The following is a 115,343-nucleotide window of genomic DNA, read 5'->3' as shown; positions in this document are numbered from 1 at the left end:
CCGCTGAAGACCCCGGGGTGCTCGGGAGAGCCGGGGGAGAGGGCGACGAGCACGGCCCCGGTCGGACCGGGCACGGGTTCGTCGGAGGCGAGGGCTTCGCCCGGGGTCTCCAGGCCGAAGCCCTCCCGGGACGCACTCCCCTCCACGACCACCTCGACCCGCACCACCCCCTCATGCCGGTACACCACCCGCCATCCGCCCTCCGCGTCCCCCTCGACGCGCCCCCGCCCGTGCACCCGCGCGGCCAGGTCCGGGCGGTCCGCCAGGACGGCCGTGCGCAGGCAGCGGGCGAAGTCCGCCCGGGACCAGGCCGCCGCGAAGAGTCGCTCGCAGGAGCCGGGGTCCATCGGGCCGCCCGCGCGCTCCCACGCGTCGGCGTCTCCGTGGGCGAGCGCGGATTCCCGTAGCGCATCGGCGTGTTCGGTCCGCGCGGTCTCCGGCAGGTCGTCGAACCAGCCGTACGCGATCGCCGCCGATGCGGGGAACGGCCGGGGACGCCCCCGCACCACGTCCTCGAAGGCGTCGAGGCGCGTGCGCGCGGCCCGTTCCCAGGTGAACTCGCGTGCCAGAGAACGGGAGTTGGCCGACAGCCGGGCGTACGTCTCGGGTCGTGTGCGGTGGACGGTGGCCGCTTCCCGGATGCGGGCGGCGAGTTCCGTGGCCAGTGCGGGGTCGTCGTCCCGGAACGAGCCGCGCACCGCGAACCCGGTGGCCGACGGGTCGGTGAGGGGCCGCACACCGTGCCGGAAGTGCCGGGTCACCTGCTGGTCGGTCGCGATCGGCACGGCCCCGCACGCCATCGCCTCGGCCTGCGCGATGAGGAAGCCGTCCAGCTCGAACTTCGACGGGAACACACAGAACTGCGCGCACGCCGCCTCCTCGAACAGGGTGTCCTCTTCGGCGAGGTCCCAGGTCAGCCGGACCCGGCCGGGGAAGCGGTCGGCCACGGAGAGGAAGTACGCGTTCGCCGCCTCGCCGTCCCCCGTGGCGCACCGGATGAGGAAGCTCGCCTCGAGACCGCCGTCGAGGACCTCCTCCACGGCCCGCATCAGCTCCAACTGCCCTTTGTGGTGCACCGCGTAGCGCGCCGAGTGGAGGAAGACCGGCGCCGCCGGGTCGAGGCCGAGACGGCGCAGCACCCGCTCCCGGTCCACCGACGCCGGGTCCCGGGCGAGCCAGCTGTCCGTGACGCCGCAGCCGCCGGTCAGCAGCCGGTCCGCGCGCCGCCGCAGCACCCGCGACACCGGCAGCGTCTCGAACAGCGCCTCGACCGGTGCGTCACGGAAGGTGCTGTAGTAGGCCTGCTGCCCCGGTGACACGAAGTCGACGAGATCGGCGTGCGCCGCGATCAGCGGGAACAGGCCGACGTGGTCGGGCCCGTACTCGGCGTGCATCCGCGTCCCGGCGAGCGCCCGCCCCATCACCGCACGCGCCGAGTCCTCGGCCGGCAGCGGACCGTCCAGGACGTCCAGGTCCGTGCCGTGGACCCCGAACAGGGCCAACAGCCGCTCCACCTGCGGTCGGTACACCTTCTGCCCGACCGGTGCGTTCGCGGCGACCGTGCTCACCGTGCGCAGCAGCGGATCCCGCGCGAGGACCGGCGGCAACAGATAGTGGTAGGCGGGCTCGAAGGCGTGCACCACGGCCGGCTCGGCGCGCGCGTCCCGCGGCCGCAGCACCTCCTGCACGAACCTCAGCCCGGCGACCTGGAACACCAGCGGCTTGAAGTGGGCCAGGTCGCGGCCCTCCGCGCCCGGCGGCGGATACAGCCGGTCGGGCAGCAGGTCGAGCCAGTCGTCCGACAGGAAGTACACGTCCACGCCGTCGAGCCGCATCCGGTGCGCGGTCGTCGTCAACTCCAGTGACATCTCGGCGGGTTGACCGGCCCACACCTTCGGGTCGAGGACCAGGGGGACGGTGTGCGGCGCGCCGGTCCCGGGCAGCTCCTCGATCGCGTACGACGCCCGCAGCCGCTCCAGATGGCCGTGCGCGGGCGTCACCAGGGACACCCGGTGGCCCTGTGCGGCGTACTGGCGCGACAGCTGCCACACCAGCGGCGACAGGCCGCCGCGCATCAGCGGCCGGTCGAAGCCGCCGCACTCGAAGGAGAACGTGATGATGTGCACGTCGCTGGTCCCCGCCCTCAGCCGGCCGTCGCGGCGGCGCGGGCGCACCCGGCCCGCAGCCCGGCCGCGTCGATGAACTCGGTGTGCGTGCCCTCGCTGGTGCACGCGAACGCGCCCGACACCGACCCGGCGCGCACGCACTCGTCCACCGGCCGCTTCTGCCCGAGCGCGTACAGGAAGGCGCTCACGAACGCGTCCCCGGCGCCGTTGCTGTCGACGACGGGCCGCTCGGGCGCCACGGCCGGGTAGTGGCGCGGCTTGTCCTCGCCGCGCTCCAGGACGTGACAGCCCGCGGCACCGTCCGTCGCCACGACCAGGCGCGCCCGGCCCTGCGCCAGAATCGACCGCAGCACGTCGTCGAGCCGGTCGTGGATCGAGGCCGCGCTCAGGAAGACGTAGTCGGAGGCGAGCGCGTACGCGCGGTGGTGCGGGTTCTCCCCGTCCCAGTCGTGCAGGTCCGTGGAGCTCGGCACACCGAGGCGGTGGACGTCGGCGTACATGTCCTTCGTGACGCCCGTGATGGACAGGTGGACGTGGCGCGCCCGGCGCAGGAACGGCAGGTAGAAGTCGCGCGGCAGCCGCAGGTCCGCCGGGTGGCGGCCGTCGTAGAAGGAGAAGCGGCGGCCCTGCGCGTCGACGAGGTTGATGCCGCGCGGCGTGCCGTGCGGCGAGACGACGTGGCTGAAGTCGAGGACGCCGCCGGCGTACGCGGACAGGATCTCCCGGCCCTGGACGTCGTCGCCGAGGAAGTCGATGAACTTGGTGGCGAGGCCGAGGGCGTGCGCGCCGCGCGCCACGCCGTTGCCGGTGTGGGCGACGTAGTCGCGCACCGGGGGCACGAACAGCGAGTCGCCGGGCGGCACGAGGAGCTCGGGCACGCGGACGATGGTGTCCACGCCCGCGCCGCCGGCCACGAGGATGTCGTAGGTCTGGGGGTCCGTCGTCATGCGAGTACTCCTTCGGTGTGCGGTACGTCCTGGACGGTCCCGTCCTCCAGGACCACCGCCGAGTCGATGTCGGCGCCCGCGGGAACGACGGCGCCGGGCAGCACGACGCTGCGGCGCACCCGGGCGCCCGCGCCGATCCGGACGCCGGGGAAGAGCACGCTGGACTCCACGTGCCCGTCGTTGACGAGGTCCCGCGGCACCCAGGACGAGCGGACGCCGGGCGCCTCGCCGACCCAGGCGCGGCGCACCTGGGGCCGCACGGTCCACGGCATCCGGTCCACCGAAAGCCCGGCGCGCGGGTCCTCGGCCAGGGCCAGATGGGCGCGGTGGTAGCGCTCCACCGTGCCGATGTCGGCCCAGTGGTCGCGGACCTCGTAGCCGCGGACGTCCTCGCCCGCGGCGAGCATGGCGGGGATGACGTCGCGGCTGATGTCGTGCTGCCAGTCCGTGCCGTCGAGCAGCTCCAGATACCGGTGCAGGGCGGCCGCGTCGAAGACGCAGAACGCCGCGAACACCAGGTCGGAGGTGGGCAGTTCGGGCTTCTCCACGAACTGCGTCAGACGGCCGTGCGCGTCGAACTCCACCATGCCGAACAGGTGCACCCAGCGCCGCTCGATGCGCTGGTACGCGACCGTGAGCGCGGCGCCCGACGCCCGGTGCGCGGCGATCAGCGGCCCGTAGTCGAAGCGGTAGACGTGGTCGGCGTGCAGGACGAGGACGTGCTCCGCCCGCTCGGCGCCGCCGCCGAAGACGTACGGGGCCTTGCGGATCAGCGCGTCGGCCGTGCCGCGCTCCAACGCCCAGGTGCGGGCGGGGAGTTCGCCCGGCAGGCGGCCCGCAGGCGCCGTCCGGTACGCGGCGTCGTACGGCCCGAAGTGCACCCGCAGCCCGGGCCGGGCGTGCCACACGCGATGCAGGTCGTCCATCAGCTGCCGCTCCTCGAACTGGGAGAGCAGCAGCACCTCGCCGAGCCCCGAGGCGTGCGCGTTGGCGAGGCTGAAGTCGATGAGGCGGCAGGCGCCGCCGTACGGGACCAGGGGTTTGAGGCGGCCCGTGCCGAGCGGGCCCATGCGTCGGCCCTCGCCGCCGGCCAGCAGGACCGCGCGGACGCCGGTGTGCTCAGCCATGCCGCACCTCGTCCCAGGTCAGCCGCCCCGAGTCGAGGGTGAGGAGCAGCAGTCCCGCATCGGTCCGGCCGGTGAACTCGCCGGGCGCGGACCGCTCCAGTGCCCGTACGTGGGGCAGCGCCCGGCCGTTCGCCCCGGCACCCGGGGTCACGGCCTCGACGCGGGCCGCGTGCGGCAGCCGGTAGCTGAGGGTGCCGTCCGGGGCGACACGGGCCCGTCCGCGCAGCCGTGCCAGAGCGGCCTCGTCGATCGCGCCCGGCCTGCGCGCGGCGACCCGTTCGCACGTGGTGAAGTCGGCGCGCTCCCAGGCGGCGGCGAAGACGCGGCGGGCCGCGTCGTCGTCGAGCGGCGCGCACCGCTCGTACGCGTCGAGGTCGCCGTGCGCCACGGCCGCGTCCACGGTGAGGTCCTCGTCGTCCAGCAGGTCGAACCAGCCGTGCCGCAGCGCCAGTTGAGGGTCGAGGCGGGCGGGCTCGCCCGACCAGAGCCGGGTGAACGCCGCCAGGTGCAGATCCGCGCAGTGCCCCCACGTGAAGACCCGGGCGACGGCGGACGCCCGCCGGGACAGCTCCGCGTACCGCGCGGGCTCCTCGCGCCACAGGGCCGCCGCCTCGTGGATCCGGGCGGCGAGCGCGTGGACGAGCAGGTCGTCGTCCTCGGCGAACGAGCGGTTCACGGCGTACCCGGTGGTCGTCCCGGGGCCGTCCGCGTGCCGGAAGTGCTCCATGCCGCGCTGGTCGGTGGCGATGGGCACGGAGCCGACGGCCATCGCCTCGCCCTGCGCGATGAGGAACGTGTCCATCTCGAACTTCGAGGGGAACAGGCAGAAGTCGGACGCGGCCGCGTACCCGAACACCTGCCGCTCCGGCACCCGCTCCCACTCGAGGTGCAGCCGGCCCTTGTGGCGTGCGGCGACCTCGTGGAAGAGCGGGTCGTCGATGCCGCTGCCGGAGATGCAGCGCACGACGAAGTTGGCCGCGAGCCCGTCGCCGAGGACCCGGTCGACGGCGCGGACGAGCTCCAGCTGCCCCTTGTGGTGCACGGCGTAGCGGGCGTTGTGGAAGAAGGTCGGCAGGTCCGGGTCGAGGCCGAGCGCGCCGAGCACCGCCGTGCGGTCCACGTCGGCCGGGTCCCAGGCGAGCCACTGGTCCGAGATGGCGCAGCCGCCGACGAACATCTTGTGCGCGTTGCGGCGCACGACATCGGCGATCGGCAGCCGGGCGAAGAGTTCCTCGAACGGGGTGTCGCGGAAGGACGCGTAGAAGTCGAGCTGGCCCGGGGAGAGGAAGTCGATCAAATCGGCGTGTTCGGCGGTCAGTTGATAGATCGGGACGTGGTCGGGGCCGTAGGTGTAGTGGAGGTGGGTGCGCTGCTGGTACTGGACCATGGCGGCGGGGGCGTCGACGTCCGACGGCTCCTCGGGCGGCAACTCGACGTCCGCGCCGAGCAGTTCGAGCATCCGGCGCACCTCGGGCGCGTACACCTTCTTGGTGATCGGCATGTTGCTCTGCACGTTGCTGACGACGAGCTTCGACGGGTCGTCGCGCAGGGCCGCAGGGAGGAGGTGGTGGTAGTACGGCTCGTGCGCGTGCACCAGGGCCTTCTCGTCGGCGAACCAGGACCGCAGGAACCGCACCGCGTCGACCTGGAACACGAGCGGCTTGAAGAAGACCAGGTCGCGGCCCTTGCTGTCGTACGGCGGATAGAAGGTGTCGGGCAGCTTGTCCAGCCACTCGTTGGCCAGGAAGTACAGATCGACGCCGTCGAGACGGATGCGGTGCGCCGTGGTGCGCAGCGCCAGCTCGGCCTCGGCGGGGAAGCCGCGCCACACCTCGGGGTCGAGCGGCACCGGCAGCGTGTACGCGTCCTCGTACGGCAGGTCCTCCACGTCGTACCGCTCGCGCAGGTCGTCGAGGCGGCCGTGGGCCGGGGTCACGATGGACACGCGGTGGCCGCGCGCGGCGATCGTCTTCGACAGGTTCCACAGATAGACGGAGGTGCCGCCCTGGATGAAGGTGTGGTCGAAGCCGCAGCATTCGAAGTACGTCTCGATGATGTGCATACGCGGGTCCAAGGCTCGGTCACTTCCTCGCGAGGCGGGCGGTCGGCTGAAGGGCGCGGGCGTGACGCAGGTCGATCGCCGCGTGGTAGGGGCGGGCATGGGCCTGGTTGTAGGCCAGTTCGTGCAGCAGGCGGCGCACGTAGAGCAGGCGGCGCAGCGGGTCGTCGGGCGTGGCCCGCTCGCCGAGCAGCAGATGCAGGACGCGCTCGCGCCAGGCATCTGCGGCGGCGAACACCCCTGTGTGCACGTCTCGTTGGGCCTCCGGCAGGCGGAGCGCGCTGTCCAGCGTGCCGAGCATGGTCTCCAGCGAGTCGACCCCGAGTCGCCGTGCGCTCTCGAACGCCGCCTCGTCGGCCGCGAAGTACTCCAGCGCCCGTTCGATCGCGACCACGTCCTGGAGGGGCGACTGCTCGGCCCAGCGGGGGTCGGCGGGGGAGAGGGCGGGGGTGGACAGGTCGATGACGGTCATCCGCCAGGGGGTGCCGCTGTCGCGCTCGCACAGGAGGTGGGACAGGTGCAGGTCGCCGTGGCAGGGGCCTGCGGCGGGGGCAGCACCGTCGAAGTCCCCTGCCAGGGAACGGAGTTCGGTGCGCAGTGCCGTGAACGCCGTGGACCGCGCCGCGGCGGGCAACGGCAGACCGGCGGCGCGGTCGAGGTCGGCGACGCGCCGCGTGGCATCCGCGAGCGCGGAGCGAACCGGGTACGTGGTCCCGCTCCCCAGCCGCTCGCCCAGGTCGTGGTGGAGGCCGCGCAGAAAGTGCCCGGCCGCTGTCAACATCCCCTCAAGGGGGCGCAGATGGGACACGGCGACAGCGTCAGGGGACGCCTCCCCGATGCGGGGCCACATCGAGCGCAGGTTCTCGCGCAGCGGTACGTCGATGCCGTCGCCCCGGGCGTACCGGTAGAGGACGCCCAGCGGGTGACGGGCGCCGCTGACCGGGTCGAGGTACGCGTAGTCGCCCCACCACGACGGGGTGCGGCCCGTGTCGGTCAGGCGCCGCAGCAGCTCCGGTTCGTGGACGGGCTCGTCGAGCCGGCGGTACGTCTTGTGGATGCAAGGGGTGCCCGCGACGTCCACCAGGGACAGGGCGTTGGAGGACCAGCCCTGGTCGAAGGGGAGTTGTCGCACCGCGCCGGGCGTGCCACCCGGTCCCCGGAACTCGACGACACCGCCGCGTGCCGTGTGCAGGCGCCCGCCGGCCAGTGCCCTGGTCACCGCGGCGACGTCGAACTCCTCGTGGCCGTGGGCCTCTTCGAGGCCGCCTCCGCTCCCGGCGCGCACCGGCACGAAGAACCGTCGGCCCGCGGCGGGGCCGCCGACCGCCGCCACGATCAGGAGCAGTGCCGCCGAACCGAGCACGGCGTGGTCGACCCGTTCGAACCGCTCGGCCGCGCGTCCGTCCTGCGGCATCCACGGCGCGGTGCGCACCAGCGAGTCCAACTCTTCGTCACGGATCAAGCGGCTCATGCGACTCATGTGGCACTCAACTCCCGGTCATCTCATAGGTGGTGATGCCGCGCCGCCACACCGCGAGCGCCAGGGCCAGCGCCCCGGCCGTCACCAGCGGCAGCCACACCACGAGGCCCGTCGCGCCGGTCAGCAGATAGCCGCACGGCACGTACGAGGTGAAGGCGAACGGCAGCACCCACGTCAGCAGGGCGCGCAGCGTCGGGTGGTAGATGTCGAGGGGGTAGGCGGCGAACTCGGACACCTGGTTCGCCGCGTACATCGCGGGCAGGCTCGTCACCGTCCAGAACGACAGTGACGCGAACAGCAGCTTCACCGCCGTGTGGATCAGCGCCCCGCACAGCACGAGCAGCGGTGCAAGGGCCCACTGGGTGGCGGTCAGGTCGAGCCCCAGGGACGAACCCGACCAGGTCACGAGCACGGCACCGACGGCCAGTTCGCCCAAGCCGTCCGGGTGGAAGAACCGCTCCGAAAGGAGCGAGAACAGCGGGCTGACCGGCCGCACGAGATGCCGGTAGAACTCGCCGCGCTGCACCAACTTCCTTCCGAGCTCCCAGAGTTGGTCGGTGAAGAGGTGGTCGAGGCCGCGCGGCAGCAGCGAGAAGCCGAGCAGGAACACCACCTCGTGGTACGACCAGCCGCCCACCACGGGCACCTGCCGGAACACCAGGCCGACCACCGCCGTCTGCACCCCGACCCGGACCAGGAACGCCCCGGCGCCGAGCACGAAGTCGAGCCGGTACGCGGTGAGCCGGTGCAGGCCCACCCCGCCCAGGAACCAGGAGAGCCGCGCGTAGCGGGCGGCTGTTCGCAGTGCGCTCATCCGCCGAGCACCTCGAGCCGGCCGAGCGCCGCCCGCCACAGCAGCGCGCACAGCACACCGAGCCCGGTGACCCAGCCCACCTGCTGCGCAAGCACCTCCACGGCGCCCGCCGCACCGTCGTACCGGCCGAGCAGCAGCGTCAGCGGACCGTCGACCATGCCCCGGAACGGCAGCGCGTACGCGAGCGCCGCCAGCGGCCCCGGCATCAGCGCGATCGGCACCAACTGCCCGGCGAAGAAGGCGACCACGCTCTGCTTGACCATGCGCACGCCCCACGTGTTGGTGGTGACGAACCCGGTCATGCCGGTGAGGAGATTGACGCAGAACGCGATCAGGACGGACAGCACGGCGGACAGGGCGAACAGTGCCACGTCGCCGGGGCGCGGCACGGTCAGCGGCACCAGGAGCGCGAACAGCACGAGGACCGGCACGGCGACCAGGACCGCGTTGGCCGCGACCACCGGCAGACAGGCGAAGAACCGGACCAGCGGATAGCTGACGGGACGCACCAGCATCACCGCGACGTCCCCGCGGTACACCTCGGCGGCGACCTCGTCGTCGACCCGGTTCGTGTGCAGGACCTGCAGCACCTGCGCGACCAGCAGATACGTCGTGATGCCGGCGAGGGTGAACCCGCCAGGCCCGCCGTCCGCCGGGGCGTCGCCGTACACGGCCCGCCACAGGAAGACCGTGACGGCCGCGCCCGCCGCCGCGGTCACCCCGGTGATCACGAACATCGACCGGTACTGGAGCAGTGACTGCAGTCCGCCGGTCGCGAACGGCACGTATGCCCTCAGGGTGCGCGGCCTCATGCGCCGCCCACCTCGGCCGGCACCGCGGACGGCCCGCGGCCGTAGATCTGCCGCAGCACGTCCTCCAGGTCCGGCTCGGGCGCGAAGCAGTCCACCAGGTCGAACCGGTCGAGCAGGAACGCGAGCACCTGCCGCGACGTGAACTCTCCTGCCGGGTACGTCACTTGGATGCGGCCCCCGTCGGCAGGCGCGGCCTGCACCCCGGGCAGCCCCTGCTCCACCAGCGCGCAGACGGCGTCCGCCGCGAGCGGCTCACGGTGGTCGAAGACGACGGAGCGCCGGTCGGCCGTGCGCAACAGGTCCTGGATGGTGCCCTGGTGGACGACGCGGCCGCGGTCCACGACCAGCGCGCTGTCGCAGATCGCGGCGATGTCGGCGATGTCGTGGCTGGTGAGCACGACGGTCGTGCCCAGCTCCCGGTGCGCGCGGACCACGAGCTCGCGCACCGCCTCCTTGAGCACCAGGTCGAGGCCGATGGTCGGCTCGTCCCAGAACACGACGGCCGGGTCGTGCAGCAGGCTCGCCGCGATCTCCGCACGCATTCGCTGGCCAAGACTCAACTGGCGTACGGGAGTTGTCCCGAGCGCGTCGATGTCGAGCAGCTCGCGGTACAGACCGAGATTGCGCCGGTACACCGGCGCGGGGATGTCGTAGACGCGGCGCAGGATCCGGAAGGAGTCCGGCACCGACAGGTCCCACCACAGCTGGCTGCGCTGGCCGAAGACGACACCGATCGAGCGGGCGTTGCGCTGCCGGTGCCGGTACGGCTCGATGCCGCGGACCCGGCAGTACCCGGAGGTCGGCGTCATGATCCCGGTGAGCATCTTGATGGTCGTGGACTTGCCCGCGCCGTTGGCCCCGATGTACGCGGTGCGCGAGCCCGCCGGGATCTCGAACGACACGCCGTCCACGGCCCGGACGACCCGGTGCCTGCGCGTGAAGAGGGTGGACAGGCTGCCGGCCAGGCCCGGCCGACGCTCCGGGATCCTGAACTCCTTGACCAGCTCGTGCGCGACGATCACGCGGCCACCGCCTGCTCGATCGCCTTCGCCAACAGGCCGACACCCTCGTCGAGCAGTGCCTCGTCGATCGTGAACGGCGGTGCCAGGCGCAGTACATGACCGCCGAGCGCGACCCGCAGACCCAGATCGAGCGCGGCCGCGTACACGGCGCGGGCGAGCGCGGGGGAGGGGGTGCGGCTGGCCCGGTCGGTCACGAACTCCAGGCCCCACAACAGCCCGAGGCCGCGGACCTCGCCCAGGTTCTCGAACCGTTCGTGGAGTGCGCCGAGACGGTCGCCGAGCAACTCCCCGAGTCGCGCCACCTGTTCGAGCAGCCGGTCGCGCTCGATGACCTCCAGCGTGGCGCGCGCCGCAGCGATCCCGAGGGGGTTGCTCGCGTACGTGGAGGCGTACGCGCCCGGTGTCGCCGCCGCCGGATCGTGCAGCAGGTCGTGGCGGCCCGCGAGCACGGCGAACGGGAAGCCGTTCGCGAGGCCCTTGGACATCGCCACCAAGTCCGGCTCCACGCCGATGAGTTCACTGGCCAGGAACGTTCCGGTGCGGCCGCCGCCGGTGAGCACCTCGTCGGCGACGAGCAGCACCCCGTTCTCCCGGGCGGCTTCGGAGATCTGCTCCCAGTAGCCGGGCGGCGGCACGATCACCCCGGCCGCGCCGAGCACCGGCTCGAAGACGAGCGCCGAGGTGTTCGGCTTCTCGGCGATGTGCCGCCGCACGAGCGACGCGCACCGCACCCCGCACGTCGGCCGCTCCAGGCCCAGCGGGCAGCGATAGCAGTAAGGCGCGTACCCGAGCACGGAGTTGCCCGCGAAAGCCTGGTGGCCGATGTCCCAGTGCACCAGCATCCGGGCGCCCATCGTCTTGCCGTGGAAGCCGTGCCGCAGCGCGCCGATCCGGTTGCGTCCCGGCGGCGCCGTCGCCTGCACCACGCGCAGCGCGGCCTCGACGACCTCGGCGCCGGTGGAGAAGAGGGCGTACGTGTCGAGGTGCTCGGGCAGCAACCGGGCGAGCGTGTCGAGGAGTTGGGCCCGGTTCGGGGTCGCCGCGTCGTGCACGTTCCACAGCCGCCCGGCCTGCGCGGTGAGCGCCTCGACGACCTCGGGGTGCGTGTGCCCCAGGGACTGGGTGAGGGTGCCGGCGGCGAAGTCGAGGTACTGGTTGCCGTCGAGGTCGGTCAGCACGGGGCCGCGCCCCTCGGCGAAGACCCGCCGCCCCACGGCCGCCTCCTCGGAGGCCCCCGGTGCCAGATGCGGATCCTCCCGCCGCAACTGGGCGCGCTGGCGGTCCTGTTGCCTCAACTGGAGCTCCCTTTGGTGCGAACTGAGCTGCCGGGCAAGCCCGTTGGCCCCTGCGGCCGACTCGTGCGGCCACCGAGTGAAACACCGCGACAACACCTCTAGCAAGTACTTGCAGAAAATTTCAGAGCGGTCTTGCGGATGCCTCGGCACCTCTGCTTGAGTCATGGCGCCGACGGGCTCGTGGGCCCGTCGCGGTCGCCGAGGAGGAATCCGTGAGACCACGCAGACGACGCAGACCACACGGTCCGCACCGCCCGCCCCGCCGGAGGCCCCTGTGAAGGCCCTGCTCCTCGCGGGCGGCACCGGAAGCAGGCTGCGTCCCTTCACGCACACCGGCGCCAAACAGCTCCTGCCGATCGCCAACAGGCCCGTGCTCTTCTACGCGTTGGAGTCCCTGGCCGCGGCCGGGATCACCGAGGCGGGCGTCGTCGTCGGCACGCACGGACCGCAGATCCGCCGGGCCGCGGGCGACGGCTCGGCGTTCGGGCTGCGCCTGACCTACCTCGAGCAGGAGCGCCCGCTGGGTCTCGCCCACGCGGTGCGCGTCGCCCGTGACTTCCTCGGCGACGACGACTTCCTCCTCTACCTCGGCGACACCTACCTCCCCGAGGGCGTCGGCGGATTCCTGGCCCGCGCCAGGGCCGAACCGGCCGCGGCGCGGCTGCTGTTGACCCGCGTCGCCGACCCCACCGCCTTCGGAGTGGCGGAGGTCGACGGCGGCGGCAGGGTGCTCGCCCTGGAGGAGAAACCGGACCGCCCGCGCAGCGACCTCGCCCTCGTCGGCGTCTACGCGTTCACGCCCGCCGTCCACGAAGCCGTGCGTGCCATCACGCCGTCGGCCCGCGGCGAGCTCGAGATCACGCACGCCGTCCAGTGGATGATCGACCGCGGACTGCCCGTACGCGCCCAGACCACGGCCGCGACCTGGCGGGACACCGGCAGCGTCGACGACATGCTGGAGGCGAACCGGCACGTCCTCGACTCCCTGGTCGGCGCCATCGACGGCAAGGTCGACGCGTGCAGCACCGTCCGCGGCCGGGTTCTGGTCGCCGAGGGAGCGGTCGTCCGGGGCTCACGCGTCACGGGCCCCGCGATCATCGGTCCCGGCAGCGTCGTCACGGACTCCGACATCGGCCCGTACACGGCCGTCGGCGCGGACTGCCGCATCGAGGACAGCACGATCGCCCACTCGGTCCTGCTCCCCGGTGCCCGGGTGGCAGGCGCCCCGCGCATCGAGGACTCCCTCATCGGCCGCGGCGCCGTCGTCGCGGCGGCGCCCCGCCCGACCCGGGCGCACCGCCTGGTCATCGGCGACCACAGCAAGGTGCACCTGATCCCGTGAGAACCCGTCTCGCAGACCCCGTCCACATTGAGGTGCAGCCCTCCCCATGACCCGAACGACCCGACGCCTCCTCGTCACCGGCGGAGCCGGCTTCATCGGGTCCGCCTATGTGCGGGCCCTGCTCGGACCGGCAGGACCCCGCGGGGTGTCCGTGACCGTGCTCGACGCCCTCACCTACGCGGGCAGCCTGACGCGCCTCGACGCCGTCCACGGCGATCCCCGGCTCACCTTCGTCCACGGCGACGTGTGCGATGCCCGACTGGTGGACCGGCTCGCCGGACAGCACGACGAGCTCGTGCACTTCGCCGCCGAGTCGCACGTGGACCGCTCGATCGTGTCCGGCGCGGCCTTCACCACCACGAACGTCCTCGGCACGCAGACCCTCCTGGACGCCGCGCTCCGCCACGGCCTGCACACCTTCGTCCAGGTCTCCACGGACGAGGTGTACGGCGACCTGCCGAGCGGAGCCGCCACCGAGGACTCCCCGCTGAACCCCAACTCGCCCTACGCGGCGTCGAAAGCGGCCGCCGACCACCTCGCGCTCGCCCACCACCGCACGCACGGCCTCGACGTCCGCGTCACCCGCTGCTCCAACAACTTCGGCCCGTACCAGCACCCGGAGAAGCTCATCCCGCGGTTCCTGGCCGCGCTGCTCAGCGGCGGCACCGTCCCCGTCTACGGCGACGGCCTGCAGATCCGGGACTGGCTGCACGTCGACGACCACGTGCGCGGCATCGAGCTGGTCCGTACGGCGGGGCGCGCGGGACGTACGTACAACATCGGAGGCGGCACCTCGCTCACGAACCTCGACCTGACGCACCGGCTGCTCGCCCTGTGCGGGGCGGGACCCGACCGCGTCCGGCACGTGACGGACCGCAAGGGGCACGACCGGCGCTACGCCGTGGACCACACCCGGATCACCGAGGAGCTCGGCTACCGCCCGCGCGGCGACTTCGAGCAGGCACTGGCCCAGACCGTGCACTGGTACCGGGAACAGGCCCACTGGTGGGAGCCGCTGTACGCGGCGGCCTGACGGGCTTCAGGCTCTCAGGCCCCGTGCGGCGCCGCGGCCGTCGAGCCGCGCACCACCAGCTCCGGCATGAACACGAACTCCGTGTGCGGCGCGGGCGTCCCGCCGATCTCCTCCAGGACCGCACGGACCGCCGCCTGCCCCATGGCCTGCACCGGCTGGCGGATGGTGGTGAGCGGCGGGTCGGTGAACGCGATGAGCGGGGAGTCGTCGAAGCCGACCACCGACACGTCCTGCGGGACGCGGTGGCCCGCCTGCCGGGCGGCGCGGATGGCGCCGAGCGCCATCATGTCGCTGGCGCAGACGATCGCCGTGCAACCTTGCGCAAGAAGCGCCGTCGCCGCGGCCTGGCCGCCCTCCATCGTGTAGAGCGAGTGCTGGACCAGCGCCTCGCTCTGCTCGGCGGTGAGCCCGAGGCGCTCGGCCATCCCCGACTGGAACCCCTCGATCTTGCGCTGCACCGGCACGAAGCGCCGCGGTCCGACCGCGAGCCCGATCCGCGTGTGCCCCAGCGAGGCGAGGTGCGCCACGGCGAGCCGGGTGGCGGCCCGGTCGTCGGTGGACACGAACGGCGCCTTGATCTGCGCCGAGAACCCGTTGACGAGGACGAACGGGATGCCCTGGCCGCGCAGTTGGTCGTAGCGCTGGGTGTCGGCGGTGGTGTCCGCGTGCAGCCCGGAGACGTAGATGATGCCGGCGACGCTGCGCTCCACCAGCATCTCGGTGAGCTCGTCCTCGGTGGAGCCGCCCGGCGTCTGCGTGGCGAGCACCGGCGTGTAGCCCTGGCGCGTCAGCGCCTGGCCGATGACCTGCGCGAGCGCCGGGAAGATGGGGTTGTCGAGCTCCGGGGTGATCAGTCCGACCAGGCCCGCGCTGCGCGTACGCAGCCGCGGCGGGCGCTCATAGCCGAGCACGTCGAGTGCGGCCATGACGGATTCGCGGGTGCCGGAGGCCACACCGGGCTTGCCGTTGAGCACGCGGCTGACTGTGGCTTCACTGACCCCCGCCTGGGCTGCGATGTCGGCGAGCCGCGCGGTCATGGGATGGGACTGTACCGGTTACCTGCGTCCATGCCCACCGACGAGGGGAATCGCCCCGGGCCCGCCCTCCGCAACGCCTTTGGAAGGTGTTGCAGTCCTCGCCGCAGCGGCTCTCACGGCCCAACTCAGCGGCTTGCAGCGGGAATTGCAGGACATTCAGTCGTCTTTGCCCCTGTATGGGTCTGCTTGTCACCCGCCTTTCCGGCAACCTCCAGGACACGGGGATGTAACGATGGCCGGTCCTTGCAGAAATTTCGCGCAAGGTCTTTCGCCGAACTTTCCACGCTGTTACGTTCACGTCGCCCGGCGGCCGCAGCGGTGCAGCCGGCAAGTCGGCCAGGGAAGCGGACGGGACCGCTTCCTGCCCACTCACGGGCTTTCACCCTCTAGGAGAGATCATGCGGCGTGGCATAGCGGCCACCGCGGTGGTGGCGTCCCTCGCACTCGCGGCGACGGCCTGCGGCGGTAGCGACGACGACGGCGGCAAGGCGTCGGGCCCGGTCACCATCACGTGGTGGGACACGTCGAACGCCACGAACGAGGCGCCCACCTACAAGGCGCTGATCAAGGAGTTCGAGGCGGCCAACAAGGACGTCAAGGTCAAGTACGTCAACGTGCCCTTCGACCAGGCGCAGAACAAGTTCGACACGGCGGCCGGTGCCAGCGGCGCCCCCGACGTGCTGCGCGCCGAGGTCGGCTGGACCCCCGCCTTCGCCAAGAAGAGCTACCTGCTGCCCCTCGACGGCACCGAGGCCCTCGCCGAGAAGGACAAGTTCCAGCCCAACCTGATCAAGCAGGCCCAGTACGAGGGCAAGACGTACGGCGTCCCGCTGGTCACCGACACGCTCGCCCTCGTCTACAACAAGGCCCTCTTCAAGAAGGCCGGCATCACCGAAGCGCCCACCACCTGGGACCAGTTGAAGAAGGACGCCGCCACCGTCAAGGCGAAGACGGGCGTCGACGGCTACTGGGGCTCCGAGAAGGGCTACTACCTCGAGCCGTTCCTGATGGGCGAGGGCACCGACACCGTCGACGCCGCGGCCAAGAAGATCACGCTGAACTCGGCCGAGGGCCAGAAGGCCACCAAGACCTGGCTGACCACCTTCGACGGCAAGGGCCTGCACAAGGCGGACGTCACCGCCGACTCCTACGCCCACCGCCAGGACGCCTTCGTCAACGGCAAGGTCGCCATGACGGTCGAGGGCCCGTGGGAGGTCACGAACTTCTACAAGGGCTCGGCGTTCAAGGACAAGGCGAACCTCGGCGTCGCCACCGTCCCGGCCGGCTCGACGGGCAAGGCGGCCGCCCCGACCGGCGGCCACAACCTCTCCGTGTACGCGGGCTCCGACAAGGCGCACCAGACCGCGTCCCTGAAGTTCGTGAAGTGGATGACGTCGGCCGCGACCCAGTCGAAGATCGCCCTGAAGAACGCGACGCTGCCCACGCGCGACGACGCGTACACCGCCGAGGTCACCGCAGACCCGGGCCTGGCCGGCTTCCAGAAGGTGCTGCCCGCCGCCCAGCCGCGGCCCGAACTGCCGGAGTACGGCTCGCTGTGGGGCCCGCTCGACACCGAGCTGCCCAAGGCCGCCAGCGGCAAGGAGGGCCTCGACAAGGCGATCGACGCCGTCGTGACCCAGTACGCGAAGCTCCTGCCCGAAGGCTTCACCAAGTAGCACCCCCGATCAGGTGCCGCGGTCTCGCCGACTCAGCCCGCCCCGCGCGAGACCGCGGCACCCGCTGTCCCGCACCACTCGAAGCCGCAGACCAGAAGGTGTACTCCCATGACTGTCGCCGTCGAGCGCCCGGCCGCCCCCAGCGGGGGTGACCGAGGCCGGCGCCCGGGCCTGACGGCCCGTCTCAAGAACGGTTACCAGAAGCACTGGTACGCGTACGCGATGATCGCCCCGGTGGTCGTCGTGCTCGCGGTGATCGTGCTGTACCCGCTGGTCCGCGGCTTCTACCTGACGCTCACCGACGCCAACAGCCTCAACTCGGCCCGCACCATCGGCGTCAACCACATCGACGCCACCTACAAGTTCATCGGCCTCGACAACTACGCCGACATCCTGTGGGGCCCGACCTCGTACGACCGCTTCTGGTCGCACTTCATCTGGACCATCGTGTGGACGGCGGCCTGTGTCGCCCTGCACTACGGCATCGGGCTCGGCCTCGCGCTGCTGCTCAACCAGAAGGGGCTGCGCGGCCGCACCGCCTACCGGATGATGCTGATCCTGCCGTGGGCCGTGCCCACGTTCGTGACGGTCTTCGCCTGGCGGTTCATGCTCGCCGACTCCGGCGTCATCAACACCACGCTCGACGCGCTCGGCATGCCCACACCCGCCTGGCTGGAGGACCCCCTCTTCCAGCAGCTCGCCGCGATCCTCGTGAACACGTGGTGCGGCGTGCCGTTCATGATGGTCTCGCTCCTCGGCGGTCTGCAGTCCATCGACGCGACGCTGTACGAGGCCTCGGAGATGGACGGCGCGAACGCCTGGCAGCGCTTCCGCCACGTCACCCTGCCCGGACTGCGCTCGGTCAGCTCGACGGTCGTCCTGCTCGGCATCATCTGGACGTTCAACCAGTTCGCGATCATCTTCCTGCTGTTCGGCAACACGGCCCCCGACGCCCAGATCCTCGTGACTTGGGCCTACTACCTCGGCTTCGGTCAACAGCCGCGCGACTACGCCCAGTCCGCCGCCTACGGCGTACTGCTCCTGTCCATCCTCATCGTCTTCACCTCCGTCTATCGCCGCTGGCTGAACCGCAATGACGCCCAAGCCGCCATCTGACGCCGCAGGAGCAGCCCCCGCCATGAGCACCCAGACCCTCACCCAGACCCCCGTCGCGGAGCCGGCCGTGACCGCCCCGCGGACGAACGTGCCCCTGCGCGGCCGACGCAGCCGCAAGGCGTCGATCCTCACCCACGCCGTCCTGATCGTGTCGAGCTTCGCCGCGCTCTTCCCGATCGGCTGGCTGGTCTTCCTGTCGCTCGGCCCCGACAAGGACGACTACCTCCACCCGTCGCGGATCCTCGACACGTGGACGTTCGGCAACTACTCGTTCGTCCTCGAGCAGACCAACTTCCTCAAGTGGCTGGGCAATACGCTCATCGTGTCCCTCGGCACCACCGTCATCGGCGTGCTCGTCGCCGCGACCAGCGGCTACGCGGTCTCGCGGATGCGCTTTCCCGGCTACAAGAAGTTCATGTGGATCCTGCTGTGCACGCAGATGTTCCCCGTCGCGGTCCTCATGGTGCCGATGTACGTGATCCTCTCGGACCTGCAGCTCATCGACACGTACGCCGGTCTCATCGTCGTCTACCTGACGACCGCCGTGCCGTACTGCGCCTGGCTGATGAAGGGCTACTTCGACACGATCCCGATGGAGATCGACGAAGCGGGCCGCGTCGACGGACTGTCGCCGTTCGGCACCTTCTTCCGGCTGATCCTGCCGCTGGCCCGACCGGGTCTGGCCGTCGCCGCGTTCTACACGATGATCACCGCGTGGAGCGAGGTCGCCTTCGCCAACACGTTCATGCTCGACGACCAGAAGTACACCCTCGCCGTCGGCCTGCAGAGCTTCGTCAGCGAGCACGACGCGCAGCGCCAGTACATGGCGGCGACGGCCGTGCTGATCGCCGTCCCGATCTCCGCCGTGTTCTATCTCGTCCAGAAGAACCTGGTGACCGGCCTGACCGCCGGCGGCACCAAGGGCTGAACCGCCCCTCACCACCGACCAGTTGTCCAGCCCCTCACGTCTCAAGGACATCATGAGCCAGTACTCCACGGGCGTCTCCGTGACGCCTGCCCCGACGACCCGCGAGGCCTCCGACTGGTGGCGGGACGCGGTCATCTATCAGGTCTATCCGCGGAGTTTCGCCGACAGTGACGGGGACGGGACGGGTGATCTGGAGGGGATCCGTCGTCGTCTGCCGTATCTGCGTGAGCTGGGGGTGGATGCGGTGTGGTTGTCGCCGTTCTATGCCTCGCCGCAGGCGGACGGTGGTTATGACGTGGCTGATTATCGGGCGGTGGACCCGATGTACGGCACGCTGTTGGACGCGGACGCGGTGATCCGTGACGCGCACGAGCTGGGTCTGCGGATCATCGTGGATCTGGTGCCGAATCATTCTTCGGACCAGCATGAGTGGTTCAGGCGGGCGGTGGCCGAGGGTCCCGACTCGCCGTTGCGGGAGCGGTATCACTTCCGTGCGGGGAAGGGTGAGAACGGTGAACTGCCGCCGAACGACTGGGAGTCGATCTTCGGTGGTCCGGCGTGGACGCGGCTTGCGGACGGGCAGTGGTACTTGCACCTGTTCGCCCCTGAGCAGCCCGACTTCAACTGGGAGCACCCGGCCGTCGCGGACGAGTTCCGTTCGATCCTGAGGTTCTGGCTGGACATGGGGGTGGACGGGTTCCGCATCGACGTCGCCCATGGGCTGGTCAAGGCCGAGGGCCTGCCGGACATCGGCGGTGGCGATCAGCTCAAGTTGCTGGGCAACGATGTCATGCCGTTCTTCGATCAGGACGGGGTGCACGACATCTACCGGTCCTGGCGCACGATCCTCGACGAGTACGACGGCGAGCGCATCTTCGTCGCGGAGGCCTGGACGCCGACGGTCGAGCGGACCGCGAACTACGTCCGCCCCGACGAACTGCACCAGGCCTTCAACTTCCAGTACCTGGGAGCCCCTTGGGAGGCGTCCGAGCTCCGGAAGATCATCGACACGTCGCTGGACGCGATGCGTCCCGTGCACGCGCCGGCCACCTGGGTGCTCTCGAACCACGACGTGACCCGGCATGCCACGCGGTACGCGAACCCGCCAGGCCTGGGCACGCAGATCCGCACGCCGGGCGACCGGGAACTGGGCCTGCGGCGCGCCCGGGCGGCCACTTTGCTCATGCTGGCGCTGCCCGGATCGGCGTACGTCTATCAGGGCGAGGAGCTCGGCCTGCCGGATGTGACGGATCTGCCGGACGAGGTGCGGCAGGACCCCTCCTTCTTCCGTGCGCAGGGTCAGGACGGGTTCCGTGACGGGTGCCGGGTGCCGATTCCGTGGACCCGGTCCGGAACCTCGTACGGCTTCGGGGACGGCGGCAGTTGGCTTCCCCAGCCCGACAGTTGGGGCGAGCTGAGCGTCGAGGCGCAGACCGGTGTCGAGGGCTCCACGCTCGAGATGTACCGTTCCGCGCTGGCCGTGCGGCGCGCACAGGGCGGCCTCGGCGCGGGGGACAGCATCACCTGGCGCGAGAACCTCCCCGAGGGCGTGCTCTGCTTCGAGCGGCCCGGATTCCTCTGCACCGTCAACACCACCGGCGCCCCGGTTCGCATCCCGGTCCCCGGCACCGTGCTCCTGTCCAGCAGTCCGGTCGCGGCCGAGGACGGCGAGGGCCGTGAGGGCCGCGAAGTCTCCGTGCCCGCCGACTGCACCATCTGGTGGGCCGTGTGACGATCCCCGTGCCGCGGGGTGCCGACAACGGCACCCCGCGGCTCCACGACATCGCGGCGCAGGCCGACGTCAGCGAGGCCACCGTCAGCCGTGTCCTCAACGGCAAACCCGGCGTCGCGGCCGCCACCCGGCAGAAGGTCCTCGCCGCACTGGACGTCCTCGGCTACGAGCGTCCCGTGCGCCTGCGCAGGCGCAGCGCCGGGCTCATCGGACTCGTCATCCCCGAGCTGACCAACCCGATCTTCCCGGCGTTCGCCCAGGTCATCGAGCAGGTGCTGGCCGGCTACGGCTACACGCCCGTGCTCTGTACGCAGATGCCGGGCGGCTCCACCGAGGACGAGCTGGTCGAGCAGCTGGAGGAGCGCGGCGTCAACGGCATCGTGTTCCTGTCCGGGCTGCACGCCGACACCACCGCCGACGCGACGCGCTACGCCAGGCTCGCCGAACGCAAGGTGCCGTTCGTCCTCATCAACGGCTTCAACGAGCACGTCAACGCGCCGTTCGTCTCGCCCGACGACCGCTCCGCGGCCCTCATGGCCGTGCGTCACCTCGTCGACCTGGGGCACGAGCGCATCGGACTGGCCATCGGGCCGACCCGGTTCGTGCCCTCGCGGCGCAAGGCGGAGGGCTTCGTGGCCGCACTGCACACCCTGCTGGGCCTGCCGCGCGACGCGGCGGAGAAGCTGATCCAGCGCACGCTCTTCACCGTCGAGGGCGGGCACGCCGCGGGCGGGGCGCTCCTCGACCAGGGGTGCACCGGCATCGTCTGTGGCAGTGACCCCATGGCCCTCGGCGTCATCAGGGCGGTGCGCGAACGCGGCCTCGACGTGCCGCGGGACGTCTCGGTGACCGGCTTCGACGACTCGCCGCTGATCCCGTTCACCGACCCGCCGCTGACCACCGTGCGCCAGCCCGTGCAGGCGATGGCGACGGCCGCGGTGGGAGCGCTCCTCGAGGAGATCGGCGGAACTCCCGTGCAGCGCACGGAATTCGTGTTCCAGCCGGAACTCGTCGTCCGGGGCTCCACCGCCCAGGTCGCACGCCGGCGCGTCGACAAGGCGTCCCAACACGGCAGTTGACGGTAGGGGGGGCAGAGGCAGTCGGCGCTCCGGTCCGGACGCCGGGCGCGTGGGACCCGATGTCGCGGGGCCCTCGGCGCCGGACCGGAAGCGTGGTTGAACGTAACACTGCTGGAACTCTTGCGTAAGTCCTTGCAGTCAGAATCCCCGCTTTCCCCGCGCGGGTTGAGAAGGGTGCGCCCAAAGGGTTGACCGTGCAGTCGGTGCCTCGTACGGTCAGCCCGCAATTGCTTGCAGCAAGATTCATCCCCCCAACAGCCTTACGGGCATGGCGCGTTGCCCTTCGAATCAGGAGGAACCATGGCCAGAAAGTCCGTGGCTGCCGCACTCGCCGTCCTGGCGGGAGCCGCTGCAGCCGTCACGGTCCCGGCCCCCGCGCAGGCGTCCCCGCCCGGCGTGAAGGACGTCACCGCCGTGATGTTCGAGTGGAACTTCGCCTCGGTCGCCAAGGAGTGCACCAGCACCCTCGGCCCGGCCGGCTACGGCTACGTGCAGGTCTCGCCGCCCAACGAGCGGGTCCAGGGCAGCCAGTGGTGGACCGCGTACCAGCCCGTCAGCTACAAGATCGCCACCCGGCTCGGCGACCGCACCGCCTTCAAGAACATGGTGGACACCTGCCACGCGGCCGGGGTGAAGGTCGTCGCCGACACCGTCATCAACCACATGGCGAACTCGTCCGGCACGGGCACCGGCGGCTCCACGTACAGCAAGTACGACTACCCGGGCACCTACTCCGCCGCGGACATGGACGACTGCACGACCGACATCACCAACTACGCGGACCGCTGGAACGTGCAGCACTGCGAGATGGGCGGCCTGCCCGACCTCGACACCGGCGAGGAGTACGTCCGCAAGACCATCGCCGGGTACCTGAACGACCTGCTCTCCCTGGGTGTCGACGGTTTCCGCGTGGACGCCGCCAAGCACATCGCCGTCGAGGACCTGGCGAACATCAAGTCCCGGCTGAGCAACCCGAACGCGTACATGAAACTGGAGACGATCGGCGCCTCCGGCGAGGCCGTGCAGCCGAGTGAGTACACGGGCGTCGGCGACCCGCAGGAGTTCAAGTACGCCTACGACCTCAAGCGGATCTTCGGCGGCGAGAAGCTCTCCTCCCTGAAGACGTTCGGCGAGTCGTGGGGCTATCTGCCCAGCGACAAGGCCGCCGTCTTCGTCACCAACCACGACACCGAGCGCAACGGCGCCACGCTGACCTACAAGGACGGCGCCACCTACACGCTCGCGCAGGTCTTCTCGCTGGCCTGGCCCTACGGCGCACCCGACGTCCACTCCGGCTACGCGTTCACGGACACCGCGGCGGGCGGGCCCAACGGCGGCCAGGTGAACGCCTGTTACACCGACGGCTGGAAGTGCCAGCACGCCTGGCGCGAGGTCGCGAGCATGGTCGCCTGGCGCAACACCGCCCGCGGCGAGGCCGTCACCGACTGGTGGGACAACGGCGGCAACCAGATCGCGTTCGGCCGCGGCGCCAAGGCGTACGTCGCCCTCAACCACGAGGGCACGGCGCTCACCCGCACCTTCCAGACGTCGCTGCCCGCGGGCGACTACTGCGACGTACAGAGCGGCAAGGGCGTCACGGTGAACGCCTCAGGACAGTTCACCGCCACCCTCGGCGCCAACACCGCGCTCGCGCTGCAGGTCGGCGCGAAGACCTGTGGCGGCAGCTCGTCGGACTCCGGCGGCGGGGCCACGGCCACCGGTGCCTCCTTCCACGTCAACGCCACCACGGTCGTGGGCCAGAACATCTACGTCACCGGCGACCGGTCCGCCCTCGGCAACTGGAACACCGACAGCGCCCTGAAGCTCGACCCGGCCGCCTACCCGGTGTGGAAGCTCGACGTCGCCCTGCCCGCCGGCACCACCTTCGCGTACAAGTACGTCCGCAAGGACGCGAGCGGCAACGTCACCTGGGAGAGCGGCGCCAACCGCACCGCCACCGTCGCCTCCTCCGGCCTCGTCGCCCTGAACGACACCTGGCGCGACTGACCGTCCCTTCCTCGACCGCCCGGTGCCCCCCGCCTCCCCGCGCAGGCACCGGGCGGCCACAGCCTGACCACTGATGAGGAGCACGCGCGCGTGACCGGCTCACCCCGAAGAACCGTCACCACCCTGGCCTTCGCCGCCCTCCTGGCGACGGCCCTGCCCACGACGACCGGACACGCGGCGGCGACGCCGCCGACAGCCCCCTCGGACGCACGGCTCGCCGCACAGCCGACCCGGCCGGCCGTCAGCCGCGAGCAGTTCTACCTGCTGCTCCCCGACCGGTTCGCGAACGGCGACCCGTCCAACGACACCGGCGGACTGACCGGCGACCGCTCCACCACGGGCTTCGACCCGACCGACAAGAACTTCTACCAGGGCGGCGACCTCAAGGGCCTCACGCGCAAGCTCGACTACATCAAGGGCCTCGGCACCACGGCCATTTGGCTCGCGCCCGTCTTCAAGAACAAGACGGTCCAGGCGCGCGACGGCAAGGAGACCGCCTCGTACCACGGTTACGCCGTCACCGACTTCACCCGCGTCGACCCGCACTTCGGCACCGACGCGGACCTGACGCGGCTGATCGACCAGGCCCACAAGAAGGGCATGAAGGTCTTCTTCGACGTCATCACGAACCACACCGCCGACACCGTCGACTACGCGGAGAAGACGTACGGGTACCGCAGCAAGGGCGCCTACCCGTACCTGGACAGCGACGGGCGCCCCTTCGACGACAGCGCGGGCATGGCGGCGCACGTCGACGCGGACTCCCTGCCGTACACGCCGCACAACACCGGCGAGATGGTCCCGGACTGGCTCAACGACCCGACCATGTACCACAACAGGGGTGACTCCACCTTCGCGGGGGAGAGCGCCCTGTACGGCGACTTCTACGGCCTGGACGACCTGTGGACCGAACGTCCCGAAGTCGTGCGGGGCATGGAGGAGATCTACGAGAAGTGGGTCGAGGACTTCGACGTCGACGGCTTCCGCGTGGACACCGCGAAGAACGTGAACATGGAGTTCTGGACGCAGTGGGCCACCGCCCTCGACGCGTACGCCGCCCGGCACGGCCGCGACGACTTCTTCCTCTTCGCCGAGGCGTTCTCCGCGGACCCCGCCATCACGGCGCCCTACCTCACCGAGGGCCGCCTCGACTCGACGCTCGACTTCCCCTTCCAGTCGGCGGCCCGCAACTACGCCTCGCGCGGCGCCCCCGCGAGCGACCTGGCGACCGTGTTCGGCCAGGACTACCGCTACACCACCGACAAGACGAACGCGTACAGCCAGGTCACCTTCCTCGGCAGCCACGACATGGGCCGCATCGGATACGCCCTGGAGTCCGACAACCCGGCGGCGAGCGACGCGGAGCTCCTCCAACGGGACAGGCTGGCCCACGAGTTGATGTTCCTGTCCCGCGGCAACCCGGTGATCTACTCGGGCGACGAGCAGGGCTTCACGGGCTCCGGCGACGACGTCGACAGCCGTCAGACGATGTTCGCGTCGAAGGTCGCCGACTATCTCGACGACGATCAGATCGGGACCGCGCGGACGCACGCGAGTGACGCGTACGACCCTTCGCATCCGCTGTATCGGACGATTGCCGCGCTGTCGAAGCTGCGCAAGGACAACCCGGCGCTGGCGGACGGGGTGCAGAAGGAGCTGTACGCGAAGGACTCCGTGTACGCCTTCTCGCGTACGGGGGACGAGCGGGAGTACGTCGTCGCGGTGAACAACGCGACGCAGGCGAAGACGGTCGAGTTGGGCGTGGAGTCGGCCAAGTTCCGTGCGCTGTACGGGGGTTCGGGCATCATTGGCTCCAGGAGTGGCAAGGTGACTGTCACCGTTCCCGCCCTGTCGTCCCTCGTTCTGCGCGCCGACAGCAAGCTTCCCGCCGCCACGACCAAGCCGTCGCTGTCCCTTACGGCACCCGCCTCCGGTGCCACCGGGACCGTCACGCTCTCGGCCGACCCGGGGCAGACCGCCTCCGCCCGCGTCGTCTTCGCCGCCCAGGTCGGCAACGGCCCGTGGCGCACCCTCGGCACCGCCGACCACGCCCCGTACCAGATCACCCAGTACCTTCCGAAGACGGTTCCTGTCGGAACGGCCCTGCGCTACAAGGCAGTTGTGGTCGACCGGGCCGGACGCACCGCGAGCGCCCTCGCCTCCACCACCGCCGGCGCGAGCCCCGTCCCCGACAAGCCCAGGGCCGAGCGGCACCGGGCCGTCATCCATTACCGGCGTGCCGACGGCGACTACACCGGGCTGACCCTGCGCACCTCGGACGGGAACACCGCCGAGTTCTCGGGGCGCGACGCCTACGGGGCCTTCGCCTGGCTGACCCCGGCCGAGGGCGCGGGGGACATCCGGTTCACCGTCGAACGCGACGGCGTGCCCGAAGGCCCCGAACGCGTCATGAACTTCGCGGCGGCCGGCGAAGTGTGGACGAAGGAGGGCACGGACACGGTGGAGGCCGCCAGGCCCGCCGACGGATATCCGCCGCAGGACGCGACGAAGGCCGTCATCCACTACCACCGCGCCGACGGCGACTACGACGGCTGGGGCCTGCACACCTGGACCGGCTCCGCGCACCCGCCCGAGTGGAACGACCCGATCCAGCCGGTACGCCGCGACACCTACGGCCTCGTCTTTGAAGTACCGCTCAAGTCCGGTGCGGGCTCCCTGAGTTACCTCATCCACAAGAAGGAGGAGAAGGACGTCCCGGCCGACGAGGCCCTCGACTTCTCCCTGTACGGCCACGAGGTCTGGCGCGTGGCCGGTGACCCGGCGTACCTCACGCCGTCGCTCGGCGGCGCCTTCCCCCTGGACCTCGACCCCGCGGCGTCGGCCGCCACCTGGCTCGACGACACCACCGTCGTCTGGCACGGCACCGGCGCGGGCGTGGCCAGTCAGCAGCTCGTGTACGCGGCCGACGGAGGGCTCACGCTCCAGCACGGCGCCCTGTCCGACGAGGGCCAGTGGCTGCGCCTGATCCCCGTCCGACTGACCGAGGCGCAGCGGGCGGCACACCCCGAACTCGCCGACGCCACCGCGTTCACGATCGACCCGCGCGACCGCGACCGCATCCCGCAGGCCCGCCGGGCCAAGCAGCTCCTGGCCACCCAACGGGCCGACAGCGGAGCCCTGTTGGGCGCCACAGCAGTGAAGACCCCACAGCAGTGAAGACCCCACGGCAGTGAACATGGCACAGCTCCAGAAAGGCCCGACAAGGTGAACCGAAGAAGCGGCGCGCTCGGCGCGTCACGCAGGAGGACGGCGGCCGCCGCGGCCGTCGCCGCACTCCTCGCCACCACGCTGCACACCGCGACGTCGGCCTCGGCCGCACCGGCCCCGCCGAAGCCCCCGTCCGACGCGAAACTGGCCGCGCAGCCCGCGCGCGACGACGCGACCCGGGAGCAGTTCTACTTCGTGCTCCCCGACCGGTTCGCCAACGGCGACCCGTCCAACGACCGGGGCGGCCTGACCGGCAGCCGCACCGCGACCGGCTTCGACCCGACCGACAAGGGCTTCTACCAGGGCGGCGACCTCAAGGGACTCACGCAGAAGCTCGACTACATCAAGGGCCTCGGCACCACCGCGATATGGATGGCGCCGATCTTCAAGAACAAGCCGGTCCAGGGCAACGGCGAGAGCGCCGGATACCACGGCTACTGGATCACCGACTTCACCCGGGTCGACCCGCACTTCGGCACCAACGAGGACCTCGAGACCCTCATCGACAAGGCCCACGCCAAGGGCATGAAGGTCTTCTTCGACGTCATCACGAACCACACCGCCGACGTCGTCACCAACACCGAGAAGACCTACGGCTACCGCTCCAAGGGCGCCTACCCGTACCTGGACACCGACGGCCGCCCCTTCGACGACACGACGGAACCCGGACGCAAGGTCGATGCGGACTCCTTCCCGTACACGCCCGCGGTCACGGCGTCCGAGAAGAACGCCAAGGTGCCGTCCTGGCTCAACGACCCGACCATGTACCACAACCGCGGCGACTCGACCTTCGTCGGCGAGAGCGGTCTGTACGGGGACCACACCGGCCTGGACGACCTGTGGACCGAGCGGCCCGAGGTCGTGCGGGGCATGGAGGAGATCTACGAGAAGTGGGTCAAGGACTTCCGGATCGACGGCTTCCGGGTCGACACCGTCCGCAACGTCGACATGGCGTTCTGGACGCAGTGGGCCACCGCCCTCGACGCATACGCGGCCAAGAAGGGCCGCGACCACTTCTTCATCTTCGGTGAGACCCTCTCCGCCGACCCGGCCGTCACCGCCCCGTACGTGACCGAGGGCCGCCTCGACGCCACCCTCGACTTCCCCCTCCAGGACGCCGTACGCGGCTACGCCTCCCAGGGGAAGCCGGCCACCGGGCTCAGCGACGTCCTGGCGCAGGACTACCGGTACACGACCGACAGGGCGAACGCGTACAACGAGGTCACCTTCCTCGGCAACCACGACATGGGCCGCATCGGCTCGTTCCTGAAGACCGACAACCCCAGGGCGGGCGACGCCGAACTGCTCCAACGGGACAGGCTCGCCCACGAGTTGGTGTTCCTGAACCGCGGCAACCCCGTGATCTACTCCGGCGACGAGCAGGGCTTCACCGGCGCGGGCGGCGACAAGGACGCACGCCAGACGATGTTCGCGTCGAAGGTCGCCGACTATCTCGACGACGATCAGATCGGGACCGCGCGGACGCACGCGAGTGACGCGTACGACCCCTCACACCCGCTCTACAAGACGATTGCCGCGCTGTCGAAGCTGCGCAAGGACAACCCGGCGCTGGCGGACGGGGTGCAGAAGGAGCTGTACGCGAAGGACTCCGTGTACGCCTTCTCGCGTACGGGGGACGAGCGGGAGTACGTCGTCGCGGTGAACAACGCGACGCAGGCGAAGACGGTCGAGTTGGACGTGGAGTCGGCCAAGTTCCGTGCGCTGTACGGGGGTTCGGGCACCATTGGCTCCAGGAGTGGCAAGGTGACTGTCACCGTTCCCGCCCTGTCGTCCCTCGTTCTGCGCGCCGGCAGCAAGCTTCCCGCCGCCACGACCAAGCCGTCGCTGTCCCTCACGGCACCCGCCCCCGGTGCCACCGGGACCGTCACGCTTTCGGCCGATCCGAGGCAGACCGCCTCCGCCCGCGTCGTCTTCGCCGCCCAGGTCGGCAACGGCCCGTGGCGCACCCTCGGCACCGCCGACCACGCCCCGTACCAGATCACCCAGAAGGTCGCCGACACGGTGGCCGCCGGAACCGCCCTGCGGTACAAGGCAGTTGTGGTCGACCGGGCCGGACGCACCGCGAGCGCCCTCGCCGTGTCGACGGCGGGGCAGGCCCCCGCGGCCGAGAGGCCGAGCGCCGTGGAACGCGACTACGCGGTCGTCCACTACAAGCGGGCCGACGGCGACTACGACGGAGCCGTCCTCAAGTCAGGGGAGAACACGGCAGAGTTCACCGGCCGTGACGCCTACGGCGCCTTCGCCTGGGTGAAGGTTCCCGACGGCGCGAGCTCGGTCACGTACACCATCGAGAAGAGCGGCTCCGCCGACGGCGACGCCCGCACCGTCGACCTCGCGCAGACCGGTGAGGTCTGGGTCGAGCAGGGCAAGGACGGACAGCGGACCGCCCGGCCCGACGGGGTGTACCCCGCCCCCGACAAGAGCAAGGCGACCATCCACGTCCACCGCGCCGACGGCGACTACGACGGCTGGGGCCTGCACACCTGGACCGGCGCCGCGCAGGGGACCGACTGGACGAAGCCGCTGCAGCCCACCGGCAAGGACGCGTACGGCGTCACCTTCGAGGTGCCGCTCGCGGCCGGTGCGACGTCGCTGAGCTACATCCTGCACAAGGGCGACGAGAAGGACATCGCGAGCGACCGCTCCCTTGACCTGGCCACGTACGGCAACGAGGTGTGGCTGAACTCCGGCGACACCAACTACCTTCTGCCGTCGGTGGGTTCGGCGCCCGACCTCGACCTCACCAAGGCGCAGGCGCAGTGGATCGACGCCGACACCGTGGTCCTGCCCCGTTCCGTCGACGCCAAGGCCGCCCGCTCCACCCAGCTCGTCTACGACCGAAGGGGCGGCATCGCCGTCAAGGACGGGGCCCTCAGCAGCGAGGGCCGCTGGCTGCGGCTGCTGCCCGGGCAGCTCACGGACGCGCAGCAGGCCACGTACCCGCAGCTGAAGGCGTATGCCGCGTACACCGTCGACCCGCGCGACCGCGACCGGGTGCGCGAGGCACTGCGCGGCCAGGTCGTCGCCACCCAGCGCGCGGCGAACGGCGCGCTGCTCGCCGCCACCGGCGTCCAACTGGCCGGTGTGCTCGACGACACGTACGGCTCGGCCGGCGCGAAGGCGGCGCTCGGGCCCGTGTTCAAGGACGGCAAGGTCACGCTGTCCGTGTGGGCGCCGACCGCACAGGACGTCCGCCTCGACCTCGACGGCAAGAAGATCGCGATGCGCCGCGACGACACCAGCGGCGTCTGGTCCGTGACCGGGCCCGCGAAGTCCTGGCGCGGCAAGGAGTACCGGTACGCGGTGAAGGTCTGGGCGCCCAGCGTCCAGAAGGTCGTCACGAACGCCGTCACCGACCCGTACTCCGTGGCCCTCACCGCGAACTCCCGGCGCAGCCTGGTGGTGGACCTGCACGACAAGTCCCTCGCGCCGAAGGGCTGGTCGACCCTGGCCAAGCCCAAGGCCGTCGCGATGAAGGACGCCCAGATCCAGGAGCTGCACATCCGTGACTTCTCCGTGGAGGACCCGACGACCCCGAAGAAGGACCGCGGGACGTACCTCGCCTTCACCGACAAGAACAGCGACGGCTCCAAGCACCTGCGCGAACTCGCGAAGTCCGGCACGTCGTACGTGCACCTGCTGCCCGCCTTCGACATCGCCACCGTCCCCGAGAAGAAGTCCGAACAGGCCACGCCCGACTGCGACTTGACGTCGTACGCGGCCGACAGCGACCGGCAGCAGGCGTGCGTGGCGAAGAGCGCCGCCAAGGACGCGTACAACTGGGGCTACGACCCGTACCACTACACCGTGCCCGAGGGCTCGTACGCCTCGGACCCGGACGGCACGCGGCGCACCGTCGAGTTCCGGCAGATGGTCAAGTCCCTCAACGACGACGGACTGCGCGTCGTCATGGACGTCGTCTACAACCACACCGCGGCGAGCGGGCAGGCCGACACCTCGGTCCTCGACAAGATCGTGCCCGGCTACTACCAGCGGCTCATGCCCGACGGCACCGTCGCGAACTCGACGTGCTGCTCCAACACCGCGCCCGAGAACACCATGATGGGCAAGCTCGTCGTCGACTCGATCGTCACCTGGGCCAAGGAGTACAAGGTCGACGGCTTCCGCTTCGACCTGATGGGCCACCACCCCAAGGCGAACATCCTCGCCGTCAGGAAGGCCCTCGACGCCCTCACCCTCGACAAGGACGGCGTCGACGGAAGGAAGATCATCCTGTACGGCGAGGGCTGGAACTTCGGCGAGGTCGCCGACGACGCCCGCTTCGTGCAGGCCACGCAGAAGAACATGGCGGGCACCGGCATCGCCACCTTCTCCGACCGCTCCCGCGACGCCGTGCGCGGCGGCAGCCCCTTCGACGAGGACCCGGGCGTCCAGGGCTTCGCCTCCGGCCTCTACACCGACCCCAACTCCTCCAAGGCGAACGGCACGTCGGCCGAACAGAAGGCCCGCCTGCTGCACTACCAGGACCTCATCAAGGTGGGTCTGTCCGGCAGCCTCGCCGACTACGAGTTCACCGGCACCGACGGCAAGAAGGTGAAGGGCTCCGGAGTCGACTACAACGGCGCACCCGCCGGATACGCCGCAGCCCCCGGCGACGCCCTCGCCTACGCCGACGCGCACGACAACGAGTCCCTGTACGACGCGCTCACCTACAAGCTGCCCGCGTCGACCTCCACCGCCGACCGCGCGCGCATGCAGGTGCTCGCCATGGCCACGGCCGCGCTCTCGCAGGGCCCGGCGCTCTCCCAGGCCGGCACCGACCTGCTGCGCTCCAAGTCCCTCGACCGCAACTCGTTCGACAGCGGCGACTGGTTCAACGCCGTCCACTGGGACTGCCGCGCGGGCAACGGCTTCGCCCGCGGTCTGCCCCCGGCCGCCGACAACCAGGCCAAATGGCCTTACGCCAAGCCGCTGTTGACGTCGGTCCAGGTGCCGGGCTGCGACACGATCCGGGGCACGTCGGCCGCGTACCAGGACCTGCTGCGCATCCGCACGGCCGAGTCCGCCTTCCACCTGTCCACGGCCGGGCAGGTCCAGCAGGCTCTCTCCTTCCCGCTCTCCGGGAAGGACGAGACACCCGGCGTGATCACCATGCGCCTCGGTGACCTCGTGGTCGTCTTCAACGCCACGCCCCAGACGCAGCGGCAGACCGTGCAGGACCTCGCCGGGACGGGCTACCGCCTGCACCCGACGCAGGCCACCGGCTCCGACGCGGTCGTCAAGTCGTCCTCGTACGAGGCGGGTTCGGGCACCTTCACCGTGCCCGGCCGCACGGTCGCGGTCTTCACCCGCTGAACCGCACTCTCCGTCGGTGGTCCCCCTCGAGGCGCGCGAGGGGGACCACCACCACCCGGCCGCACCGTCGCGGCCCCGACCGAGGAGTCCTCGTGAACCTCACCGCACGACCGATCGCGCGCCACAGACAGCGCCGCGGCCCGGCGGGCCTCGTGCTCGCCCTGATCGCGGCCCTCCTGGTGACCCTGCTGCCCGGACTGCCGCTCACCACCGGCACCGCCCGCGCCGCCGGCACCAACACCGCCACCGTCTACTACTCCACCGCCAGCACCAACTGGTCGACGTACAAGCTGCATTGGGCGCCGACCGGAGGAACCTGGACGACCGTGCCCGGCGTCGACATGGAAGCGGCGTGCACGGGCTGGGTGAAGAAGACCGTCGACCTGGGCACGGCCACCACCTGGCAGGCCACCTTCACCAACGGCAGCGGCACCTGGGACAACAACGGCGGCAAGAACTACCAGTTGGGCACCGGCCTGATCACCGTCAAGGGCGGCGCCGTCGCGCACAGCGACCCGTGCGCGGACACCGACCCCCCGGGCGGCACCGAGGGCACCTCCGCCACCGTCTACTACCACACGACGACCACCAACTGGTCCGCGTACAACCTGCATTGGGCCGCCACCGGCGGCACCTGGACGACCGTGCCCGGCATCGGCATGGAAGCGGCGTGCACGGGCTGGGTGAAGAAGACCGTCGACCTGGGCACGGCCACCACCTGGCAGGCCACCTTCAACAACGGCAACGGCACGTGGGACAACAACAACGGCGCCAACTACCAGCTGGGCGCGGGCATCAACACCGTCGACGCGGGCACGGCCACCAAGAGCGCCAAGGACCCGTGCGCCGCCGTCGAACCCGACACCACGGCGCCCACCGCACCCGGCAACGTCAAGGCGACCGCCACCGGCACCTCTATCGTCCTCACCTGGGACGCGGCGACCGACGGCACGGGCGTGACCGGCTACCAGATCACCCGCACCGGAGGAACGAAGGGCATCTCCGTCATCTCCTCCACCTCAACCGTGTACTCCGACACGGGACTTGAGGAGAAGACCGCGTACACGTACACGGTGAAGGCCCTGGACGCCGCCGCGAACGTGTCGGCCGCGAGCGCCGCGGCGAGCGCCACCACCGGCGAGAAGGCCGCACAGACCACCGGCACCCCGCTCGGCGGCGACCCCCGCAAGGACCCCGTCTACTTCGTGCTCACCGCCCGCTTCTACGACGGCGACAGCACGAACAACCGCGGCGGCAGCCAGGACGTGAAGACCGGCAACAAGGCCAACAACGACCCCATGTTCCGCGGGGACTTCAAGGGCCTCGTCCAGAAGCTCGACTACATCAAGGGCCTCGGGATGTCCGCGATCTGGATCACCCCGGTCGTCCTCAACCGCTCCGACTACGACTACCACGGCTATCACGGCTACGACTTCTACAAGGTCGACCCGCGCCTCGAATCGGCCGGGGCCTCCTACCAGGACCTGATCGACGCCGCCCACGCCAAGGGCATGAAGATCTACCAGGACGTCGTCTACAACCACTCGTCGCGCTGGGGCGCCAAGGGCCTGTTCACCCCGACCGTGTACGGCGTGCGCGACGCGCAGTGGAGCTGGTACTACGACGAGAAGCAGGAGGGCTTCGCGTACGACGGCCTGACCGTGGAGCCCGTCTCCGGCAAGTCCTACTACAACGGCGACCTGTGGTCGACCGCCGAACCCTCCGGCAACACCTGCCTCAACTGGGGCAGGCCCACCGGCGCCAAGAGCCCCGAGGGCTACACGATCTACAACTGCCAGTGGCCGAGCCCCACTTCGGGCATGTTCCCCAAGGCGCTCTACCACAACTGCTGGCTCGGCAACTGGGAGGGCGAGGACTCCCGCTCCTGCTGGCTGCACGAGGACCTCGCCGACTTCAACACCGAGAACACCCAGGTGCAGAACTACCTGATCGGCGCCTACGACAAGTACATCGACATGGGCGTCGACGGCTTCCGCCTCGACACGGCCGTGCACATCCCGCGCGTCACCTGGAACCGCCGCTTCCTGCCCGCCATCCAGCAGCGCGTGGCCCAGCGGTTCGGCGCACAGAAGGCGCAGGACTTCTTCGTCTTCGGCGAGGTCGGCGCGTTCGTCAACGACAAGTGGAACCGCGGGTCCGTGAACCACTCCGCGCAGTTCTACACGTGGAAGGAGCGCAAGGAGTACTCCGCCGACGACGAGAAGGCGGCCCTCGAACAGTACGACTACGAGGAGCAGTTGGGCACCGGCAACCAGCCGACGTCCACCAACGCCTTCCTCGACGGGAACACGTACCACACCCCCGACCACAGCAAGTTCTCCGGCATGAACATCATCGACATGCGCATGCACATGAACTTCGGTGACGCCTCCAACGCGTACAACAACGGCAAGGACTCCGACGACTCCACGAACGACGCGACGTACAACGTCGTCTACGTCGACAGCCACGACTACGGCCCGAACAAGAGCGCCGAACGCTACGCGGGCGGCACCGACGCCTGGGCCGAGAACATGTCGCTGATGTGGACGTTCCGCGGCATCCCCACGCTGTACTACGGCTCGGAGATCGAGTTCCAGAAGGGCCAGAAGATCGACTGCGGGACGACGTGCCCGCTCGCCACGACCGGCCGCGCCTACTACGGCGACAAGATCGCGGGCAGCGTCACCGCCTCCGACTTCGGCACCGTCTCCAGCGCGTCGGGGGCCGTCGCCACGACCCTGGAGCAGCCCCTGGTCAAGCACGTCCAGCGGCTCAACCGGATCCGCCGGGCGATCCCGGCCCTGCAGATGGGCCAGTACTCCACGGCCGACGTCTCCGGGAACATGGCGTACAAGCGCCGCTACACGGACGCGGCCACGGGCGTCGACAGCTTCGCCCTGGTGACCGTCACCGACGGCGCCACGTACAAGAACATCCCGAACGGCACGTACAAGGACGCCGTCACCGGTGACGTGAAGACGGTCACCGACGGCACCCTCACCGCGGCCGCCCCCGGCAAGGGCAACCTGCGGGTGTACGTCCTCGACCTGGGCGGCAAGAACGCGGCGCCCGGCAAGATCGGCGCCGCCGGCCCGTACCTGAAGTAGCGCGCCCACCGCTCCCGGCGCCCGACGATGCCGTGGCCAAGGCGTTCTCGCGCCGGGAGCATCATGGACGGCATGACCGAGGAGAACGGACTGTTCGCCCGCCCCCGGCGCGAGATCGCGCCGGGGGCCGTGCACATCCCGGACTGGCTGGACGCGGGGGAGCAGCGGCACTGGGTGGCGGCCTGCCGCGACTGGGCAAGGCCACCGGCGGGACTGCGCACGGTACGCACCCCGGGCGGCAAAGAGATGACGGCCAGGCAGTTCGGCCTCGGCTGGCACTGGTTCCCGTACGGCTACGCCCGCACCGCCGTCGACGGCGACGGGCAGCCGGTGAAACCGATGCCGCGCGAGCTGGCGGAACTCGCCCGACGCGCCGTAGCCGCCGCCTACGGGGAACCGGCGCAGGAGGAGTACGACATCGCGCTGATCAACCACTACGGCGCCGGCGCCCACATGGGCCTCCACCAGGACCGCGACGAGAGGTCCACCGCGCCCGTCGTGTCCCTCAGCCTCGGCGACACCTGCACCTTCCGGTTCGGCAACACCGAGACCCGGACCAGGCCCTACACGGACGTGGAGCTGCGCAGCGGCGACCTGTTCGTCTTCGGCGGGCCCGCCCGCCTCGCCCACCACGGGGTACCGCGCACCAGGCCCGACAGCGGGCCGCCGGAGCTCGGCCTGCGCGGGCGGCTCAACATCACGCTGCGGGTCAGCGGCCTGTGATCGCGCGGCGCCGGCCGACGATCACCGGCTACCATTCCAGACCGTGATCTGGGCGAGGAGTTGCTGATGGGCGGCAGGGCGGCCTCCGGGAGCGGGAGCCACACCGAGGGCGACGGCACCGCACGGCCACCGCGCCTGGAACGGGGCCGCGGCGCGCTCGGCCCGGCACTCGAACTCGTCCACACCGGACGGGCGCCCACCCGCGCCGTCCTCACCGCCGAACTCGGCGTGACCCGTGCCACGGCCGGCGCCGTCGCCGCCGAACTGGAGGCGCTCGGCCTCATCCGCATCGACGCCAGGCCGAGCGCGGCCGCGGGCTCGCAGGGACGGCCCTCGCACCGCCTGTCCGTCGCCGAGGACGGGCCCGTCGTCCTCGCGGCCCAGGTCCACTCCGACGGCTACCGTGCCGCCCTCGTCGGACTCGGCGGCCGGATCGTCGCCACGACCCCGGGCTGCGAGATCATCGACCCGGATCCGGCGGACGTGCTGCGCTCCGTGGTGGAGGCCGGGGTCCGGCTCCTCGCCACCAGCGGGCGGCGCTGTGTCGGCGCGGGGCTCGCCGTGCCGTCCGCCGTCGCGGAGCCCGAGGGGACGGCCCTCAACCCGCTGCACCTGGCCTGGCCCGCAGGCGCCCCGGTGCGGCAGATCTTCGTCGACTGCGTGCGCGAGGCGGGCCTCGACACCCCGGCGTTCGCCGCGAACGACGTCAACCTCGCCGCCCTCGCCGAACACCGGCACGGCGCCGGACGCGGCGCCCGCGACCTGCTGTGCGTCGCCACCGGGCACCGCGGGGTCGGTGGCGCCCTGGTCCTCGACGGCCGTCTGCACTCGGGCAGTTCGGGGCTCGCCCTGGAGGTCGGACACCTCACCGTCAACCCCGAGGGCCGCCCCTGCCACTGCGGCAGCCGCGGCTGCCTCGATGTGGAGACCGACCCGCTGGCGTTCCTCACCGCGGCGGGCCGCACCCCCGACGCCGACGGCTCCTTGCTGGAACAGGCCCGCGGCCTGATGCGCGACGCCGCGGCCGACCCCGCGGTACGCACCGCGGTCGAGGCACTCATCGACCGCCTCGGCCTCGGCCTCGCGGGCCTCGTCAACATCCTGAATCCGGACCGCATCATCCTCGGCGGCCTGCACCGCACCCTCCTGGACGCCGACCCGGAGCGGCTGCGCGCCGTCGTGGCCGACCGCAGCCTGTGGGGACGCAGCGGCGGCGTCCCCATCCTGGCCTGCACGCTCGACCACAACAGCCTGGTGGGAGCCGCGGAACTGGCCTGGCAGCCGGTACTCGACGACCCGCTCAGGGCGTTCATCGCGGAGTGAAGTCCTAGTCGGCCCAGTCGAGTTGGGTCTCCGGGATGCCGATGCCGATACCCGTGCCGCGCGCATGGGCGACGGCCCGCTCACGCCCTAATGCCACTCCACCGCGAACGCCCCCGCCGGATTGTCCACCAGCAGCCGATCCACCGCGTCCTTGCCCAGCGTCGCCTCGAGCCGCGGCCGCACCCGCCGCAGCAGATGCGGCATCCCGGGGCCGCCGCTGACCGACCGTGCGCCCGCCGTCGTCGTGTCGCCGCCCAGCAGCAGCCGGTCCGCGAAACCGGCCGCGGCGAGTTCCGCCATCGCGTCCGGCATCCGCCAGTCCGTCGCGTGGTTCGCCCGCGACGGCCCGTCGAAGGCGAGATACGCCCCCGAACGCGCGGCCTCCCGCTGCGCCACGAAGTCCGGCGAACGGTTCAGATGCCCGAGGATCACCCGGTGCGCGGGCACCTCCAACTCCCCGCACAGCAGGTCGAGTACGTCGAGCGCGCCCGTGCCCAGCTCATGGTGGACGGCGATCGGCGCCCCCGTCGCACGATGCGCCTCGGCCGCGGCCCGCATCGTCCACCGCGCGTGCGCGTCCAGGGAGTGGAACCCGCCCGCGACCTTGATCAGTCCCGCCCGTACGCCACTGTCCCCGATGCCCTCGGAGAGCTCGCGCACGAACACCTCGGCCAGATCGTCCGCACGGGCCGCTAGCAACTCCCGCGCGTAGTGCGCCGATTGGTGCATGCCGGTCGCGGCGACGATGCGTACGCCGGTCGCCGCCGCGAGCGCGGGCAGCTCCCCGGCCCGCCGCCCGAGCCCGTACGGCGTCCACTGCACGACGGTGCCGCCGCCGACGGCCGCGTACGCCTCCAGCTCGCGCCGGGCGAGCTCCACGTCGTCGAGCTCCTGCCCGGCCAGCAGGGGGCTGCGGAAGAACAGGTGGTCATGGGCATCGACCACCCCCAACTGCCCTGGATCCAGGTCCCCTTGGACCGTGCGGACGACCCCGGTCACCACTGCCTCCCGCGCTGCAGACGGCTGCGCTCCGGCTGGGAGAGGTGCAGCACCCGATAGACGTCGCCCTCGGCCTTGGGGGAGTCGTCGTCCCACACGGAGAAGGTCAACACCTCCCAGGTGCGCGGATCCACGGCCGCCGCCGCGCACAACACGCCGTCACGCGCTGCCAGTTCGGCGACCTCGGCCACGGACTCGGCCACCACGTCGGGCAGTTCCGCACCCGCCGCGACCGGAGTGCGCCGCCGCACGGCGGTCCGTGCCGTGCCGGCGCTCGCAGGACCCTCCTCGTACGCCACCCCCGCCCAGTGCTGCACGGCCGGCCGCCCGAAGTCGCGCACGATGCCCTGGAACCCGGGACCCCAGAGGAAGGCGTTCATCCCCTGCGGCGAGGCCCAGAGGTAGAAGGGCGCGTACTGGTTCACGGGGGAGCCGTCGACGCCGCGCTCGCGCATCAGGTACGCCTTGGCGCCGAGCCCGGCGAAGTCGTCGAGGAGATGCCCCTTGGCCGCCACCCGGTCGCGGATGATCCCCATGTCGTAGTCCGCCGGGAGCGTGATCTCGTACTGCATCGCGTGCATGGTCGCGTCCTCCTCGGGCTCAGAGCGCCGGGTACGCGTCGCCGTCGGCGACGTGCGCACCCCAGCACGTGGTCGTCCCGTCCTCGGCCGCCTCGACGGCCGCCAGATGTGTCATGAACGTGCGCGGACCCGCCCCGTGCCAGTGCCACTCGTCCGGCTCGATCCAGACCGTGTCGCCCGCCCGGATCACCTCGACGTCACCGCCCTTGCGCTGCACCCGGCCCTCGCCCGCGAGGACGTGCAGGACCTGGCCGTGCGGGTGAGTGTGCCACGCGGTGTGGGCCCCGGGAGCGAAGTGCACGTGGAACATCCGCAGCCGGGAGGGGAGTTCGGGCGCCGCGACCTCGTCGAGCCAGACCGAACCGGTGAAGTTCTCGGCCGGTCCCTGCACGGAGTCGGGCCGTTGACGTGTGATCTGCACGGTGTCCTCAGTCGCTCGATGGGAAGGTGTTCGAGGGGGTTTCAGGATCGGGTCCGGGGTGCGGGCTTCAGGAGTGCGAGCAGGCCGCGTACTCCCGCGTCGAACGCCTCCGTGTCCCCGGACGCACGCGCCAGGACGTACCCGCCCTGTACGGTCGCCACCACCGCCGCGGCGATGTCGGCCGGCACGAGATGCGGCCCGAACTCGCCGCTGTCGACGCCCTGTTGGACGACGTCGGCGAGGCGGCGCTTCACGTGGGCGATCGTCTCGTCGACCGGAGCGCGCAGCTCCTCGCTGGCGATCACGTCCGGGTCCATCGTCAGCCGCCCGACGGGACAGCCGCGCAGCACGTCGCGCTCGCGCAGCAGGTACGCCTCGACGCGGCCGTACGCCGGACCGCTGCCGTCGAGCAGCCGGTCGACCGTGGCCCGCATCTCCTCGCCGGTGCGCCGGATCGCGGCGAGCGCCAGATCGGACTTGCCGGTGAAGTGGTGGTACATGCTGCCCTGGCCGACGCCCGCGCGCTGCAGGATCGCCTTCGGGCTCGTGCCCACGTAACCGCGCTCCCACAGCAGCTCGCGGGTCGTCTCGATGAGTCGCTCCTGAGTGCTCATGACCTCACCGTACATACTAGTAGTTACAGAAGGCAAGAGCGGGTGCCGGGCGCGCCGGGAGCAGTCCCGCACCCCGCGCGTACTCCCGCGGTGGTACGCCCGGTGCCGCTGGCCGTACGACGACGCGGACCCCCTGGCGGAGCGAGGCTCGACTCATCGAACAAACCCCGCAGTTCCCACCTGGGAGATGAGTCAGATGCAGACCCTCGCGCACTTCGGCGGCGACGGCCCCGGCCCGTGGATCCTGTTCTTCCCGCTGGTCTGGGCGGCCGTCGTGCTCACCGGCCTCACCCTGCTGCGCCGCACCGTGTGGCGCAGCAGGCGCGGACCGTGGCGGCCCGGACCGCCGCGCGTCGACGAGAACTCGCCGATCGCCGTGCTCGGCCGCCGCTTCGCGGCCGGTGAGATCGACGAGGACGAGTACTGGCGCCGGCTGACCGTCCTGAACGAGGAGTTCGGCCGCTACAGCGGCGGCGCCAAGGACGGTGCGTCATGAGCACATCGACGCTCACCGTGCACACGGCCGCGGCCCGCGTCGACAACGCCGTCAAGGTGTACGGCTCCGGCGACACCGCCGTCCGTGCCCTCGACGGCGTCAGCGTCGGCTTCCGCACCGGCCGGTTCACCGCCATCATGGGTCCCTCGGGCTCCGGCAAGTCGACGCTGATGCACTGCGCGGCCGGACTCGACACCCTCACCGCGGGCGCCGCCCACATCGGCGACACCGAGCTCGGCACGCTCGACGACCGGCGGCTGACGCTGCTGCGCCGCGACCGCATCGGGTTCGTGTTCCAGGCGTTCAACCTCCTGCCGACCCTGACGGTCGCCGAGAACATCACGCTGCCGATCGATCTCGCGGGCGGCCGGCCCGACCCCGAGTGGCTGGACGCGCTGATCGACGTCGTCGGGCTGCGCGACCGGCTGCACCACCGGCCCGCCGAACTCTCCGGCGGACAGCAGCAACGCGTCGCCGTGGCCCGGGCGTTCGCGGGCCGGCCCGACGTCGTCTTCGCCGACGAACCCACCGGCAACCTCGACTCCCGCTCCGGCGAGGAAGTCCTCGGACTGCTTGGCGACACCGTGCGCCGGACGTCCCGTACGGTCGTCATGGTCACCCACGACCCGGTCGCCGCCGCCCACGCCGACGAGGTCGTCTTCCTCGCCGACGGCCGACTCGTCGACCGCATGGAACACCCCACCGCCGACAAGGTCCTCGACCGCATGAAGGCCTTCGACGGCGGCTCGTCCCGTGAGGCGGGTGCGTCATGAACACCGCAGCCGCCCGGCTCAGCCTCACGTCCCTGCGCGCCCACAAGCGGCGCTTCGCCGGAACGTTCACCGCCGTACTGCTCGGCGTCGCGTTCCTCGCGGGCACGCTCGTCATGGGCGACACGCTGCGCGCGAGCTTCGACTCGATGTTCGCGGGCGCCACCAGCGGCACCGACGCCGTCGTGCGCAGCACGAGCGTCATCACCACGCCCGGCGAGAGCCAGGGCACGCGCCGCCCGGTCGACGCCGCCCTCGCCGACGACCTCGCCAAGGAACCGGGCGTCGCCGCCGCGGCCCCGAACATCCAGGGCGCGGGACAGCTCGTCGGCGCGAACGGCAAACCCATCGGCGGCCAGGGCCCGCCCACCCTCGCGGGCAACTGGATCGCCGACCCGCAGCTCAACGCGTACCGGCTCGCCGAAGGCCGCGCCCCGCAGAGGACCGGCGAGGTCGTCGTCAACCGGGGCGCCGCGAAGAAGGGTCACCTGAAGATCGGCGACACGACGACGCTGCGCACGCCGGACCCGGTGAAGGTCACGATCGTGGGCCTCGCCACGTTCGGCGGCGAGGACGGCATGGCCCAGGTCACCTTCACCGGCATGACCCGCGCCGACGCCGAGAAGTACCTGACGGCGAAACCGGGGGAGGCCGCCTCCATCCAGGTCCGCGCGGGCCCGGGCATGAGCCAGCAGGAGCTCGTCGACACCCTGAGTGCCCATCTCCCCACGGGAGTTGAGGCCATCACCGGCACGGAGTCGGCGCAGGAGAACACCGACATGGTCTCCGGGCAGTTCCTGACCCTGTTCACCACCTTCCTCCTCGTCTTCTCCGGCATCGCCCTGCTCGTCGCGACGTTCTCGATCCACAACACCTTCGCCATCGTCGTGGCCCAACGGGCCCGCGAGAACGCCCTGTTGAGGGCCATCGGCGCCTCGCGCCGCCAGGTGACAGCCGCCACGCTCGTCGAGGCGGGCGTCGTCGCCGTCGCCGCATCGGCCGCGGGCCTCGCGGGCGGCATCGGCATCGCGGCCGGACTCCAGGCACTGTTCCCCGCCATCGGATTCCCGTTCCCCGACGGGGAGTTGGTGATCAGCGCCCTGTCCCTGCTGCTGCCCCTCGCCGTCGGCATCGTGGTCTGCCTCGGCTCGGCCCTGCTCCCGGCCCTGCGCGCGGGCCGCACCGCACCGCTCGCCGCGCTGCGGGAGACCGCCGTCGACGACTCGGGCGCCTCGCGCCGCCGCGCCGTGGCCGGCACCGCCCTCGGCCTGGCCGCCGTCGCCGTCACCCTGGTCGGCGTCCTCGGTGTCCTCGGTGCCCCGTCGATCCTGCTCGCGGGCATCGGCGCCGTCCTGGTCCTCACCTCCTTCGTCGTGCTCGGCCCGGTCGCCTCGACCTCCGCCGTACGCGTCCTCGGCAGCCCGCTCGCACGGCTGCGCGGCGTCACCGGCGGCCTCGCCCGGCGCAACGCACTGCGCAGCCCGAAGCGGACCGCGGCCACCGCGAGCGCACTGATGATCGGCGTAGCGGTCGTCTCGCTCTTCACGGTCTTCGGTGCCTCACTGAAGGCCACCATGAACCAGACGGTCGACCGGTCCTTCGCGGGCGACATCGCCGTCTCCACCCCGTCGTTCGGCGCGGGCGGCAGCGGCCTGAGCCCCAAGCTGGCCCCGGCGATCGCCCGGCAGCCCGAGGTCGCCACGGCCGTCGGACTCGGCAAGGGCGTCGCGGACGTGGACGGCAAGGGCCGCGCCCTCACCGTCGCCGACCCGAAGGCGCTCGCCGCGTCCTTCGACCTCGGCACCGTCCAGGGGTCCATGAACGACCTCGGCGCGAACGGCATCGCGATCACCCGCGGCGAAGCGGACAAGCAGCACCTGAAGGTCGGCGACACCGCCGAACTCGCCTTCACCGACGGCAAGAAGGAACCCTTCACCGTCCGCGCCGTCTACGGCAGGTCCGAACTCGCCGGCGACTACGTCGTCTCGCGCGAGGCCTGGGCGCCGCACCGCACCCAGGACGCGGACACGCTCGTCTCGGTCACCTTCAAGGACGGCGTCGGCGCGGCCGACGGCAAGAAGGCGGTCGAGAAGGTCGCGCAGGCGTACGGCAACCCCGACGTCCAGACCCGCGACGAGTACGCGCAGTCCTCGGCGGGCGGCATCGACATGATGCTCACCCTCGTCTACGCCCTGCTCGCCCTGGCCGTCCTGATCGCGCTGCTGGGCATCGCCAACACCCTCACCCTCGCCGTGCACGAACGCACCCGCGAACTGGGCCTGTTGCGGGCCGTCGGCCAGACCCGCGGCCAGCTGCGCGCCATGGTCCGCTGGGAGTCCGTGCTCGTGGCGGCCTTCGGCACCACGGGCGGACTGGTCCTAGGCGGCTTCCTCGGCTGGGTCCTGGTCAAGGCGTCGGACGGCGCGAGCGACAGCGCCTTCGCGTTCGCGCTGCCCCCGCTACAGCTGGTCGTCGTGGCCCTCGTCGGACTCGCGGCCGGAGCCCTCGCGGGCCTGCGACCGGCCCGCAGGGCGGCACGCCTGGACGTACTGCGCGCCATCGCCACCGAATAGCACACAGGCGTACGTCTCCTACGGAGCGATCACCGCCCGGTCAGCCTGCGACGGCGGACCGGGCGGGAGCATGCTGGGGCTTCTCGGCGCGGAGCGCGGCGCCGCTGCGGTAGACCGGGTACGGGGGCAGGGCCACCGCGGGGGACGGCGCGGGCAGGGAGAACCAGACGACCTTGCCGCCGTCGCCGTGCGGGCGCACGCCCCAGCTGTCGCTGACCGCGGCCACCATCGCCAGGCCCCGGCCGCACGTCGCGAGCGGATCCGCGTCGCGCACCACGGGGAGCCGCGGGTCGTGGTCGTACACCGACACCGTGAGCCGGTCGCCCCGCAGCTCGATCTCCACGGTGCACATCTTGTCCGGCTCGGCATGCCGGTGGACGTTCGTCAGCAGCTCGGTCACACCGAGCGCCGCGAGGTCGATCAAGGGATCCAAATGCCAGTAGCGCAACTGCGCCGATACGATTCTGCGGACCTGTCCGATCCGCGACGGCAGGGCTTGGAGCTCCACCGTGCAATGCCTGCTCGGCTGGCTGATCACGGCTGCGACTCCCCGAAATGAGGTCCGGAAGAAGACGAGAACGGATCGAGCGGTGCGACCACGCTGTGACGAGGCTGCCCGCTGCATGTCCGGCGGGCTGGTTCGCAGCGTCATCGCCGGTAAACCCTGAGTAGTGATGTGTGACCAGCGTGACCCAGGGGGTGCAGGCGTGCAACTCCGGCGGCCGCCCCCGGTGGTTCCCGGGTCAGGTGGTGCGTGCGGTGGCCCGGCGGACGGCCTCGATGAACCGCCGCGCCGCGGGTGGCCCGGCGTCCCCGCCCGGCGTGCCGAGCCGCAGCAGGTACCGCCTGCCGTCGACCTCCGCCGTGGCCCGGTCCTCGGAGCCGAACCAGGGCTTGCCCGCGCGGACTTCACCGAGCGGCGCGCTGTCGATCTCGCTGCCGTAACTGGTGAGCAGCTCGAGCCTGCCGCCCGTGATCCGGACCTGCCCGGCCCGGGTCAGCGAGCGCAGCCGCCGCCCGATCCGCACGCCCGTCGCCGTGAACTCCGGCTCCGCCATGCTGTTTCGCCCCCTCGAGTGCGTATCTGCCGTGCAGTCTGCACGCAGGCGGCCAGGAGCACCAGTGCGCAGGTGGACGCGGTGTGAAGCAGTGGGCGCAAACGGAATACGCGCCCCCTCGCACGTGCGTTCCCTGTCTTGGCCAGGCGTGCCTTTGAGGCGCTCAAAGGCGTGTTTATGCAGGTGAGAAGCGTGCGGAAGGTGTTTATGATCGAGGCGTCCGGCCGTTTCCGACCGGACCCGCACCGGGCCGCACCCGGCTGTGCGGCACCTCCTTTTCGGGGGTCCCGCCCGGGCCGACGCTCGGAACTACGCGAAGGAGTCGCGCGGTGAGCACGATCCAGCAAGGCCGTCCCGCTGCCGGTGACGGCATGCCCGGGGAGCCGATGCCGACACTCGACGTGGACCACACGGACGCCGCGTACCGCGCATGGCTCAAAGAGGCCGTCCGCAAGGTGCAGGCCGACAGCAACCGCTCGGCCGACACCCACCTCCTGCGCTTCCCGCTGCCCGAGCACTGGGGCATCGACCTCTACCTCAAGGACGAGTCGACGCACCCCACGGGAAGCCTCAAGCACCGCCTCGCGCGGTCGCTCTTCCTCTACGGCCTGTGCAACGGCTGGATCCGGCCTGACCGCCCTGTCATCGAGGCGTCGAGCGGCTCGACGGCGGTCTCGGAGGCGTACTTCGCGAAGCTGATCGGCGTGCCCTTCATCGCGGTGATGCCGCGTACGACGAGCGCCGAGAAGTGTCGACTGATCGAATTCCACGGCGGCCAGTGCCACTTCGTCGACGACTCCCGGAAGATGTACGAGGAGGCGGCGGCCCTCGCCACCCGCACCGGCGGGCACTACATGGACCAGTTCACGTACGCGGAGCGGGCCACGGACTGGCGCGGCAACAACAACATCGCCGAGTCGATCTACCGGCAGATGGAGCTCGAGCGTTACCCCTGCCCGACCTGGATCGTCGCCACGGCCGGCACCGGCGGCACCTCGGCGACGCTGGCCCGCTACGTGCACTACATGCAGCACGACACCCGCATCTGCGTCGCCGACCCGGAGAACTCCTGCTTCTTCGAGGGCTGGACGACCGACGACCCCGACGTCACCTGCGACTGCGGCTCCCGCATCGAGGGCATCGGCCGCCCCCGCATGGAGCCGAGCTTCGTGCCCGGCGCGATCGACCGCATGATGAAGGTCCCGGACGCGGCGAGCGTGGCGGCCGTCCGCGCCCTGGAAGCAGCCATCGGCCGCAAGGCGGGCGGTTCGACGGGCACGGGCCTGTGGAGCGCGCTCAAGATCGTCGCGGAGATGGTGGCCGAGGGCCGCAAGGGCAGCGTGGTGACGCTCCTGTGCGACCCGGGGGACCGGTACCTCGACAAGTACTACTCGGACGACTGGCTGGCGCAGCAGGGACTGGACATCGCACCGTACGCGGAGGCGATCGATCTTCTGCTGGAGACGGGCAAGTGGCCGTCCGGCTCAAGCCCCTCTGGGGGCACCTCCCAGCGTTAGCGGGTCACGCGGGCATGGAAGCCAGCCGCCGGTCGAGCGACCCCACCGCATCCCGAAACGCCCGCCCGAGCCCTGCCCGCCCCACCTTCAACCCCACCCGGAAGGGCACCGCACCGTCCGCCGCGAAGGTCCACTGGACCCGGGACCCGCCCCCGGGCACCTCGACGACCCGCCACTCCTCCAACAGGGCCCGGATCCCCGGGGCGTTGGTCTCGTCCACCCGGTACGCGTACACCGCATCGGGCTCCGGCTCCGCGGCCACGATGGTCTCCACGAACCGCGTCCCGCCCTTGAGGCGGACCTCCCGCCGGGGCCCACCGGGCCCGTCGTCGAGCGGCCGTGCCAGCGTCACCGCGGAGAACCACTGCGGCCACCCGGCGACGTCCTCGGCGAGCGCCCGGTACACCGCCCCGGGCGGGGCGGACACCTCACGGGCGAACACGAGCCGGAGCGGAGCGGTGTCGACGAAGTCGAGACCGACGGGCAGAAGACGGCGTGCCATGTGCGTTCAGCCCCCAAGCAGGACGCCCCAACGGGCAAGCGGAACAGACTGGTTGACCGGGCACGGTCACCATAGCTGGCGCACCGTCAGATGTCTGCACCACTCTCGGGCTCGCCGGCGACGACCAGCCGCACGTGCTCGGACACCTCCGCGCGGGCGTCCACCGGCAGCCCCGCGTCCGTCACCAGCGTGTCCACCTGGTCGAGCGCGGCGAACGAACTCAGGCCCACCGTCCCCCACTTGGTGTGGTCGGCGACGACCACCACCCGCCGCGCGGACTGCACGAGCCGCCGATTGGTCTCCGCCTCCGCCAGGTTCGGCGTGGACAGGCCCGCCTCCGGGCTTATCCCGTGCACGCCGAGGAACAGCACGTCGAAGTGGAGCGCCGCGATCGCCTGGTCGGCCACGGGCCCCACCAGCGAGTCGGACGGCGTGCGCACACCACCGGTCAGGACCACGGTCGCCGCACCCTGCCGGGTGCCCGAACTGCGCTGCGCGGCATGGAACACGTCGGCCACCCGCACCGAGTTCGTCACCACCGTCAGGTCCGGCACGTCGAGCAGCTGCTGGGCCAGCGCGTACGTCGTCGTGCCGCCGGACAGGGCGATCGCCGTGCCGGGTGCGGCCAGCGTCGCCGCGGCGCGCGCGATGTCCTCCTTGGCGGTCAGCTCCAGGCCCGACTTCGCCTCGAACCCCGGCTCGTGGGTGCTCGCCTCGACGACCGGGACCGCGCCGCCGTGCACCTTCTCCAGGACGCCCTGGCGGGCCAGCGCGTCCAGATCGCGCCGGACCGTCATGTCGGAGACGCCGAGCTTCCTGGTCAGTTCGTTGACCCGGACACCGCCGCGGCGGCGGACCTCGTCGAGGATCAGGGCGCGGCGCTGCTCTGCGAGGAGGTTCTGATTCTCGCTCACGTCCTGTGGGGTCCCTTCGCCTCGTCACGCACGCGGGCCACTTCGCCTGCTCTGCTGCGTCATCCTCCCACGCGTCACCGACAGCCGTCCCACCGCCCGCACGTGCGACCAGCACATCGGTGCCACAACGATCGGGGAGATTCGGTGACGAACGATGCGCACGCGAGCGCCGAGCCGGGATCCTGAGACCGGTCAGGAACGGGGGACACACCATGGCGCGCGAGAACCGACAGCACCACGCATCACCGGCGGCGGACGAGACCGCACTCGAACTCCTCGTCCACGGAGTCGGCGGCACCACACCGCAGGAGATGCTCGACGACCCGCGCACGGTGCGGGTGTCGGGCGACGAGACGGCGGCCGTCTTCCGCCGCGTCGAGGACGCCGACGCGGAGAGCCGGCCCGAGGACTACCGGGGCAAACCGGTCCCCGAGGCGTACGTGTGGTGCAACCTCACCTCGGGCAACGGATCACGGGCCCTGTGGCTGTTGCTGCTGCCCTTCATGGTCGCCAACCTCGCCCACTGGATGCGGCCCAATGCCCGCCGCAGGACACGCGCCGTGCGCCTGTACGGCCTGCTCGTGCGCCTCACCGGGCTGACGCTCACCGTGCTCCTGGTCGCCGCCGCCTGCGAGGTCGCCCTCGACCTGACGGCGTGGCAGTGCGCGGGCACCCCGGCATGCGCCGGACAGCGCACCTGGCTCGGCTTCCTGTCCGTCGACGCGTCCGGCCACGGCGGCTGGTGGAGCCAGCCCGGCCGCCGCCTCGCCCTCGCCGCCCTCGTGCCCACCGCCCTGACGGCCCTGCTCTGGTACCTCTCCCACCGCACCTGGAGTGCGTACGAGTCGCAGCTCCCGCTGCCCCACCAGCCCGAACCCGACGACGGCGACGCGAGCCCCGGCCTCGGCAAGCCCGGGTTCTGGTACGGGCGCCGCCTGGTCGCCCGGCTGCGCGCCGCGCACACCGCGGCGGGCCTGCTCACCGTCGCCGCCGCCGTCGGCACGTCAGCGGCCCGGCACGACCGCGCCCCCGGCGGCGCCGCCCTGCTCGACGTCCTCGGCCGGGCCCTCGTCGGCGCCCTGGTCGCCGGGACGCTCGCCGTGATCGCCGTCGTCGCCCACCGCGGCCGCAGCGAGAACACCCTCGACACCCACCTCGACCGCACCCTCGTACGCGTACTGCCGTACGGGGCACTGGCCCTGCTCGCCCTGACCATGCTGTACGCGGGCTGGTCACGGCCCGGCTGGCACTCGAGCGGGCGGCTGCCGGGCGACGCGACCTTCGGCGGCATCGCCCTCGTACAGGGCGCCCTGGTGGTGGCCCTCGCCGTCGTCGCGAAGAGCATCTACCGCACGGCCCGCGACCGCCGCACCGCCCTGCGCGGCCTCGGCGGACCCGCCACCGCCATGCTCGCCTGCGCCCTCGGCGGCGTGATGACCGGCGGCATCGCGCAGCGCGTCGCCGACTGGCTCGACGGCACCCACGGCCTCGTCCAGGGTCCGCCGATCCTGCTGTCCTGGCAGGCGTCGGTGATCCCGCCCCTGCTGATCGTGGTCGCCGTCCTGTGCGCCGTCCTCGCCGCGCGCACGGCCCGCGCCAAGAAGCGCGAGATGGCCCAAGTCCCCCTGGACTACCACCTGGACGACCCGCACGACGCCTCGAGCGAGCCCCCGGACACGGCCCGTACGGAACGCATCGCGGGCACGCGCGCGCGTGCCGCCCTCACCGACCGGGCCCCCCTGATGATCGGCGTCGTCTCGTCCGTGACGCTGCTGCTCGGCGCCCTCGCCGTGGCCGGCGCCTGGACCACCGGAAAGGTCCCCGGGCAGGCGGCCCGGGGCACGTACGACGTCGTGGAAGGCGCGGCGGACACGGCGCAGGCGCTCGGCTCCTGGCTGATCGGCGTCGGCTTCATACTGTTCGTCACCTGGGGCAGGCGCGCCTACAAGGACCCCTCCGCCCGCCGCACCATCGGCATCCTGTGGGACGTGGGCACCTTCTGGCCGCGCGCCGCGCACCCCTTCGCGCCGCCCTGCTACGCCGAGCGCGCCGTCCCCGACCTGACCTGGCGCATGGCCACGTGGACCCGCACCACCGGCGGCCGCCTCGTCCTGTCGGGACACTCCCAGGGCAGCGTCCTCGCCGCCGCGGCCGCCTGGCAACTGCCGCCCTCCGTAAGGAAGCGCGTCGGCCTGCTCACCTACGGGTCACCGCTGGAGCGGCTGTACGGGCGCTGGTTCCCGGCCCACTTCGGACCCGCCGCTCTGACGACCCTGCACCGCCAGGTCGACTGCTGGCGCAATCTGCACCGCAGGACCGACCCCATCGGCGGCCCCATCAACCTGCCCGGCGACTGCGGACCCCAGGTCGACCACCCGGCGCTGCTCGACCCGCTCGCCTACGGCCGCACGGAGCAACACCCGCTGCCCGCCCCGATCCTGGGCCACAGCGACTACCAGGCCGACCCGGTCTTCGCCGAGGAACGCGAGCGTCTGCTGGCCCGCCTCAGGCCGGGCGTCCCGCAGCCACGGCCCGGGGGCGCCCCTCAGGACAGGTCGGGCAGGTCGTCCGGGTAGAGCAGCGTCAGCTCGTCCGTACTCGGCTCCTCGACCTGGGCGACCCGCCCCGCGTGCCGCTCCACCATGGACTCGAACGTCTGCCGCGCCGTCCGTCCGTTGCCGAACGCCGGGCCCTTCGGGATCGCCGTGAAGTACTTGAGCAGTGCTTCCGGCGTCCCGGGGGCCAGCCGGTACTCGTGCTCGTCGGCCTGCTGCTCCACGATGTGCAGCAGCTCCTCCGGCACGTAGTCGGAGAAGGTGATGGTCCGTGAGAACCGGGACGCCACACCGGGGTTGACCGACAGGAAACGCTCCATCTCCGCCGTGTAACCGGCGACGATGACGACGACCGCGTCGCGCTGGTCCTCCATCAGCTTCACCAGCGTGTCGATCGCCTCACGGCCGAAGTCGCGCCCGGAGTCCTCGGGGGACAGTGCGTACGCCTCGTCGATGAACAGGACGCCGCCATGGGCCCGTTGGAAGGCCTCCTGGGTGCGGATCGCGGTCGAGCCGATGTGCTCGCCGACGAGGTCCACGCGGGAGACCTCGACGAGGTGCCCCTTCTCCAGGACGCCGAGCCCGGCGAGGATCTCGCCGTACAGGCGGGCCACCGTCGTCTTGCCGGTGCCGGGGGAGCCGGTGAACACCAAGTGCCGCCGCACGGAGGCGGCTTTGAGTCCGGCCTGCTGCCGCCTGCGCCCGACCTCGATCATGTCGGTGAGCGCCCGCACCTCTCGCTTGACGCTCTCCAGGCCCACCAGGGAGTCGAGTTCACCGAGCACGTCCTTCGACGTGCGGGACGGCGCGGGCGCCGACTCCTCGGCCGCGGCGGGCCGCTGATCGGGCACCGCGCCGAGCAGGCCCACGGTCTGGGTCGCGGTCTGAACGGCCGGTTCCGCGGCGGCAGTTGCGCCACCGGGGCGGACGCCGCCGCTCTCGTCGCTCGTGCACTCCTCGACGACGGGGCCGTCCTCGGCGAACTCGTAGCCCCCGCGCGCGCACCGTTCCGTACGGCACTTCTTGAGGCTCGTACGACAGCCGTCGATGACATGGAAGCCGTAGCCACCGCTGCCCGTCACACGGCAGCCCGTGAAGCTGCCGCGGCCGCCCGCGGACACGTAGAAACCCGCCTCCGCGGGGGAGGTGACCGTGCAGCGCTCGATCGTCGGGTCGGCGCCCTTGGTGACGATGACGCCCGTCTGCGTCGCGTCCACCGTGCAGTTGGCCAGCGTGCCGCCACTGCCGTGGTCCCGGAACCAGGCGCCCGTCGCCGCCTCGCGGATCCGGCAGTCGTCGAGCTGCGCGGTCGCCCCGTCGCTCACCGACACCGCGGTGTTGCGCACCTGGGACAGGTCGCTGTCGACGACGTCCACCCGGGAGCCGCGGTCGAGGACGAACAGCGCGTCCGGCACGTCGTGCACCCGGCAGCCGTCGAGGACGGCGGTCGCGCCGTCGCTCACCCACACCGCGGGATAGTCACCCGTACTGTCGTGGATCTCGCACTGGTTGGCGTCCACGCGCGTGCCCGGGTCCCACACCGACAGACCGTTGCGCCCGAACCGGCGCACCGTGGAACGCGTCAGCGTCAGCACCGACCGGGAGCGCAGGTCCACCGCGTTCTCCGGGATGTCGTGGATGCGGCAGTCCGCGAGCGTGAGCACCGCGTCCGTGTCGAGCGTGACCCCGTCGGCCGTCGTGCGGTGCACGTCGCAGTCGGTGAGATGGGCCGTGGCCCGCCCGGTGATCTGCACCCCCGAGCCCTTGACCTCGTACACCTCGCACCCCACGGCCTCCAGACCGCTGTGCTCGCCGGTGACGGAGAGGCCCGCACCGGACGTGTGGTGCACCCGGCAGCGCTCGAGGCGCGGATGCGCGCCGCCGCGCACGGCGACTCCGCTCTGCCCCGCGGCGACCACCTCGCACTCCTCGAACACGCCGCCCCCGCCGTCCAGGACGGCGATGCCGATGCCCGCGGGATTGTCGACGGTGCAGCGCCGCACGGTCGGCCGCGCCCCGCCCCGCACCTCGATACCGGCGGCGGAACGGGTCACCACCCGTACGTCGGTGATCTCCGGGGCGCCCTCCTCGACGAGCAGCGCGGGCGCGGCCGCGTCCTGCCCCTCGACGTGCAGGTCCTGCACCGTCGCGGAGGCCCGCACGGTCAGCGGCACCCCGTCGGCGGGCGCGATGCGCACCGAGCCGGGGGAGCCCTCGGGGCCGCGCAGGGTGATGGCGCGCTGCACGACCAGGTTCTCCCGGTACGTGCCGGGAGCGACGGTCAGGACGTCGCCGTCACCGGCCGCTTCGAGGGCGGCGGCCAGCGACGCGTACTCACCCGTGCGGCGCCGCCACCGCGATGTGCCGGTGTGCGTCACCTGGACCGTGCCCTGTGCCATGGTGCTGCTCTGCCCCCACCTCGTCGTACGCGGGTCGTGCTCGCGCCCTGCCCGGCGCTGTTCCTGCGAAAGGTGGGTCCACCGTAGCGTGCGCGGAGCACGGTGGTTGACCGGAGCCGAACCTGTCAGCTGCCCGTGCCCGTCCGTCCCCAGTCGGGACCGGCGATGTCCCACGCACGGTCCCAACGGGCGTACCGACGACGGACCATGCGCCATACGACCAGGCGCCGGGTGCCCTCGACGAGCCCGGTCACGGCGAGTGCCGCACCGAAGCCCGCGAGCACCGCGTGCGTGGTGGCGGTCGCCCGGTCCAGGGGGCGGCCGACGACATTGCCTCGGTCGTCGGTCCACAGCGGGAACGTGTCGCCCGCGTGCGGGGTCTTGAGCGCGGTGACGACCCGGTCGCGATGGGCCGAACCGTCCGGTGCCGTCCACGTCGCGAGCACCCGGCTGTGCGCGTCCCGCGCGGTCGAGGTCTCCGGATCGGGGTCCAGGGGCGGCTGCGCCACCTTCTTCACCACCGTCGCGGTGATCTCGTGGCGCCGGCTCTGCTGCTCCTGCACCGACCGGTACAGCGCGTCCCGCGACAGCGTGCCCGCGACGACGCCGACGGCCGGGGCGGCGACGACGATGAGGACCAGCGCGACCAGCGCGACCCACGCCTCCGCCAGGTCGCTCCTGCGGCGCAGCGGATTGTGGCGCCACCGCCAGATGCCGGTGATCGCTCGCACGGCCTGCACCCCCTTCCGCTCCCGTCATAACCCCGACAGGCAGCACCCACGCGCGGGCGGGGCGAAGAGAGAGCGACATCACCCCGCTCGACGCCGGATGCCGAAGGTTTCGACACCGCCATTGTCCCTCAACGAGCGTCGTGGGCCGACGGGTTCCCCCGTACGTCGAGCGTTATTCGAGCACGGTGACGGGATCTCCGACGCGCACGGAACCGGCCGACTCGGGCACCAGGTTCGTCCCGAAGCACAGCTGGTCACCGAAGCGGCGGTGACGGGCCAGCGTGCGCAGCGGCTCCTTGCCGCGCTCCGCGGTGCTCTGGTCCGTCGTCGTGACCACGCAGCGGCCCGACTTCTTGGCGACGCGGAACGTGACTTCGCCGATCGCGATGCGCGTCCAGTCGTCCTCCGCCCAGGGGGCGGTGCCGGCGACGACCGCGTTCGGCCGGAAACGGTTCATGGGCAGCGGGCCCTCGTCCGCGTGATCCCCTTGTGCGATCAGGGAGTTGAGGGCGTCGAGCGAGGACAGCGTCGTCAGCAGGAGCGGGTATCCGTCGGCGAAGCTGACGGTCTCGCCGGGCCGGGCGTACGCCGGGTCGATGGGGCGCCGGACCGCCGGGTCGTCCAGGTGCAGCAACTGGACGTCCGCCTCCAGGTACGCGCTCCACCACGCGTGCGCCGCCGGGTCGGCGAGCACCGCCTCGACCTTGTCCTTCCAGACCTCGATCGTGGTGGTGGCGACGGGCTCGGGCACCTCGATCGTGAGGGGCTGCATGCCGGGCGCGGACACCCGGACGCCGCCGCCGGGCAGCTGCTCGGCGGCGGCCAACGCCAGCCGTGGATGCGGGCGTTGAGTGACGATCTTGTGTGCGGTGTCGACCAGTACCCAGCGGCGGTCACCCGAAAGCCCCCACGGTTCCACGACCGCTTCGCGCGGTGCGTGCCCCCGAACCGCCTTCATCGGGTGGACATGGATCGAGCTGAGTACAGGGTGCGACATGGGGCCATCCTGCCAGCAGGCGCGGACAACCCCGTGTGCGGGTGAACGGATCCGTCGTGGCTCAGTAGCCGCGGTACTGCTGGCGGTTGTACGGATCCTCGTACGGCGCGGGAGCGGGCGCGGGCCGGGGCGCGGCCGGGCGCATCGCCTCGTAGCCGGTGCCGGGCGCCGGGCGCTGCTGCTGGGCCTGCGGGCCGGGGTAGCCGCGCGGCGCGGCCGCCTGCTGCGGGATGTACGCGGTCGGGGCCGCCTGCATCATCGGAGCGGGCTGCGGGGCCGCGTAGCCGTACTGCGGCGACGGGGCGGAGGGCAGTGCGGGCAGGGCCGCCGGCAGGGCGGGCAGGTGACTGCCGGTGTCGTACGCGGAGGGAACCCGGATCGGGGCGATCTGGGGAGTGCCCCGCTCTGCGACGAGGGAGTCGTAGATCGGAGTGTCCGGGAAGGACGGCGCGGAGTAGTAACCGCCGCCATAGGTGGAGCGGGGGGAGGTCATGGCACATAAGTTAAGCCCACGATGTGGTGTTGGGGGTAGACCGATAAGAGGGTTCTTTTGCGTGTCGGGTGTGACGTGGCTTCCCCAATGCGAGCGAACTTGGGAAAAACGGTCTTCGAGCGGCGTTGGAATCGTGTAAAGGCCGAGTTCGCGACGGGTTACCGGCGGTTGGCCAGTGATCTTCGGACGCACCTCTGTGGTCTTTCGGCGGCCGGAGAATAGGTTGGCGGGGAAGCCGGAGACGAGCGTTGGGGGCAGACATGAGCATGGCCAAAGGATCGAATGTCGCGGTGCCGGCTCCGGCGGTGCGCGTCGAATTGGGATGGCGTTCCGGGCCCGGTGTGCCCGACGCGGATGCGTCGGCGCTCCTTCTCGTCTCCGGAAAGGTGCGCTCCGACGCGGACTTCGTCTTCTACAACCAGCCCGCACACGCCTCGGGCGCGGTGCGGCACGAAGGCAAGACGACCACGGACGGTGCCGTCACGGACACGCTCTTCGTCGATCTCGCGCGCGTGGAGCCGGTGATCGAGCGCGTGGTGCTCGCGGCGTCCGCCGACGGAGGAACGTTCGGCCGGGTGCCGGGCCTGTACATCCGGGTCGTGGACGCGGCCTCCGGCGCCGAACTCGCCCGCTTCGACGCCGACGCGACGGTGGAGACCGCCTTCGTCCTGGGCGAGTTGTACCGGCGCCAGGGCGCCTGGAAGTTCCGGGCGGTCGGGCAGGGCTACGACAGCGGCCTCGAAGGGCTCGCCACGGACTACGGCATCACCGTCGACGAACCGCAGCACACGCCGGCGCCCACGGCGCCCGCGCCCTCCCCGGTCGCGCCACCGCCCCCGATGCCCGCCGCTGCGCCGCCCGCCCCCGAACCCGTACGCCTGACCAAGGTCACGCTCACCAAGGCGTCACCCACGGTCTCCCTGGCCAAACAGGGCGGTACGTCGGGCGCGATGCGCGTGAACCTCAACTGGGAGGTGCGCAAACAGTTCAGCGGCTGGGCGAGCAAGCGCGGCCGGGCGACGGCCATGCACCGCGACCTGGACCTCGACCTGTGCGCCCTGTTCGAACTCGCCGACGGACGCAAGGGAGTCGTACAGGCGCTGGGCAACGCCTTCGGGGCGCTGCACCAGCCGCCGTACATCCACCTCGACGGCGACGACCGCAGCGGCAGCGTCAGCACCGGCGAGAACCTGACGATCAACCTCGACCACAAGGACGCGTTCCGCCGCATCCTCATCTTCGTGACCATCTACGAAGGCGCGCGCAGCTTCGCCGACCTGCACGCGACCGTCACCCTGCAGCCGCTGGGCGGGGCGCCCATCGACTTCTCCCTGGACGAGTGCACCGTGCCCTCCACGGTGTGCGCGCTCGCCCTCATCACGAACAACGGCGGCGACCTCACCGTGCAGCGCGAGGCCCGCTACCTGGTCCCCGACCGGGGCGTCAGCCCCCAGCGCACGGTGGACCAGGTCTACGGGTGGGGCATGAACTGGACGCCGGGCCGCAAGTAGCCCTCCGCGCAAGCGACTTCACTGCTGTTCGGGCGCCGCGTCGGGACGGGCGTACGTCCGTCCCTTCCAGGCCGCGCCCCGCCCCCTGTAGTGCTGCACCGCGGAATCCACCGTCATGAGGAGGTAGAGGAACGCCGTGAACGGCAGCAGGGGAGCGAGCCACAGGGGCTGACGGTAGTAGCGCAGCATCGGCAGGTACGTCGCCGTCATCACGGCCCAGGCGAGCGCACCGAGCAGCGCCGTCGGCGTGCTGCCCGCGACGAGGCCGGCGACCACGGCCGCGGGCGGCACCAGATAGACCAGCGCGAGACCGAGCACCGTGCCGCACAGCACCACCGGGTTGTGCCGCAGCTGCGCGTACGCGCTGCGCGACACCATGCGCCACAAATCCGCAAGGCGCGGATAGGGCCGGACGCTGTCCACGTGCTCGGCCAGGCCCAGCCAGATGTGACCGCCCGAACGCTTCACGGCCCGCGCCAGCGACACGTCGTCGATGACCGCGTGCCGGATCGCGTCCGGGATCCGCGCCCGCTGGGCCGCCTCGGTGCGCAGCAGGACGCAGCCGCCCGCCGCGGCGGCCGTGCGCGACCCCTTGCGGGAGATCCGTCGGAACGGGTAGAGCTGCGCGAAGAAGTAGACGAACGCGGGCACGACGAGCTTCTCCCACAGGCTCACCACCCTCAGCCGCGCCATCTGCGACACCAGGTCGAAGCCGCCCGCGTGGGCCGCCGCCACCAACTCCCGCAGGCTGTCCGGCTCATGGGCGATGTCCGCGTCGGTCAGGAGCAGGAACTCGGGGCCACGCGCGCGTGCAAGCCCGATGCCGTGCCGCACCGCCCACAGCTTGCCCGTCCAGCCGGCGGGCGGCTCACCGGGCGACGACACCGTCAGCGGCAGCCCGCCGTGCCGCTCGGACAGCGCCCGCGCCACCTCGCCCGTACCGTCCGAACTGCCGTCGTCCACAAGGAAGATCTCCGCGTGCCCCGGATACTCCTGCGCGAGCAGCGACGGCAGGCTGTCCGGCAGGACCGCCGCCTCGTCCCTGGCCGGCACCACGACGCACACGTCCGGCCAGGCCGCGGGCCGCGCACGCGGCGGCAGGCGCAGGTCCGTACGCCAGAAGAACCCCTGGCAGAGCAGCAGCCACAGCCATGCGGCCAGCGAGGCCGCGGTGATCCACACAACGACGTCCATCCGCCGCAGTCTGCCCCACCGCGGCGGCTCTGTCGGAGCGATCGTCTATGGTTTCCGAGTGAAGATCGCGCTCATGGACTCGGGAATCGGACTGCTCGCGGCCGCCGCCGCGGTACGGAACCTGCGGCCCGACGCCGACCTCGTCCTCTCCTCCGACCCCGACGGCATGCCGTGGGGGCCGCGCACCCCGCAGGACGTCACGGAGCGCGCGCTCGCCGCCTGCGAGGCCGCCGCCGCGCACCGCCCGGACGCGCTGATCATCGCCTGCAACACCGCGTCCGTGCACGCCCTGCCGACGGTCCGCGCCCACCTCGAACCGCGGATCCCCGTCATCGGCACCGTCCCGGCGATCAAGCCGGCCGCCGCGGGCGGCGGCCGCGTCGCCATCTGGGCGACGCCCGCGACCACGGGCAGCCCCTACCAGCGCGGACTGATCCGGGACTTCGCGGACGGCGTCGCGGTCACCGAGGTGCCCTGCCCCGGGCTCGCCGACGCGGTGCAGTGGGCCGACGAGGACGCCATCGACCGGACCATCGCCGCCGCGGCCGCCCTCACTCCGCGTGACGTCACCACCGTGGTCCTGGGCTGCACCCATTACGAACTGGTGGCGGAGCGCATCCGCGCGGCCGTGCAGCAACCCGGCGCCGCGCCCCTGGAACTGCACGGCAGCGCGGGCGCCGTCGCCGCTCAGGCCCTGCGCCGCATCGGCGAGCGGCCCGCGCCGCGGCCGGGGGTCCTCGGCACGCTCACCGTGATCCTCAGCGGCCGTACGGAATCGCTCCCGAAGGCCGCTCTCGCGTACGCCGAGGGCCGGTCGCTGGGGGCCGTCAGCCACGCCGGCTGACGCTCCGGGCGACCTCCGGCCGCACAGGCCCCCGATCCGGCGCAGTCACGTTCCGCGAGCCGGTGCCTTCGTACCGGAACATGAGTAGGCTCGGAACATGAGGGAAAACGCCGCCGACGACCGCCGCGGGCGACGCACTTCCGCCCACGCGAGCGAGATCTGGACCGGCCGCGCACGCAATCGCGTGCAGTGGCTCCTTGCCCTGGGCGGCTTCGCCTGTCTGGCCCTCGGCATCGAGCTGGCCGTGGACAACTCGTGGGCCACGGGCATAGCGGCCCTGGCCATGTCCGTGGTCGGCCTGATCGCCGTCGGACTGCTCGTCCTGTTCGGCACCCTCGCGTTCCTGCACGTCGCCGTGAAGGTCGACAAGGACCACCTCGAAGTGCGCTGCGGCCACGTCGGCCTGCCGCGCCGCCGCATTCCGCTCGCCCACGTCGTCGACGCGGACTTCGCGCCGCGGGTCACGCCCCGGCAGTGGGGCGGCTGGGGCTATCGCTGGCGGCCCGAGATCGGCACGGCCGTCGTGGTGCGCCGCGGCGAGGGCGTGGTCCTCAGCCTCGGGGACGGCCGCAAGTTCACGGTGACCGTGGACGACGCGGAGAGCGCCGTGCGCCACATCCGCGACCTCCTCAAGCCGACGGCCGCGGGACCCGCTCACTGACCCGTACGTTCACTCGAGGCCGCCCCGGGCATGCGCCGGGGCGGCCTTTTCGTGCGGGGGCTGCGCCGTCAGCGGTTCCGCGGTGGCGAGGCCCGCGAGCAGGCCCGCGCCCGCCGTCACCGTGGTGAAGCTGAGCGCGTTGCCGACCGACGCCAGCGCGGCCACCGCCGTCAGCGCCGCGCCCGCGGCCAGGACCACCGGCGTCGAGCGGGCCGAGCGCCACAGCACGTACAGCAGCCAGCAGTAGGCGGCCGCCAGCAGCAGCATCCCGACGACGCCCTGCTCGGCAGCCATCTGGAGGGCCGCGGAGTGGGGCCTGCTGTCGGGCAGGGCGCGCTGTGTTGTCAGTGTTGTCACCGTGCCGAATTCCTCGTAGCGGCCGGGGCCCACGCCGAGCAAGGGGTCGGATTCGGCCAGGCGCAGGGCGTCGCGCCACAGCAGCACCCGGTGCGGGGTGAGCCGGCCCTCGAGCGAGGCGGTCAGGCCTGCGGGCAGCACGCCCTCGGCGAGGGCCAGACCGGTCGCGACAGTCGCGGCGGTCGCCAGGCCCAGGCCCGCGAGGCCGAGGGCCCGCAGGCGCATCCGGGCCGCCGCGAGCGAGCACAGGACGACGCCCGCGCACATGGTGGCCCCGGTCGCGGAGTCGATCACGGCTGCTACGACAACCGTGCCGGCCGCCGCAACGTGCAGTGCGACCCGTAGCGCCCGGCGCCGTGCCGACCAGGCCGCGCAGCACAGTGCGCCCGCCGACACGGCGAGCAGTGCGGCCGTCGCACCGGTCCTGCCCAGCGTGTCCAGGTTGTCGGGGGCCGGTCCCGCGGGCGGGGACGCGATGGCGAGGAGCAGCCCGCCGAGACCGGCCGCGGCGGAGGCGGTCACCGGCACGAGCGCCCCACCGATCCGGCCGCACGCGTAGCCCGCGGCGACGGCGAGCATCGCGAGCAACATGCCTTCCGGCCGTCCCGCACGTGCGGTCGCCGTGATCAGGGACCAGCCCGCGCAACAGCCCAGGACGACGATCCCGGCGGCGTCGGCGCGGCCGCGCCGCCGATCCACTGCGACTTCGGGTCCCGTGGACCACCCCGTCGTTCCCACCCCGTCGCCCCCCGACCATGACGGGTCCCTGACGTGATGGCCTGATCCGGCCGTACGTCGGGGACTTCGGCACACGGTAACGGCTGGTGCGGTCCTTTGTGCGCGGATGTGCAGGAACGTTTTTGGGTGGGGTGTCCGACGCCTGCGCCGGTCGCGCCGAACGGGCCGGGTGAGCCGAGCGGGGTCCACGGGGACGCCGCACGGGATAGCCTTGATCCTCCAGAACTCCACTGACGGGGGAGGGAGTTGGGGCGCATGGGCGCGGGCAGTGCCGCGACGGTGCGGACGGCCGCCGAGGCCGCAGACGAGCGGCGCCGGCTCTCCACGCTCGATCTGGCGGGCCTGGCCGCGGGCGGTGTCGTCGGCTCCGGCTGGCTGCTCGCCGCGGGCCAGGCGCACTGGGCGACCGGGCGCGACGCCATGTGGGCGTGGGTGATCGGCGGCGCCCTGATGCTGCTGATAGCGGCCGTCATGGTCGAGTTGGGCATCGCCGTGCCCAAGACCGGCGGGCTGATCTTCCTGCCGCTCCAGGCCGCAGGGCCGCTCGTGGCCACCGTCGTCGCCGCGGGCCTGTGGATCGTGTACGCGGTGAACCCGGCGAGCGAGGCGGCGGCCATGGTGCGCGGCCTCGCCCACTGGTTCCCCTCGCTGCTGCGCAACGGAGAGTCGCTGCGCCACGTCGACGCGCTCAGCGCCGAGGGCCTGAGCCGGGCCAACGACCTGTCGTTCACGGGCGGCGTGTGGGCGGTGGTGTTCATGGGGTTCATCGTGGGTCTGAACCTGCTGCCTCCGCGCCGCCTGATCCGCCTCAACCTCTACATCACCGCGGTCAAGGTCCTCGTACCGGTGCTGATCGTGATCTGCCTCGGATTCGCGGTCGTCGACACCGCCCGGAGCTGCAGCCCCGACCAGGCCTGGTACCTCAGCGGGCAGTCGGGCAGCGCCGAGCACCTGCGGGACAGCGCCGGCGGACTCTCGCCCCTGTACGTCGTCCTGGGCGGCGGTGTCATCTACGCGTACATCGGCTTCCAGGCGCCGCTCGACTTCGCGGGCAACGTCAAGAGGCACGGCGGCATGACCGACCGCGCACGCCTGCGCTGGGCGGTGTACGGCTCGCTCGTCGGCGCGTTCCTGCTCTACACGGCGCTCCAGTACGTGTTCGGCACGCACTGCCAGGGGCTCACGGGCAGCATGCTCGAATCGCCGTACGCCCAGTTCGCCGTCGCCGCGTCCATGACGTGGCTGGCCTGGCTGATCCGGCTCAACGCGGTGCTGTCGCCGATGGGTTCGGGCATCGTCTTCACCCATGCCCTGACCCGTGAGGTCGCCGCGCTCAGCCGCGCCCACCTCACCCACCGGGGACTGCAGACGGCACGCCGCGCCTCGTTCCGGTTCCGGGGCTCCGAGATCGACGCGTACTGGCTGATCCTGCTGGTCAACGTCACCATCGGCCTGGGCACCCTCGTCGTGCTCCAGGGCAACTGGGAGGAGCTGGTCGCCCTCAACAGCGTGCCGAGCCTGGTGGTGTACGCGACTCCGGGCGTCGTCCTCGTGGCGCTGAACCTCGACAAGTTCGGCCCGGTGCGCCGCCGCGTGCACGTGGTGCTCTCCTTCACCGCGTTCGTCGCGATCGCCCTGGTCATCCACGAGGCGGGCTGGGCCGACGTGTGGCGCGGCATGGCCGCCGTGGGCATCGGGTCCGCCCTGCTCCTCGGCCTGCCGTGGCTGGCGCGGCGCGATCTCCCGTACGTGGGACGCCTGTTGCGCCACTACGACGCCCGCGACCAGCTCTCCCGCTTCGCCGATCCCAAGGACCCGGCCGTCGGGACGGTCCTGCTCTTTCTCGCCCATCTGTCGGTCCTGGTGCTGTGCACGCTGGTGCGCAACGTGCTCGGCGAGGGCGTGGCCCCGGCGACCCGTGGCGTGGCCGTGGTGACGGCGTGCGTGATCTTCCCGCTGATGGTGCGGGCGTCGCGCCGGTACATGGAAGACGTGCCGCCGACACTGCCTGCACCGCGCAGTGAAGCCAGCGAGAAGGTCAACCCGCCGATCACCGCAGGGACTTGATGACCCACTCCGCGGCCTGGTGCTGGCCCGCGTCGCGCAGCTCGTCCACCGCCTGGTCGCGGTGTCCGACGTCCGACCAGCGGCCCACGGTGGCCCGCAGCAGCAGCTCCGCCTGTGGCAGCGGCAGGGCCAGCACGCCGGCGACGACCTCCACGACGTCCGTGGGGGACACCAACTGCTCGTTCTCCAGGAACCGTTCGAACAGGTCCCAGGACACCTTCTCGAGCCGCGCACGGTAGAGACGGCCCGCGACGTCGGCCACCAGTGCCGCGTCGACGTGCAACCCCCTTGAGGGGTCGGAGAGTTCACGGCACGCGGACTCCACCGCCGCCGCGTGCCTCGCCTCGTGGAGCGCGTACAGGCACTGCACGAACCAGTTCCGGTCCGCGCCCTCCTTCATCAACGCCTGCGCGAGGTGCCGCCCCGCCTCGTCGGCCGCCCGGGTCCGCTCCCGGCTGCGCTCGATCCAGTCGAGCAGGGAGACGATCTCCTGGCCGGTCCGGCCCTGCACGTGCACGGCGGCGACGTGGCGCAGCAGCCGGGAGCACTCGGCGGAGGCGTCGTACAGGGGCAGCCACTCGTCCAACTGCCGCAGTTCGTCCAGGGACCGGGGCGCACCGTCGGCCGCGGCCGGGTTCGTGACGATGTCGGCGAGCAGGTCGCGGGTCCGCGACGTCAGCACCGGCTCCTTGTGCCAGTACGCCACGAGGGCCGCCAGGTCCTGGACGGCCTGGTGCTCGGCCGCATGGCCGCGTACGAGAGCGCACTTCGCGGGCGCGTTCTCCTGCCCGGCCAGCAGCGCGCACAGCTTGACCACGTGCAGGGGTGCCGTCGTGCGTCCCACGTGCGCGGCGAGGGCGTCGTGCCCGTCGCCGCGCCGGGCGATCAGCTTCGCGAGCAGCTGGCGCGTCAGGTCCACCTGCGTCGCGTCGGAGGCCTTCAGCCGGGCCTCCACCCAGCTCTCCAGGATCTGCCCGGCGGGGCTGAGGTGCTGGAACGCGCCGGCCAGATCGGCTATCTCCTCCCCGTCCTCGGCGTGCTTCGTGCCGGGCCCCGCGGTGCCGTCGCTCGGCGTCCTGGCGATCGTCTCCAGGGTCAGCTCGAGGAGCCGGTCGGCCGCGCCCTGGCAGCCCTCGTCGCGCAGCGCGGTGTGCAGCAGCGCCTTGTCGAGGTTCGTCCGGCCGGAACCGGCGCCCGCGAAGACCTCCACCGTGCGCTCGGCGAGGCGCGGCCGGGCCGGTTGCAGCACCCGCACGAACACCGCCACGTCGAACGCCGTCCGCTGGCAGGCCACGTCGTGCACGATGCTCGCGGTGATCGGCGCCCGCGTCTCGTACGCCTCGGCCTCGTGCTGCAGCACGGCCAGCTGCGCGGCCTCGCCGATGGGGCGTGACAGGGCCGCCGTCGCCATCAGCATCACGGCGTCGCGACGCTCGAAGTGGTGGGCCAGTTCCACGAGTTCGTCCACCGGGCGGCGCAGCGCGAAGGCGTGCAGGGCGCGCATGGCCATCGCCTCGCGGTGCTCGTCCCGCATCCGCATCAGGATCTGCACGAACTGCGGAACGCCCACGCGCGCCACCCAGGCGTACGCGTCGTTCATCGACGCGGCCACGTCGGGCTGGAACAACTGGTGGGTCAGGCGCTCCCGTCGACCCTCGGCCGGGTCGGGCGCGGCGGTCATCCGCCGCCCAGCATCGCGGGTTCGATGACACCCCAGTACTGGACGAAGTCGGCCGGGTCGGGCAGGAGTTCGGCCGCCTTGCGGTCGACGCGCAGGGCGAGTTCGCGGTGCTGTTCGTCACCGGCCTTGAGGCGCAGGACGACCTGTCCCGCCAGCTCCGGCAGGCGCATCAGATCGGCCAGATTGCGCTCGCCGTTCAGCAGGAGTTCGCGGATCCAGTCGTCCACCGTGCTCAGCGACCGCGGCCGGGGCCTGCGGCCCTTGGCGTGGTTCGTGAACAGGGTGGCCGCCTCCGAGGCGTCGTTGAGCACCATCCGTGGCGCGTGGTGCACCCCGCACTCCTGCATGCCCTCGTCGATCCCGGCCCGCAGCGCGCCGAGCGTCAGATCGTCGGGGTGGTCGGGGATGCCCTGGGTCAGCACGTTCAGCAGATGGCCGCTGAAGGGGGTGCAGCCGTTGAGCGGGGCCGGCAGGTTCGTACAGGCGTCGGCCCACGCGTTGTGCACGTCGCCGCCCACCGCCGTCAGGACGCACGTGCCCTGGAAGCGGGTGCCGAGTGCGCCCGGCAGCGCCGCGTCGGGGCCCAGATGGGGCAGCAGGTTCGAGTAACAGCAGTCCGTGATCAGTACCTTGAGGCCCGCCTTGCTCTGCCGGATCGCCCGGTACACGTACCACGCCGACAGCCACGTCCACGGCTCGGAGAGCCGCGAGGAGCCGACCGCGAAGTGCACCTGGCCGCCCGGTACGTCCTTCCAGTACGCACCGTGCCCGACGTACACCACGAGCAGCGTGTCCTGCGGTCCCTCGGCGGCCGCGGCCGCCTCCTGGAGTGCGCGCATCACGCTGTCCGCGGTCCGCACCTCGTGCCGCTCCAGTACGCGCGAGCCGCCGGCCTCGCGCCAGCGCGGATCGCCCTGGAGCGCCGCCCCGTACGCGCGGGCGCTGGCCTCGATCGTCGGATACCCGTGGATGCCGGAGTCGTCGTCGTACGCGCCGACGCCGATCACCAGGGCCCGGGATGCCACGACCGTCAACTCCCTTCGGGTGCGGGGGAGTCGGGGTCCGGATCCGGTGCGGGATCGACGAGGACGACCCGGACGGGGGGTGGATCGAGCTGCCGGGAACGCCACTTGTCGAGGACTGCTCCGACGGCTGCCTGGACCGCGGCCGTGCCGACGCCGCTGATCACCGTCTCCAGGACGAGCGTGGCGAGGCTTCCGTCGAGGGTGCCCCCGGCGTCCTCGTCTCTCGCGTCCGCACGCCACGTCAGTCCGGTCGCCCGCCCCAACTCCTCGAGCAGTTCCTCCGGTTCGTCCAGGCCGACCGGTCCGTCGACCCACACGGTGATGGTGCCCGTCATGGTGTGCATGCCTCCCCCGTGGCCGTACGCAGTGCCTCCCAGTCTGCCAGCTCATGCGCCCGGCGCGCGAGGGGGTGCTGGAGCGCGGGGTGGGTGTGCGGGGAGCGGGGCGGGGGCCGCGAGCGGGCCGGATGCCGGGTTCGGCGTCGGCGAGCAGGTTCTCGGACAGCTCCCACAGGCGGCGGGCGCCCGCGGGGTCGGCGGCGCAGCGGGCCACGCCGTGCAGGGGGCCCGAGCGGCGGTCGAGGACCTCGGTCTCGTTGCAGTCGACGAAGTAGCGGCCGCCGATTCCTTCGAGGCGCGGCGAGATGACGAGGAGGACGGAGGTCGCGGCGCCCTGCACGACCGTCTTGATCAGCTCGTCCGGTACCCGGCCGCTGCCGCGGCCCTCGGTGTGCCGCTGCAGATTGGTGTAAATGGCGCCGGGCATCAGGGCGTTGGCGGTGGTGTCGTCGTCGGCCCAGCGGCGGGTGGCCTCCACCGCGAACAGGACGTTCGCCGTCCTGGACTGGCCGTGGCCGAGCCACGGGTCGTAGCGGCGGAAGGCGAAGCGGACGTCGTCCCGGACGACCGGGAACAGCCGGTGACCGCTGGAGCTGAGGACGACGATGCGCGCGGCCCCGTCGGCGGCGAGCGCGTCGTGCAGGCCCGTGGCCAGGGCGAAGTGCCCGAGGTGGTTGAGCCCTTCTGCGAGCGCACGAGATCGCCGCCATCGAACGGGCCGCGGGCGCGGAACTCCTCGAGCGGCGGCGTGACGGTGCCCGGCTCACCCCGGCGGGCCGCGTCGTCATGCGGCGGGCCGCGGTCGTGCTCGACGAGATCGACGCGACCGCCCGCGAGTTGTCCGGACTCCCGGGACAGGCCGGCACCGTCCGGCTCGCCTGGGTGCCGAGCGCCGGGGTCGTCCTGCTGCCCCGCTCGCTGGCCGATCTGCGGCGCACCGACCCGGGGCTGCGGGTCGTCAGCCGCGAGGGCGGCGCCCCGGCGCTGGTGCGTGCGCTGCGGGCGGGCGGTCTCGACCTGGCGCTGCTCTCATCGGCACCGCCGCTCCGCGTGCCCGACGACGAATCGCCGCCCCTGGTGCTGCAGACCCTCACCGAGCGCTCCCTGCTCCTCGCCCTGCTCGCCGGACACCCCCTCGCCCGCGGCACGTACGTCGACGTGGCCGATCTCGACGAGCGGCCCGAGATCGCGCACGTCGCGCGCAACCGGCTGGCCAAGCTGCACCTCGTCGCTGCGGGCCGCGGGCTGCGGGCTGCGGGCTGCGGGCTGCGGGCTGCGGGCTCACCACCGTGTCCGCCTCGATCGCCCCGACCGGGCCCGACGGCGTCCGGATCCTGCCGGTGCGCGGCGGGCCCCAGGAGCACCGGCGGCTGCTTCTCGCCCGGCTGCCCGGACCCGCCGGTGAGCCGCTCGTCCGCGTCGCGGCCGCTTTGCGCGCCGCCGCCCTCGACGAAGAGGGGCGAGGCGCCGCATGATCACGGCACGTCGTCGCTGGTCATGGCGTGAGACGGCGCCGACCGGCATGTCCCCGTGACAGGGCCGCGCCGTACACTCCCCGGGTGACCGCCACCGCACCTCCCGTCGCCCCGTCGGACGAGCCCGCAGCGCCGCCCGCCCGCCGCTTCGACCCGCGGCGCTTCGTGCCCGTCGTCCTCGCGGCGCTCGCCGGGGTGCTCCTGTACCTCAGCTTCCCGCCGCGGGAACTGCCCTGGCTGGCGCCGGTGGCGTTCGGGCTCTTCGGGGTGGCCGTGTACGGGCGCAGGCTGCGGGCGGGATTCGGCCTCGGGCTCGTCTTCGGCCTGGCCTATCTGGTGCCGCTGCTGTCGTGGACCGGCGTCGACGTCGGGCCGCTGCCGTGGCTCGCTCTCGCCGCCGCCGAGGCGGTGATGCTGTCGCTCGCCGGACTCGGCATCGCCTACGTGTCGCGGCTGCCGCTGTGGCCGCTGTGGGCGAGCGGCGTGTGGATCGCGGACGAGGCGCTGCGCGCCCGCTTCCCGTTCGGCGGCTTCCCCTGGGGCAAGGTCGCCTTCGGGCAGCCCAGCGGCGTGTTCCTGCCGCTCGCCTCCCTGGGTGGCACGCCGCTGCTCGGCTTCGCGGTGGTCCTGTGCGGGTTCGGGCTCGCCGCGCTCGCCCTGCGCGTCCTCGCCCTCCGAAGCATCACGAGCGACAGCGGTGACAGCAGCGCCGCCGGTGACAGCAGTGCCGCCGGTGCCAGGAGTGACACCGGCGTACGCGGCGTCCTGCGGGACCGGGCCCTCGTGGCCGCCGCGGTCCTCACCGTCGCGCCCGTCGTCGCCGGAGTGGCGGCCATGCCGCTGGTGTCGAACGCGGCGGAGGACGGCACCGCGCGCGTGGCGCTCATCCAGGGCAACGTGCCGCGGATGGGCCTCGACTTCAACTCCCAGCGACGGGCCGTCCTCGACTACCACGTGCGCGAGACGACGAAGCTCGCCGCGAAGATCAAGTCGGGCGAGGTGAAGCGGCCCGACCTCGTGCTGTGGCCGGAGAACTCCTCCGACATCGACCCGTACACCAACCAGGACGCGTACGACGAGATCCAGCGGGCGGCCGAGGCCGTCGGCGCCCCGATCTCCGTGGGCGCCGTCGTCACCACGCAGGACGGCGCGACGCACAACCGGCTCATCCTGTGGGACCCGAAGACCGGGCCCGGCGCCACCTACGACAAGCGTCATCTGCAGCCGTTCGGCGAGTACATGCCGTACCGCAGCTTCTTCCGGATCTTCAGCAAGGACGTGGACCGCGCCGGGGACTTCGTGCCCGGCAAGAAGGCCGTCGCGTTCGACATGGCGGGGACGAAGATCGGCAACGTGACCTGTTACGAGGCGGCGTTCGACGACGTCGTCCGCGACCAGGTCAAGGAGGGCGCGCAGATCCTGTCCGTGCCGAGCAACAACGCGACGTTCGAGCGCAGCCAGATGACCTACCAGCAGCTCGCCATGGACCGGGTGCGCGCCGTCGAGCACGGCCGCGCCGTGATGGTCCCGGTCACGAGCGGCATCAGCGCCGTCATCCGGCCCGACGGCTCCGTCGCGCAGCACACCGGCATGTTCGAGGCCGACACCCTGCTCGCCGACGTGCCGAAGCGGACCTCGCAGACGCTCGCCACGCGCGCGGGCGTCTGGCCCGAGGCGCTGCTCGTGGCCCTCGGCGCCGGCGGTCTGGCCTGGGCCGTCGTACGGTCCAGGAGCGGGCGCCGCAAGGACGCCTGACCCGACGGTCCGACCGACGGGTTCGACCGGCCGCACCGCCAGGGCCGCCGGATAGGGTCGGCGGCATGGCTACTCCTGACTACATCCGCGCGATCCGGGCCACTGCGGGCCACCAGCTCCTCTATCTGCCGGGCGTCACCGCCGTCGTGTTCGACGACGAGGGGCGGGTGCTCCTCGGGCGCCGCGCCGACACCGGGCAGTGGGCCGTGCCCGCGGGGATCGCCGAGCCGGGGGAGCAGCCCGCCGACGTCGCGACGCGCGAGGTGTTCGAGGAGACCGGAGTCGAGTGCGTCGCCGAACGCGTCGTCCTCGTACAGGCGCTGAAGAAGCCGATCACCTACCCGAACGGCGACCAGTGCCAGTTCATGGACATCACCTTCCTGTGCCGGGCCACGGGCGGCGAGGCGCGGGTGAACGACGACGAGTCGCTGGAAGTGGCCTGGTTCCCGCTGGACGCGCTGCCGCCGCTCAACGAGCACGGACGGCTGCGGATCAAGCAGGCCCAGTCCGAAGGACCGACGTGGTTCGAGACCACTACTGAGGGCTGAAGTATGGGGGCCGACCACATCGGGTCCGGGGTGGTCGGCTCCCTAGGGTGCGGAGCATGACCCCGCGCACCCCGCTCAGCACCCCGCTCATCGGGCCCCACGCCGTGCCGCTCGACCTCGGCGGACGCACCGCACTCGTCACCGGCGCCGCGAGCGGCATCGGCCGGTCCTGCGCCCTGCGGCTCGCCGCCGCGGGTGCCAAGGTCCGGGCCGTCGACCGGGACCGGGCCGGTCTCGACGCGCTGGCCGACGAGGCCGACGGCATCGAGCCCCGCGTCCTCGACCTGACCGAGCTCGACGCCGCCGAGGCCGCGGCAACCGGCACCGACGTCCTCGTGAACAACGCGGGGCTCCAACTGGTGCGCCCCATCGAGCAGTTCCCGCCCGAGGTCTTCCACACCGTCCTGACGGTGATGCTGGAGGCCCCGTTCCGCCTGATCCGGGGTGCGCTGCCGCACATGTACGAGCAGGGCTGGGGCCGCATCGTCAACGTGTCGTCGGTGCACGGACTGCGCGCCTCCGCGTTCAAGTCCGCGTACGTCTCGGCCAAGCACGGCCTCGAAGGCCTGTCGAAGACGGCCGCGCTCGAAGGCGCCCCGCACGGCGTCACCTCGAACTGCGTCAACCCCGCCTACGTGCGCACGCCGCTCGTCGAGAAGCAGATCGCCGACCAGGCCGCCGCGCACGGCATCCCCGCGGAGCGGGTGGTGAGCGAGGTGATGCTGCAGGACAGCGCGCTGAAGCGGCTCATCGAGCCGGACGAGGTCGCCGAGGCCGTCGCGTACCTGTGCACGCCGCAGGCGTCGTTCATCACCGGTACGTCGATCTCTCTCGACGGGGGCTGGACCGCTCACTGAGGTCCCGGGTAATTCTGTTGAGCATGTCGCCGCACCGACCGCACTCGTCCGCCGCCTCCGCCCCGGCGGCCCCCGCCGACGCGCAGGCCCCGTTCCTGGAACTCCTGGCCAGGGGCGCCTCCGCCGACGCGTACGAACAGCCGGTGCTGCTCGCGCGGGCCGAGGGCCGGGGCCCCGCGTGGATCGCGGCCCTGGAGGATGCCAAACGCCTCGCGCTCGGCGTGCGCGAGGAGATGGAGGGCAGGCGGCGCCGCGAGGCCGAGCTGTCCGCCCTGTTCGAGACCGCCCACGACCTGGCGGGCCTGCGCGACCTCGACGCGGTGCTGCAGGCCATCGTCCAGCGCGCCCGGTCGCTGCTCGGCACGGACGTGGCCTACCTGACGCTGAACGACCCGGTGCGCGGCGACACGTACATGCGGGTCACCGAGGGTTCGGTCGCGGCCCGCTTCCAGCAGCTGCGCCTCGGGATGGGCGAGGGGCTCGGCGGACTCGTCGCCCAGACCGCCCGGCCCTACGTCACCGACGACTACGGCAAGGACCTGCGCTTCCAGCACACCCGCACCATCGACGCGGGCGTCGGCGACGAGGGCCTCGTCGCCATCCTCGGCGTGCCGCTCATGCTGGGACCGCACGTGATCGGCGTGCTGTACGCCGCGGACCGGCGGGCGAGGGTCTTCGCACGCGAGGAGATCGCCCTGCTCGGCTCGTTCGCGGCGCTCGCGGCCGCCGCCATCGACACCGCGAACCTGCTGACCGAGACCCGTGAGGCGCTCGGCGAGCTCGAGCGGGCCAACGAGATCATCCGCGACCGCAGCGGTGTCATCGAGCGCGCGTCCGACGTGCACGACCGGCTCGCCGAACTGGTGCTGCGCGGCGGGGGAGTGCACGACGTGGCCGCCGCCGTGTCCCAAGTCCTGGACGGAACCGTCGAGTTCACGGACGCCGAGGCGGCACCGGCCGAAGCCCTGGAGGCGTCCAGGGCCGACGGCCACGCGGTGCGGCGCGGCGAGGACTGGATCGCGGCCGTCGCGGCGGGCGGCGAACTGCTCGGCGCCCTGGTACTGCGCGGCCACCCCGGCCTCGACCCCGTCGACCAGCGCACCCTCGAGCGCGCCGCGATGGTCACCTCGCTCCTGCTGCTCGCCCGGCGCTCCGCGTCCGAGGCCGAACAGCGCGTGCGCGGCGAGCTGTTGGACGACCTGCTCGACGCCCGCGACCGTGACCCGCGCGTGCTGCGCGAGAGGGCCGCGCGACTGCACGCCGACCTCGAAGCGCGGCACGTCGTGCTCGCCGCACGCCTGGAGCAGGGCGGCGCCGACGCGGAGCAGCAGGCCGCCGCACGCCGCCGCCTGTGGTCGGCGGCCAACCATCTCGCGGCGACCCGGCAGGGCCTGGCCGCCGCCCGCGACGGCGGCACCGTCCTGCTGCTGCCGCTGGACTCCGGGGCCACCGCCTCCGACCTCGCGGCACACGTGGCAGGACGGCTGGGCGCCGCGATCCACGAGACGGTGACCGTCGGAGCCTCGGCGCCGGTCGGGTCCCTGACCACCAGGGCCGACACGGCCGCCGTCGCCTACGCGGAGGCGCAGCGCTGTCTCGACGCGCTGCGCCTGCTCGGCAGGGCGGGGGAGGGCGCGGCCGCCGAGGACTTCGGGTTCCTCGGCCTGCTGCTCGCCGACAGCCGGGACGTCGGCGGATTCGTCTCGCGCACCATCGGCGAGCTCGTCGGGTACGACGAGCGCAGGGGCACGGACCTCGTGCGCACCCTCGACGCCTACTTCGCGTCCGGCATGAGCCCGGCCCGCACGAAGGACGCGCTGCACGTCCATGTGAACACCGTCGCCCAGCGCCTGGAACGGATCGGCCGGCTGCTCGGCCCCGACTGGCAGTCGCCCGCGCGCTCCCTGGAGATCCAACTCGCCCTGCGGCTGCACCGGTTGGCGATCCCGGAACGACGCTGACCCCGTACGCGACCTGCGTACGGGGCCTGCCCGTGGGACCTGTGTGCCGGGCCCGTCAGACGCTGTGGGCGTCGGCGCGGCGCCCGGCCGCCGCCTCGTCCACGGCGTCCTCCTGGTCGATGTCGGCGAGGTCGCGGTGGCGGGTCTCCTTGGCCACGCCGACGGCGAGCAGTGTCAGGAGCGCGGCGGCGATGACGTACAGCGAGATCATCGTGGAGTCGCCCGTGTTCTCGAGCAGCGCCGTCGCGATGAGCGGCGCGGGCGCACCCGCCGCGACCGAGGCGAACTGGGCGCCGATCGAGGCCCCGGAGTAGCGCATCCGCGTCGCGAACATCTCGGAGAAGAAGGCCGCCTGCGGGGCGTACATGGCGCCGTGCAGCACCAGGCCCACGGTCACCGCCAGGATCAGACTGCCGAAGCTCCCGGTGTCGACGAGGGAGAAGAACGGGAACATCCACAGGCCCACGCCCGCGGCGCCCAGCAGATACACCGGGCGGCGTCCGACACGGTCGGACAGGGCACCCCAGGCGGGGATGACGGCGAAGTGCACGGCGGACGCGACGAGTACGGCGTTCAGCGCGGTCTGCTTGGAGACGCCGGCCGACGTCGTGGCGTAGACGAGGATGAACGCGGTGATGACGTAGTAGCTGATGTTCTCGGCCATCCGGGCGCCGATCGCGACCAGCACGTCGCGCCAGTGGTGGCGCAGCACCGCGACGAGCGGCATCTTCTCGACCGTCGCGTTCGCCTCCGCCTTGCGGGCCTCGGCCCGGGCGAGGGCCTCCTTGAAGACCGGCGACTCGTCGACGGACAGGCGTATCCACAGCCCGACGAGCACGAGCACGCCGGACAGCAGGAACGGGATGCGCCAGCCCCAGGACGTGAACTGCGCGTCAGAGATCAGCGCGGTCAGCGCCGAGAGCACGCCGGTCGCGAGCAACTGCCCGGCGGGCGCGCCCGTCTGCGGCCACGACGCCCAGAAGCCGCGGCGCTCCGCGTCCCCGTGCTCGGAGACGAGCAGCACCGCCCCGCCCCACTCGCCGCCGAGGGCGAAGCCCTGCACCAGACGCAGCGCGGTCAGCAGGACAGGCGCGGCCGAGCCGACGGTCGCGTGGGTGGGGAGCAGGCCGATCGCGAAGGTGGCGCCGCCCATCATCAGGAGGCTGATCACCAGGAGCTTCTTGCGGCCGAGGCGGTCGCCGTAGTGGCCGAAGACCAGCGCGCCCAGCGGCCGTGCGGCGAACCCGACGGCGTACGTCAGGAAGGACAGCAGCGTGCCGACGAGCGGGTCGGAGCCGGGGAAGAACAGCTTGTTGAACACGAGCGCGGCGGCGGAGCCGTAGAGAAAGAAGTCGTACCACTCGATCGTGGTGCCGATGAGGCTCGCCGCGACGATGCGCTTGAGGTTGCGGGGGATCGACGGGGGCGGCGGAGCGGTTGCTGCGGAGGCCATGTGCACCACTTCCAGGCGGGGACGGGGACGTCTACGTGCTGGCACAAGGTAGGAACCCGCAGGTCAGTGGCACATGTGGTGGGGCACCATACTTTGGGGCCCCGGTGTGGTTGCGGCGTCGGGGACGGTCAGGCGGTCAGCTGCCGGACGGTCGTGTCGAGGGCCGTGACGAGGGCGTCGGCGCGCGCACCGGTGTGTGCGGTGGCCAGTTCGACGCCGAGACGGCCGTCGAAGGCCGTGACGATGTAGGTGGAGGTCGGGGCGGGCGGCGCGGCGGGATCCGCTCCCGTGACCGGCCTGAGCGGCTGGTCGAGGACGGCGCCGCGGAAGTCGGTGACGGTGAGGCCCCCAGGGGTGCGCAGGTGCGGGATTCGGCCCCAGTTCGTCAGCATGGTGGTGTCTGCCGCCAGCACCGCGGGAGCCTGCGCTGCGGGCATGTGCGCCGGTGGCGGAGCGTCCTCGGCCGGTCCGGTGAAGTGGAGCTGCGACTGCTGGACGACACCGTCGCGGACACTCTCGTCCAGTTCGTCCAGGAGGGCCTTGGCGAGCACCAGGGGTTCGGTCGCCGCGCCGACGGATCGGGTGAATCCGACGGTCCCGAAGATGTTCGTCCCGGCCAGGGCTGCCACCGGCGGGTCGATGCGGGTGCGCACGTCCACCGGATACATGAAGGGAACGGCCACCTCCCCGGCCGCACCTCCGGGTCCCTCGGCGGCGACCCGGGCATGCGCGATCATCACAGCCGCCGAGACCAGGCCGTGGACCGTGAGCCCGTTGGCGTGCCCCAGCCCGACCAGGGCCGAGGTCGTACCGGCGGAGAACCGGATCCGGCGACGGGCCTGCCCGGCAGCGGGGGCGGCCCCGGCCGGTCCGGTCCCTTCATGCGGGCGGCGTGTGGGGCGGCAGGTCGGCGGATTCGGCACGCGTCACTCATCCAGCGGCCCTCGGCATGCCCACCCCGGCCCCCGGGCGTAGCCGTAGAAGACATGAACCGGATCACGCGCGCCGCCGCTGTCGCGGCCCTCGCCACCATGCCCCTCGCAGGTCTCGCCACCGCCGCCCCGGCCGCCGTCACCACTGGCGATGCCACCATCGGCCACGCCGCCGGGCATGCCGTCGGGGACGGCCCACAGGCAGTCGGGCCCTGCGCCGACATCGCCGCCACGCTCCGGGACGCCGCGCGCATCGCGCAGCAGACCACCACCGGCAACATGACGCCCGGCATCACGGCCTTCACCAATTCCGCGAACCGGGCGAGCGCGCAGATCTACGCCGCCCTCGCGAACGACCGTCTCGCCTGCGACACCACCGGCACCCAGCAACTCACCGCGGCTTTCCAGCAGTTCACCGACACCCTCACCGCCAAGGCGGCCCTCTTCCGGTCCGTCCCGTCCGCCGGTGCCCCCGTCCTCTCCGTCAACCGCAGCCTCGAAGGCGCCGCCGACTCTCTGTACGCCCAACTCGCCACCACCGCCGACGATCCCGCCGCCGTCGCCGAAGCGGGCAACAACATCACCACCGCCCTCGGCAACCTCGTCACCGCCTACGGCGGCTGAACCGCGGCCGCGGGACCCATCGGCGACGGCAGTGCGCCCCGAGGTCAGCCGAGGTTCTTGACGGCCTGGTAGTACGTCCACGCCAGCGAGTTGCACGCGGCCTTCTTCACCGTGCTCAGCGGAGCGCAGACCCGCTTGAGGTCCTCGTAGAAGGCGCTGTCGATGCGCGACTTGTTGGCGTCGAACGTGCCCATCGCCTTGTAGTTGCGGTAGCCGAAGTCGTGGCGCGCACAGGAGAGTTCGAACTTGAAGCCCAGCGGGTTGTCCGGCGACTTCGAGCAGAGGTCGGTGGTCCAGTTGAACCCGTACGCCGACCAGGCGCCCTGGTTGTTGCGGGCGGCTATGAACGCGTTGTAGCTGGACGCGCTGGTCTGGGTCCAGGACGAGAGCACCTGCGCCTTGTCGGCGGGGGCCGCGGTGGCGGGAGAGCCGAACACCGTGGCGGCGAGCAGGGCGGTGGCGGAGACGCCGATGCCTCTGGCGATCTGGCGGTTCACGGGTACCTCCGGGATGGATGGGGCCCCTGATGGAGAATCAGAAGCCGCATCAGTCTCGAAGGGGCCCGCACAGGCGGGCCGGAGCACGACTTGAGGGGGAGCCGGGGATGGGTGTGGGGGATCGGACACCGGGGCGCACGCGACGGACCGTCCGCGGCGGCGGTGGGGCGGAGCCGGCCACCGTGCGCCGCCGCGCCGTCGCGGTCCTGTCCGCCCTCGTGGTGGTGGCGGCCGGCGCCGGGTGCGACGTGGCGTCGCACCGGGACGCGGATGCGAAGCCGCGCCCGCGCGCGGTGGTCAAGCCGACGAACCCGCCGCCGGGGCTGCCCGCGACCCTGACCACCGGCCAGCGGCTCACCTGGGCGGCCTGCCCGGCACCGACCACCGCCCAGGGCGACGGCGACGCCCCGGGCGGCGACTACGAGTGCGCCACGATGAAGGCCCCGCTGGACTACCGGCACCCCGGCCGCGACACGATCCGTGTCGCCCTGATCCGCAAGCGGGCCACCGGACCGGAGGAGAAGCGCCTCGGCTCACTCGTCCTGAACTTCGGCGGACCGGGCGTGTCCGGCGTCATGGAGCTCCCCGAATTCGCGGACGGCTACGCCTCGTTGGGGGAGCGCTACGACCTCGTCAGCTTCGATCCGCGCGGGGTCGGCGGCACCATCCCCGTCAACTGCGGCACAAAGGCGTACGAGGGCAGTGACGTGTGCGCGAAGCGCTCCGGAAAGATCCTGCCGTACGTCGGCACCGCCCACACGGCACGCGACCTGGACCTGATGCGCTACCTCCTCGGCGACCGCAGGCTGCACTACTTCGGCGTCTCCTACGGCACCGAACTCGGCGGTGTCTACGCCCACTTGTTCCCCAAGAACGTCGGCAGGCTCGTTCTCGAAGCCCCCGTCGACCCGACCGAGAACCTGCTGCAGCGGGACATCAGCCAGGCCAGGGCCGTCCAGGCCGCCTTCGAGCGGTTCGCCCGCCACTGCGCCGAGACCTACGACGACTGCCCCACGGGCAGCGACCCCGACCGGGCCGGCGAACGCGTCGGCGCGCTGCTCGCCAAGCTGACGAAGACCCCCGCCGCCACCGACGGCGGCGAGAAGCTCGACGGCGACCTCGCCGCCCACGCCATCGGGAACTTCCTGGACCTCGGCAAGGACAGCTGGGGGCAACTGGTGAAGGCGCTCGCCGAGGTGACCGAGAAGGGCACCGGCACCCAGCTGATGAAGAAGGCCTACGACCACGCCCCGGGCGCCACCGCGCGCACCGGCGGCGAACCCACCGGCGGCAACGGCACCTCCGCCTACGTCGCGATCACCTGCGCCGACTCCGATCTGCGCCCCGGGTTCGACAGCTCCGAGAAGTGGATCAAGGACGCCGAAGCGGTCTCTCCGCTGTTCGGGAAGGCCTGGGCCTCCGGCGTGTACCTCTGCTACGACTGGCCGTTCCACGGCGAGCGCGACACCCCCGACGTCAGCGCGAAGGGCGCCGCGCCGATCCTGGTCGTCGCCGGCACCGGAGACCCGACGACGCCGTACCCGGGGGGCCGGCACATGGTGAGCGAACTGGGCGACGAGGTCGGCGTGCTGCTCACCGTGCGCGCCGAGGGCCACGGGACCTATCCCCAAAACCGCTGTGCGGGCAAGGCAGTTGACGCCTACCTCCTCGACGGGACCGTCCCGGCACGCGGCACGACGTGCTCGTGACCCGTGGCGCGGCGCTGGTACACGGAGATCCGGCGACCGCGCTCGACGGTCGTGGACACGCGGCGGAAGCGGTCGCCCAGCACGCGGAGTTTGGCCCGGTCCCGGGCGGTCGGGGCGGACGGCATGCGCGGACCGCTGACGACGACGATGCGGCGGGCGGTCAGCATGGCGGCGGCTATCGCGCGCGGCGAGCCCTCCACGCCGCTCAACGTGCCGGATTCCAGGGGGCTTTGAGCCAGCGCCAGATCGCGCGTCCCGGTGAAGTCGGCGGGCGAGACGAGGGCGGTGTCCCGACGTGCCGCCGGAATGTAGAGCACGCCGTCGCCCGACTGGAGGACCGCCGCGGCGTTCGCGGCCGCGGACAGGACGTCGTCGCTGCGGCCGGACGCGTGGCGCAGGGAGCACTGGAGGGGCAGCAGCGTGAGCAGGGCCACGACCGAGGCCGCGGCGACCAGGCGGCGCGGCGGCATCCGTAATCGCCTGGCCTGCGCGTGACATGCCGCCCCGACGAGCAGGGCGAGCCCGAGCTGACCGAACAGGACGTAGCGGTCCACGTAGAGGGGATGGACCAGGGAGACGCCGAGCAGGGCGAGCGGGGGCACGGCGAGGAGGGGCAGGGCGACCGTCCCGAGCGGGAGCCGGGCACCGGACGGGCCGCGGTCGTCGCCGCTCGGGCGCGCGCACCGGGCCAGGAGCGCGCCCGCGACCAGCGTCAGCAGGACCCCGCGCAGGGTGCCCGGGCGGGTCGGCGGGATCCAGTCGACCTGCCCCGACTGGGCCGCGCTCGCCACGGCGAGGGGCAGGACGCCGAGCACGGCCGCGGACGAGGCGAGCGCCCAGCCCACGAGCACGGCGCGTGACGGCCGGACCAGGGCGAGCGTCACCGCGTGGGCACACAGCACCAGGAGCGAGAACCAGTTGAGCAGCGCCCCCACCAGCACGACCGTGCCGTACGCGGCCCAGGCGCCGGCCCGCGGCCGGTCGACGGCCCGGACGAGGAGCAGGCAGGCCAGGACCACGCAGGCGGCGACCATCGCGTACGGACGTCCCTCCTGCGCGTACCGCTGGACCGCGGGGAGCAGCGCGAAGGCCAGGCCCGCCGCCGCCCCGGTGCACCGGTCGGCGAGCCGCGCACCCAGGAGGGCGATCAGGAGGGTGGCACCGGTCATGGCGAGGACGGAGGGCAGGCGCAGCGCGATCAGGCTGTCCCCGAGGACGGCGAAGACGCCGTGCATGAAGAGGTAGTACAGGCCGTGGACCACATCGACGTGGTCCAGCAGACGGCAGAGGTCGGGAACGCTCCGGTGGGCCGCCTGCCAGGTCGCCGCCTCGTCGCCCCACATGCTGCCCTCGCGCCTGATGCCCCACAGTCCGAGGAGGAGGCACAGACTCGCTGGTCCGACCGCGTGCATGGCTGTTCTGGGCATGACGAATCCCCGGATCGGCGTGAGGAAGGGGCGGATGAGGCGCCGTGAGAGCGAGCGGCTGACCAGCACGCTAGGCGGCCGGCCACCCGGCGGTCGTCCCCCGCCGAGCCGACCCCGCGGACCCGTCGCAGGGCCTACGCGGGCCGCCGCCTCGGCCCCGGGGCGTAGTCCTCCCGTACCGGGCGGCCGGGGCCCTTTCGGAGATGACCCCGGCACGAGATATCTTGATGTCGAGCAATATTGAGTTACGCAGACGACGTGGAAGACGTGGAGCGGAGCACCCGGTGACTGACTCGACCATCATTTACACGCACACAGACGAGGCCCCGGCCCTCGCGACGTATTCCTTCCTGCCGGTCATCGAGGCCTACGCGTCCACCGCCGGTGTGCGCGTGGAGACCCGTGACATCTCCCTGGCCGGCCGCATCATCGCCGTGTTCCCGGAGTACCTGAACGAGGACCAGCGCATCCCGGACGCGCTGGCCGAGCTGGGTGAGCTGGCCAAGACGCCCGAGGCCAACATCATCAAGCTGCCGAACATCTCGGCGTCCATCCCGCAGCTGAAGGCCGCCATCGCCGAGCTGCAGGAGCAGGGCTACGCGCTGCCCGCCTACCCGGACGAGCCGAAGAGCGACGAGGAGCGCGAGATCCGCGCCCGCTACGACAAGATCAAGGGTTCCGCCGTGAACCCGGTCCTGCGCGAGGGCAACTCGGACCGCCGCGCCCCCGCCTCGGTGAAGAACTACGCCAAGGCCCACCCGCACCGCATGGGCGCCTGGACCCCCGAGTCCAAGACCAACGTCGCCACCATGGGTGTCAACGACTTCCGCTCGACCGAGAAGTCGGCCGTCGTCCCCGCCGACGACAAGCTGAAGATCGAGCTCGTCGCCGACAACGGCACCACCACCGTGCTGCGCGAGTCCGTACCGGTCCTCGCCGGTGAGGTCGTCGACGCCTCCGTGCTGCGCGTCGCCGCCCTGCGCGAGTTCCTGACCGCGCAGGTCGCCCGCGCCAAGGAAGAGGGCGTGCTGTTCTCCGCGCACCTCAAGGCGACGATGATGAAGGTCTCCGACCCGATCATCTTCGGCCACGTCGTGCGCGCGTTCTTCCCGGAGACGTTCGCCCGCTTCGGCGCGGACCTGGCCGCCGCCGGCCTGACCCCGAACGACGGTCTGGGCGGCATCTACAAGGGCCTGGAGTCCCTGGCGAACGGCGCCGAGATCAAGGCCTCCTTCGAGGCCGAGCTCGCCGCCGGTCCCGACCTGGCGATGGTCGACTCCGACCGCGGCATCACCAACCTGCACGTGCCGTCGGACGTCATCATCGACGCCTCCATGCCCGCCATGATCCGCACGTCGGGCCACATGTGGGACAAGGACGGCGCCGAGGCCGACACCCTCGCCGTCATCCCGGACTCCTCCTACGCGGGCGTCTACCAGGTCGTCATCGACGACTGCCGCGCCAACGGCGCCTACGACCCGTCGACCATGGGCTCCGTCCCGAACGTCGGCCTCATGGCGCAGAAGGCCGAGGAGTACGGCTCCCACGACAAGACCTTCGAGATCCCGGCGACCGGCACCGTCCGCCTGGTCAACCAGGCCGGCGACGTCGTCCTGGAGCAGACGGTCTCCGAGGGCGACATCTTCCGCGCCTGCCAGACCAAGGACGCCCCGATCAAGGACTGGGTCAAGCTCGCCGTCACGCGCGCCCGCGCCACCGGCGACCCGGCCGTGTTCTGGCTGGACGAGGGCCGCGCCCACGACGCCCAGCTGATCAAGAAGGTCGAGCAGTACCTGCCGGAGTTCGACGCCGAGGGCCTCGACATCCGGATCCTCTCCCCGGAGGACGCCACCAAGCTCTCCGTCGAGCGCATCCGCCAGGGCCTGAACACCATCTCGGTCACCGGCAACGTGCTCCGCGACTACCTGACCGACCTCTTCCCCATCCTGGAGCTGGGCACCAGCGCCAAGATGCTGTCGGTCGTCCCGCTGATGAACGGCGGCGGCCTCTTCGAGACCGGCGCCGGCGGCTCCGCCCCCAAGCACGTCCAGCAGCTCGTCAAGGAGAACTACCTGCGCTGGGACTCCCTCGGTGAGTTCCTGGCGCTGGCCGTCTCCTTCGAGCACCTCGCCACCACCACGGACAACGCCCGTGCGAAGGTCCTCGGCGAGACGCTGGACCGCGCCACCGGCACGTTCCTCAACGAGGACAAGTCGCCGACCCGTCGCCTCGGCGGCATCGACAACCGCGGCAGCCACTTCTTCGTCGCCCTGTACTGGGCGCAGGAGCTGGCCAAGCAGACCGACGACGCCGAGCTCGCCAAGGCGTTCGCGCCGCTCGCCGAGACCCTCGCGGCGAACGAGCAGCGCATCGTCGACGAGCTCATCGCCGTCCAGGGCTCCCCGGCCGACATCGGCGGCTACTTCCAGCCCGACCCGGCCAAGGCCGCCAAGGTCATGCGCCCGTCGCAGACGCTGAACGAGGCGCTGGCGACCCTCGCCTGATCCCTGCCTCACCCGCACCGCCCCGGTCGGCCCCGCGCCGACCGGGGCGGTGCCGCATTCGGGGCGCTTTCCCGCCTCTGACCTGGGTAGGCTGCGGCGATGAGCACTCTGGATGACGCGCGCCCGGGCATGGACCCGGCGATCCGACCGCAGGACGACCTCTTCGGCCATGTCAACGGCCACTGGCTGGCGACCGAGCCGATCCCCGACGACCGCTCCAGCTGGGGCCCCTTCGTGCAGCTCGTGGACGTCGCCGAGCAGCAGGTCAAGGAGATCATTCAGGAGATCGCCGCGGGCGGCCCCACCAGCCTGGACGACGCAGAGGCGCGCAAGATCGCCGACCTCTACGCGTCGTTCATGGACGAGGACGCCGTCGAGGCCCGCGGGCTCGACCCCGTGCGCCCGCTCCTCGACGAGGTCGCGCACCTCGCCGACGTGCGGCAGCTCGCGGCCTTCCTCGGGCGCTTCGAACGCACCGGCGGCTCCGGCCTGTTCGGCTCGTACATCGACACCGACGACCGCAACTCCGACCGCTACCTCTACAACATCCTCCAGGGCGGCCTCGGCCTGCCCGACGAGTCGTACTACCGCGACGAGAAGTTCGCCGAGCAGCGCGAGAAGTACGAGGCCTACCTCGCCGAGCTGTTCACGCTCGCCGAGCACGCGGAGCCGGCCGCCGCCGCGCGCACCGTCGTCGCCGTGGAGACCCGCCTCGCCGAGGGCCACTGGGAGCGCGCCGAGACGCGGGACGTGCAGAAGACGTACAACCTCACGACCTTCGACGAACTCGCCGCGCTCGCCCCGGAGTTCGACTGGCGCGGCTACGTCTCCGGTCTGGGCGGCAACGAGGCGACGCTCGCCGAGTCCTGCGTGCGCCAGCCCTCGTACCTCTCGCACCTGTCCACGGTGCTCGCCGAGACGCCGATCGAGCAGTGGCGCGACTGGCTGCTCGCGCGCGTGCTGCGCTCCAGCGCCCCGTACCTGTCCTCGCCGTTCGTGCGCGTCAACTTCGAGTTCTACGGGCGTACGCTCAACGGCACCCCGGAGCTGCGCGCCCGCTGGAAGCGCGGCGTCGCCTTCGTCGAGGGCGCCATCGGCGAGGCCGTCGGCAAGGAGTACGTGGCCCGCCACTTCCCGCCGGCGTCCAAGGCGCTCATGGACGAGCTCGTCGGCAACCTCCTCGAGGCGTACCGGCAGTCCATCGGCGCCCTCGACTGGATGACGGACGAGACGAAGGAGCGGGCGTACGAGAAGCTCGCCACGTTCCGGCCGAAGATCGGCTACCCGGACTCGTTCCGCGACTACTCGGCCCTGTCCGTCGTCCCTGACGACCTGCTCGCCAACGCCTACGCGGCCGACGCCTTCGAGCACGACCGGCAGCTGGCCAAGATCGGCGCCCCGGTCGACCGCGACGAGTGGTTCATGCTGCCGCAGACCGTGAACGCGTACTACAACCCGGGCACGAACGAGATCTGCTTCCCGGCCGGCATCCTGCAGAAGCCGTTCTTCGCGCCGGACGCGGACGCCGCCGAGAACTACGGCGGGATCGGTGCCGTCATCGGCCACGAGATCGGCCACGGCTTCGACGACCAGGGCGCGCAGTACGACGGTCAGGGCAACCTGAACGACTGGTGGACCGCCGACGACAAGGCGGCCTTCGAGGCCAAGTCGAAGGCGCTCGTCAAGCAGTACGACGGCTTCTCGCCGCGCAACCTGCCGGGCGAGTTCGTCAACGGGTCGCTGACCGTCGGCGAGAACATCGGTGACCTCGGCGGCCTGACCATCGGCCACACCGCCTACCTCATCGCGCTCGGCGGCGCCCCCGCGCCCACCGAGGGTGAACTCACCGGCTCCCAGCGGCTGTTCATGAACTGGGCGTACTGCTGGCGCACCAAGCGGCGCAAGGAGCAGGAGCAGCAGTACCTGACGATCGACCCGCACTCGCCGCCGGAGTTCCGGGCCAACATCGTGCGGAACCTGGACGAGTTCCACGACGCGTTCGGCACGAAGGCGGGCGACGGGCTGTGGATCGAGCCGGGGGAGCGCGTGCGGATCTGGTGACGTGGCGTGGCCCGGGGCCGGATCGTTGACGACGGTCGGCCCCGGGCCTGGCTCTTCAAACTCCCCCGGACTCCGTCCGGGGGGCCAAGGAGCTAGATCTCAAGCTCTCGCTTCAGGAAGTCCACCGTCGCCGACCACGCCTTCGCCGACGAGTCCGCGTCGTACACCTCGGGCCTGCCGTCGTTGAAGAACGCGTGGTCCGCCGGGTACATGCGGAAGTCCGCGTCGATCCCGGACTGTTCCTTGATGGCGCGGCGCAGGCCGTCGAGCGTGGGCACCGGCACCGTTTCGTCGCGCTCCCCGTAGTGCCCGAGGACCTGCGCCCTGAGCCCCGAGAAGTCGGGGACCTCGCCCTGGATGACGCCGTAGAACGGGACGGCCGCGCTCACCCGCGGGTCCTTCGCCGCGAGGTAGAGGACGAATCCGCCGCCCATGCAGAAGCCGACCGTGCCGACGGTGTCCGAGGTGACCTCGGGCAGGGACAGCAGGTGGTCGACGGCGCCGGACAGCAGGTCCACGCCGACGTCCACCGGCAGTTCCTGCATCATGCGGAACGCCTCGGTGGAGTCGTGCGCCACGTTGCCGCCGTACAGGTCGGGGGCGAACGCCACGAAGCCCTCCGCGGCGAGCCGGTCGGTCACGTCGGCCATGTGGTCGGTGAGGCCCCACCACTCCTGGATGACGATGACGCCGGGACCACGGCCCGCGGGCGGCAGTGCCAGATAGCCGTGGGCCTGCGTGCCGTTGCTCTCGAACGTCACGTTCTGGTGGGCCGGGCGGCCGGTGGACCTCGGCGTGCTGGGGGTGTCCGACACGAGATGCCTCCTGTGATCAATGGTTGCGCCTCCCACCATGTCACTGCTCCGGTCGCGGCATGCGAAGGGGCCGCCGTCTCCCTGCAGACGGCGGCCCCTCACCCGGTTGCGGCGGCTGTCACATGTGGACGACCGGTGCCGCAGCGGGGTCCTGCTGCCCGGCCCCGCGCCGGTACAGCAGGAGGGTGAGGACCGCGCCGGCGGCGAAGAAGCCCGCCGACCACCAGAACGCGGTCGTGTAGCTCTCGATCGTGGCCTGCGCCTGGGTCAGCTTGTCCGCGGGGTTGCGGCCCGCCAGATAGCTGGTGACGGCGCTCGCGGCGAGCGTGCTCAGCAGGGCCGTGCCGATCGAACCGCCCACCTGCTGCATGGTGTTGACCGTCGCGGAGGCCACTCCCGCGTCCTCGGCCGCGATCCCGCTGGTGGCGAGCGACATGGCGGGCGGCATCACGGCACCCAGGCCGGCGCCGATCACCAGGAGCTGCGGCAGTACGTCCGTGCTGAAGCCGGAGTCGAGGCCGATGCCCGTCAGCCACGCCATGCCGACCGCGGCGAGTGCGAACCCGGCGGGGATCACGAGCTTGGGGCCGAACCGCGGCACCAGCATCGTCGTCGACACCTGGGCCATGATCATCAGCGTGGCCATCATCGGCAGGAACGCGACGCCGGTCTTCGTCGGGCTGAAGCCGAGGTTCAGCTGCAGGTAGTACGTGAGGAAGAGGAACACGCCGAACATGCCCGCGCCGGTGATGAGGACGGCGATGAACGAGGCCGCCCGGTCCCGGTCGAGCAGGACGCGCATCGGCAGCAGCGGGTGCGCGGCCCGGTTCTGCCACCAGGTGAAGGCGCTCAGCAGGACCGTGCCCGCGGCGAGGAAGCCCCAGGTCAGCGGGGAACTCCAGTCGTGCGTCTCGGCGTTGGAGAAGCCGTAGACGAGGGCGAAGAGGCCGGCCGAGACGAGCACGGTGCCGGGCAGGTCCAGCTTGGCTCCCGCGGCGTCGCGGTGGTTGCCCAGGAGCATCCAGCCGCCCGCGAAGGCGACGATCGCGAAGACGACGTTCACGAAGAGCGTCCAGCGCCAGTCGAGCGCGTCGGTCAGGACGCCGCCGAGCAGCAGTCCGACGGCGCCGCCCGCACCGGCGATCGCGCCGTACACGCTGAACGCCTTGGCGCGCTCCTTGGCGTCCGTGAACGTGGTGTTGAGCAGGGACAGTGCGGCCGGGGCGAGCAGTGCGCCGAAGACACCCTGCAGGGCGCGGGCCGTCACCAGCATGCCGAAGCTGGTGGACGCGCCGCCGAGGACGGACGCGCCGGCGAAGCCCGCGACGCCGATCAGGAAGGCGGGCTTGCGGCCGAAGAGGTCGGCGATCCGGCCGCCGAGCAGCAGGAGCGAGGCAAAGGCGAGTGCGTACGCCGTCACGATCCACTGCCGGTTGCCGTCGGTGAAGCCGAGGTCCTGCTGGGCGGAGGGGAGCGCGATGTTCACGATGGTCGCGTCCAGGACGACCATCAGCTGCGCGATGCCGATGATGCCGAGGATCCACCAGCGCTTGCGCGAGACGTCGTGCGCGTCCTGTCCGGGCGGGGCCGAGGTGCCGGTGTCCTCGGTCAGCGAGGTCTGAGACATGGGAGCCACTCCAGGGAAGTGTGAGCCGAAGCTGACAAGCAAGTGAACGAAACCGTTTCGTTCAGAACCTCGCCGAGCGTAAGCCCTCGACTAGCGAAACGGCAACGTTTCGCTAGTGGCGTGACGCAGGTAACAGCCCCGGAACGCGCCGATGCCCGGCCCTCCCGAGGGGAGGACCGGGCATCGCAGGTGCTGGGTCAGCCGCTGTTGCGGGCCTTCTGCAGCGCCGAGATGGCCGAGGTGATGGCCTGCTGCAGCTCCTCGAGGCGCTGCAGCATGTCGTCCTCGACGATGTCGTCGATCTCCTCGACGTCGTCGAAGGTCAGCTCCTCGAAGGCCTTCGTCGCCTTCTGCAGGCTGCTGTAGAACTTCGCGCGCCGCTCCTGGACCCGCAGCTCGGGATCCGCCTCGACGGCCTCGGCGACGAGCGTGCGCACGGTGTCGTACGCCTCGCGGGCCCACTCGCCCGCCTGCTCGGCCTCCTCTTCGCTGTCCAGCTCGTCGATCAGGGACAGGTGCCGCTCGGCCTCCTGGCGCAGCTGCCGCGGCGCCTCGATCTTCTGGCCCGCGGGCGTCTTGACCTGCCCCTCCTCGGCGATCTTCCGTACGTACTCGAGGCGGTCGCCGGTCTTGGCCTCCTCCGCGACGGCCTTCTTCAGGTCGTCGGCGCGCACGATGTCGCGGGCCAGGCCCGAGCGCAGCACCGGGTCCTCCCCGAGCCGGTCCATGAGCGCCTTGCGGGCGGCCTCCGCGGTGCCCGGGTCGGCGAGGATCGCGGCCCGCAGCGCCGTCGGGTTCTCGGCGACCTCCAGGGCCTTGGTGGGCCGGATGCCCTCGGCCTCGGCCGCCTCGGTGATTGCCTGGCCGCGTACGGACGTCGCGCTGTTGCGCGAGACGTAGTACGACAACCAGACGTCGGCGTCGGGGAGTTCGACCTCGGCGCCCGGCGCGAGGGCCTCGAACTGCGGCACGAGGCCGTCGTCCGCCGCCCTGTCCCACGCCTTGTAGAAGCGCATGACGCGGTCGGCCGAGCAGCCCGCGAGGGCGGCGAACCTGCGCGCCGAGACCTTCTCGGTCCCCTCGGCGCTCTGGCCGCCGGGGCGCACGCTGCGGGCCACCTTCAGGGCGAAGGCCCAGCCGCCGGTGCGGGCGTAGACGCCGAAGTCGTGGGCGTCGCGCGCGACGGCCTCGGGCACCTCGCCGGAGGCGCCGTCCTCGCCGTCCTCGCCGTCCTCGCTGTCTGCGCCGGCCGTGTCGTTCTCGACCTCGACCTCGACGTGCGCAGCGACGGCCTCGTCGGCCGCGTCGCCCCCTGGCTGCCAGAAATTCTCCGAGGCGCTGTCCGTCGCCCCGGCGGCCTCCCCGTCCGTGCCGGGCCGGCGTGCATCCGGGACGTCCGTCGTGGGCGCGGGCTCCACGAGGGACGGATCCCCGGCGCTCTCGCCGGACGGGACGGCTGCCTCGGACGAGTCGATGGCTACGGTCACGTAGGTACTCCTGGGTGATCGGACGCGAGAAGGTTGACGCGATACTTTATCGCTCCGATTGGGGTGTTTTGCGCGCGAGTTGCCCGGCGGGGCGTGACCCCGTTGCCGGGCCCGCCGTTCGCGGCTCCCCCTCCAGCGACCGGCGTGCCCGGGCCTCGACCGTGCGCCGCGGCGGGAGAGCGAGGGCACGGGAGGCTCTGCGCAGCAGCATCTCAGTGAGGACCGTCGGCGGGAGCGGGCCGAGTGACCCTTGTGGTGGGCCGAACGGCCCCGGCTGCGCGCTACCCGCGTGCGCCCCCCTGGGGCGACTCGCGCCTCAGACGGCGCCCGCCGCGCGCAGCTCCCGGATCGTCCTGGCGTCGTAGCCGAACTCCGTCAGGACCGCCTCCGTGTGCTCGCCCACCGCGGGGACCGGGTCCATGCGCGGCTCGACCCCGCCGAGGTCCGCCGGGGGCACGAGCGCACGGACAGGGCCGCCGGGCGTGGCGACGTCGCGCCAGCGGTCGCGGCCGGTGAGCACCGGGTGGTCGAGGAAGTCGCCGACCGTGTTGAGCCGGGCGTACGCGACCCCGGCGTGCTCCAGGAGGTCGACCGCGCGCTGCGCGTCCAGCTCGGCGAAACGTGCCGCGACGATCGCGTCGAGCTCGGCGCGGCGGGCGACGCGGGCCGAGTTCCGGTGGAAGCGCGGGTCGTCGGCGAGGCTCGCGTCGCCGAGGAACTCCGCGCAGAACGAGGCCCATTCGCGCTCGTTCTGGATCGCCAGCAGGACCGTCCTCCCGTCCGCCGCGTCATAGGGCCCGTACGGGGCGATCGTCGCGTGCGCGGCGCCGACGCGCTGCGGCTGCCCGCCCGAGTACGCGGTGTAGTACGCGGGATAGCCCATCCACTCCGCGAGCGCCTCGAACAGCGACACCTCCACCGCGCGGGCCGTGCCCGTGGCCCGCCGCTCGTACAGGGCGGTGAGGATGCCCGAGAACGCGTACATCCCGGCCGCGATGTCGGCGATCGCGATGCCCACCTTGGCCGGGGCGTCCGGGGTGCCCGTCACGGACACGACGCCCGTCTCGCACTGCACGAGCAGGTCGTACGCCTTGCGGTGGGCCCACGGCCCGTCGGCGCCGTAGCCCGAGATGTCGCACACGATCAGGGCCGGATGCCGCTCGGCCAACTCCCGTGCGGACAGGCCGAGTCGGGCCGCCGCGCCGGGCGCCAGATTCTGTACGAAGACGTCGGCCCCGGCGAGCAGCCGCTCGAGGACGTCGCGGCCGCCGGGCGTCTTGACGTCGAGCGTGACCGAGTCCTTCGAGCGGTTCAGCCACACGAAGTGACTGGACTGGCCGTGCACCGTCTCGTCGTAGCGGCGGGCGAAGTCCCCGTCGCCGGGCCGCTCCACCTTGATCACGCGTGCGCCCAGGTCGGCGAGCTGACGCGTGGCGAACGGCGCCGCCACCGCCTGCTCCAGACTGACGACGGTGACGCCCTCAAGGGGCAGGCGGGCGGCGCTCATTGAGGATCCTCCGGGCTCGTGCGGTGTCGCCGTGCACCGTATGCGAAGGCCCCGGCGGGCGGGTCAGCCGCCCTCGGCAAGCCGAGCGGACCAGCGCTGCTCGACCTTGGCGAGGCGCCAGTAGGCGATGGCCGCACCCCACACGACGACGAACAGGCCGACGATCACGTAGCCGACGTTGTCCAGGTTCAGTCCGGCGATCCAGCTCGTCACCGTGTCGGACAGGTCGAGCTTCTCGTGCAGGACGCCGACGAGTTCGATCGTGCCGATGAAGAAGGCCACCGCGATCGACAGGCCGGTGATGGTGAGGTTGTAGAACACCTTGCGCACCGGGTTCGAGAACGCCCACTGGTACGCGAAGTTCATGAACGTGCCGTCGAGCGTGTCGAACAGGCTCATGCCCGCGGCGAACAGCAGCGGCAGGCACACGATCGCGTACCACGGCAGCCCCGCCGCGGCGCCGGAGCCCGCCATCACCATCAGCGTCACCTCGGTCGCGGTGTCGAAGCCGAGGCCGAAGAGGAAACCGAGCGGGTACATCTGCCCGGGCCGGGTGATCGACTTGGTGAAGCGGCCGAGGACGCGGTTCATGAACCCCCGGGAATCCAGGTGGTGTTCGAGCTCGGTCTCGTCGTACGAGCCCGCGCGCATCGCCCTGAACACCTTCAGGATGCCCATCAGTGCCACGAGGTTGAGCGCGGCGATGAGGTACAGGAACGAGCCGGAGACCGTCGTGCCGACGACGCCCAGCACCTGGTGGGTGCGCGAATCGTCGTTCATCAGTGTGCCGGCGAGGGCGGCGCCGCCCGCGACGAGTGCCGCCATGGCGACGACCACGCTGGAGTGGCCGAGCGCGAACCAGAAGCCCACCGACACCGGGCGTTTGCCGTCCGCCATGAGCTTGCGGGTCGTGTTGTCGATCGCCGCGATGTGGTCGGCGTCGAAGGCGTGCCGCATGCCCAGGGTGTACGCGGTGATGCCGAGGCCGAGTCCGAAGGCCTTGTTGCCGACCTCGTAGTGCCCGGGGACGACCAGCAGGAACAGCACCCCGAACGCGACGACGTGCAGGGCGAGGATCACCGCCAGGAGCCCCGCGGTGCGCACGGTGTCCTCGCGGCGCCAGCGGAAGGCAGGGGTCGAACTCGTCGTCCGCGCAGGGGAGTTCGCGGGCAGGGTCATGCGTCGATCACGCTCCAGCACCTCGTGGATCACTTCGTGAGATGCCGTGGCCGGTCTCCTGGCTTACGGGCGTGCGCCGCCGCTCCTGCCTTCCCAGCGGCCCTGCGGCCACCAGTGGCGTGCTGGTGCGGTGCGCTCCGGACCTGGGGGTCCGGAACCCGATCACAGTGGCGAGGGCCGCTCCGGACTTGGCCCCTGAGGGGCCGTCACCGGTCTTCCCGAACACCACGGCCCGCCCACCCTAGGGTCGCCGGCCTTCGGCTGCATAGCTGCACACCTGTGCAGGTATGCAAGATCACACCGGGGTGCGCCCGCGGGCTTGAGAGAATTCCGGCCATGCATCGCGTACCGGCCGAGCGCGCCGACCACCCCACCATCGACGGCCACCGCGTCTGCGACGCCGTCGCGGCGATCGGGGACGTCGAGGAGGTGCGGGCGTGGGCGGAGCGGTTCTCCCTGCTGGCCGATCCCCGGCGGCTTGCCCTGCTCCTCGCGCTGCGGCGCGTGGGACCGCTGGCCGTGTCCGACCTGGCGGTGGCCTCCGGCATGAACGGGGCTGCCGTGTCCCAGGCACTGCGCCTGTTGCGGGCCGCGGGGATCGTCGCGGGGGAGAAGGCGGGTCGGGTCGTGCGGTACCGGGTGGTCGACGGTGTGGTGGGCGAGCTCGTCGACCGGGTCGGCAAGGTCAGCTGAGCCGGCGTTTGCGCGCCCGCCTGATCTCCTCGTACGCCTTGTCCCGGCCCTCCCAGTGGGAGCCGTCCACGGACTTGCCGGGCTCCAGGTCCTTGTAGACCTCGAAGAAGTGCGTGATCTCCAGGCGGTCGAACTCGGGGATGTCCTCGATGTCCTGGGTGGAGGCGTGGCGCGGGTCGTGGGCGGGGACGCAGAGGATCTTCTCGTCCGGGCCCTTCTCGTCGCTCATCACGAACATGCCGATGGCCCGGCACTCGATGGTGCAGCCGGGGAACGTGGCGTCACCGGTGAGCACGAGCGCGTCCAGCGGGTCGCCGTCGCCGCCGAGCGTGCCCTCGATGTAGCCGTAGTCCGCCGGGTACTGGGTCGAGGTGAACAGCATCCGGTCCAGGCGGATCCGGCCGAGTTCGTGATCCATCTCGTACTTGTTCCGGGAGCCCTGCGGGATCTCCACGATCACGTCGAACGCTTCGTCGCGCGCCTCGCTGCCGCCCAATGTGGCCTCCTTGCCCCATTGCCCGCATTCCGACGACCCGAGTGTGCGCCGTACGGGGCGAGGGCGGAACCCCTCAGACCGCGGGGAGGACGGGGAATACGAGTTCGGGCCGGTCCCAGGCGACGGCCGGCGGACGCGCGGGCACCGTTCCGGTGCGCACCGCGCCCACGCTGCGGTAGAAGCCCTCGGCGGGCGGGTGGGCGACGACGCGGACCTCGGCGAGCCCCGCGGCGCGCGCCTCGCCCCGCATGTGCGCGACGAGCAGGCGCCCGATGCCGAGGCCCTGCGCGTCGTTCGCGACGAACATCAGGTCCAGCTCCGGCGGCGCGAGGAGCAGGGAGTAGAAGCCGAGGACCCGGTCGTCGGCGTCGTCGGCCGCGACGAAGACCCGGTGCGCCTCGATGTAGTCGGGGCCCACGCGATAGCTGGCGACCATCGCCGCGTACGGGCCCTCGTAGGCGCGGGAGCCGCGCACGAGCCGGGTCAGACGCCTGGCGTCGCGCGCGGTCGCCCGGCGTACGGTGACGGCCGGGTCACCCCCGGGGCGCGTAATGCTCGCTGTCATGTCTTGAGTATTACGCATCCGGGGGTCGGGCGCGGCGGCGGGTCAGCCCGTGGGCACCGTCGAGTGGACCTGGCGCAGGAACGCGGCGTTGTCCGGGGTGCGGCGCAGCTTGTCGAGCAGGGCCTCGTACGAGGACTGCCCGTCGCGGCCCTGCAGGGCCCGGCGCAGTCCGCGTACGGCGGTCAACTCGGGGGCGGACACCAGGAGTTCCTCGCGGCGGGTACCGGAGGGGGTGAGGTCGACGGCCGGGTAGACGCGGCGGTCGGACAGCGTGCGGTCCAGGCGCAGCTCCATGTTGCCGGTGCTCTTGAGCTCCTCGAAGAAGTAGTCGTCGGCGCGCGAACCGGTGTCGACCAGGGCGGTGGCGAGGATCGTCAGGGATCCGGCCTCCTCCGTGTTGCGGGCCGCGCCGAACAGGCGCTTGGGGCCGAGCAGTGCGGCCGCGTCGACACCGCCCGACAGGGTGCGGCCCCCCGAGGAGGCGGCGTTGTTGTGGGCCCGGCACAGCCGGGTCAGCGAGTCGAGCAGGATCACCACGTCGCGGCCCTGCTCGACAAGGCGCTTGGCGCGCTCCACCGCGAGTTCGGCGAGCGCGATGTGCGCCTTGGCCGGACGGTCGAACGTCGAGGAGTACACCTCGCCGCGCACGGACCGGCGCATGTCGGTGACCTCCTCGGGGCGCTCGTCGAGGAGCACCACCATGAGGTGAGTCTCGGGGTGGTTCGTGGCGACGGCCGCCGCGAGCTGCTGCAGGAGCACGGTCTTGCCGGTCTTGGGCGGCGCGACGACGAGGCCGCGCTGACCCTTGCCGACCGGGGTGAACAGATCGACGATCCGGCCCGCGAGCCCGCTCGCCGGGCTCTCCAGGCGCAGCCGCTCGGCGGGGTGCAGGGGAGTGAGGTCGGCGAAGCGCGGGCGGGTGCGGGCCGCGGCGGCAGGGGCGCCGCCGACGGTCTCGACGTGCGTCAGGGTGTGCGCCTTCGCGCACAGCCCGTCGACGAAGTCGCCCTTGCGCAGGCCGAGTTGGCGGATGAGAGCGGCGGGGACCTGGACGTCACGGGGTGTCGCCTGCAGATCGCCCGCACGCAGGTGGCCCTGCCCGTTCGCGCCGATGTCGAGGACGCCGGCGGCTCGGACGGGAGCCTTGGAAGGTGCGGATACGGATACGGATGCGGGTGCGGAAGCCTCGACCGGAGCGGGAGGCTTCTCCAGGGTGGAGCTGGTCATGGTGATCACGGTCCTTTCGCGGACGCTGTTCGTACGCGGGCAGGGAAGGAAGGGGGAATGGCTCCGGCGACTGCGTCGGGGGCGGTGGACCGCGCCCCGGGGAAGGCGGGCGAAGAGGCCCGCGGCCGGGAGGGAACCTGGCAGTGCAGGGGCGGGCGAGAACCCGCCGAGAACCTGTTGACCAGGGATGACGCACGCTGCGGCACTGACCGGGAAGGGTGAGCGCTCAGGCGCTGAAGAGAGTGGATCGGCACCGGCGCCTCAGAAGGGGCGTACACACGTGCCACGTAGAAGGTAGCACCCGGCCCCCGGTGCGTGGCAAGAGCGGACTTCGGCGGGCGGCCGTCCTATGCTGATCCGCCATGTTCACACCCCAGGGGCCCACCCTCCGCGAGCTGGCCGTTCAGGCGATGTCGTCGGTCGAGCGGGGCTACGACCTGCTCGCCCCGAAATTCGACCACACCCCGTTCCGCACCCCCGATCTCGTCCTCGACCCGGTCGCGCGGGCGCTGCGCGGGCTCGGCCCGTACGAGGACGGGCTCGACCTGTGCTGCGGAACCGGCGCGGGGCTCGGCGTGCTGCGCGAGGTGTGCGCGGGCCGCGTCGTGGGCGTCGACTTCAGCGCGGGCATGCTGGAGGTCGCGCGGGGCGGCGACCCGGCGGCGTCGTACGTGCGCGCCGACGCCCTCGCGCTGCCCTTCGGGCCGGTCTTCGACCTGGTGGTGAGCTTCGGCGCGTTCGGCCACTTCGTGCCCGGCGAGTACCCGGCGCTCTTCGGTCAGGTGCGCCAAGTGCTGCGCCCGGGCGGGCAGTTCGCGTTCCCGCTGCCCGCGCCCGCGCGCCCCGGATCGCGCGGCTACTGGGCGATGCTCGGCTTCGACTCCGTCATGCGCGTACGCAACGCGGTGTGGCGGCCGCCGTTCGTCATGTACTACCGGCCGTTCAAACTCGCCGACGTGCGAAGGGAGTTGGACGCCGCGGGATTCGACGTCGCGCTCCACGCGCTGCCGGAGCTGGGCGAACGGCCCGACGGCACCCCGCGGTGCAGACTCGTCGTCGCCACCCGTCGCGGCTAGGGCCTGTATCGAAAGTGGCGTCTGCCTCGCGACGCCCGGCACGAGCCCCCACCCTCGAACCGGCTTCGCACGGCTCGGGCGGGAGCTACCCCCGAGACGCCTGCCCGGCCCGCCCTCCGGGCGGACGACGCCACTTTCGACACACGCCCTAGCGGCGGCCCCTGACGACGGGCCGTACCCCGGGCGATGACGCCTGCGCGGTGCGCTTCGGCTTCGGGGCCGGTGTCGTGTCCTGGGGGAACGTCAGCTGCCTGCCCATCCATTCCATCGCGGGACCGATCTCCCGCAGCCACGTCGTGAAGTGGTGGCTGCCGCGCGGCAGGATGATCCGCGCCGACGTCATCGGCGCCCGAACGGCCTTGAGGAACCGCACCGTCGGCCCGTAGTCCCGCTCGCCCTCGCGGCTGCTCGCCGCGAGGACCGACACCTGCGGCACCGGCAGGTGCTTCAGGCGCCACACCAGGTCGTGGCCCTCCTCGCGCCGCTTCGCGGCCGGTCCGCTGCCGAACAGGCTGCCGGTGGTGAGGTCGTCCTGGATCCGGTAGTCGCCCGACAGAGAGGCCGCCGACGTGTACACCTTCGGGTCGCGCAGGGCGAGTTGGAGCGCGCAGGTGCCGCCCGACGAATAGCCGAGCGCACCCCATGCGCTCGGATCGTGCCCCACCCGGTACGCCGACCTGATCGCCTCCGGCAGGTCCTTGCTGAAGAACGTCTCCGCCTTCGGCCCGCCGGGCACGTCCACGCACTCGGTGTCGCGCGGCGGCGCGATCGTCGGCCGCACCATGACGACCACGGTCGGCTGGAGTCGGCCCGTGCGCTCCAACTGGTCGGCGGTCTGCGGGACATGGAGGAACTGCGCGAGGTTCATGATGCCGCCCGGATAGCCGCTGATCGCCACGATCACGGGGAACCGCTGACGGCGGAACTGCGGCTGGAAGTACTGCGGCGGCAGATACACGAACGCCGGGTCGATGGCCCGCGTGCGCCGCCCGATGATGCGCACCGACTCCACCCGGCCGGCCTTCGCGGGCGGCCCCACCGGCAGCCCCTTGACCCGGTCGAGGCCCTGCGGCCCCGCGGGCTCCACGAGTCCGCCCTGCGTGGCGTACACGCCCGTGCCCCCGAGGTTCGCGATCCGCGCGGGCGCCGTGGAGACGTTGCCGAGCAACTCGTCCCAGGTCCCGTAGAACTCGAAGTCCGCGTTGACCGCGACCGCGCACGCCGTCAGGATCGCCAGCTGGGTCACGCCGATCGCGCCCAGCCTGCCGAGCACGGCCACCGGCCCTCGCCGGGCCAGCCGCGGCCACACCCACACCGTCAGACCCACGCACACCAGCGCGGCCAGCACCGTCGTGTACTCGAGCGACCGACTCGTCAGGCCCATCTGCGCTCCCTCTCTCCCTGGCTCCCACCGGCGACAACCCACCGCCCCGCAGGGCAGCTTCCACCCGCCAAGAGGGCGTGGCAGGGAGGCGGGTTTGCCGCCGCGTGCGTTCTTACCCTTCTCCTCACCTGCTCTTACTCCACCCGCCGACCGCCCCCCTACGCTCACCGCCGTGACACCTCGACCCGCCGCCGTGGCCGGCCACATCTGCCTGCTCATCGGACTCCTGGACATCGCCTCGACCGTCCTCCCGCACGTCCACGAGAGCCGTGTGGAACTGCTGGCGCCGTACGTTCCGGGGCTCGCCGACAACGTGGCGCGCGCCGCCGCGCTCGCCGCGGGTCTGCTGCTCGTCCTGCTCGCGCGCGGGCTGCGGCGCGGCAAACGGCGCGCCTGGGAGGCGGCCGTCGGGCTGCTCGCCGTGAGCGCGCTCGTGCAGGGACTGCGCCACCACGCGTTCGTGGCGGCCGCGGTCTCCGCCCTGCTGTGCGCCGGACTCGTCGTGCTGCGCGGCGAGTTCCACGCCCTGAGCGACCCGCGCGGCAGGCTGCGCGCGCTCGGCAACCTGGTGGTGCTCGGCGTCGCCAGCGTCGGGCTCGGCCTGCTCGTCGTGGGCGTGCGCGCCGACCACGAGGCCGGACGCGGCATCTCCTTCTTCGACCGGCTGCAGCAGGTGGCGTACGGACTGGTCGGCATGCAGGGCCCGTTGACGTACGACAGTGACCGCGTCGCCGACCTCGTCCACCTGTCGCTGTTCGTGCTCGGCATGGTCACCGCGTCGACGACCGCGTACCTGGCCCTGCGGCCCGTGCGCCTGGCACCGGCGGGCGGCGAGGCGCGGCTGCGGTCGCTGATCGACCGGGAGGGGCGGCGCGACTCGCTCGGCTACTTCGCGCTGCGCGGCGACAAGGCCGTCCTGTTCTCCCCGACCGGCAAGGCCGCCATCGCCTACCGCGTCGTCAGCGGGGTCGCCCTCGCGGGCGGCGACCCGATCGGCGACCCCGAGGCCTGGCCGGGCGCCATCAAGGAGTTCCTCGACCAGTGCGCGCGGCACGCCTGGACACCGGCCGTCATGGGCTGCAGTGAACTCGGCGGGCAGGTGTGGATCCGTGAAGGGGGCCTGAAAGCACTGGAGTTGGGCGACGAGGCGATCGTCGACTGCGGCACCTTCAGCCTCGCGGGGCGCACCATGCGCAACGTGCGCCAGATGGTCCACCGTATCGAACGCAGCGGCTATACCTGCCGGGTGCAGCGCGTGGGCGAGCTGTCCGACGACGAGAAGAAGCAGCTGAGGGAGGCAGCGGCGGCCTGGCGGGGGAGCGCCACCGAGCGCGGGTTCTCCATGGCGCTCGGCCGGTTCGGCGACCCGGACGACGGCGCCTGCGTGGTCGTCACCGCCCACCAGGAGGGCGCCGACGGTTCCACGCGGGTCCGTGCGCTGCTGCACTTCGTGCCGTGGGGCGACGACGGGCTCTCCCTGGACCTGATGCGCCGCGACCGCACCGCCGAACCGGGCCTGAACGAACTGCTCATCGTGGCCGCCCTGCGCGCCGCACCCGGTCTGGGGATCGCCCGCGTCTCCCTCAACTTCGCCGTGTTCCGGGCCGCGTTGGCGCGCGGCGAGCGCCTCGGCGCCGGACCGGTCCTGCGGGTGTGGCGGGCGCTGCTCGTGTTCCTGTCGCGCTGGTTCCAGATCGAGTCGCTGTATCGCTTCAACGCCAAGTTCCGGCCCGTGTGGCAGCCGCGCTTCGTCGTCTATCCGACCGCCCGTGACCTGCCGCGCATCAGCTGGGCGTGCCTGCAGGCCGAGGCGTTCGTGGTCCTGCCGCACCCCGCCGAGCGGCTGCGGCAGTGGGCGCGGGCCCGCCGGGGCACGACCCCGGCGGGCCGGCCGGTGAAGGTCACCGGCCCGTGAGCGTGCCCAGCTCGGGGAAGGCCCCCCGGGTCAGCTCCTGCGACACCTCCCACAGGCGCCGGCCCGCCTCCGCGTCCACGGCTCCCGGCGCCGGCTCCACCCGCGTCGGCGCACCGCGCATCTCGCCCCTGCCGTCGGGACCGATGAACTCCCCGCCGTCCAGGCCGGGTTGGGTCGCCGCGTACAGCTGCGGCAGCGCCCCGGCATCGGCGGACTGGGCCAGTGACCTGAACAGGTAGCCGAAGAGCAGGCGCGGCACGGCGACCGTCCCGTTCGTCTGCAGGCCCGTCGCGCTGTATCCGGGGTGCGCCAGCAGGCTGCGTACGGGAGCGCCCGCGGCGGTGAGGCGCCGGTGCAGCTCGAGGCCGAACACCGCGTTCGCCAGCTTCGAGCGCCGGTAGAACTCCATCGGCGCGTAGCCGCGTTCACCGGTCAGGTCGTCGAAGTCGAGCCGCGCCTTGCGGTGTTCCAGCGAACTCACCGTCACCACCCGCGGATCCGGCGCCTGCGCGAGCGCGTCGAGCAGCAGCCCGGTGAGCGCGAAGTGCCCGAGGTGGTTCGTCGCGAACTGCAGCTCGTGCCCCTGGGCGGTGAGCGTGCGCGGCGGCGCCATCACCCCGGCGTTGTTGACGAGGACGTCGATCCGCGGGTGCTCCGCGCGCAGCCCGTCGGCGAAGGCGCGCACCGAGTCGAGGTCCGAGACGTCCAGGCGGCGCACGTCGAGCCGGGCGTCGCGGCGGCCCGCGGTGATCGACGCGGCGGCCGCGCGGCCCTTGTCCGGGTCGCGCACGGCGAGGACGACGCGTGCTCCCCGGTGGGCGAGGGCCCGGGCCGTCGCGAGCCCGAGTCCGCTGCCCGCCCCGGTGACGACGGCCACGCGCTGCGACTGGTCGGGAATCCGATCGGTGTTCCACCGCTGTTCCTGCTTCACGACTCGTTTCATGTGTCACAGCCTGACTTTGATGGCACTTGGTGTCAAGAAGTGCCTGTGGTGCCATGGAAGGCATGACGTGTACGCTGTGGGGGTGAGCAGCCGATCCGAACTGAGCCTGGCCGAGCGCAAGCGACAGCTCGTCGCCGACGAACTGACCGAGGCGGCCCTGCAGTTGCTGGCGCTGCGCGGCTTCGAGGCCGTCACCGTCGACGAGATCGTCGCGGCCGCCGGAGTGTCCAAGCGGACCTTCTTCCGCTACTTCGCGTCCAAGGAGGACGTCGTCGTCCAGTTCCTGGCCGACATGGGCGCGGACATGCGCGCCGCCCTCGCGGACCGGCCCGGCGGCGAGGGCCCGGCCGAGGCGCTCCTGCACGCGGTGCGGGTGCCCGTCACGACGTGCGCGGCCGATTCCGAACGGGCGCTGCGCGTCGTCCAGTTGATCCTGCGCACCCCCGCCCTGCACGCCCGCTTCCTGGAGCGCCAGGCGCAGTGGCGCGACGACCTCGCCGAGGAACTCGCGACCCGCGTCGGCCGGGACGCCGAGACCGACCTGTACCCGCGCCTCGCGGCGGGCACCGCGCTCAACGCCTTCCACGTCGTGCTGCAGCGCTGGAGCGCGAGCGACGCCGCACAGGACCCGTTGGCCCTGCTCGACGCAGCCTTCACGGTCGTCGCTCCCGCGCTCGAACCGGAGCCCGCGCCCTCGGTAGCGGACCGCGTCGGGCGCGCCTAGCGTGGATCCGTAGCCGCCCGGCCGCATCGCGCCCGGCGGACCGACGGAAGGGTCCCGCGCCATGTCCGCACAGCCTGAGGGCGCGCCCATCTGGGCCGACGCCATGTTCCCGGACCTGGAGGCCGCGAAGGCCTTCTACGCCGAGCTGTTCGGCTGGTCCTACGACCCGGGCTCGGAAGAGTTCGGCAACTACACGCAGGCCAAGACGGCCGACGGCAAGCACGTCGCCGCCCTCTCCCCGCAGATGCCGGGCACGGAGGGCGTTCCCGCTTCCTGGAACCTGTACCTCGCCTCGTCCGACATCGCCGCCACCGCGGAGAAGGTCAAGGGTGCGGGCGGCACGCTGGCGATGGACCCGATGCAGGTCGCCGACTTCGGCACGATGGTCACCGCCCAGGACCCGAGCGGCTGCTTCTTCAGCGTCTGGCAGCCCGGCACGCACCAGGGCTTCGAGAAGGTCAACGAGCCCGGTGCGTTCTGCTGGGCCGAGGTCAACTCGCGCGACACCGCGAAGACCGACGCGTTCTTCACGTCCGTCTTCCCGTACGAGGTGAAGACCATGGCGGACGAGCACGTCGACTTCAACGTCTGGCAGCTCGGCGGACAGCCCGTGCTCGGCCGCATGAAGATGACGGACGACTTCCCCGAGCACGTGCCCTCGTACGTCAATGTGTACTTCGTCGTCGAGGACTGCGACGCGGCGATCGCCACCGCCGAGCGCCTGGGCGGGAAGCTGCACTTCGGGCCGATGGACAGCCCCTTCGGCAGGTTCGCGGCGATCGGCGACCCGCAGGGCGCGGCGTTCTCCGTCATCGACGTCGCCTCCACCAAGGGCGAGATGCCGGACCTGGGCTGACGGTCAGTCGGATCCCTGGAGCGTGAACCCCAGCTCCTTCGCGGCCAGTTCGGGCGTGGGCTGCGCCCAGCGCTCCAGGGACGCCCGATCCTGCGTGGACGACAGGGAGCGCAGCTCGGCCCGGTCCAGGTACAGCGTGCCGTTCAGATGGTCCGTCTCGTGCTGCACGATCCGCGCGGGCCAGCCCGTGAACTCCTCGTCCACCGCGCGCCCCTGCTCGTCGAGGGCGCGCAGCTGCACCCGCTCGTGCCGGGCGACCACCGCCTGGTAACCGGGCACGCTCAGACATCCCTCGTAGAAGGCGACCCGGCGGGCGCCCACACCGTCGTACGACGGATTGATCAGGACGCGGAACGGCTGCGGGACGCGGCCGCGGACCGCGCGCACCTCCTCCGGCACGCCCGCCGCGTCCTCGATCACCGCGAGCCGCAGCGGCAGCCCGATCTGCGGCGCCGCGAGGCCCACGCCGGGCGCCGCGTGCATCGTGACCCGCATCGCCTCGATCAGGCGGGCGAGCAAGGTGTCGGAGAGCTGCCCGTCGAGCGGCTGCGCGGGGCGGCGCAGCACGGGATCGCCCGCGGCGACGATCGGCAGCGGCCCCTCGGTGGCGAGCAGGGCCTCGACGTGATCACTCAGTGGCGTGGACGGCATCGCGCCAGCATGCCAACAACGATCACCGCTCGGCAATGGCGGGTCCCCGGGCGTGCGAGTGCGCCGTTCGTGCGGGCGTATTGCGCGCACATGAACGCGTTGCGACCTCGTGAACACCCTGTGGAGCGGGGAATTCCCGGCCCTGACCTGCGGTTTGATTCAGGGTGCGGCCATGATCGGCGTGGCCGGCGCAGACGAAGGAAGGCCGCGAGGATGACGCAGTCGTACGCCACGGAGCCCGCCCCGAGGGCACCGGCGCATCCCCTCGACAACCCCGCCCGTTCCGCGCTGACCGGCCCGCACGCCCGCTTCGCCGAGAAGAGCGGCCGCGTCCTGCGCTACGACCCCGAGGTCACGCCCTGGCTGGCGCTGCCGGACGACCCCACGGAGCAGGACTGGACGGACCTCGCCGCGTTCGCCGGTCCCGACGGCACCGTTCCGGTGCTGGGCACCGGCCTCGAGGTCCCCGACGGCTGGCAGACGGTCCACGACATCCCCGGCGTCCAGCTCGTCGACGTCGCGGTGGACGCGGTGCCCGAACCCGAGGCGGTCCGGCTCACGACGGCCGACGTCCCTCAGATGCTCGACCTCGTGGCCCGCACCCGGCCGGGCCCGTTCCTGGCCCGCACCATCGAACTCGGCACCTACCTCGGCATCCGGCGCGAAGGACGTCTCGTCGCGCTGGCGGGGGAGCGGCTGCACCCGACGGGCTGGACCGAGATCAGCGCCGTGTGCACCGATCCCGATCAGCGCGGCCAGGGTCTCGCGGGACGCCTCGTGCGCGCGGTCGCGGCCGGGATCAAGGAGCGCGGCGAGACCCCGTTCCTGCACACCGGCGCGGGCAACACGAACGCGATCCGCCTGTACGAGTCCCTCGGCTTCGAGCTGCGCCGCACGACCCGCTTCCGCGAGGTGCGGGTGCCCCGACTCCCTTGACGGGTGCCTCGAATCACGCAGCGGGTTCCCCAACACCCGTCAAGGAAAAGGGCGTTCAGCCCTGCGACAGGGCGCACACCCGCTGCCGCGCGATCGCCCCCCCGACTGGCCGACGCCGGGCGGGAGTTGACCGCCAGGGCCACGGCCGACGGGTACGGCCCGCTGCGCGCGGTCGGCGCCGCCTCGCCCTCCGCCGAGGCCCGCTGGGGCGCACTGGCCGACTCGGAGTGCCGCATCTTCCTCAACCCGGGCACCGGGCTCTCCGTCGCCACCGTGATCGGCGGCCGGGTGCTGCGCGGCGCCCACCGGGCCGCGGGCGGGATCGGCTCCCAACTCCTGGGCACCGCCGACCTGCCCGGCGCGGGCGACGGCCGGGCCCCGCTGGAGGGCCACATCTCCGGGCGGGCCCTGGCCGACCGCGGCTCCGCCCTGCTCGGCCGCCGCGTCAGCACCGCCGAGGTCTTCGAACGGGCCTAGCGCGAACCGGAGTTGGCAGCGCTCCTCGACGACGCCCTCGGCGTGCACCTCGCCAACCTGGCGATCGCCCTCGACCCGGACGTCGTCGCCGCGGGCGGCGGCATGACCCGCGTGGCCGGCCGGATCCTGCCCCAGCTGCGCGGCATCCTGGAGCGCGCCGTGCCGTTCCCGCCGGTCGTGGTGACCGCCCGCTTCACCGAGACGGCGCCGCTGACCGGGGCGATGATCCCGGCGCTCGACGCCGCCGGGCGGCGTCAGTCCTCCGCGGCCTCGTTGTAGCGCACCAGGTACTCGGCGAAGCGGCTCAGGTCGTCCCGCGACCAGTCCGCGAGGCGCTCGCCGAACATCTGGCGGCGGCTCACCGTCACCTGGGCCAGGATCTGCGCGCCCGCCTCGGTGGGCAGCAGGACCTGGACCCGGTGGTCGTCCGGGTCGACGCGCCGCATCACCAGGCCCGCCCGCTCCAGGGCGGAGACCTGGCGGCTGACCGTCGACTTGTCGAGCGCGTAGTGCGCGGCGAGGTCGGTGGCGCGACAGCCGCCCTGCTCGTCGAGATGGCTGAGCAGGGTGAACGAGACGAGCGACAGCTCGGGGTGCATCCGGGCCGCGGTCGCCCTGGCCCGGCGGGCGAAGGAGGTCAGCTCGCGCTGGATGGTCTCCACGGCCGACTCACGGTCGCCTGGACGGTCGGGCTGTGCCACGTGCGGTTCCTTTCCGGATGCGCTTCTCGCCTGCGCTCGTTGCATTCTACAACCGAGGCGACGGGTGGACGCGGCACGGCGGGCGCGCCCGGCCGCGGTGCACGAGACTGCGGAACATGAGCGATGCGACCGAAGTGCCCGAGCGCTGCACCGTCCTGATCAAGCCCCGCCTCACCGACGCGGACGGCCGTACCGACCACGGAAACCCGCTGCGCGCCGTGCCGGTCACGGCCACGGGCCGCGTCGGCGAGTCCGGCTATCCCCGCTACGAGGGCGAGGGCGTCGCCGCCGACATCGACCCCCGTACGCGCACGGTCGAGGCGGTGACGGTCGACGGCGAGGAGCTGCCGTACGGGTGGACGGCGGAAATCGCCGCCGACGACCAGTAGGAGCCCTTGGGTAAGGCCTGCCTGCGTGGCGCAGCTCTCTTTTGCAACTTGTTGCAAAAGGGGGTTGGTGTCGTCTACAAAAGTGGAGACGTTCGCCGCGCACGGAGGGCCCCATGAGCCGTTACCCGCACCTGCTCGCCCCGCTCGACCTGGGCTTCACGACCCTGCCCAACCGCGTCCTGATGGGCTCGATGCACGTGGGTCTGGAGGAGGCGGAGAACGGCTTCGCGCGCATGGCCGAGTTCTACGCCACCCGCGCCCGCGGCGGCGTCGGCCTCATGGTCACCGGCGGCATCGCCCCGAACGAGGCCGGGCGCCCCTGGGCCGGCGGCGCCAAGCTCACCACCGAGGCGGAGGCCGAGCAGCACCGCGAGGTCACCGCAGCCGTGCACGCCGCGGGCGGGAAGATCGCGATGCAGATCCTCCACTTCGGCCGCTACGCCTATCACGAGGACCTCGTCGCACCGAGCCCGATCCAGGCCCCCATCAGCCCGTTCGTCCCGAACGAGCTGAGCGACGCCGACGTCGAGCAGACCATCGAGGACTTCGCGCGCACCGCCGAACTCGCCCAGTCGGCCGGGTACGACGGCGTCGAGATCATGGGCTCCGAGGGCTACCTCCTCAACGAGTTCATCGCCGCGCCCACGAACCGGCGCACCGACCGCTGGGGCGGCTCCTACGAGAACCGCATCCGCTTCCCCGTCGAGATCGTGCGCCGGGTCCGTGAGCGGGTCGGCACCGACTTCATCCTCATCTACCGGCTCTCCATGCTGGACCTGGTCCCCGGCGGCTCCACCCTCGACGAGGTCGTGCACCTCGCCAAGGAGATCGAGGCGGCCGGCGCGACCATCATCAACACCGGCATCGGCTGGCACGAGGCCCGCATCCCGACCATCGCGACGTCCGTGCCGCGCGGCGCGTACACCTGGGTCACGAAGAAGGTCATGGGCGAGGTGAAGATCCCCCTCGTCACCACCAACCGCATCAACACCCCGGAGATCGCCGAGGAGTTGCTCGCCGACGGCGCCGCCGACATGGTGTCCCTCGCGCGGCCGATGCTCGCCGACCCGGACTTCGTGAACAAGGCTGCGGCCGACCGCTCCGACACCATCAACACCTGCATCGGCTGCAACCAGGCCTGCCTCGACCACACCTTCAGCGCCAAGATCACCTCGTGCCTGGTCAACCCGCGCGCCTGCCACGAGACCGAACTCGTCCTCGCGCCCACCCGGTTGAAGAAGCGCGTCGCCGTCGTCGGCGCGGGCCCGGCCGGTCTCGCGTGCGCCGTCTCCGCCGCCGAGCGCGGCCACGACGTCACGCTCCTCGACGCCGCGTCCGAGATCGGCGGCCAGCTCAACGTCGCCCGCAAGGTGCCCGGCAAGGAGGAGTTCGACGAGACGCTGCGCTACTTCCGTACGCAGCTCGAACTGCACGGCGTGACGGTCGAGTTGAACACGCGCGTGGACGCGGACGCGCTCGACGGCTACGACGAGATCGTCGTCGCCACCGGCGTCAGCCCGCGCACCCCCGCCATCGACGGCGTCGACCACCCCAGCGTCGTCGGCTACCTCGACGTGCTGCGCGACGGCGCGCCCGTCGGCGACCGCGTCGCCGTCATCGGCGCGGGCGGCATCGGCTTCGACGTCGCCGAGTACCTCACCGACGGCGGCGAGAAGGCGAGCCAGGACCCGGCGACGTACTTCCGGCTCTGGGGCGTCGACATGGACTACGCCGACCGCGGCGGCCTCAAGAAGGCCGAGCGCCCCGCGCCGCCGCGCCAGGTGCACCTCATCCAGCGCAAGACGTCCAAGGTCGGCGCGGGCCTCGGCAAGACGACCGGCTGGATCCACCGCACCGAACTGCGCCACCGCGGCGTCACGATGGTCGCGGGCGCCACGTACGACCTGATCGACGACGCGGGCCTGCACATCACCGTCGACGGCGAGCGCAGCGTCGTCCCCGTCGACACGGTCGTCCTGTGCGCGGGCCAGGAACCGCAGCGCTCGCTCTACGACGACCTGGTCGCCGCAGGGCGCACGCCGCACCTGATCGGCGGCGCCGACGTCGCCGCCGAACTCGACGCCAAGCGCGCCATCAAGCAGGGCACCGAGGTCGCGGCGGCCCTCTAGGGTCCGCCGCCACAGACCGGGCGGTCACGCGGCCGGGCCCGCCGGCCACGTGACCGCCCTCACTTAGTCTGGGCGTCATGTCACTGCCGCACGCGATCCTCACGGCCCTGATGGAGAAGCCGTCGTCGGGCCTGGAGCTGACCCGCCGCTTCGACAAGTCCATCGGCTACTTCTGGTCGGCCACGCACCAGCAGATCTATCGCGAGCTCGGCAGACTGGAGCGCGACGGGCTGATCCGCGAGCTGCCCTCGGCGGCACCGGCACGCGGCCAGAAGAAGAGTTACGAGGTCCTGCCCGCGGGCCGCACCGAACTGGCCCGCTGGACGGCCGCACCGCAGGACCCCAAGACGCTCAGGGATCCGCTGTTGCTGCGGTTGCGCTCCGCCGCGGTGGTCGGCACGGACGGCATCGACGACGAACTGCGCCGCCATCTCGCCCTCCACCAGGACCAGTTGGCGACGTACCGCGAGATCGAGGAGCGCGATTTCCCTCCGGGGAAGGACACGGTGCAGGATCGCTTGCAGTACGCGGTGCTGCGGGCCGGGATCGATCTGGAGACGTTCTGGGTGAGCTGGCTGGAACGAACCCTGACGGATCTTCAATCCAGCGCCAGATCAAGCCCCTCTGGGGGCACCTCCCAGCGTTGGCTGGGGGAGATTGAGGAGCGGGGTCCGGGGCAGAGCCCCGCATCCCGCACCCCTACAGGGTCGAACCGCTCGGATCCCAGTCAACAGGAAGCGGCGCAGGCGGCACACCCAGACCAGGCAACGGCGTGAACTCCCCCCGAACCCCGGAATCCGTCACCGCCGTCATGACCCGCAACACATGGAGGGCCAGACCTCCCGAAGCCCGCGGAGCCGACCCCGTACGGATGGCCCGAGCCAGATCGACAACCCCCAACCCACGCCCGTCGACCCGCCCCCGCACCGGCAGCTCGGCCCACTCGGACGCCCCGTTGGCCCGCACCCGCAGCGGCCCCCCGAACGTGTTCGGGTCGGGCACGGCCAGCGTGCCCTCCGTGCCGACGACCTCGAAGGCGATCCGCGGATCCGCCGAGTCCCAACTGAACACGGACGTCGCCGTCGGCCCCGACACGAAGTCGAGCAGCGCCGACACGTGCGTGGGCACGGCCACGGGGAACGACAGCCCCGCAGCGGGGCCCGCCCCCGACACCCGCTCCGCACGGGCCGTCCGCGCCGACGCCGCGACCCGTTCCACCCCGCCGAACAGCGCCACCAGCGAGGTCAGGTAGTACGGGCCGAGGTCGAACAGCGGCCCCGCGCCCGGCTGGTAGAAGAACGCCGGGTCCGGGTGCCAGCCCTCGGGCCCGAGGCTGCGGACCGCGGTGGACGCCGCGACCGGTGCCCCGATGTGCCCGGCGGCCACGGCCCGCAGCGCGGACTGCAGGCCCGCCCCGAGGAACGTGTCGGGCGCGCTGCCCACGAGCAGCCCTCGCCCGGACGCCTCCTCGAGGAGCTTCTCCGCCTCGTCCGGCAGCAGCGCGATCGGCTTCTCCCCGTACACGTGCTTGCCTGCGCGCAGGGCCGCCCGCGCCACCTCGACGTGCGCCGCGGGCACCGTCAGGTTCACCACCAGTTCGACCTCGGGCACCGCGAGCACCGTGTCCAGGTCCCCGGCGAGGGGCACGCCATGGGCCCGGGCCGCGGCCTCGGCGCGGGCCACGTCGAGATCGGCGACGGCCAGGACCCGTACGTCCGCGAACTCCGCGAGCGTCCGCAGATACTGCGCGCTGATCACGCCCGCCCCGACGACGGCGACACCCACCGGACCTGAACTCACGCTGCCCCCAAGGACGTATCCGGACGATCACACGGCTCGGGGGACGGTAGGCCGAGGTGCGCGGTGCCCACAAGAGGGCCGCCGCCCACGCGGTCGGCGTGAGCGGCGGCCGTCGTCGGCGCGGGGGAGCGGTCAGGTGCGCTGACCGGTCCCGCGCCGCTTGAGGTACCAGGCGCCGCCGACCGTGGCGGCGGCGACCATCAGGCCGCCCGCGGTGAGCGTGAGCGGGCCGAAGTCCTCCACGGTGCCGCCGAGCCCGCCGCGCACGGCGCCCGGGCTGGACGTCGCCGCGACGGTGGGGGTCGCCGTCGCCGTGACGTTCACGGAGGCGGGACCGACCGTCGTCCCGTCGGCGCACACGATGACGACCTGGTACGTGCCCGAGCTGAGGCCCGACCAGGACGCGGTGCCCGAGTTGAGCGTGATCTGTCTGCCCTGCGCGAAGTTGGCCTGCCCCGGCGACAGGAGCGAGGCGTTGCCGCCGCTCTGGCAGGCCGTGGTCATGGCCGTGACCGTGGAATCGTTGGCCGTGACCGTGATCCCCGCGGCGAACGCGGGACCGGCGAGCGTCAGCGGCACCGCGGCCACGGCCGCGACGGTGAGGGCGGAGCGGGTGAGCCGCGAAGAGGTACGCATGGTGTCTGCCTTCCGGCGGCACGGGAGGCGGTGCGTTCCGTGGCCCGCCCGAGTCGGCGAAGCCCGTGCTGCCTGACGCTCACTCAACGTGCGTACGCCGACGTGCGCATGCGGACCGCAGCCGGGCAGGTGACGCGTTCCATCGTCCGGCCCACCGGGGACCGGGCCGCTCAGCCGCCGCTGGTCACCGTGCGCTCCACCGAGAAGGCGCCCCACGTGCCGTCCGGCAGCTGCGCCCGGATCTTCACCCGGTGCCGCTCGCCCGCCTCCTTGCCGATGAAGAAGCTGTACTCCGCCCCGTCCTGCGGCGCGCTCTCGCCCCACATCACGGTCGTCGCCTGCCGCCCGTCCAGGTACACCTGGTACGCCGGGACCTCGCCCCCGGTGTCCGGCGGGGTCCACGCCAGATCGATGTAGTACGCCCCGTCGGCGGCCCGCGTCGTCGCGCGGAAGTCGGCAGGGGCGGTGCCGGGACCCTCGTCCTTGCCCTGCGCGGTCGTCAGCGCCACGACCGCGCTCGACGGCGAGACGTTGTCGGCGGCGTCCTTCGCCCGCACGCTGAACCGGTACGCGGTCCCCGGCCGCAGCCCGGTCAGCAGTGCCCTGGTCTGCGTACCGGCGACACTGTGGATCTTCGTGGTGCCCTGATAGATCTCGTACGAGACGACGCCCTTGTCGTCCGATGCCGCCTGCCACGACAGCGACACGGCCCGCGCGCCGCCCACCGTGCCGCGCAGCCCGGACGGACGGCTCGGTGCGGAGCGGTCCGCGGCGACGGCGGCCGGGGTGGTGACGGTGACCTTCCGGCTCTCGGGTCCGAGGGAGCCGTCCTTGCCGCGGGCCCGCACCGTGAACACGTAACGGGACCGGGCGCGCAGGCCGGTGACGTCCACCATGTGCTGGTCGGCGGGGAGTTCCTTGACGCGTACCGAGCCGCGGTACACCTCGTACCCGGTGACGTCGGTGGTGCTCACGGGCCGGTTCCACATGACGTGCACGGACGTGGCGCTGCCGGCCTGGGCCGTGACGCCGACCGGCTCGGACAGCGAGGGACCCGCCGCCTTGTCGCCGTCGTCGGAGAAGAGCCCGCAGCCGGTGAGGGCCGCGAGGAGCGCGGCCGCGCAGGCGGCGCGGGGGAGCAGCGTGCGTGGGGGGACGCGTCGCACGGGCGTGCCTTCCGCTCGGAACCGGCTGAATTGGTACAGACCTCTAGGAGGTCCGGGACCTGTATGGCACGAGTGACGGGTCCTCATCAAGAGGGCGTGCGGGGCCCGTCCGGACCCCGACCGGTGGACGCGGGCCTGAGCCCGGGTCAGATTGGGGCTTTATGTCCCCTGCGTTCCCCGCGTCGTCTACCGAAGGCAATTCCCCGTGCACCCTCGCTCCCTGACGCTCGCCGCCGTCTGCGGCGCCGCCCTGCTCGTCCCCGCCGCCCTGCCCACCGCGGCCGCCGTTCCCGTGACCGACCCTCAGGACCCCGACGCCGTACCCGCCGTACCCGCTGTACCTGCCGTTCAGGAAGGCGAGGTCCGGGCCGATGCGCTGCTCGCCGCCGTGCGCGGCTGTCGCCAGATCTCGCACGGCCGCTACCGCAGCGACGACGGCGCCCGCGCGGACATCCCCGTGTGCGCCAAGGGCGGCACCGTGCACTGGAAGGCCGACCTCGACGTCGACTGCGACGGCCGCGCGGGCCGCCGCTGCAACCGCCGCACCGACCCGCTGTTCCTGAACACGACGGCCTACCAGCAGTCCGACGGGCGGCAGTTGAGCGCCGAACGGCTGCCGTACGTCGTCGTGCCCGGTGCGAGCCGCATCTGGAACCCGGCCCGCTCCGGCATCCACGGCGGGACCGTCGCCGCCGTCGTCTACCGCGGCAAGGTCCTGTACGCCGTCGTCGGCGACACGGGCCCGAGCGACCTGATCGGCGAAGCCTCGTACGCCGCCGCCCGCGCGCTCGGCATCGATCCGCATCCCGTGCGCGGCGGCGCGGGCAGCGAGGTGACGTACATCCTCTTCCCCGGCACGCGGGCCCGCCCCATCGAGAACCACCGCGCGGCCGTCACGGCCGGTCAGGCGGCAGCACGGAAGTTCCTGCGCGCCCACTGACCGACCGCGACGGCGGTGCTCACTGCTTGCGGTACGTGTACGCCTCCTCGGCCGCGGCCACCACCGCGTCCAGGTCCGCGCCCGCCGAGGCGGACACGACAGCGGCGACGGCACCCTCCAGGAACGGGGCGTCCACCAGGCGCGTGCCGTCCGGCAGTCCACCGTCCTCCAGGTCCTCCGCGAGCAGCGCCTTCACCGTGAGCACCGCGCTGCCGAGGTCCACCAGGACCGCGACGCCCGAGCCGCGGTCGACCTCGGCGGCCGCCGCCGAGATCCGCTCCGCGCTCGTACCGAGCCTGCCGTCCTCGGTGCCGCCCGCCGCGGCCACCGGCGCCGTGGCCCCGCCGCCGGCGAGCCCGGCCGCGAGCCGGGCGACCGCCTCCGCGACGTCCCGGCTGTGCGAGACGAGCACGACGCCGACCGCCTTGTCCGGGGCGGTCACGCGACGTCCCCCGCGGCCTCCGCGAGCGCGCCGATCAGCAGCGCCGACGACGTCGCACCGGGATCCTGGTGCCCGATGCTGCGCTCGCCCAGATAACTCGCGCGTCCCTTGCGGGCCTGCAGCGGCGTCGTCGCCTCGGCGCCGTGCTCGGCCGCGCTGCGCGCCGCCGCGAAGTCACCGCCGTCCAGCGCGTCCACGGCCGGCACCAGCGCGTCCAGCATCGTCTTGTCCCCGGGCGCGGCCCCGCCGAGCGCCCCGACCGCGTCCACGCCGACCCGCAGCGCCTGCGTGAACGCGGCCTCGCTCACCTCGGCCGCGTCACCGAGCGCCTTGCCGGTGCGGCGCAGCAGCGTCCCGTACAGCGGGCCCGACGCGCCGCCCACCGTCGAGATCAACTGCCGCCCGGCGAGGGCGAGTACGGCCCCCGGCGTATCGGGCGCGTCCTTGTCGAGAGTGGCCCGCACCGCGGTGAAACCGCGCTGCAGATTGCTGCCGTGGTCCGCGTCGCCGATCGGCGAGTCGAGTTCGGTGAGCCGGGCGGCCTCGCGGTCCACGGCCGCCGCGGTCGCCGTCATCCAGCGCCGGAAGAAGTCGGCGTCGAGCACATGATCTCCTTGCGTGGTGGGTGAGTTGAGGGGGGAGGTGAGCGGGGATGTGGTGTCACATGCCCCAGCGCAGCCCGGCCGTGCTGACCGGCGCGTCCCACAGGCGCAGCAGCTCCTCGTCGACCTGGCACAGGGTGACGGAGGCGCCCGCCATGTCGAGGGACGTGACGTAGTTGCCGACGAGGGTGCGGGCGACGGCCACCCCGCGCTCGCCGAGCACCCGCTGCACCTCGGCGTTGAACCCGTACAGCTCCAACAGGGGCGTCGCGCCCATGCCGTTGACGAGCGCGAGCACCGGGTTCGTCGGGTGGAGGTCCTCGAGCACGGCGTTCACGGCGAAGTCGGCGATCTCCCCGGATGTCATCATGGAACGCCGCTCGCGCCCCGGTTCCCCGTGGATGCCGACGCCCAACTCCAGCTCGCCGGGCGGCAGTTCGAACGTCGGTGACCCCTTCGCCGGGGTCGTGCACGCGCCCAGCGCCACACCGAAACTCCGCGCGCTCCCATTGACCTGCCGGGCTATCGCCTCGACCCGCTCCAGCGGCTGCCCCTCCTCGGCCGCCGCTCCCGCGATCTTCTCCACGAACAACGTGGCCCCGGTGCCGCGCCGCCCGGCCGTGTACAGACTGTCCGTCACGGCGACGTCGTCGTTCACCAGGACCCGGGCCACCTGGATGCCCTCGTCCTCGGCGAGTTCGGCCGCCATGTCGAAGTTGAGCACGTCACCGGTGTAGTTCTTCACGATGAACAGCACGCCCGCGCCGCTGTCCACGGCGGCCGCCGCCCGCACCATCTGATCGGGCACCGGCGAGGTGAACACCTCGCCCGGGCAGGCCGCCGACAGCATCCCCGGCCCCACGAACCCGCCGTGCAGCGGCTCGTGCCCGGACCCGCCGCCCGAGACCAGCGCCACCTTCCCGGCAACCGGCGCGTCCCGGCGGAGGATCACCCGGTTGTCGACGTCGACGGTCAACTCGGGGTGGGCGGCGGCCATGCCGCGCAGTGCGTCGGTGACGACGGTCTCGGCGACGTTGATCAGCATTTTCACGGGTGACTCCTGGGGGCAGCAAGGGACGTGCTGGAAGTATCGACCTTGCGCGGGAGAACGTCACGGGGGCCGAGGGCGTCGGGTGCCCCGGGGTGGCGTCGCCCTTGCTCGTGGTGCATCCGGTCATGCCGCGCTGAGGGCGAGCACGGCGTTCTGTCCGCCGAAGCCCGAGGCGTTGACCAGCGTGGTGCGCAGCGGGAGCGGGCGAGGGGCGCCGGTGACCACGTCCAGATCGATCGCCCCGGCCGCTCCGATGGAATGGCCGAGGGTTCCCTTGACCGCGGTGACCGCGGTGACCGCGGTGACCGCGCTGACCGGGGGCGGAGCCGGGAACTGGCTGGACAGGGCGCGTGCTTCGGCGAGGTCGCCGTGGGGCGTTCCGGTCGCGTGGGCGCTGACGTGATCGCCATCGCCTGGCTCATCGGCTTCGCCGGCGGAGACATCCCGAAACCGGCACTCGGCCATGCCTTGGTGGAGAACCACTCGATCCACGGCATGTACCGGCAGCAGTACCACACACACGAACCCGAGTCCGTCGACCGCTGTCACAAGGAGCTGACGCGATGGGTGAGCGAGGGCGTGGTCACGCCACTGGTCAGCGATCAACTGCCCTTCTCGCGAGCGCCGGAGGCCGTGCAACGCGTTGCGGACGGACGCGCCGTCGGAAGAATTGTCGTCCTTGCGACGTGAGGATGACGGCCCCTTCGGCCCGGGGAGATCCGGTGCTCAGGGCGGAGGTGACATCGGGCTGCGCGGAAGCGGCGGAAAGACGCTTGGACCAGTGACGCGGCTCGTCAATGCGATGGTGCGGCGCGGTCGGTTCGGGCTCCAACGCGCCGATGCGGGTTCGATGCCGGTCGCTCGCCTCCTGCTCCAGCGCCCTGGCCGGCCACTGTGCTGCCTGGTCCCGGCCTCGGCGGCCGTGCGGAGGGCTGCGTGACTTGGATCGCGGCCCCTGGGTACACGGGTCACGCGCAACCGATCGCGTGGTGGCCCTCGCCGGGAACGCGCAGGCTGAAGAGGGCGGCGCAGGGGAAGCCGCAGGCCCGGGAGCGGCGCGAGCCGTGACCGAGCTCCCGGTGACCCTGCGCGGACCGGCACGGATCAGCTGAGAAAGGTGCAGAAAGGTGCATCTCATGAACGACCGACGACTCGACGGCCGCAGCGTCCTGGCCCTGGTCACCAACTACGGCGTCGAACAGGACGAACTGCTCGTCCCGCTGCGGGAATTGCGCAAGGACGGCGTTGACGTCACCGTCGCCGCGGTCAGCACGGACCGGGTCCAGACGCTGCAAGGGGACAAGGAACCCGGCGAGAGCGTGGACCCCGACGTGTCCCACGCGGCCTTGGGAGCCGCCCCGCACGACCTCCTGCTCATCCCAGGCGGCACGCTCAACGCCGACCACCTGCGCCTGGAGGCTGCCGCCATCGACACGGTGAAGGCGTTCGCCGCGAGCGGCCGTCCCGTCGCCGCCATCTGCCACGGTCCGTGGGCGCTGGTCGAGGCCGACGTGCTGCGGGGCAGGACCCTCACCTCGTACCCGTCCCTGCGCACCGACATCACCAACGCCGGCGCCAAGGCGTGAGTCGACGAACCCGTCGTCGTGGACGCGGAGGGCGGCTTTCCGCTGATCACCTCCCGCACACCGAAGGACCTGGACGACTTCGTGACGGCCATCCGCGAAAGGCTCGCCCAGGCCTGAGCGAGAACAGACGCACGAACGCGAGCGGGCCCACGGACCACGGGGTCGCTCGACCTCCGAAAGGGCAGTACATGACAGACCGGCAACCCGACCCCGAGGTGCGTCCCGAGACCCCCGGCAAGCACCCGCCCGTCGTGCCGCGCGACCTTCCCGACCAGCAGGCGGGAGCACGCGAAGAGGACCCCCTGGAAGTGCGGTGGCAGCGGCAGCCGAACCCCGAAGAGGAGGAGCCGGAGCCCGACGATTCCGTGCCCGATCCCGATGAGGCCGGTGCGGGCCGGCGGGGCCGCCCCCTCGCCGGTGGCTTCCGAACGGACCAGCCCGCGCCCGACGAACCGTCCGGCTGAACGGGGCCGGCCGATGGGGACGGCCGACGTACAGCGGGTGGCGGCAGGATGCGAGTGGCCGATGAGACGTCTGGAGAGAGGCTGTGCCGGACCGCGCTTCCTGGGTACCCGGCCCTGATGAACACTCCCCTCGCCTTCCCTGCCCTTTCCGCCGCGATCGCCCCCATCGCCTGCGGTTTCGTCATCGCCCTCGCATTGGTCTGGGCCGTGTGGCTCGGCATCAGGATCCGGCAGCGCGAGCCCGGCCCGCCGGATCCTGCCGAGCAGCCGAAGCTCCCCGCGTCGGGCCCCGTACACGAGATCCAGGAGGTACGGGAACCCGACGAAGTACCGACGGTGGACGACCACGGCGCTCGGCTCACTCCGCACCGGCTCAGGGGCCACGGCAACATGTCGATCAGGCGCAGCGCGAACCAGACCCCGCGGCGTTGGCGCGGCGACAGTGGCGGAGGTCTCGGCAGCGGCGGTACCGGTCGTCCCTGAATCCGGGCCCCGATCCGCGGAGGCCGGGCGTCCGTGCCCGTCGGGATCACCGAGCTCTGGCCCGCAGGCGCGCGGTCCGTTCGGTCTCCGACATGCCGCCCCATATCCCGGTCGTCTGCCCCGTCGACATGGCCCACTCCAGGCACTCGTCGGTCACCGGACAGCCACGGCAGACCTGCTTGGCGGCCCGGGTGGACTCCAGGGAGCGACCGGCCGTGCTGATCGGGAAGAACAGCTCCGGGTCCTCACCCGCACAGGCAGCGCTGTCCAGCCAACTCATCTCCATCATCGGCATGCGCCGTCGAGTGCCCTCGCCGCCGAGCCGAAAACGCCGGGGTCCGGCCGACGCCGTCCAGGGAGACAGCGGGTGCTTCGGCGGCGTGTTTCGTCCGCCCGCAGTCAGGTACCCAGTGCACGTCCACGCGGGCGTGCGGGCGGCCGTACGACCGGCCGATGTGCGCTGAGGAGGTCCGTATGGGAGTCACCGACCGGTTCCGCGCGTGGCCCGTCTACCGGCAGCTGACCGGGGAGGACCGGCTGGGCCGGGGGAGCGCGGCCACGTCGCGCAGCACGCGGCAGCTGCGGCCGCGTACCGACACCGCGGACCGGGTGACGCAGTCCGTCTGCCCGTACTGTGCCGTCGGCTGCGGTCAGCAGGTGTACGTCAAGGACGACAAGGTCGTGCAGATCGAAGGTGATCCCGCGTCGCCGGTCAGCCGGGGCCGGCTCTGCCCGAAGGGGTCGGCGACGTTGCAGCTGACGACCGGTTCGGCGCGCCGCCACACCTGGGAGTGGGAGCGCGACGGCGTGCGGACCGCCCGCACCATGGGCATCGCGAGCCTGGGCGGCGCCACCCTCGACAACGAGGAGAACTACCTGATCAAGAAGTTGCTGACCGGCCTGGGCGTCGTACAGGTGGAGAACCAGGCGCGTGTCTGCCACAGCTCCACCGTCGCCGGACTCGGCTCGTCCTTCGGACGCGGCGGCGCCACGACCTTCATGCAGGACCAGCAGCACTCCGACTGCATCGTCATCCAGGGGTCGAACTACGCCGAGGCCCACCCCGTCGGCTTCCAGTGGGTTGTGTTCATCCTGAACGTGCTGGTCATGGGGGTGGCGTGGGTGGGTGATGTGGTGCTCGTGCTGGTCGTCGGGGCCTGTCTGGGGTGAAGATCGTCGGTCAGCGGGCGATTTCGTGCTGGGT

94 protein-coding genes, 5 pseudogenes and 1 riboswitch (1 of these 100 running past the window's edge) are annotated in these 115,343 nt (G+C 72.0%); of the genes and pseudogenes, 48 read left to right on the top strand and 51 right to left on the bottom strand.

Annotated elements, in window-relative coordinates; translation table 11 throughout:
- The 9 genes in view from ACIBUY_RS36870 to ACIBUY_RS36830 are tightly spaced (at most 17 nt apart) and all read right to left on the bottom strand, a layout consistent with a single transcriptional unit that may run on beyond the window.
- Positions 1-2,126, bottom strand: the 5' portion of a protein-coding gene (locus ACIBUY_RS36870; protein ID WP_399154965.1) for an HAD-IIB family hydrolase. 904 nt of this gene lie to the left of the window's left edge; only the first 2,126 of its 3,030 coding nucleotides appear in the window; the start codon lies at positions 2,124-2,126; its stop codon lies beyond the left edge, outside the window.
- A gap of 17 nt (positions 2,127-2,143) precedes the next feature.
- Positions 2,144-3,073: a PfkB family carbohydrate kinase gene (locus ACIBUY_RS36865; protein ID WP_365578161.1), complete on the bottom strand. Its 930-nt coding sequence runs from the start codon at positions 3,071-3,073 to the stop codon at positions 2,144-2,146.
- Positions 3,070-4,200 carry a sugar phosphate nucleotidyltransferase gene (locus ACIBUY_RS36860; protein ID WP_365578159.1) on the bottom strand — a complete coding sequence of 377 codons (1,131 nt, stop codon included), beginning with the start codon at positions 4,198-4,200 and terminating at the stop codon, positions 3,070-3,072. The genes ACIBUY_RS36865 and ACIBUY_RS36860 overlap by 4 nt, the downstream gene beginning before the upstream one ends.
- Positions 4,193-6,274: a glycosyltransferase gene (locus tag ACIBUY_RS36855; RefSeq protein WP_399154964.1), complete on the bottom strand. Its 2,082-nt coding sequence runs from the start codon at positions 6,272-6,274 to the stop codon at positions 4,193-4,195. The genes ACIBUY_RS36860 and ACIBUY_RS36855 overlap by 8 nt, the downstream gene beginning before the upstream one ends.
- A 7-nt stretch (positions 6,275-6,281) precedes the next feature.
- Complete coding sequence (locus ACIBUY_RS36850) at positions 6,282-7,730, bottom strand: hypothetical protein (RefSeq protein WP_399154963.1); 1,449 nt, start codon at positions 7,728-7,730, stop codon at positions 6,282-6,284.
- Between the two features lie 16 nt (positions 7,731-7,746).
- The gene (locus ACIBUY_RS36845) at positions 7,747-8,553 is read right to left on the bottom strand and encodes an ABC-2 family transporter protein (protein WP_365578153.1); all 807 of its coding nucleotides are present in this window, start codon (positions 8,551-8,553) and stop codon (positions 7,747-7,749) included.
- Entirely contained in the window at positions 8,550-9,365 is an 816-nt protein-coding gene (locus tag ACIBUY_RS36840) for an ABC transporter permease (protein WP_399154962.1), read from the bottom strand. The genes ACIBUY_RS36845 and ACIBUY_RS36840 overlap by 4 nt, the downstream gene beginning before the upstream one ends.
- Complete coding sequence (locus ACIBUY_RS36835; RefSeq protein WP_399154961.1) at positions 9,362-10,387, bottom strand: ATP-binding cassette domain-containing protein; 1,026 nt, start codon at positions 10,385-10,387, stop codon at positions 9,362-9,364. Before ACIBUY_RS36835 ends, ACIBUY_RS36840 begins: the two co-directional genes overlap by 4 nt.
- Complete coding sequence (locus tag ACIBUY_RS36830; protein ID WP_399154960.1) at positions 10,384-11,682, bottom strand: aspartate aminotransferase family protein; 1,299 nt, start codon at positions 11,680-11,682, stop codon at positions 10,384-10,386. The genes ACIBUY_RS36835 and ACIBUY_RS36830 overlap by 4 nt, the downstream gene beginning before the upstream one ends.
- Positions 11,683-11,956: 274 nt before the next feature.
- Here ACIBUY_RS36830 and ACIBUY_RS36825 point away from each other — a divergent pair, with 274 nt between their 5' ends.
- Complete coding sequence (locus ACIBUY_RS36825; protein WP_365578145.1) at positions 11,957-13,024, top strand: glucose-1-phosphate thymidylyltransferase; 1,068 nt, start codon at positions 11,957-11,959, stop codon at positions 13,022-13,024.
- A 46-nt stretch (positions 13,025-13,070) separates the two neighbouring features.
- The gene (rfbB, locus tag ACIBUY_RS36820; RefSeq protein ID WP_365578143.1) at positions 13,071-14,057 is read left to right on the top strand and encodes a dTDP-glucose 4,6-dehydratase; all 987 of its coding nucleotides are present in this window, start codon (positions 13,071-13,073) and stop codon (positions 14,055-14,057) included.
- Between the two features lie 14 nt (positions 14,058-14,071).
- On the opposite strand, the gene ACIBUY_RS36815 is transcribed toward rfbB, so the two are convergent.
- Positions 14,072-15,094, bottom strand: a complete 1,023-nt coding sequence (locus tag ACIBUY_RS36815) for a LacI family DNA-binding transcriptional regulator (RefSeq protein ID WP_365578141.1) — start codon at positions 15,092-15,094, stop codon at positions 14,072-14,074.
- 398 nt (positions 15,095-15,492) lie between these two features.
- On the opposite strand from ACIBUY_RS36815, the gene ACIBUY_RS36810 reads away from it, so the two are divergent.
- The 11 genes and pseudogenes from ACIBUY_RS36810 to ACIBUY_RS36760 all read left to right on the top strand — a co-directional run bounded on the left by ACIBUY_RS36810 (position 15,493) and on the right by ACIBUY_RS36760 (position 37,353).
- Positions 15,493-16,770 (top strand): extracellular solute-binding protein, encoded by a 1,278-nt coding sequence (locus ACIBUY_RS36810; protein ID WP_365578139.1) that lies wholly within the window; start codon positions 15,493-15,495, stop codon positions 16,768-16,770.
- A gap of 108 nt (positions 16,771-16,878) precedes the next feature.
- Positions 16,879-17,886 (top strand): sugar ABC transporter permease, encoded by a 1,008-nt coding sequence (locus tag ACIBUY_RS36805; RefSeq protein WP_365578137.1) that lies wholly within the window; start codon positions 16,879-16,881, stop codon positions 17,884-17,886.
- 22 nt (positions 17,887-17,908) lie between these two features.
- Entirely contained in the window at positions 17,909-18,814 is a 906-nt protein-coding gene (locus tag ACIBUY_RS36800; protein ID WP_365578135.1) for a sugar ABC transporter permease, read from the top strand.
- A gap of 52 nt (positions 18,815-18,866) precedes the next feature.
- Positions 18,867-20,546: a glycoside hydrolase family 13 protein gene (locus tag ACIBUY_RS36795; protein WP_399154959.1), complete on the top strand. Its 1,680-nt coding sequence runs from the start codon at positions 18,867-18,869 to the stop codon at positions 20,544-20,546.
- Positions 20,543-21,625: a LacI family DNA-binding transcriptional regulator gene (locus ACIBUY_RS36790; protein ID WP_399154958.1), complete on the top strand. Its 1,083-nt coding sequence runs from the start codon at positions 20,543-20,545 to the stop codon at positions 21,623-21,625. The genes ACIBUY_RS36795 and ACIBUY_RS36790 overlap by 4 nt, the downstream gene beginning before the upstream one ends.
- A gap of 300 nt (positions 21,626-21,925) precedes the next feature.
- On the top strand, positions 21,926-23,632 hold the full coding sequence (locus ACIBUY_RS36785) for a carbohydrate-binding module family 20 domain-containing protein (RefSeq protein WP_365572319.1): 1,707 nt from the start codon (positions 21,926-21,928) through the stop codon (positions 23,630-23,632).
- A gap of 90 nt (positions 23,633-23,722) precedes the next feature.
- Positions 23,723-26,797, top strand: a pseudogene (locus ACIBUY_RS36780) (alpha-amylase family glycosyl hydrolase); the annotation flags it as partial.
- A 60-nt stretch (positions 26,798-26,857) separates the two neighbouring features.
- Positions 26,858-32,197 (top strand): pullulanase-type alpha-1,6-glucosidase, encoded by a 5,340-nt coding sequence (gene pulA, locus ACIBUY_RS36775; RefSeq protein ID WP_399154957.1) that lies wholly within the window; start codon positions 26,858-26,860, stop codon positions 32,195-32,197.
- Between the two features lie 92 nt (positions 32,198-32,289).
- A complete protein-coding gene (locus ACIBUY_RS36770; protein ID WP_399154956.1) occupies positions 32,290-35,307 on the top strand; it encodes a carbohydrate binding domain-containing protein in 3,018 nt (1,005 codons plus the stop codon).
- A 72-nt stretch (positions 35,308-35,379) separates the two neighbouring features.
- Positions 35,380-36,030, top strand: a complete 651-nt coding sequence (locus tag ACIBUY_RS36765) for an alpha-ketoglutarate-dependent dioxygenase AlkB (protein ID WP_365572313.1) — start codon at positions 35,380-35,382, stop codon at positions 36,028-36,030.
- Positions 36,031-36,096: 66 nt separating this feature from the next.
- Complete coding sequence (locus ACIBUY_RS36760) at positions 36,097-37,353, top strand: ROK family protein (protein WP_365572310.1); 1,257 nt, start codon at positions 36,097-36,099, stop codon at positions 37,351-37,353.
- Between the two features lie 87 nt (positions 37,354-37,440).
- On the opposite strand, the gene ACIBUY_RS36755 is transcribed toward ACIBUY_RS36760, so the two are convergent.
- From ACIBUY_RS36755 to ACIBUY_RS36740, 4 genes are read right to left on the bottom strand one after another with little or no spacing between them, the layout of a single operon-like run.
- A complete protein-coding gene (locus ACIBUY_RS36755) occupies positions 37,441-38,352 on the bottom strand; it encodes a phosphotriesterase (protein WP_399154955.1) in 912 nt (303 codons plus the stop codon).
- The gene (locus ACIBUY_RS36750; RefSeq protein WP_365572302.1) at positions 38,349-38,933 is read right to left on the bottom strand and encodes a DUF4865 family protein; all 585 of its coding nucleotides are present in this window, start codon (positions 38,931-38,933) and stop codon (positions 38,349-38,351) included. Before ACIBUY_RS36750 ends, ACIBUY_RS36755 begins: the two co-directional genes overlap by 4 nt.
- 19 nt (positions 38,934-38,952) lie before the next feature.
- Complete coding sequence (locus ACIBUY_RS36745) at positions 38,953-39,354, bottom strand: cupin domain-containing protein (RefSeq protein ID WP_365572299.1); 402 nt, start codon at positions 39,352-39,354, stop codon at positions 38,953-38,955.
- 41 nt (positions 39,355-39,395) lie between these two features.
- Positions 39,396-39,983 carry a TetR/AcrR family transcriptional regulator gene (locus ACIBUY_RS36740; protein WP_399154954.1) on the bottom strand — a complete coding sequence of 196 codons (588 nt, stop codon included), beginning with the start codon at positions 39,981-39,983 and terminating at the stop codon, positions 39,396-39,398.
- 181 nt (positions 39,984-40,164) lie between these two features.
- On the opposite strand from ACIBUY_RS36740, the gene ACIBUY_RS36735 reads away from it, so the two are divergent.
- From ACIBUY_RS36735 to ACIBUY_RS36725, 3 genes are read left to right on the top strand one after another with little or no spacing between them, the layout of a single operon-like run.
- A complete protein-coding gene (locus tag ACIBUY_RS36735; protein WP_399154989.1) occupies positions 40,165-40,464 on the top strand; it encodes an SHOCT domain-containing protein in 300 nt (99 codons plus the stop codon).
- The gene (locus ACIBUY_RS36730) at positions 40,461-41,237 is read left to right on the top strand and encodes an ABC transporter ATP-binding protein (protein ID WP_399154953.1); all 777 of its coding nucleotides are present in this window, start codon (positions 40,461-40,463) and stop codon (positions 41,235-41,237) included. The genes ACIBUY_RS36735 and ACIBUY_RS36730 overlap by 4 nt, the downstream gene beginning before the upstream one ends.
- Positions 41,234-43,807 (top strand): ABC transporter permease, encoded by a 2,574-nt coding sequence (locus ACIBUY_RS36725; protein ID WP_399154952.1) that lies wholly within the window; start codon positions 41,234-41,236, stop codon positions 43,805-43,807. Before ACIBUY_RS36730 ends, ACIBUY_RS36725 begins: the two co-directional genes overlap by 4 nt.
- Positions 43,808-43,847: 40 nt before the next feature.
- On the opposite strand, the gene ACIBUY_RS36720 is transcribed toward ACIBUY_RS36725, so the two are convergent.
- Together ACIBUY_RS36720 and ACIBUY_RS36715 are read right to left on the bottom strand one after the other, a co-directional pair.
- The gene (locus ACIBUY_RS36720) at positions 43,848-44,345 is read right to left on the bottom strand and encodes an ATP-binding protein (protein ID WP_365572287.1); all 498 of its coding nucleotides are present in this window, start codon (positions 44,343-44,345) and stop codon (positions 43,848-43,850) included.
- A gap of 205 nt (positions 44,346-44,550) precedes the next feature.
- Positions 44,551-44,865, bottom strand: a complete 315-nt coding sequence (locus ACIBUY_RS36715; protein ID WP_365572284.1) for a hypothetical protein — start codon at positions 44,863-44,865, stop codon at positions 44,551-44,553.
- 371 nt (positions 44,866-45,236) lie between these two features.
- Between ACIBUY_RS36715 and ACIBUY_RS36710 the strand changes: the two genes are divergently transcribed.
- Positions 45,237-46,382 carry a PLP-dependent cysteine synthase family protein gene (locus tag ACIBUY_RS36710; protein WP_399154988.1) on the top strand — a complete coding sequence of 382 codons (1,146 nt, stop codon included), beginning with the start codon at positions 45,237-45,239 and terminating at the stop codon, positions 46,380-46,382.
- Positions 46,383-46,386: 4 nt separating this feature from the next.
- Here the strand turns inward: ACIBUY_RS36710 and ACIBUY_RS36705 are convergent, their stop codons facing one another.
- Both ACIBUY_RS36705 and ACIBUY_RS36700 read right to left on the bottom strand, forming a co-directional pair.
- A complete protein-coding gene (locus ACIBUY_RS36705) occupies positions 46,387-46,884 on the bottom strand; it encodes an SRPBCC family protein (RefSeq protein WP_365572281.1) in 498 nt (165 codons plus the stop codon).
- Positions 46,885-46,970: 86 nt separating this feature from the next.
- Positions 46,971-47,798: a DeoR/GlpR family DNA-binding transcription regulator gene (locus tag ACIBUY_RS36700; protein ID WP_365572278.1), complete on the bottom strand. Its 828-nt coding sequence runs from the start codon at positions 47,796-47,798 to the stop codon at positions 46,971-46,973.
- Between the two features lie 212 nt (positions 47,799-48,010).
- On the opposite strand from ACIBUY_RS36700, the gene ACIBUY_RS36695 reads away from it, so the two are divergent.
- On the top strand, positions 48,011-50,374 hold the full coding sequence (locus ACIBUY_RS36695) for a hypothetical protein (RefSeq protein ID WP_365572275.1): 2,364 nt from the start codon (positions 48,011-48,013) through the stop codon (positions 50,372-50,374).
- On the opposite strand, the gene ACIBUY_RS36690 is transcribed toward ACIBUY_RS36695, so the two are convergent.
- From ACIBUY_RS36690 to ACIBUY_RS36675, 4 genes are all read right to left on the bottom strand, one after another.
- Entirely contained in the window at positions 50,344-52,752 is a 2,409-nt protein-coding gene (locus ACIBUY_RS36690) for a right-handed parallel beta-helix repeat-containing protein (protein ID WP_365572272.1), read from the bottom strand. The two genes, ACIBUY_RS36695 and ACIBUY_RS36690, sit on opposite strands and share 31 nt — an antisense overlap.
- A gap of 125 nt (positions 52,753-52,877) precedes the next feature.
- Positions 52,878-53,483 (bottom strand): hypothetical protein, encoded by a 606-nt coding sequence (locus tag ACIBUY_RS36685; RefSeq protein ID WP_399154951.1) that lies wholly within the window; start codon positions 53,481-53,483, stop codon positions 52,878-52,880.
- Between the two features lie 172 nt (positions 53,484-53,655).
- Positions 53,656-54,480 (bottom strand): MOSC N-terminal beta barrel domain-containing protein, encoded by an 825-nt coding sequence (locus ACIBUY_RS36680; RefSeq protein WP_365572266.1) that lies wholly within the window; start codon positions 54,478-54,480, stop codon positions 53,656-53,658.
- A gap of 61 nt (positions 54,481-54,541) precedes the next feature.
- A complete protein-coding gene (locus ACIBUY_RS36675) occupies positions 54,542-54,973 on the bottom strand; it encodes a DUF6643 family protein (RefSeq protein ID WP_365572263.1) in 432 nt (143 codons plus the stop codon).
- A 266-nt stretch (positions 54,974-55,239) separates the two neighbouring features.
- Between ACIBUY_RS36675 and ACIBUY_RS36670 the strand changes: the two genes are divergently transcribed.
- Positions 55,240-56,484 (top strand): TerD family protein, encoded by a 1,245-nt coding sequence (locus ACIBUY_RS36670; RefSeq protein WP_365572260.1) that lies wholly within the window; start codon positions 55,240-55,242, stop codon positions 56,482-56,484.
- Between the two features lie 18 nt (positions 56,485-56,502).
- Here ACIBUY_RS36670 and ACIBUY_RS36665 read toward each other — a convergent pair whose 3' ends face one another.
- Positions 56,503-57,678, bottom strand: a complete 1,176-nt coding sequence (locus ACIBUY_RS36665) for a glycosyltransferase (RefSeq protein WP_365572257.1) — start codon at positions 57,676-57,678, stop codon at positions 56,503-56,505.
- A 73-nt stretch (positions 57,679-57,751) separates the two neighbouring features.
- Between ACIBUY_RS36665 and ACIBUY_RS36660 the strand changes: the two genes are divergently transcribed.
- Both ACIBUY_RS36660 and ACIBUY_RS36655 read left to right on the top strand, forming a co-directional pair.
- Positions 57,752-58,522, top strand: coding sequence for a glutamate racemase (locus ACIBUY_RS36660; RefSeq protein ID WP_399154987.1), 771 nt, complete (start codon positions 57,752-57,754; stop codon positions 58,520-58,522).
- 97 nt (positions 58,523-58,619) lie between these two features.
- Positions 58,620-59,183 (top strand): hypothetical protein, encoded by a 564-nt coding sequence (locus ACIBUY_RS36655; protein WP_365572252.1) that lies wholly within the window; start codon positions 58,620-58,622, stop codon positions 59,181-59,183.
- 9 nt (positions 59,184-59,192) lie between these two features.
- Here ACIBUY_RS36655 and ACIBUY_RS36650 read toward each other — a convergent pair whose 3' ends face one another.
- Positions 59,193-60,239 (bottom strand): O-antigen ligase family protein, encoded by a 1,047-nt coding sequence (locus tag ACIBUY_RS36650; RefSeq protein WP_365572249.1) that lies wholly within the window; start codon positions 60,237-60,239, stop codon positions 59,193-59,195.
- A gap of 294 nt (positions 60,240-60,533) precedes the next feature.
- Between ACIBUY_RS36650 and ACIBUY_RS36645 the strand changes: the two genes are divergently transcribed.
- The gene (locus tag ACIBUY_RS36645; RefSeq protein ID WP_399154950.1) at positions 60,534-62,345 is read left to right on the top strand and encodes an APC family permease; all 1,812 of its coding nucleotides are present in this window, start codon (positions 60,534-60,536) and stop codon (positions 62,343-62,345) included.
- Here the strand turns inward: ACIBUY_RS36645 and ACIBUY_RS36640 are convergent.
- The 3 genes from ACIBUY_RS36640 to ACIBUY_RS36630 are packed head-to-tail and all read right to left on the bottom strand — an operon-like array spanning position 62,329 to position 65,395.
- A complete protein-coding gene (locus tag ACIBUY_RS36640) occupies positions 62,329-64,026 on the bottom strand; it encodes a hypothetical protein (RefSeq protein WP_365572243.1) in 1,698 nt (565 codons plus the stop codon). The genes ACIBUY_RS36645 and ACIBUY_RS36640 overlap by 17 nt on opposite strands.
- A complete protein-coding gene (locus ACIBUY_RS36635) occupies positions 64,023-65,051 on the bottom strand; it encodes a hypothetical protein (RefSeq protein WP_365572240.1) in 1,029 nt (342 codons plus the stop codon). Before ACIBUY_RS36635 ends, ACIBUY_RS36640 begins: the two co-directional genes overlap by 4 nt.
- Positions 65,052-65,056: 5 nt before the next feature.
- Positions 65,057-65,395, bottom strand: a complete 339-nt coding sequence (locus ACIBUY_RS36630; protein ID WP_365572238.1) for a hypothetical protein — start codon at positions 65,393-65,395, stop codon at positions 65,057-65,059.
- 684 nt (positions 65,396-66,079) lie between these two features.
- Between ACIBUY_RS36630 and ACIBUY_RS36625 the strand changes: the two are divergent.
- From ACIBUY_RS36625 to ACIBUY_RS36605, 5 genes and pseudogenes are all read left to right on the top strand, one after another.
- Positions 66,080-66,864: pseudogene (locus ACIBUY_RS36625) on the top strand (LysR family transcriptional regulator); the annotation flags it as partial.
- 84 nt (positions 66,865-66,948) lie between these two features.
- Positions 66,949-68,619: an apolipoprotein N-acyltransferase gene (lnt, locus tag ACIBUY_RS36620; RefSeq protein ID WP_399154949.1), complete on the top strand. Its 1,671-nt coding sequence runs from the start codon at positions 66,949-66,951 to the stop codon at positions 68,617-68,619.
- A 65-nt stretch (positions 68,620-68,684) separates the two neighbouring features.
- The gene (locus tag ACIBUY_RS36615; RefSeq protein ID WP_365572232.1) at positions 68,685-69,167 is read left to right on the top strand and encodes an NUDIX domain-containing protein; all 483 of its coding nucleotides are present in this window, start codon (positions 68,685-68,687) and stop codon (positions 69,165-69,167) included.
- 56 nt (positions 69,168-69,223) lie between these two features.
- The gene (locus ACIBUY_RS36610) at positions 69,224-70,024 is read left to right on the top strand and encodes a 3-hydroxybutyrate dehydrogenase (protein ID WP_399154948.1); all 801 of its coding nucleotides are present in this window, start codon (positions 69,224-69,226) and stop codon (positions 70,022-70,024) included.
- Positions 70,025-70,047: 23 nt separating this feature from the next.
- Positions 70,048-71,985 carry a helix-turn-helix domain-containing protein gene (locus ACIBUY_RS36605; RefSeq protein ID WP_399154947.1) on the top strand — a complete coding sequence of 646 codons (1,938 nt, stop codon included), beginning with the start codon at positions 70,048-70,050 and terminating at the stop codon, positions 71,983-71,985.
- Positions 71,986-72,040: 55 nt separating this feature from the next.
- Here ACIBUY_RS36605 and ACIBUY_RS36600 read toward each other — a convergent pair whose 3' ends face one another.
- Positions 72,041-73,438, bottom strand: coding sequence for an MFS transporter (locus ACIBUY_RS36600; protein WP_399154946.1), 1,398 nt, complete (start codon positions 73,436-73,438; stop codon positions 72,041-72,043).
- 128 nt (positions 73,439-73,566) lie between these two features.
- Positions 73,567-74,361, bottom strand: coding sequence for a hypothetical protein (locus tag ACIBUY_RS36595; RefSeq protein ID WP_399154945.1), 795 nt, complete (start codon positions 74,359-74,361; stop codon positions 73,567-73,569).
- A gap of 63 nt (positions 74,362-74,424) precedes the next feature.
- Between ACIBUY_RS36595 and ACIBUY_RS36590 the strand changes: the two genes are divergently transcribed.
- A complete protein-coding gene (locus ACIBUY_RS36590) occupies positions 74,425-74,994 on the top strand; it encodes a hypothetical protein (RefSeq protein WP_365572217.1) in 570 nt (189 codons plus the stop codon).
- A gap of 44 nt (positions 74,995-75,038) precedes the next feature.
- Here the strand turns inward: ACIBUY_RS36590 and ACIBUY_RS36585 are convergent, their stop codons facing one another.
- The gene (locus tag ACIBUY_RS36585) at positions 75,039-75,467 is read right to left on the bottom strand and encodes a phospholipase (protein ID WP_399154986.1); all 429 of its coding nucleotides are present in this window, start codon (positions 75,465-75,467) and stop codon (positions 75,039-75,041) included.
- A gap of 131 nt (positions 75,468-75,598) precedes the next feature.
- On the opposite strand from ACIBUY_RS36585, the gene ACIBUY_RS36580 reads away from it, so the two are divergent.
- On the top strand, positions 75,599-77,200 hold the full coding sequence (locus tag ACIBUY_RS36580) for an alpha/beta hydrolase (protein ID WP_399154944.1): 1,602 nt from the start codon (positions 75,599-75,601) through the stop codon (positions 77,198-77,200).
- On the opposite strand, the gene ACIBUY_RS36575 is transcribed toward ACIBUY_RS36580, so the two are convergent.
- Complete coding sequence (locus tag ACIBUY_RS36575) at positions 77,152-78,627, bottom strand: glycosyltransferase family 39 protein (RefSeq protein ID WP_399154943.1); 1,476 nt, start codon at positions 78,625-78,627, stop codon at positions 77,152-77,154. The two genes, ACIBUY_RS36580 and ACIBUY_RS36575, sit on opposite strands and share 49 nt — an antisense overlap.
- Positions 78,628-78,911: 284 nt before the next feature.
- Between ACIBUY_RS36575 and ACIBUY_RS36570 the strand changes: the two genes are divergently transcribed.
- Both ACIBUY_RS36570 and ACIBUY_RS36565 read left to right on the top strand, forming a co-directional pair.
- Positions 78,912-81,131 (top strand): NADP-dependent isocitrate dehydrogenase, encoded by a 2,220-nt coding sequence (locus tag ACIBUY_RS36570; protein ID WP_365572209.1) that lies wholly within the window; start codon positions 78,912-78,914, stop codon positions 81,129-81,131.
- A 99-nt stretch (positions 81,132-81,230) separates the two neighbouring features.
- Entirely contained in the window at positions 81,231-83,192 is a 1,962-nt protein-coding gene (locus ACIBUY_RS36565) for a M13 family metallopeptidase (protein WP_399154942.1), read from the top strand.
- A 92-nt stretch (positions 83,193-83,284) separates the two neighbouring features.
- Here ACIBUY_RS36565 and ACIBUY_RS36560 read toward each other — a convergent pair whose 3' ends face one another.
- The 5 genes from ACIBUY_RS36560 to ACIBUY_RS36540 all read right to left on the bottom strand — a co-directional run bounded on the left by ACIBUY_RS36560 (position 83,285) and on the right by ACIBUY_RS36540 (position 89,807).
- Positions 83,285-84,007 (bottom strand): dienelactone hydrolase family protein, encoded by a 723-nt coding sequence (locus ACIBUY_RS36560; protein WP_365572203.1) that lies wholly within the window; start codon positions 84,005-84,007, stop codon positions 83,285-83,287.
- A 118-nt stretch (positions 84,008-84,125) separates the two neighbouring features.
- Entirely contained in the window at positions 84,126-85,634 is a 1,509-nt protein-coding gene (locus ACIBUY_RS36555) for a DHA2 family efflux MFS transporter permease subunit (RefSeq protein ID WP_365572200.1), read from the bottom strand.
- Between the two features lie 197 nt (positions 85,635-85,831).
- A complete protein-coding gene (locus ACIBUY_RS36550) occupies positions 85,832-86,830 on the bottom strand; it encodes a hypothetical protein (protein ID WP_399154985.1) in 999 nt (332 codons plus the stop codon).
- A gap of 607 nt (positions 86,831-87,437) precedes the next feature.
- Positions 87,438-88,628, bottom strand: a complete 1,191-nt coding sequence (locus tag ACIBUY_RS36545) for a CaiB/BaiF CoA transferase family protein (RefSeq protein WP_399154941.1) — start codon at positions 88,626-88,628, stop codon at positions 87,438-87,440.
- A 63-nt stretch (positions 88,629-88,691) separates the two neighbouring features.
- Positions 88,692-89,807 (bottom strand): HoxN/HupN/NixA family nickel/cobalt transporter, encoded by a 1,116-nt coding sequence (locus tag ACIBUY_RS36540; RefSeq protein ID WP_399154940.1) that lies wholly within the window; start codon positions 89,805-89,807, stop codon positions 88,692-88,694.
- 30 nt (positions 89,808-89,837) lie between these two features.
- A riboswitch (cobalamin riboswitch) is annotated at positions 89,838-90,052 on the bottom strand.
- Between the two features lie 91 nt (positions 90,053-90,143).
- On the opposite strand from ACIBUY_RS36540, the gene ACIBUY_RS36535 reads away from it, so the two are divergent.
- Positions 90,144-90,500, top strand: a complete 357-nt coding sequence (locus ACIBUY_RS36535) for a metalloregulator ArsR/SmtB family transcription factor (protein ID WP_399154939.1) — start codon at positions 90,144-90,146, stop codon at positions 90,498-90,500.
- Here ACIBUY_RS36535 and ACIBUY_RS36530 read toward each other — a convergent pair.
- From ACIBUY_RS36530 to rho, 3 genes are all read right to left on the bottom strand, one after another.
- On the bottom strand, positions 90,493-90,996 hold the full coding sequence (locus tag ACIBUY_RS36530; RefSeq protein ID WP_399154938.1) for an inorganic diphosphatase: 504 nt from the start codon (positions 90,994-90,996) through the stop codon (positions 90,493-90,495). The two genes, ACIBUY_RS36535 and ACIBUY_RS36530, sit on opposite strands and share 8 nt — an antisense overlap.
- Positions 90,997-91,069: 73 nt before the next feature.
- Positions 91,070-91,561, bottom strand: coding sequence for a GNAT family N-acetyltransferase (locus tag ACIBUY_RS36525; RefSeq protein ID WP_399154937.1), 492 nt, complete (start codon positions 91,559-91,561; stop codon positions 91,070-91,072).
- Between the two features lie 42 nt (positions 91,562-91,603).
- Positions 91,604-92,788, bottom strand: coding sequence for a transcription termination factor Rho (rho, locus tag ACIBUY_RS36520; RefSeq protein WP_399154936.1), 1,185 nt, complete (start codon positions 92,786-92,788; stop codon positions 91,604-91,606).
- Positions 92,789-93,150: 362 nt separating this feature from the next.
- Here rho and ACIBUY_RS36515 point away from each other — a divergent pair, with 362 nt between their 5' ends.
- Entirely contained in the window at positions 93,151-93,864 is a 714-nt protein-coding gene (locus ACIBUY_RS36515) for a class I SAM-dependent methyltransferase (protein ID WP_399154935.1), read from the top strand.
- 148 nt (positions 93,865-94,012) lie between these two features.
- On the opposite strand, the gene ACIBUY_RS36510 is transcribed toward ACIBUY_RS36515, so the two are convergent.
- Positions 94,013-95,248, bottom strand: a complete 1,236-nt coding sequence (locus ACIBUY_RS36510; protein WP_399154934.1) for an alpha/beta hydrolase — start codon at positions 95,246-95,248, stop codon at positions 94,013-94,015.
- 172 nt (positions 95,249-95,420) lie between these two features.
- On the opposite strand from ACIBUY_RS36510, the gene ACIBUY_RS36505 reads away from it, so the two are divergent.
- Positions 95,421-97,163 (top strand): phosphatidylglycerol lysyltransferase domain-containing protein, encoded by a 1,743-nt coding sequence (locus ACIBUY_RS36505; protein WP_365572173.1) that lies wholly within the window; start codon positions 95,421-95,423, stop codon positions 97,161-97,163.
- Here the strand turns inward: ACIBUY_RS36505 and ACIBUY_RS36500 are convergent.
- The gene (locus tag ACIBUY_RS36500) at positions 97,150-98,106 is read right to left on the bottom strand and encodes an oxidoreductase (protein ID WP_365572170.1); all 957 of its coding nucleotides are present in this window, start codon (positions 98,104-98,106) and stop codon (positions 97,150-97,152) included. The genes ACIBUY_RS36505 and ACIBUY_RS36500 overlap by 14 nt on opposite strands.
- An 82-nt stretch (positions 98,107-98,188) precedes the next feature.
- On the opposite strand from ACIBUY_RS36500, the gene ACIBUY_RS36495 reads away from it, so the two are divergent.
- Both ACIBUY_RS36495 and ACIBUY_RS36490 read left to right on the top strand, forming a co-directional pair.
- Positions 98,189-98,830 (top strand): TetR family transcriptional regulator, encoded by a 642-nt coding sequence (locus ACIBUY_RS36495; RefSeq protein WP_365572167.1) that lies wholly within the window; start codon positions 98,189-98,191, stop codon positions 98,828-98,830.
- A gap of 61 nt (positions 98,831-98,891) precedes the next feature.
- Positions 98,892-99,686, top strand: coding sequence for a VOC family protein (locus ACIBUY_RS36490; protein WP_365572165.1), 795 nt, complete (start codon positions 98,892-98,894; stop codon positions 99,684-99,686).
- A 3-nt stretch (positions 99,687-99,689) separates the two neighbouring features.
- Here ACIBUY_RS36490 and def read toward each other — a convergent pair whose 3' ends face one another.
- Complete coding sequence (gene def, locus ACIBUY_RS36485) at positions 99,690-100,337, bottom strand: peptide deformylase (protein ID WP_399154933.1); 648 nt, start codon at positions 100,335-100,337, stop codon at positions 99,690-99,692.
- A gap of 213 nt (positions 100,338-100,550) precedes the next feature.
- Between def and ACIBUY_RS36480 the strand changes: the two genes are divergently transcribed.
- The 3 genes from ACIBUY_RS36480 (at position 100,551) to ACIBUY_RS36470 (ending at position 102,029) form a co-directional block, all read left to right on the top strand.
- Positions 100,551-101,273: a GNAT family N-acetyltransferase gene (locus ACIBUY_RS36480; protein WP_399154932.1), complete on the top strand. Its 723-nt coding sequence runs from the start codon at positions 100,551-100,553 to the stop codon at positions 101,271-101,273.
- A gap of 126 nt (positions 101,274-101,399) precedes the next feature.
- Positions 101,400-101,750 (top strand): ROK family protein, encoded by a 351-nt coding sequence (locus tag ACIBUY_RS36475; RefSeq protein WP_399154931.1) that lies wholly within the window; start codon positions 101,400-101,402, stop codon positions 101,748-101,750.
- A gap of 12 nt (positions 101,751-101,762) precedes the next feature.
- Positions 101,763-102,029, top strand: coding sequence for a hypothetical protein (locus tag ACIBUY_RS36470; RefSeq protein WP_399154930.1), 267 nt, complete (start codon positions 101,763-101,765; stop codon positions 102,027-102,029).
- Here the strand turns inward: ACIBUY_RS36470 and ACIBUY_RS36465 are convergent.
- Positions 102,005-102,451 carry a MarR family winged helix-turn-helix transcriptional regulator gene (locus tag ACIBUY_RS36465; RefSeq protein WP_365572150.1) on the bottom strand — a complete coding sequence of 149 codons (447 nt, stop codon included), beginning with the start codon at positions 102,449-102,451 and terminating at the stop codon, positions 102,005-102,007. The genes ACIBUY_RS36470 and ACIBUY_RS36465 overlap by 25 nt on opposite strands.
- Before the next feature lie 116 nt (positions 102,452-102,567).
- Here ACIBUY_RS36465 and ACIBUY_RS36460 point away from each other — a divergent pair, with 116 nt between their 5' ends.
- The 3 genes and pseudogenes from ACIBUY_RS36460 to ACIBUY_RS36450 form a co-directional block, all read left to right on the top strand.
- Entirely contained in the window at positions 102,568-102,840 is a 273-nt protein-coding gene (locus tag ACIBUY_RS36460) for a hypothetical protein (protein ID WP_365572147.1), read from the top strand.
- Between the two features lie 113 nt (positions 102,841-102,953).
- Positions 102,954-104,969: an FAD-dependent oxidoreductase gene (locus tag ACIBUY_RS36455; protein WP_399154929.1), complete on the top strand. Its 2,016-nt coding sequence runs from the start codon at positions 102,954-102,956 to the stop codon at positions 104,967-104,969.
- A gap of 77 nt (positions 104,970-105,046) precedes the next feature.
- Positions 105,047-105,568: pseudogene (locus ACIBUY_RS36450) on the top strand (PadR family transcriptional regulator); the annotation flags it as partial.
- A 100-nt stretch (positions 105,569-105,668) separates the two neighbouring features.
- On the opposite strand, the gene ACIBUY_RS36445 reads toward ACIBUY_RS36450, so the two are convergent.
- From ACIBUY_RS36445 to ACIBUY_RS36435, 3 genes are all read right to left on the bottom strand, one after another.
- On the bottom strand, positions 105,669-106,769 hold the full coding sequence (locus tag ACIBUY_RS36445; RefSeq protein WP_399154928.1) for a Gfo/Idh/MocA family protein: 1,101 nt from the start codon (positions 106,767-106,769) through the stop codon (positions 105,669-105,671).
- A 132-nt stretch (positions 106,770-106,901) separates the two neighbouring features.
- Positions 106,902-107,405: a hypothetical protein gene (locus tag ACIBUY_RS36440; RefSeq protein WP_399154927.1), complete on the bottom strand. Its 504-nt coding sequence runs from the start codon at positions 107,403-107,405 to the stop codon at positions 106,902-106,904.
- Positions 107,406-107,575: 170 nt separating this feature from the next.
- Positions 107,576-108,571: a fibronectin type III domain-containing protein gene (locus ACIBUY_RS36435; protein ID WP_399154926.1), complete on the bottom strand. Its 996-nt coding sequence runs from the start codon at positions 108,569-108,571 to the stop codon at positions 107,576-107,578.
- Positions 108,572-108,776: 205 nt separating this feature from the next.
- Here ACIBUY_RS36435 and ACIBUY_RS36430 point away from each other — a divergent pair, with 205 nt between their 5' ends.
- Positions 108,777-109,511: a glycoside hydrolase family 75 protein gene (locus tag ACIBUY_RS36430; protein ID WP_399154925.1), complete on the top strand. Its 735-nt coding sequence runs from the start codon at positions 108,777-108,779 to the stop codon at positions 109,509-109,511.
- A gap of 19 nt (positions 109,512-109,530) precedes the next feature.
- Here the strand turns inward: ACIBUY_RS36430 and dhaM are convergent, their stop codons facing one another.
- The 4 genes from dhaM to ACIBUY_RS36410 all read right to left on the bottom strand — a co-directional run bounded on the left by dhaM (position 109,531) and on the right by ACIBUY_RS36410 (position 112,212).
- On the bottom strand, positions 109,531-109,953 hold the full coding sequence (gene dhaM / locus ACIBUY_RS36425) for a dihydroxyacetone kinase phosphoryl donor subunit DhaM (protein WP_399154924.1): 423 nt from the start codon (positions 109,951-109,953) through the stop codon (positions 109,531-109,533).
- Positions 109,950-110,558 carry a dihydroxyacetone kinase subunit DhaL gene (gene dhaL / locus ACIBUY_RS36420; protein WP_399154923.1) on the bottom strand — a complete coding sequence of 203 codons (609 nt, stop codon included), beginning with the start codon at positions 110,556-110,558 and terminating at the stop codon, positions 109,950-109,952. The genes dhaM and dhaL overlap by 4 nt, the downstream gene beginning before the upstream one ends.
- A gap of 55 nt (positions 110,559-110,613) precedes the next feature.
- Entirely contained in the window at positions 110,614-111,606 is a 993-nt protein-coding gene (dhaK, locus tag ACIBUY_RS36415; protein WP_365572124.1) for a dihydroxyacetone kinase subunit DhaK, read from the bottom strand.
- A gap of 123 nt (positions 111,607-111,729) precedes the next feature.
- Positions 111,730-112,212: a hypothetical protein gene (locus tag ACIBUY_RS36410; RefSeq protein WP_399154922.1), complete on the bottom strand. Its 483-nt coding sequence runs from the start codon at positions 112,210-112,212 to the stop codon at positions 111,730-111,732.
- Between ACIBUY_RS36410 and ACIBUY_RS36405 the strand changes: the two genes are divergently transcribed.
- The 4 genes and pseudogenes from ACIBUY_RS36405 to ACIBUY_RS36390 all read left to right on the top strand — a co-directional run bounded on the left by ACIBUY_RS36405 (position 112,174) and on the right by ACIBUY_RS36390 (position 114,139).
- Positions 112,174-112,296, top strand: coding sequence for a zinc-binding dehydrogenase (locus tag ACIBUY_RS36405; protein ID WP_399154921.1), 123 nt, complete (start codon positions 112,174-112,176; stop codon positions 112,294-112,296). The two genes, ACIBUY_RS36410 and ACIBUY_RS36405, sit on opposite strands and share 39 nt — an antisense overlap.
- A gap of 446 nt (positions 112,297-112,742) precedes the next feature.
- Positions 112,743-113,309 (top strand): annotated as a pseudogene (locus tag ACIBUY_RS36400) (DJ-1/PfpI/YhbO family deglycase/protease).
- 71 nt (positions 113,310-113,380) lie between these two features.
- A complete protein-coding gene (locus ACIBUY_RS36395; protein WP_365572118.1) occupies positions 113,381-113,656 on the top strand; it encodes a hypothetical protein in 276 nt (91 codons plus the stop codon).
- 117 nt (positions 113,657-113,773) lie between these two features.
- Positions 113,774-114,139 (top strand): DUF6479 family protein, encoded by a 366-nt coding sequence (locus ACIBUY_RS36390; RefSeq protein WP_399154920.1) that lies wholly within the window; start codon positions 113,774-113,776, stop codon positions 114,137-114,139.
- Positions 114,140-114,185: 46 nt separating this feature from the next.
- Here ACIBUY_RS36390 and ACIBUY_RS36385 read toward each other — a convergent pair whose 3' ends face one another.
- The gene (locus tag ACIBUY_RS36385) at positions 114,186-114,434 is read right to left on the bottom strand and encodes a WhiB family transcriptional regulator (protein WP_399154919.1); all 249 of its coding nucleotides are present in this window, start codon (positions 114,432-114,434) and stop codon (positions 114,186-114,188) included.
- Between the two features lie 179 nt (positions 114,435-114,613).
- Between ACIBUY_RS36385 and ACIBUY_RS36380 the strand changes: the two are divergent.
- Positions 114,614-115,225 (top strand): annotated as a pseudogene (locus ACIBUY_RS36380) (formate dehydrogenase); the annotation flags it as partial.
- Positions 115,226-115,343: the final 118 nt, after the last annotated feature.

This window comes from Streptomyces sp. NPDC050085 (genome assembly GCF_044460595.1).
Taxonomy (GTDB): domain Bacteria; phylum Actinomycetota; class Actinomycetes; order Streptomycetales; family Streptomycetaceae; genus Streptomyces.
This window is presented reverse-complemented; position numbering and strand designations above follow the sequence as displayed.

Coding starts and splice junctions, on each gene's coding strand:
- ACIBUY_RS36865 (WP_365578161.1), bottom strand. CDS start 3,073: ATGACGACGGACCCCCAGACCTACGACATCCTCGTGGCCGGCGGCGCG.
- ACIBUY_RS36860 (WP_365578159.1), bottom strand. CDS start 4,200: ATGGCTGAGCACACCGGCGTCCGCGCGGTCCTGCTGGCCGGCGGCGAG.
- ACIBUY_RS36850 (WP_399154963.1), bottom strand. CDS start 7,730: ATGAGCCGCTTGATCCGTGACGAAGAGTTGGACTCGCTGGTGCGCACC.
- ACIBUY_RS36845 (WP_365578153.1), bottom strand. CDS start 8,553: ATGAGCGCACTGCGAACAGCCGCCCGCTACGCGCGGCTCTCCTGGTTC.
- ACIBUY_RS36840 (WP_399154962.1), bottom strand. CDS start 9,365: ATGAGGCCGCGCACCCTGAGGGCATACGTGCCGTTCGCGACCGGCGGA.
- rfbB (WP_365578143.1), top strand. CDS start 13,071: ATGACCCGAACGACCCGACGCCTCCTCGTCACCGGCGGAGCCGGCTTC.
- ACIBUY_RS36815 (WP_365578141.1), bottom strand. CDS start 15,094: ATGACCGCGCGGCTCGCCGACATCGCAGCCCAGGCGGGGGTCAGTGAA.
- ACIBUY_RS36810 (WP_365578139.1), top strand. CDS start 15,493: ATGCGGCGTGGCATAGCGGCCACCGCGGTGGTGGCGTCCCTCGCACTC.
- ACIBUY_RS36805 (WP_365578137.1), top strand. CDS start 16,879: ATGACTGTCGCCGTCGAGCGCCCGGCCGCCCCCAGCGGGGGTGACCGA.
- ACIBUY_RS36800 (WP_365578135.1), top strand. CDS start 17,909: ATGAGCACCCAGACCCTCACCCAGACCCCCGTCGCGGAGCCGGCCGTG.
- ACIBUY_RS36795 (WP_399154959.1), top strand. CDS start 18,867: ATGAGCCAGTACTCCACGGGCGTCTCCGTGACGCCTGCCCCGACGACC.
- ACIBUY_RS36785 (WP_365572319.1), top strand. CDS start 21,926: ATGGCCAGAAAGTCCGTGGCTGCCGCACTCGCCGTCCTGGCGGGAGCC.
- ACIBUY_RS36765 (WP_365572313.1), top strand. CDS start 35,380: ATGACCGAGGAGAACGGACTGTTCGCCCGCCCCCGGCGCGAGATCGCG.
- ACIBUY_RS36760 (WP_365572310.1), top strand. CDS start 36,097: ATGGGCGGCAGGGCGGCCTCCGGGAGCGGGAGCCACACCGAGGGCGAC.
- ACIBUY_RS36750 (WP_365572302.1), bottom strand. CDS start 38,933: ATGCACGCGATGCAGTACGAGATCACGCTCCCGGCGGACTACGACATG.
- ACIBUY_RS36740 (WP_399154954.1), bottom strand. CDS start 39,983: ATGTACGGTGAGGTCATGAGCACTCAGGAGCGACTCATCGAGACGACC.
- ACIBUY_RS36735 (WP_399154989.1), top strand. CDS start 40,165: ATGCAGACCCTCGCGCACTTCGGCGGCGACGGCCCCGGCCCGTGGATC.
- ACIBUY_RS36730 (WP_399154953.1), top strand. CDS start 40,461: ATGAGCACATCGACGCTCACCGTGCACACGGCCGCGGCCCGCGTCGAC.
- ACIBUY_RS36725 (WP_399154952.1), top strand. CDS start 41,234: ATGAACACCGCAGCCGCCCGGCTCAGCCTCACGTCCCTGCGCGCCCAC.
- ACIBUY_RS36715 (WP_365572284.1), bottom strand. CDS start 44,865: ATGGCGGAGCCGGAGTTCACGGCGACGGGCGTGCGGATCGGGCGGCGG.
- ACIBUY_RS36710 (WP_399154988.1), top strand. CDS start 45,237: ATGCCCGGGGAGCCGATGCCGACACTCGACGTGGACCACACGGACGCC.
- ACIBUY_RS36705 (WP_365572281.1), bottom strand. CDS start 46,884: ATGGCACGCCGTCTTCTGCCCGTCGGTCTCGACTTCGTCGACACCGCT.
- ACIBUY_RS36695 (WP_365572275.1), top strand. CDS start 48,011: ATGGCGCGCGAGAACCGACAGCACCACGCATCACCGGCGGCGGACGAG.
- ACIBUY_RS36690 (WP_365572272.1), bottom strand. CDS start 52,752: ATGGCACAGGGCACGGTCCAGGTGACGCACACCGGCACATCGCGGTGG.
- ACIBUY_RS36680 (WP_365572266.1), bottom strand. CDS start 54,480: ATGTCGCACCCTGTACTCAGCTCGATCCATGTCCACCCGATGAAGGCG.
- ACIBUY_RS36675 (WP_365572263.1), bottom strand. CDS start 54,973: ATGACCTCCCCCCGCTCCACCTATGGCGGCGGTTACTACTCCGCGCCG.
- ACIBUY_RS36670 (WP_365572260.1), top strand. CDS start 55,240: ATGGCCAAAGGATCGAATGTCGCGGTGCCGGCTCCGGCGGTGCGCGTC.
- ACIBUY_RS36665 (WP_365572257.1), bottom strand. CDS start 57,678: ATGGACGTCGTTGTGTGGATCACCGCGGCCTCGCTGGCCGCATGGCTG.
- ACIBUY_RS36660 (WP_399154987.1), top strand. CDS start 57,752: ATGGACTCGGGAATCGGACTGCTCGCGGCCGCCGCCGCGGTACGGAAC.
- ACIBUY_RS36655 (WP_365572252.1), top strand. CDS start 58,620: ATGAGGGAAAACGCCGCCGACGACCGCCGCGGGCGACGCACTTCCGCC.
- ACIBUY_RS36645 (WP_399154950.1), top strand. CDS start 60,534: ATGGGCGCGGGCAGTGCCGCGACGGTGCGGACGGCCGCCGAGGCCGCA.
- ACIBUY_RS36640 (WP_365572243.1), bottom strand. CDS start 64,026: ATGACCGCCGCGCCCGACCCGGCCGAGGGTCGACGGGAGCGCCTGACC.
- ACIBUY_RS36630 (WP_365572238.1), bottom strand. CDS start 65,395: ATGCACACCATGACGGGCACCATCACCGTGTGGGTCGACGGACCGGTC.
- ACIBUY_RS36615 (WP_365572232.1), top strand. CDS start 68,685: ATGGCTACTCCTGACTACATCCGCGCGATCCGGGCCACTGCGGGCCAC.
- ACIBUY_RS36610 (WP_399154948.1), top strand. CDS start 69,224: ATGACCCCGCGCACCCCGCTCAGCACCCCGCTCATCGGGCCCCACGCC.
- ACIBUY_RS36605 (WP_399154947.1), top strand. CDS start 70,048: ATGTCGCCGCACCGACCGCACTCGTCCGCCGCCTCCGCCCCGGCGGCC.
- ACIBUY_RS36600 (WP_399154946.1), bottom strand. CDS start 73,438: ATGGCCTCCGCAGCAACCGCTCCGCCGCCCCCGTCGATCCCCCGCAAC.
- ACIBUY_RS36590 (WP_365572217.1), top strand. CDS start 74,425: ATGAACCGGATCACGCGCGCCGCCGCTGTCGCGGCCCTCGCCACCATG.
- ACIBUY_RS36580 (WP_399154944.1), top strand. CDS start 75,599: ATGGGTGTGGGGGATCGGACACCGGGGCGCACGCGACGGACCGTCCGC.
- ACIBUY_RS36575 (WP_399154943.1), bottom strand. CDS start 78,627: ATGCCCAGAACAGCCATGCACGCGGTCGGACCAGCGAGTCTGTGCCTC.
- ACIBUY_RS36565 (WP_399154942.1), top strand. CDS start 81,231: ATGAGCACTCTGGATGACGCGCGCCCGGGCATGGACCCGGCGATCCGA.
- ACIBUY_RS36555 (WP_365572200.1), bottom strand. CDS start 85,634: ATGTCTCAGACCTCGCTGACCGAGGACACCGGCACCTCGGCCCCGCCC.
- ACIBUY_RS36545 (WP_399154941.1), bottom strand. CDS start 88,628: ATGAGCGCCGCCCGCCTGCCCCTTGAGGGCGTCACCGTCGTCAGTCTG.
- ACIBUY_RS36540 (WP_399154940.1), bottom strand. CDS start 89,807: ATGACCCTGCCCGCGAACTCCCCTGCGCGGACGACGAGTTCGACCCCT.
- ACIBUY_RS36535 (WP_399154939.1), top strand. CDS start 90,144: ATGCATCGCGTACCGGCCGAGCGCGCCGACCACCCCACCATCGACGGC.
- ACIBUY_RS36525 (WP_399154937.1), bottom strand. CDS start 91,561: ATGACAGCGAGCATTACGCGCCCCGGGGGTGACCCGGCCGTCACCGTA.
- rho (WP_399154936.1), bottom strand. CDS start 92,788: ATGACCAGCTCCACCCTGGAGAAGCCTCCCGCTCCGGTCGAGGCTTCC.
- ACIBUY_RS36515 (WP_399154935.1), top strand. CDS start 93,151: ATGTTCACACCCCAGGGGCCCACCCTCCGCGAGCTGGCCGTTCAGGCG.
- ACIBUY_RS36510 (WP_399154934.1), bottom strand. CDS start 95,248: ATGGGCCTGACGAGTCGGTCGCTCGAGTACACGACGGTGCTGGCCGCG.
- ACIBUY_RS36500 (WP_365572170.1), bottom strand. CDS start 98,106: ATGAAACGAGTCGTGAAGCAGGAACAGCGGTGGAACACCGATCGGATT.
- ACIBUY_RS36490 (WP_365572165.1), top strand. CDS start 98,892: ATGTCCGCACAGCCTGAGGGCGCGCCCATCTGGGCCGACGCCATGTTC.
- def (WP_399154933.1), bottom strand. CDS start 100,337: ATGCCGTCCACGCCACTGAGTGATCACGTCGAGGCCCTGCTCGCCACC.
- ACIBUY_RS36480 (WP_399154932.1), top strand. CDS start 100,551: ATGACGCAGTCGTACGCCACGGAGCCCGCCCCGAGGGCACCGGCGCAT.
- ACIBUY_RS36460 (WP_365572147.1), top strand. CDS start 102,568: ATGAGCGATGCGACCGAAGTGCCCGAGCGCTGCACCGTCCTGATCAAG.
- ACIBUY_RS36455 (WP_399154929.1), top strand. CDS start 102,954: ATGAGCCGTTACCCGCACCTGCTCGCCCCGCTCGACCTGGGCTTCACG.
- ACIBUY_RS36440 (WP_399154927.1), bottom strand. CDS start 107,405: ATGCGTACCTCTTCGCGGCTCACCCGCTCCGCCCTCACCGTCGCGGCC.
- ACIBUY_RS36395 (WP_365572118.1), top strand. CDS start 113,381: ATGACAGACCGGCAACCCGACCCCGAGGTGCGTCCCGAGACCCCCGGC.
- ACIBUY_RS36390 (WP_399154920.1), top strand. CDS start 113,774: ATGAACACTCCCCTCGCCTTCCCTGCCCTTTCCGCCGCGATCGCCCCC.
- ACIBUY_RS36385 (WP_399154919.1), bottom strand. CDS start 114,434: ATGCCGATGATGGAGATGAGTTGGCTGGACAGCGCTGCCTGTGCGGGT.